The 114167-nt window shown below is 72.8% G+C and carries 96 protein-coding genes (1 of these 96 running past the window's edge); 42 read left to right on the top strand and 54 right to left on the bottom strand.

The window, feature by feature from the left end; genetic code table 11:
- From Sri02f_RS34050 to Sri02f_RS34035, 4 genes are all read left to right on the top strand, one after another.
- Positions 1-110, top strand: the 3' end of a protein-coding gene (locus Sri02f_RS34050; protein WP_109005205.1) for a PP2C family protein-serine/threonine phosphatase. Its footprint begins 1114 nt before the window's first position; 110 of the gene's 1224 nt are visible here — the last part of the coding sequence; its start codon lies off the left edge, out of view; it ends in the stop codon at positions 108-110.
- A gap of 106 nt (positions 111-216) precedes the next feature.
- Complete coding sequence (locus tag Sri02f_RS34045; protein ID WP_109005184.1) at positions 217-648, top strand: GvpU-like protein; 432 nt, start codon at positions 217-219, stop codon at positions 646-648.
- 214 nt (positions 649-862) lie between these two features.
- Positions 863-1591 carry a hypothetical protein gene (locus tag Sri02f_RS34040; RefSeq protein WP_109005204.1) on the top strand — a complete coding sequence of 243 codons (729 nt, stop codon included), beginning with the start codon at positions 863-865 and terminating at the stop codon, positions 1589-1591.
- A gap of 118 nt (positions 1592-1709) precedes the next feature.
- Positions 1710-2117, top strand: coding sequence for a DUF3224 domain-containing protein (locus Sri02f_RS34035; protein ID WP_109005183.1), 408 nt, complete (start codon positions 1710-1712; stop codon positions 2115-2117).
- 49 nt (positions 2118-2166) lie between these two features.
- On the opposite strand, the gene Sri02f_RS34030 is transcribed toward Sri02f_RS34035, so the two are convergent.
- Together Sri02f_RS34030 and Sri02f_RS34025 are read right to left on the bottom strand one after the other, a co-directional pair.
- The gene (locus Sri02f_RS34030; protein WP_109005182.1) at positions 2167-2673 is read right to left on the bottom strand and encodes a GNAT family N-acetyltransferase; all 507 of its coding nucleotides are present in this window, start codon (positions 2671-2673) and stop codon (positions 2167-2169) included.
- 75 nt (positions 2674-2748) lie between these two features.
- Positions 2749-3096, bottom strand: a complete 348-nt coding sequence (locus Sri02f_RS34025; protein WP_109005181.1) for a VOC family protein — start codon at positions 3094-3096, stop codon at positions 2749-2751.
- 177 nt (positions 3097-3273) lie between these two features.
- Between Sri02f_RS34025 and Sri02f_RS34020 the strand changes: the two genes are divergently transcribed.
- The 4 genes from Sri02f_RS34020 to Sri02f_RS34005 all read left to right on the top strand — a co-directional run bounded on the left by Sri02f_RS34020 (position 3274) and on the right by Sri02f_RS34005 (position 8953).
- On the top strand, positions 3274-5085 hold the full coding sequence (locus Sri02f_RS34020; protein WP_109005180.1) for a methylmalonyl-CoA mutase subunit beta: 1812 nt from the start codon (positions 3274-3276) through the stop codon (positions 5083-5085).
- Positions 5085-7259: a methylmalonyl-CoA mutase gene (gene scpA / locus Sri02f_RS34015; RefSeq protein ID WP_109005179.1), complete on the top strand. Its 2175-nt coding sequence runs from the start codon at positions 5085-5087 to the stop codon at positions 7257-7259. The genes Sri02f_RS34020 and scpA overlap by 1 nt, the downstream gene beginning before the upstream one ends.
- Before the next feature lie 5 nt (positions 7260-7264).
- Positions 7265-8275: a methylmalonyl Co-A mutase-associated GTPase MeaB gene (meaB, locus tag Sri02f_RS34010; RefSeq protein ID WP_109005178.1), complete on the top strand. Its 1011-nt coding sequence runs from the start codon at positions 7265-7267 to the stop codon at positions 8273-8275.
- 168 nt (positions 8276-8443) lie between these two features.
- Positions 8444-8953, top strand: a complete 510-nt coding sequence (locus Sri02f_RS34005; protein WP_109005177.1) for a carboxymuconolactone decarboxylase family protein — start codon at positions 8444-8446, stop codon at positions 8951-8953.
- A gap of 34 nt (positions 8954-8987) precedes the next feature.
- Here Sri02f_RS34005 and Sri02f_RS34000 read toward each other — a convergent pair whose 3' ends face one another.
- A complete protein-coding gene (locus Sri02f_RS34000) occupies positions 8988-10400 on the bottom strand; it encodes an alpha/beta hydrolase (RefSeq protein ID WP_109005176.1) in 1413 nt (470 codons plus the stop codon).
- A gap of 499 nt (positions 10401-10899) precedes the next feature.
- Between Sri02f_RS34000 and Sri02f_RS33995 the strand changes: the two genes are divergently transcribed.
- The gene (locus Sri02f_RS33995) at positions 10900-11622 is read left to right on the top strand and encodes a FadR/GntR family transcriptional regulator (protein WP_109005175.1); all 723 of its coding nucleotides are present in this window, start codon (positions 10900-10902) and stop codon (positions 11620-11622) included.
- Positions 11623-11798: 176 nt separating this feature from the next.
- Here the strand turns inward: Sri02f_RS33995 and Sri02f_RS33990 are convergent, their stop codons facing one another.
- The 3 genes from Sri02f_RS33990 to Sri02f_RS33980 form a co-directional block, all read right to left on the bottom strand.
- Positions 11799-12668: an SCO6745 family protein gene (locus Sri02f_RS33990; RefSeq protein WP_167467677.1), complete on the bottom strand. Its 870-nt coding sequence runs from the start codon at positions 12666-12668 to the stop codon at positions 11799-11801.
- Between the two features lie 141 nt (positions 12669-12809).
- Positions 12810-13841, bottom strand: a complete 1032-nt coding sequence (locus Sri02f_RS33985) for a LacI family DNA-binding transcriptional regulator (protein WP_109005173.1) — start codon at positions 13839-13841, stop codon at positions 12810-12812.
- A 242-nt stretch (positions 13842-14083) separates the two neighbouring features.
- The gene (locus tag Sri02f_RS33980) at positions 14084-14437 is read right to left on the bottom strand and encodes an ArsR/SmtB family transcription factor (protein WP_109005172.1); all 354 of its coding nucleotides are present in this window, start codon (positions 14435-14437) and stop codon (positions 14084-14086) included.
- 147 nt (positions 14438-14584) lie between these two features.
- Here Sri02f_RS33980 and Sri02f_RS33975 point away from each other — a divergent pair, with 147 nt between their 5' ends.
- Entirely contained in the window at positions 14585-15562 is a 978-nt protein-coding gene (locus Sri02f_RS33975) for a quinone oxidoreductase family protein (RefSeq protein ID WP_109005171.1), read from the top strand.
- Between the two features lie 69 nt (positions 15563-15631).
- On the opposite strand, the gene Sri02f_RS33970 is transcribed toward Sri02f_RS33975, so the two are convergent.
- Positions 15632-16132 carry a GNAT family N-acetyltransferase gene (locus Sri02f_RS33970; protein ID WP_109005170.1) on the bottom strand — a complete coding sequence of 167 codons (501 nt, stop codon included), beginning with the start codon at positions 16130-16132 and terminating at the stop codon, positions 15632-15634.
- A 143-nt stretch (positions 16133-16275) separates the two neighbouring features.
- On the opposite strand from Sri02f_RS33970, the gene Sri02f_RS33965 reads away from it, so the two are divergent.
- Positions 16276-16791, top strand: coding sequence for a flagellar biosynthesis protein FlhF (locus Sri02f_RS33965; RefSeq protein ID WP_109005169.1), 516 nt, complete (start codon positions 16276-16278; stop codon positions 16789-16791).
- A gap of 39 nt (positions 16792-16830) precedes the next feature.
- Here the strand turns inward: Sri02f_RS33965 and Sri02f_RS33960 are convergent, their stop codons facing one another.
- Positions 16831-18018, bottom strand: a complete 1188-nt coding sequence (locus tag Sri02f_RS33960; RefSeq protein ID WP_109005168.1) for a cytochrome P450 — start codon at positions 18016-18018, stop codon at positions 16831-16833.
- Positions 18019-18222: 204 nt separating this feature from the next.
- Positions 18223-19743 carry a hypothetical protein gene (locus Sri02f_RS33955; RefSeq protein WP_109005167.1) on the bottom strand — a complete coding sequence of 507 codons (1521 nt, stop codon included), beginning with the start codon at positions 19741-19743 and terminating at the stop codon, positions 18223-18225.
- A gap of 405 nt (positions 19744-20148) precedes the next feature.
- On the opposite strand from Sri02f_RS33955, the gene Sri02f_RS33950 reads away from it, so the two are divergent.
- Positions 20149-20721, top strand: a complete 573-nt coding sequence (locus tag Sri02f_RS33950) for a dihydrofolate reductase family protein (RefSeq protein WP_109005166.1) — start codon at positions 20149-20151, stop codon at positions 20719-20721.
- A 131-nt stretch (positions 20722-20852) separates the two neighbouring features.
- The gene (locus Sri02f_RS33945) at positions 20853-21515 is read left to right on the top strand and encodes an ANTAR domain-containing protein (protein WP_109005203.1); all 663 of its coding nucleotides are present in this window, start codon (positions 20853-20855) and stop codon (positions 21513-21515) included.
- A 123-nt stretch (positions 21516-21638) separates the two neighbouring features.
- Here Sri02f_RS33945 and Sri02f_RS33940 read toward each other — a convergent pair whose 3' ends face one another.
- The 10 genes from Sri02f_RS33940 to Sri02f_RS33895 all read right to left on the bottom strand — a co-directional run bounded on the left by Sri02f_RS33940 (position 21639) and on the right by Sri02f_RS33895 (position 36624).
- Positions 21639-21992 (bottom strand): STAS domain-containing protein, encoded by a 354-nt coding sequence (locus Sri02f_RS33940; RefSeq protein ID WP_109005165.1) that lies wholly within the window; start codon positions 21990-21992, stop codon positions 21639-21641.
- Positions 21993-21996: 4 nt separating this feature from the next.
- Entirely contained in the window at positions 21997-23298 is a 1302-nt protein-coding gene (locus Sri02f_RS33935) for a PP2C family protein-serine/threonine phosphatase (RefSeq protein WP_109005164.1), read from the bottom strand.
- Positions 23295-24098 (bottom strand): alpha/beta fold hydrolase, encoded by an 804-nt coding sequence (locus Sri02f_RS33930; RefSeq protein ID WP_109005202.1) that lies wholly within the window; start codon positions 24096-24098, stop codon positions 23295-23297. The genes Sri02f_RS33935 and Sri02f_RS33930 overlap by 4 nt, the downstream gene beginning before the upstream one ends.
- A gap of 350 nt (positions 24099-24448) precedes the next feature.
- Positions 24449-26740 carry a prolyl oligopeptidase family serine peptidase gene (locus Sri02f_RS33925; protein WP_109005163.1) on the bottom strand — a complete coding sequence of 764 codons (2292 nt, stop codon included), beginning with the start codon at positions 26738-26740 and terminating at the stop codon, positions 24449-24451.
- A complete protein-coding gene (locus tag Sri02f_RS33920) occupies positions 26713-28497 on the bottom strand; it encodes an N-acetylglutaminylglutamine amidotransferase (RefSeq protein WP_109005162.1) in 1785 nt (594 codons plus the stop codon). Before Sri02f_RS33920 ends, Sri02f_RS33925 begins: the two co-directional genes overlap by 28 nt.
- A 144-nt stretch (positions 28498-28641) precedes the next feature.
- Entirely contained in the window at positions 28642-29811 is a 1170-nt protein-coding gene (locus Sri02f_RS33915) for a carboxylate-amine ligase (protein WP_109005161.1), read from the bottom strand.
- A 457-nt stretch (positions 29812-30268) separates the two neighbouring features.
- Positions 30269-32383 (bottom strand): PP2C family protein-serine/threonine phosphatase, encoded by a 2115-nt coding sequence (locus tag Sri02f_RS33910; protein ID WP_109005160.1) that lies wholly within the window; start codon positions 32381-32383, stop codon positions 30269-30271.
- Between the two features lie 288 nt (positions 32384-32671).
- Positions 32672-33355 (bottom strand): HemK2/MTQ2 family protein methyltransferase, encoded by a 684-nt coding sequence (locus Sri02f_RS33905; RefSeq protein WP_109005159.1) that lies wholly within the window; start codon positions 33353-33355, stop codon positions 32672-32674.
- Between the two features lie 246 nt (positions 33356-33601).
- Entirely contained in the window at positions 33602-34093 is a 492-nt protein-coding gene (locus tag Sri02f_RS33900) for a hypothetical protein (RefSeq protein ID WP_109005158.1), read from the bottom strand.
- On the bottom strand, positions 34090-36624 hold the full coding sequence (locus Sri02f_RS33895; protein WP_373865149.1) for a molybdopterin oxidoreductase family protein: 2535 nt from the start codon (positions 36622-36624) through the stop codon (positions 34090-34092). Before Sri02f_RS33895 ends, Sri02f_RS33900 begins: the two co-directional genes overlap by 4 nt.
- Positions 36625-36835: 211 nt before the next feature.
- Here Sri02f_RS33895 and Sri02f_RS33890 point away from each other — a divergent pair, with 211 nt between their 5' ends.
- The 4 genes from Sri02f_RS33890 (at position 36836) to Sri02f_RS33880 (ending at position 40861) form a co-directional block, all read left to right on the top strand.
- Positions 36836-38887 carry a SpoIIE family protein phosphatase gene (locus Sri02f_RS33890; RefSeq protein ID WP_109005157.1) on the top strand — a complete coding sequence of 684 codons (2052 nt, stop codon included), beginning with the start codon at positions 36836-36838 and terminating at the stop codon, positions 38885-38887.
- 159 nt (positions 38888-39046) lie between these two features.
- On the top strand, positions 39047-39403 hold the full coding sequence (locus Sri02f_RS33885; protein ID WP_109005156.1) for a PRC-barrel domain-containing protein: 357 nt from the start codon (positions 39047-39049) through the stop codon (positions 39401-39403).
- Between the two features lie 25 nt (positions 39404-39428).
- A complete protein-coding gene (locus Sri02f_RS41895; protein WP_167467676.1) occupies positions 39429-39602 on the top strand; it encodes a hypothetical protein in 174 nt (57 codons plus the stop codon).
- Between the two features lie 293 nt (positions 39603-39895).
- Positions 39896-40861, top strand: coding sequence for an alpha/beta hydrolase family protein (locus Sri02f_RS33880; protein WP_109005155.1), 966 nt, complete (start codon positions 39896-39898; stop codon positions 40859-40861).
- 71 nt (positions 40862-40932) lie between these two features.
- On the opposite strand, the gene Sri02f_RS33875 is transcribed toward Sri02f_RS33880, so the two are convergent.
- Positions 40933-42171: a cytochrome P450 family protein gene (locus tag Sri02f_RS33875; protein ID WP_109005154.1), complete on the bottom strand. Its 1239-nt coding sequence runs from the start codon at positions 42169-42171 to the stop codon at positions 40933-40935.
- 299 nt (positions 42172-42470) lie between these two features.
- A complete protein-coding gene (locus Sri02f_RS33870) occupies positions 42471-43154 on the bottom strand; it encodes a ScbR family autoregulator-binding transcription factor (protein WP_109005153.1) in 684 nt (227 codons plus the stop codon).
- Positions 43155-43556: 402 nt separating this feature from the next.
- Between Sri02f_RS33870 and Sri02f_RS33865 the strand changes: the two genes are divergently transcribed.
- A complete protein-coding gene (locus Sri02f_RS33865) occupies positions 43557-45527 on the top strand; it encodes an acyl-CoA dehydrogenase family protein (RefSeq protein WP_218029916.1) in 1971 nt (656 codons plus the stop codon).
- 96 nt (positions 45528-45623) lie between these two features.
- Here Sri02f_RS33865 and Sri02f_RS33860 read toward each other — a convergent pair whose 3' ends face one another.
- The 5 genes from Sri02f_RS33860 to Sri02f_RS33840 all read right to left on the bottom strand — a co-directional run bounded on the left by Sri02f_RS33860 (position 45624) and on the right by Sri02f_RS33840 (position 50408).
- Positions 45624-46730 carry an NAD(P)/FAD-dependent oxidoreductase gene (locus Sri02f_RS33860; RefSeq protein WP_109005152.1) on the bottom strand — a complete coding sequence of 369 codons (1107 nt, stop codon included), beginning with the start codon at positions 46728-46730 and terminating at the stop codon, positions 45624-45626.
- Positions 46731-46887: 157 nt separating this feature from the next.
- The gene (locus Sri02f_RS33855; protein ID WP_109005151.1) at positions 46888-47361 is read right to left on the bottom strand and encodes a carboxymuconolactone decarboxylase family protein; all 474 of its coding nucleotides are present in this window, start codon (positions 47359-47361) and stop codon (positions 46888-46890) included.
- A gap of 175 nt (positions 47362-47536) precedes the next feature.
- Positions 47537-48352 carry a hypothetical protein gene (locus tag Sri02f_RS33850; protein ID WP_109005150.1) on the bottom strand — a complete coding sequence of 272 codons (816 nt, stop codon included), beginning with the start codon at positions 48350-48352 and terminating at the stop codon, positions 47537-47539.
- 30 nt (positions 48353-48382) lie between these two features.
- Positions 48383-49537: a PP2C family protein-serine/threonine phosphatase gene (locus Sri02f_RS33845; RefSeq protein ID WP_109005149.1), complete on the bottom strand. Its 1155-nt coding sequence runs from the start codon at positions 49535-49537 to the stop codon at positions 48383-48385.
- A 112-nt stretch (positions 49538-49649) separates the two neighbouring features.
- Entirely contained in the window at positions 49650-50408 is a 759-nt protein-coding gene (locus tag Sri02f_RS33840; protein ID WP_109005148.1) for an IclR family transcriptional regulator, read from the bottom strand.
- A 197-nt stretch (positions 50409-50605) separates the two neighbouring features.
- Here Sri02f_RS33840 and Sri02f_RS33835 point away from each other — a divergent pair, with 197 nt between their 5' ends.
- On the top strand, positions 50606-50929 hold the full coding sequence (locus Sri02f_RS33835; RefSeq protein WP_109005147.1) for an antibiotic biosynthesis monooxygenase family protein: 324 nt from the start codon (positions 50606-50608) through the stop codon (positions 50927-50929).
- Between the two features lie 299 nt (positions 50930-51228).
- Here the strand turns inward: Sri02f_RS33835 and Sri02f_RS33830 are convergent, their stop codons facing one another.
- On the bottom strand, positions 51229-51675 hold the full coding sequence (locus Sri02f_RS33830; RefSeq protein WP_109005146.1) for an ATP-binding protein: 447 nt from the start codon (positions 51673-51675) through the stop codon (positions 51229-51231).
- Positions 51676-51990: 315 nt separating this feature from the next.
- On the opposite strand from Sri02f_RS33830, the gene Sri02f_RS33825 reads away from it, so the two are divergent.
- The 6 genes from Sri02f_RS33825 (at position 51991) to Sri02f_RS33800 (ending at position 56679) form a co-directional block, all read left to right on the top strand.
- Positions 51991-52866, top strand: coding sequence for a Sco1979 family transcriptional regulator (locus Sri02f_RS33825; protein WP_109005145.1), 876 nt, complete (start codon positions 51991-51993; stop codon positions 52864-52866).
- A complete protein-coding gene (locus Sri02f_RS33820) occupies positions 52863-53132 on the top strand; it encodes a DUF397 domain-containing protein (RefSeq protein WP_109005144.1) in 270 nt (89 codons plus the stop codon). Before Sri02f_RS33825 ends, Sri02f_RS33820 begins: the two co-directional genes overlap by 4 nt.
- A gap of 82 nt (positions 53133-53214) precedes the next feature.
- The gene (locus Sri02f_RS33815) at positions 53215-54021 is read left to right on the top strand and encodes an SAM-dependent methyltransferase (RefSeq protein ID WP_109005143.1); all 807 of its coding nucleotides are present in this window, start codon (positions 53215-53217) and stop codon (positions 54019-54021) included.
- 44 nt (positions 54022-54065) lie between these two features.
- A complete protein-coding gene (locus Sri02f_RS33810) occupies positions 54066-55061 on the top strand; it encodes a phosphotransferase (RefSeq protein WP_109005142.1) in 996 nt (331 codons plus the stop codon).
- A 101-nt stretch (positions 55062-55162) separates the two neighbouring features.
- A complete protein-coding gene (locus Sri02f_RS43190) occupies positions 55163-55741 on the top strand; it encodes a hypothetical protein (protein ID WP_245970925.1) in 579 nt (192 codons plus the stop codon).
- A gap of 128 nt (positions 55742-55869) precedes the next feature.
- Positions 55870-56679, top strand: a complete 810-nt coding sequence (locus Sri02f_RS33800) for an SAM-dependent methyltransferase (RefSeq protein WP_109005141.1) — start codon at positions 55870-55872, stop codon at positions 56677-56679.
- 107 nt (positions 56680-56786) lie between these two features.
- Here the strand turns inward: Sri02f_RS33800 and Sri02f_RS41890 are convergent, their stop codons facing one another.
- The 5 genes from Sri02f_RS41890 to Sri02f_RS33775 form a co-directional block, all read right to left on the bottom strand.
- Positions 56787-58241, bottom strand: a complete 1455-nt coding sequence (locus Sri02f_RS41890) for a WGR domain-containing protein (protein ID WP_167467678.1) — start codon at positions 58239-58241, stop codon at positions 56787-56789.
- 929 nt (positions 58242-59170) lie between these two features.
- Entirely contained in the window at positions 59171-60160 is a 990-nt protein-coding gene (locus Sri02f_RS33790; protein ID WP_373865148.1) for an MASE1 domain-containing protein, read from the bottom strand.
- A 50-nt stretch (positions 60161-60210) separates the two neighbouring features.
- Positions 60211-61059, bottom strand: coding sequence for a PP2C family protein-serine/threonine phosphatase (locus Sri02f_RS33785; protein ID WP_109005138.1), 849 nt, complete (start codon positions 61057-61059; stop codon positions 60211-60213).
- 286 nt (positions 61060-61345) lie between these two features.
- Positions 61346-62986 carry a phosphoglucomutase (alpha-D-glucose-1,6-bisphosphate-dependent) gene (gene pgm, locus Sri02f_RS33780; protein ID WP_109005137.1) on the bottom strand — a complete coding sequence of 547 codons (1641 nt, stop codon included), beginning with the start codon at positions 62984-62986 and terminating at the stop codon, positions 61346-61348.
- A gap of 195 nt (positions 62987-63181) precedes the next feature.
- Positions 63182-63358, bottom strand: a complete 177-nt coding sequence (locus tag Sri02f_RS33775; protein ID WP_109005136.1) for a hypothetical protein — start codon at positions 63356-63358, stop codon at positions 63182-63184.
- A gap of 409 nt (positions 63359-63767) precedes the next feature.
- On the opposite strand from Sri02f_RS33775, the gene Sri02f_RS33770 reads away from it, so the two are divergent.
- Both Sri02f_RS33770 and Sri02f_RS33765 read left to right on the top strand, forming a co-directional pair.
- On the top strand, positions 63768-64421 hold the full coding sequence (locus tag Sri02f_RS33770; RefSeq protein WP_109005135.1) for a lysophospholipid acyltransferase family protein: 654 nt from the start codon (positions 63768-63770) through the stop codon (positions 64419-64421).
- A gap of 129 nt (positions 64422-64550) precedes the next feature.
- Positions 64551-65156, top strand: coding sequence for a dihydrofolate reductase family protein (locus tag Sri02f_RS33765; RefSeq protein WP_109005134.1), 606 nt, complete (start codon positions 64551-64553; stop codon positions 65154-65156).
- Between the two features lie 118 nt (positions 65157-65274).
- Here the strand turns inward: Sri02f_RS33765 and Sri02f_RS33760 are convergent, their stop codons facing one another.
- Both Sri02f_RS33760 and Sri02f_RS33755 read right to left on the bottom strand, forming a co-directional pair.
- Positions 65275-65673 carry a hypothetical protein gene (locus Sri02f_RS33760; RefSeq protein ID WP_109005133.1) on the bottom strand — a complete coding sequence of 133 codons (399 nt, stop codon included), beginning with the start codon at positions 65671-65673 and terminating at the stop codon, positions 65275-65277.
- Between the two features lie 81 nt (positions 65674-65754).
- On the bottom strand, positions 65755-66747 hold the full coding sequence (locus tag Sri02f_RS33755; RefSeq protein WP_373865150.1) for a LacI family DNA-binding transcriptional regulator: 993 nt from the start codon (positions 66745-66747) through the stop codon (positions 65755-65757).
- 291 nt (positions 66748-67038) lie between these two features.
- Between Sri02f_RS33755 and Sri02f_RS33750 the strand changes: the two genes are divergently transcribed.
- From Sri02f_RS33750 to Sri02f_RS33730, 5 genes are all read left to right on the top strand, one after another.
- Positions 67039-67965 (top strand): carbohydrate ABC transporter permease, encoded by a 927-nt coding sequence (locus Sri02f_RS33750; RefSeq protein WP_109005132.1) that lies wholly within the window; start codon positions 67039-67041, stop codon positions 67963-67965.
- A 4-nt stretch (positions 67966-67969) separates the two neighbouring features.
- On the top strand, positions 67970-68893 hold the full coding sequence (locus Sri02f_RS33745) for a carbohydrate ABC transporter permease (RefSeq protein ID WP_109005131.1): 924 nt from the start codon (positions 67970-67972) through the stop codon (positions 68891-68893).
- An 89-nt stretch (positions 68894-68982) separates the two neighbouring features.
- Entirely contained in the window at positions 68983-70320 is a 1338-nt protein-coding gene (locus Sri02f_RS33740; protein WP_109005130.1) for an ABC transporter substrate-binding protein, read from the top strand.
- 114 nt (positions 70321-70434) lie between these two features.
- Positions 70435-72480, top strand: coding sequence for a beta-galactosidase (locus tag Sri02f_RS33735; RefSeq protein ID WP_109005129.1), 2046 nt, complete (start codon positions 70435-70437; stop codon positions 72478-72480).
- A gap of 123 nt (positions 72481-72603) precedes the next feature.
- Complete coding sequence (locus tag Sri02f_RS33730; protein WP_109005128.1) at positions 72604-74631, top strand: RICIN domain-containing protein; 2028 nt, start codon at positions 72604-72606, stop codon at positions 74629-74631.
- Here Sri02f_RS33730 and Sri02f_RS33725 read toward each other — a convergent pair.
- The 5 genes from Sri02f_RS33725 to Sri02f_RS33705 are packed head-to-tail and all read right to left on the bottom strand — an operon-like array spanning position 74612 to position 79848.
- A complete protein-coding gene (locus tag Sri02f_RS33725) occupies positions 74612-75577 on the bottom strand; it encodes an STM4011 family radical SAM protein (protein WP_109005127.1) in 966 nt (321 codons plus the stop codon). The two genes, Sri02f_RS33730 and Sri02f_RS33725, sit on opposite strands and share 20 nt — an antisense overlap.
- Before the next feature lie 10 nt (positions 75578-75587).
- Positions 75588-76937, bottom strand: coding sequence for an STM4012 family radical SAM protein (locus tag Sri02f_RS33720; protein WP_109005126.1), 1350 nt, complete (start codon positions 76935-76937; stop codon positions 75588-75590).
- On the bottom strand, positions 76934-77776 hold the full coding sequence (locus Sri02f_RS33715) for an STM4013/SEN3800 family hydrolase (RefSeq protein WP_174855764.1): 843 nt from the start codon (positions 77774-77776) through the stop codon (positions 76934-76936). Before Sri02f_RS33715 ends, Sri02f_RS33720 begins: the two co-directional genes overlap by 4 nt.
- 7 nt (positions 77777-77783) lie before the next feature.
- Positions 77784-78911: an STM4014 family protein gene (locus tag Sri02f_RS33710; RefSeq protein WP_109005124.1), complete on the bottom strand. Its 1128-nt coding sequence runs from the start codon at positions 78909-78911 to the stop codon at positions 77784-77786.
- A complete protein-coding gene (locus Sri02f_RS33705) occupies positions 78892-79848 on the bottom strand; it encodes an STM4015 family protein (RefSeq protein WP_109005123.1) in 957 nt (318 codons plus the stop codon). Before Sri02f_RS33705 ends, Sri02f_RS33710 begins: the two co-directional genes overlap by 20 nt.
- 172 nt (positions 79849-80020) lie before the next feature.
- Between Sri02f_RS33705 and Sri02f_RS33700 the strand changes: the two genes are divergently transcribed.
- Positions 80021-80347 carry a DUF8820 family protein gene (locus tag Sri02f_RS33700; protein ID WP_109005122.1) on the top strand — a complete coding sequence of 109 codons (327 nt, stop codon included), beginning with the start codon at positions 80021-80023 and terminating at the stop codon, positions 80345-80347.
- Positions 80348-80396: 49 nt separating this feature from the next.
- Complete coding sequence (locus tag Sri02f_RS33695; protein WP_307721060.1) at positions 80397-81428, top strand: DUF6745 domain-containing protein; 1032 nt, start codon at positions 80397-80399, stop codon at positions 81426-81428.
- A gap of 24 nt (positions 81429-81452) precedes the next feature.
- Here Sri02f_RS33695 and Sri02f_RS33690 read toward each other — a convergent pair whose 3' ends face one another.
- The 3 genes from Sri02f_RS33690 to Sri02f_RS33680 all read right to left on the bottom strand — a co-directional run bounded on the left by Sri02f_RS33690 (position 81453) and on the right by Sri02f_RS33680 (position 87089).
- Positions 81453-82172: an FAD binding domain-containing protein gene (locus Sri02f_RS33690; protein WP_109005121.1), complete on the bottom strand. Its 720-nt coding sequence runs from the start codon at positions 82170-82172 to the stop codon at positions 81453-81455.
- 228 nt (positions 82173-82400) lie between these two features.
- Positions 82401-83504 (bottom strand): M23 family metallopeptidase, encoded by a 1104-nt coding sequence (locus Sri02f_RS33685; protein WP_109005120.1) that lies wholly within the window; start codon positions 83502-83504, stop codon positions 82401-82403.
- Positions 83505-83714: 210 nt separating this feature from the next.
- Positions 83715-87089 carry a pyruvate carboxylase gene (locus Sri02f_RS33680; protein WP_218029915.1) on the bottom strand — a complete coding sequence of 1125 codons (3375 nt, stop codon included), beginning with the start codon at positions 87087-87089 and terminating at the stop codon, positions 83715-83717.
- A gap of 404 nt (positions 87090-87493) precedes the next feature.
- Between Sri02f_RS33680 and Sri02f_RS33675 the strand changes: the two genes are divergently transcribed.
- A complete protein-coding gene (locus Sri02f_RS33675; RefSeq protein WP_109005118.1) occupies positions 87494-92671 on the top strand; it encodes a family 43 glycosylhydrolase in 5178 nt (1725 codons plus the stop codon).
- 126 nt (positions 92672-92797) lie between these two features.
- Here Sri02f_RS33675 and Sri02f_RS33670 read toward each other — a convergent pair whose 3' ends face one another.
- From Sri02f_RS33670 to Sri02f_RS33660, 3 genes are read right to left on the bottom strand one after another with little or no spacing between them, the layout of a single operon-like run.
- Positions 92798-93166, bottom strand: coding sequence for a hypothetical protein (locus tag Sri02f_RS33670; protein ID WP_109005117.1), 369 nt, complete (start codon positions 93164-93166; stop codon positions 92798-92800).
- A 24-nt stretch (positions 93167-93190) separates the two neighbouring features.
- On the bottom strand, positions 93191-93799 hold the full coding sequence (locus Sri02f_RS33665) for a flavin reductase family protein (protein ID WP_109005116.1): 609 nt from the start codon (positions 93797-93799) through the stop codon (positions 93191-93193).
- An 11-nt stretch (positions 93800-93810) separates the two neighbouring features.
- Entirely contained in the window at positions 93811-94275 is a 465-nt protein-coding gene (locus tag Sri02f_RS33660; RefSeq protein ID WP_159106821.1) for an STAS domain-containing protein, read from the bottom strand.
- Positions 94276-94400: 125 nt separating this feature from the next.
- On the opposite strand from Sri02f_RS33660, the gene Sri02f_RS33655 reads away from it, so the two are divergent.
- On the top strand, positions 94401-94748 hold the full coding sequence (locus tag Sri02f_RS33655) for a helix-turn-helix transcriptional regulator (protein WP_109005114.1): 348 nt from the start codon (positions 94401-94403) through the stop codon (positions 94746-94748).
- Between the two features lie 232 nt (positions 94749-94980).
- Positions 94981-96912: a C40 family peptidase gene (locus Sri02f_RS43185; RefSeq protein ID WP_245970924.1), complete on the top strand. Its 1932-nt coding sequence runs from the start codon at positions 94981-94983 to the stop codon at positions 96910-96912.
- A gap of 13 nt (positions 96913-96925) precedes the next feature.
- On the opposite strand, the gene Sri02f_RS41880 is transcribed toward Sri02f_RS43185, so the two are convergent.
- Complete coding sequence (locus tag Sri02f_RS41880) at positions 96926-97099, bottom strand: hypothetical protein (RefSeq protein ID WP_167467675.1); 174 nt, start codon at positions 97097-97099, stop codon at positions 96926-96928.
- Between the two features lie 103 nt (positions 97100-97202).
- Between Sri02f_RS41880 and Sri02f_RS33645 the strand changes: the two genes are divergently transcribed.
- Entirely contained in the window at positions 97203-97871 is a 669-nt protein-coding gene (locus Sri02f_RS33645) for a class I SAM-dependent methyltransferase (protein ID WP_109005113.1), read from the top strand.
- Positions 97872-97954: 83 nt separating this feature from the next.
- On the opposite strand, the gene Sri02f_RS33640 is transcribed toward Sri02f_RS33645, so the two are convergent.
- The 4 genes from Sri02f_RS33640 to Sri02f_RS33625 all read right to left on the bottom strand — a co-directional run bounded on the left by Sri02f_RS33640 (position 97955) and on the right by Sri02f_RS33625 (position 103405).
- Positions 97955-98530: a phosphatase PAP2 family protein gene (locus tag Sri02f_RS33640; protein WP_109005112.1), complete on the bottom strand. Its 576-nt coding sequence runs from the start codon at positions 98528-98530 to the stop codon at positions 97955-97957.
- Positions 98523-99914: a diacylglycerol/lipid kinase family protein gene (locus tag Sri02f_RS33635; protein ID WP_373865147.1), complete on the bottom strand. Its 1392-nt coding sequence runs from the start codon at positions 99912-99914 to the stop codon at positions 98523-98525. The genes Sri02f_RS33640 and Sri02f_RS33635 overlap by 8 nt, the downstream gene beginning before the upstream one ends.
- A gap of 198 nt (positions 99915-100112) precedes the next feature.
- Positions 100113-102266 (bottom strand): DUF1996 domain-containing protein, encoded by a 2154-nt coding sequence (locus Sri02f_RS33630; protein WP_109005195.1) that lies wholly within the window; start codon positions 102264-102266, stop codon positions 100113-100115.
- 236 nt (positions 102267-102502) lie between these two features.
- Positions 102503-103405 carry a hypothetical protein gene (locus Sri02f_RS33625; RefSeq protein ID WP_109005194.1) on the bottom strand — a complete coding sequence of 301 codons (903 nt, stop codon included), beginning with the start codon at positions 103403-103405 and terminating at the stop codon, positions 102503-102505.
- Positions 103406-103597: 192 nt separating this feature from the next.
- Between Sri02f_RS33625 and Sri02f_RS33620 the strand changes: the two genes are divergently transcribed.
- On the top strand, positions 103598-104146 hold the full coding sequence (locus Sri02f_RS33620; RefSeq protein ID WP_245970923.1) for a cupin domain-containing protein: 549 nt from the start codon (positions 103598-103600) through the stop codon (positions 104144-104146).
- Positions 104147-104297: 151 nt separating this feature from the next.
- Here the strand turns inward: Sri02f_RS33620 and Sri02f_RS33615 are convergent, their stop codons facing one another.
- The 3 genes from Sri02f_RS33615 to rpmG form a co-directional block, all read right to left on the bottom strand.
- Positions 104298-105722, bottom strand: a complete 1425-nt coding sequence (locus tag Sri02f_RS33615; protein ID WP_109005109.1) for an alkaline phosphatase family protein — start codon at positions 105720-105722, stop codon at positions 104298-104300.
- Between the two features lie 199 nt (positions 105723-105921).
- Positions 105922-106458: a cysteine hydrolase family protein gene (locus Sri02f_RS33610; RefSeq protein WP_109005108.1), complete on the bottom strand. Its 537-nt coding sequence runs from the start codon at positions 106456-106458 to the stop codon at positions 105922-105924.
- Positions 106459-106577: 119 nt separating this feature from the next.
- Positions 106578-106742 (bottom strand): 50S ribosomal protein L33, encoded by a 165-nt coding sequence (rpmG, locus tag Sri02f_RS33605; RefSeq protein ID WP_069772466.1) that lies wholly within the window; start codon positions 106740-106742, stop codon positions 106578-106580.
- A gap of 197 nt (positions 106743-106939) precedes the next feature.
- Here rpmG and Sri02f_RS33600 point away from each other — a divergent pair, with 197 nt between their 5' ends.
- Positions 106940-107653: a lipoprotein gene (locus Sri02f_RS33600; protein WP_373865146.1), complete on the top strand. Its 714-nt coding sequence runs from the start codon at positions 106940-106942 to the stop codon at positions 107651-107653.
- A 56-nt stretch (positions 107654-107709) separates the two neighbouring features.
- Here Sri02f_RS33600 and Sri02f_RS33595 read toward each other — a convergent pair whose 3' ends face one another.
- Complete coding sequence (locus tag Sri02f_RS33595) at positions 107710-108558, bottom strand: DUF72 domain-containing protein (RefSeq protein WP_109005106.1); 849 nt, start codon at positions 108556-108558, stop codon at positions 107710-107712.
- 118 nt (positions 108559-108676) lie between these two features.
- On the opposite strand from Sri02f_RS33595, the gene Sri02f_RS33590 reads away from it, so the two are divergent.
- Together Sri02f_RS33590 and Sri02f_RS33585 are read left to right on the top strand one after the other, a co-directional pair.
- Entirely contained in the window at positions 108677-111307 is a 2631-nt protein-coding gene (locus tag Sri02f_RS33590) for a SpoIIE family protein phosphatase (RefSeq protein ID WP_109005105.1), read from the top strand.
- Positions 111308-111374: 67 nt separating this feature from the next.
- Positions 111375-114071: a SpoIIE family protein phosphatase gene (locus tag Sri02f_RS33585; RefSeq protein WP_174855762.1), complete on the top strand. Its 2697-nt coding sequence runs from the start codon at positions 111375-111377 to the stop codon at positions 114069-114071.
- The last annotated feature ends 96 nt before the right edge of the window (positions 114072-114167 follow it).

The following is a 114167-nucleotide window of genomic DNA, read 5'->3' as shown; positions in this document are numbered from 1 at the left end:
CCCACCACCGGCACCGCCCTCCCGAGGCCCTGGCGGACGCGCTCCTGAGCGACCTGCTGCCCTCCACCGGCACCACGGACGACACCGCCCTGATCGTCCTGCGGCTGTGACCGGCCACCGAATCCGCGGAGCGGACTCCGGCTCCGGCAACATGCCCGCCAACAGTGCGGGAAGGAGACGTTCGTCCCGCCCCCGACGTCATAAGGACAGCTGGTCATGACCACTGAACACGATCCCCTTCACCAGCCGGCCGCTCCGGTCGTGACCGAGCCGACGCCGGACGTCCAACTCCAGATGCTGGTACGGCTGATCGGGCAGGACCCGGACGCCGCCCTGCCGATCACGCTCACCGTAGGAGGGGGTCACCTCTCCGGAGACCTCATCTCGCACGAGGCATGGACGGCGGAGTGGGCGCGCAGCCTGCGCAGTTTCGACGGGCCCGGCGCACAACTCCTGAAGCACTTCCCCGAAGAGGTGGACCAGGCCGTCGCCGACAGGCAGGGGCGCCCCGGCCCGCAACGGCTTCCCCAGTGGATCCATCTGCGTGACGCCACCGTCGCCGCCGGCACGGGCAGGCCCGTCGTCATGCCCCTGTGGCGCGGGCGGCTGGCCGACGTGGCGGGCTGGTCGCTGGGCAAGCCGGCCTGAGGGTGCGGCAGCCTTCGAACGGAGCACTCCTGCGGCACACTCGAGGAACCATTTACTCCAGTTGTCCGTACTATCTCTCCAGCAGTGCCGTACTCGGGGAACTGTCGCCGCATACCGGTGGGCATCGGTCCGCCGGGGCGACATCCCGCCGGGGCGGCAACTGGGGCAGGCCCGTTCGTCTGCTGCCTCCCGTCGAGGAAAGGTCGTGTGCTTCATGTCCGAGAACGCTTCCACCAACGAACTCACCTCTCAGTACACCGCTCAGGTGACCGCCGACCTCGAACGCAACACCAAGGAACAGGAACGACTCAGCGCGGAAATCACCGCCCTCCAGGAGCAGTTGGCCGCACTGGAACGGGACCACGGTGTGCTGGTCAGCATCCAGCAGGCCATCGACTCGGCGCCGGCGCCGCTCAGGACGGCCGAGCCCGTCGGCGCGGTCGAGCCCGCCGGGAGCGTCACGGTGCCCGCCCCCCGCAAGAAGTCAGCCGTCGCGTCGGGCGCCCGTAAGCGGGTCCAGCCGAAGAAGGCCGCCGCGCAGCCCAGCCGTTCGGCGGAGAAGCCCGGCGCCCGCAAGCGCGCCGCCGCGAAGAAGGGCACCGCGAAGAACGACGGCACGAAGAAGGACACGGCACAGAAGGAGACCGCGCAGAAGGAAGCGCCGAAGACGGCGCAGCCGACCCTGGTCGAACTGGTCCGCGGTCATCTCGCCCAGCAGAGCGAGCCCCGTTCGGCAGCCGAGATCGCGACCTCCCTCGGCGAGACGCACCCGGAGCGCAGCGTCAAGATCACCGTGATCCGCACCACCCTGGAAGGTCTCGTCGCCAAAGCCCAGGCGCAGCGCACCAAGCAGGGGTCATCCGTGTTCTACACGGCAGCCGACGCATCGGAGGCGAAGGCGCCCGCGCAGGCCGAGAAGGAGCCCGCCACCGCCGACGCATGACACCTGCCCGGTGACGTCACCTCACGAAGCGGTACTTCGGCTGGGACGAGGGGCATTCGACATGCCCCCGCCCGCGCCGCCCGGCGTCGATGTCAGTGGTGCGCCCTACGATCCGGGCATGCGAGCTTCAGGAACGTTCACAGTCGCCGACTTCACACCGGCTCAGGTGCCGAGCCCCCCGATCGAGACCGGGACGCCGGTCGGGGTGGCCACCATGACCAAGTCGTACGAGGGCGAGGTCGCCGGCCGTTCGGCCACGTTGTTCACCGCCGCCTACGATCAGGCCACCGCCACGGGAACCTATGTCGCCATGGAGTCCTTCGAAGGGACCCTGCGGGGGCGGGCGGGCTCCTTCAACTTCGCGCACGCCGCGTCGACCGTGGGCGACAGCCGGGAGGGCGAGTACTTCGTCGTCGTCCCGGGCAGCGGAACGGGCGAACTGGCCGGGATCACGGGCACCGGAGGCATCACGGTCGACTCGGACGGCACGCACCGGATCTGGTTCGACTACCGGCTCGCTCACTGACCCGGCGCGTCGGCCGGGCGGCCTCCGGCAAACCTGACCGGCCGCGGGCTCATGCCTGTGGCAGCGGTACCAGATCGCGCCGGTACCAGGTGCCCTGCTGACCGCCCACGTCGGCCGGATCGGCCGGCCCGGCCGGGACGAACCCGGCCTTCACCAGCACCTTCCGGGACGCCGCGTTCTCGTCCGCCGCGGCCGCCCGCAGCGTGCGCAGTCCGTGGCGCGCCGGCGCCAGCCGGCACAGCTCCTCCACGGCCGCCGTCGCCACGCCCCGGCCGGTGACATGCTGCGCGACCCGGTAGCCGAGTACGGCCACGCCGTCCTCGACGTCGTACAGGTTGAAGCGGCCCAGAACCGTGCCGTCCTCGGCCACCAGCACGTAGAAGGCGCAGACTGCGGCCGCCTGCTCGGCCAGCAGGGCGCGGTGGCGGTCGGCATAGCGGTCGAAGAACTCGTCGCCCCGGTCGCTGACCGAGGCGGCGAAGTAGGCGCGGTTGGCCAGCTCGAAGGCCAGGACCGCGGGGGCGTGGTCGGCATGCAGCAGCGTCAGCACGGGCACCGCCCCACGGTACCCGGCTGCCGCGCGCAGGCCGTCCGGTTATGTGCCGGGGCCTGCGCCCCGGGCGCGACGGTGTCAACGGTGGCTGAGCACATTGACGACCCGGCCGCCGGGGTCGCGGACGAAGAACCGCCGTACGCCCCACTCCTCGTCCTGCAGGGGATGCACGATCTCCGCGCCGCTGTCCCGCACGAGCGCATAGGCCGCGTCCACGTCGTCCACCTCCACGCTCAGGTCCGGTGTGAGCGGCGCGGTCCGGTCGGCCGTCATGAAACTGATCTGGGCCGCGGGCGCGGAGGGCGGGGCGAGGGTCATGATCCAGCCATGGTTCATGACCTCCTCGAAGCCCAGCAGGCCGTAGAACTCACGGCTCTCCCGCACGGTGTCCGAGCGGAGGACGGGCACGACACGGCGAACGGTCATCGAGGACTCCAGGTGGCGGCGGATCCATGGGACCCTCCATGAGTACTACAGGTCCCGCGCCGGGGGCCGTCTCCGGTCGCGGACGGCACGGCGAGGGCCAGGTCACAATGCCCGGGAGGGAAAGGTCACAGCCATGCCCTCTCCTGTTCCTCTCCGTATCTGGCCTAGCATCCGAGCATGACGGTCCTGCCTGACGACGGGCTTGAGCTGGCCGGCGAGTTCCCTGACGCCACCCACGAGCAGTGGCAGCGCCTCATCGCGGGCGTGCTGCGCAAGTCGGGCAAGGACGTCGAGGACGCTCAAGCCGAGGAAGCCCTGTCCACCGCGCTGGAGGACGGGCTGCGCACCCGTCCCCTCTACACCGCGCACGATCGCGCGCCCGAGCCGGGCTACCCCGGGTTCGCTCCGTATGTGCGGGGCGGCAGGCCGGAGGGGAACACCGCCGGGGGGTGGGACGTACGGCAGCGGCACGCGGCCGCCGACGGCGGCGCCGTGCTCGCGGACCTGGAGAACGGCGTCACCTCCCTCTGGCTGGTCGTCGGCGAGGGAGGCATCCCCGCGGCCTCGCTCGAACGGGTCCTCGACGGCGTCCTTCTCGACCTGGCGCCCGTCGTCCTCGACCCGGGTGCCGAAGTGGAGCCCGCCGCACGGGAGTTGCTGCGGCTGTACAGGGAGCGGGGCGTCGCCGCGGAGGCGGCGCGCGGCAACCTGGGCGCGGATCCGCTCGGCCATGAGGCCCGCACGGGCCGGGCGGTCGAGTTCGCCCAGTCGGCCGGTCTCGCCCGGCTGTGCGCCGAGGAGTATCCGGGGCTGCGGGCGCTGACGGTGGACGCGCTGCCCTACCACGAGGCGGGCGGCTCGGCGGCGCAGGAGCTGGGCGCCTCGCTGGCGACCGGTGTGGCGTATCTGCGGGAGCTGACGGCGGCCGGGCTGAGCGTCGAACAGGCCTGTCGGCAGCTGGAGTTCCGGTATGCGGCGACCGCGGACCAGTTCCTGACGATCGCCAAGCTGCGGGCCGCGCGCCGGCTGTGGGCCAGGGTCGCCGAGGCGTGCGGGGCTCCGGGCGCCGGCGCACAGCTCCAGCACGCCGTGACCTCTTCGGTGATGATGTCGCGGCGCGACCCCTGGGTGAACATGCTGCGCACCACCATCGCCACGCTGGCGGCGGGGGCGGGCGGCGCGGACGCCGTCACCGTGCTGCCCTTCGACGACGCGCTCGGGCTGCCGGACGCGTTCGCGCGGCGCATCGCCCGCAACACCTCCACGATCCTCATCGAGGAGTCCCACCTGGCCCGGGTGATCGACCCGGCCGGGGGCTCCTGGTACGTGGAACGGCTGACGGACGAACTGGCCCACGCGGGCTGGGAGTTCTTCCAGGGGATCGAGCGCGACGGCGGCCAGGCGGCCGTCCTGCGCTCGGGCCGTCTGCGGCAGTCCCTGGCCGACACCTGGCAGGCCCGGAGCGGCAAGCTCGCCAAGCGGCGTGAACCCATCACCGGCGTCAGCGAGTTCCCGTTCCTCGCCGAGAAGCCGGTCGTGCGCGAGAGCAAGCCCGAGCCGCGCTCCGGCGGGCTGCCGAGGGTGCGTCGCGACGAGGCCTACGAGGCGCTGCGGGCGCGCTCCGACGCCCATCTCGCGGCGACCGGCGCCCGGCCGCGGATCTACCTGGCGGCGATCGGCCCGGCCGCCGCGCACACCGCGCGGCTGACGTTCGCCGCCAACCTGTTCCAGGCGGGCGGCGTCGAGCCGGTCACCGAGGGCGTCTTCGAGGACAGCGGCGCCACCGAGGTGTGCCTGTGCTCCAGCGACGCGCTGTACGAGGAGCAGGCCGAGGCGGAGGCCGCGCGGCTGCGGGCCGCGGGCGCCGCGCACGTGTTCCTCGCCGGGCGTCCGGCGTCGTACTCCGGCGTCGACGCGTATGTGTTCGCGGGCTGTGACGCCGTCGCCGTGCTGTCCGCCACCCTCGACCGCATGGGAGTTGTGTCCTGATGGGTATCCCCGACTTCTCCGGGATCGAGCTGGGGACCCCGGCCGCCGAGGGCGGCGCCGACGAATGGCGCACGGCCGTGAAGAAGGCGGCGGGCGGGGACGACCTGCTCTGGGAGACCCCGGAGGGCATCCGGGTCAAGCCGCTGTACACGGAGCAGGATCTGGAGGGCCTGGACTTCCTGGGCACCTATCCGGGCGTCGCGCCGTATCTGCGCGGTCCGTACCCCACGATGTACGTCAACCAGCCGTGGACCATCCGCCAGTACGCCGGCTTCTCCACCGCCGAGGAGTCCAACGCCTTCTACCGCCGCAACCTCGCGGCCGGTCAGAAGGGCCTGTCGGTCGCCTTCGACCTGCCCACGCACCGCGGCTACGACAGCGACCACCCGCGGGTGACCGGCGACGTCGGCATGGCGGGCGTGGCGATCGACTCGATCTACGACATGCGGCAGCTGTTCGACGGCATTCCGCTGGACAAGATGACCGTGTCGATGACGATGAACGGCGCCGTGCTGCCGGTGCTGGCGCTGTACATCGTCGCCGCGGAGGAACAGGGCGTGCCGCCCGAGAAGCTGGCCGGGACCATCCAGAACGACATCCTCAAGGAGTTCATGGTCCGCAACACCTACATCTATCCGCCGAAGCCGTCGATGCGGATCATCTCCGACATCTTCGCCTACACCTCGCAGCGGATGCCGCGCTACAACTCCATCTCCATCTCCGGCTACCACATCCAGGAGGCGGGCGCGACGGCCGACCTGGAGCTGGCGTACACCCTCGCCGACGGCGTGGAGTACATCCGCGCCGGCCGTGAAGCGGGCCTCGACGTCGACGCGTTCGCGCCGCGGCTGTCCTTCTTCTGGGCGATCGGCATGAACTTCTTCATGGAGGTCGCCAAGCTGCGGGCGGCGCGGCTGCTGTGGGCGAAGCTGGTGAGGCAGTTCGATCCGCAGAACAGCAAGTCGCTGTCGCTGCGCACCCATTCGCAGACCTCGGGCTGGTCGCTGACCGCGCAGGACGTCTTCAACAATGTCACGCGCACCTGCGTCGAGGCGATGGCGGCGACGCAGGGCCACACCCAGTCGCTGCACACCAACGCCCTCGACGAGGCGCTGGCGCTGCCGACCGACTTCTCGGCGCGCATCGCCCGCAACACCCAGCTGCTGATCCAGCAGGAGTCCGGCACCACCCGGACCATCGACCCCTGGGGCGGCAGCGCGTACGTGGAGAAGCTGACGTACGACCTGGCCCGCCGGGCCTGGCAGCACATCCAGGAGGTCGAGCAGGCGGGCGGCATGGCCAAGGCCATCGACGCGGGCATTCCGAAGCTGCGCATCGAGGAGGCCGCCGCGCGGACGCAGGCCCGCATCGACTCCGGCCGTCAGCCGGTGATCGGCGTCAACAAGTACCGGGTGGACACCGACGAGCAGATCGACGTCCTCAAGGTCGACAACTCCTCCGTGCGCACCCAGCAGATCGAGAAGCTGCGGCGGCTGCGCGAGGAGCGCGACGACGTCGCGTGCCGGGACGCGCTCGACGCGCTGACCCGGGCCGCCGGGGGCGAGGGCAACCTGCTGGAGCTGGCCGTGAACGCGGCCCGCGCGAAGGCCACCGTCGGCGAGATCTCGGACGCCCTGGAGAAGGTGTACGGGCGCCACGCGAGCCAGATCCGTACCATCTCCGGCGTGTACCGCAACGAAGCAGGGGAGTCCCCGTCCGTGGACCGCACCCGCGAGCTGGTGTCCGCGTTCGAGGAGGCCGAGGGCCGCCGCCCGCGCATCCTGGTCGCCAAGATGGGCCAGGACGGGCACGACCGCGGCCAGAAGGTGATCGCGACCGCCTTCGCCGACCTCGGCTTCGACGTGGACGTCGGCCCGCTGTTCCAGACCCCGGGCGAGGTGGCCCGTCAGGCCGTCGAGGCCGACGTGCACATCGTCGGGGTGTCCTCGCTGGCCGCCGGACACCTCACCCTCGTGCCGGCACTGCGCGAGCAGCTGGCCGAGGAGGGACGCGAGGACATCATGATCGTCGTCGGCGGCGTCATCCCGCCGCAGGACGTGCCCACGCTCCTGGAAATGGGCGCGGCGGCCGTCTTCCCGCCGGGCACGGTCATCCCGGACGCCGCGCACGACCTCGTCGAGCGGCTGTCCGACAACCTCGGGCACGACCTCTGAAGCCCATGGCGATCGACCTCGACACCTATGTGAAGGGCGTCCTCGACGGCAAGCGGGCGACGGTCGCCCGTGCGATCACCCTCGTGGAGTCCACCCGTCCCCAGCACCGGTCGCTGGCGCAGGAGTTGCTGACCGCGCTGCTGCCGCACAGCGGCCGGGCCCGGCGGATCGGCGTCAGCGGGGTGCCGGGCGTGGGCAAGTCGACGTTCATCGACGCGTTCGGCACGATGCTGACCTCGCTCGGGCATCGGGTGGCGGTGCTGGCGGTGGACCCGTCGTCGAGCCGCACGGGCGGTTCGATCCTCGGCGACAAGACCCGGATGGAGCGCCTGGCCGTCGATCCGGCGGCCTTCGTACGGCCCTCCCCCACCGCCGGCACCCTCGGCGGGGTCGCCAAGGCGACACGGGAGTCCATCGTGGTGATGGAGGCGGCCGGCTACGACGTCGTCCTCGTCGAGACGGTCGGCGTCGGCCAGTCCGAGACGGCGGTGGCCGACATGGTCGACTCCTTTCTGCTGCTCACCCTCGCCCGCACCGGCGACCAGCTGCAGGGCATCAAGAAGGGCGTCCTGGAACTGGCCGACGTGATCGCCGTCAACAAGGCGGACGGCCCGCACGAGCGGGACGCGCGCGCCGCCGCACGCGAACTGGCGGGCGCGCTGCGCCTGATGCACGGCAGGGACGCGGCATGGTCACCGCCCGTACTGAGCTGCAGCGCCCGGGAGTCCGCGGGCCTGGACACCGTGTGGGAGCGCCTGGAGCAGCATCGCATGCTGCTGGACTCCACCGGCCGCCTCGCCGCCAAGCGGCGTGAGCAGCAGGTCGACTGGACCTGGACCATGGTCCGCGACGAACTCCTCGGCCGTCTGCACGCCGACCCGTCGGTGCGGGCCCTCGCACCGGTCCTCGAACAGCGAGTCCGGGACGGGGAGCTCACCGCGACGCTGGCCGCCGAGCGCATCCTGGAGGCCTTCGGCACGCCCGGCGACCGGCACGGAGTCGAGGATCCACGGTGAAGGCGGCGACGCCGTAGGGGTGCTCGACGAGCTGGTGCCGCACCTGGTGCCGGTGGCGCCCGGCGCGGGAGAGCGCCTCTTGGACGACCTCGCCGGGCGCCACCGGACAGCGCGGCAGTAGCCGGCACGCTATGACGCCCCCGTACCGAGGAGAGGACCGACGACGCCATGGAATACCCCGACCTGACCGCGCTCCCCGCCGACGCGCGGAAGATCGCCGAGGAGCGGTCCGCCCTCAACGTCTACCGCATGGTGTTCCACTCGCCTGCCCTGGCTCCCGCCCTGGTGCGGTTGGGCGACGCGATCTCCCGGGGCACCCTCCCGCATCCGTTGCGCGAGCTGGCCGTTCTCCGCGTCGGACATGTCTACGGGGCGCCCTACGAGATCCACCACCACGAGAGGATCGGCCGGAGCCTCGGGCTCGACGAGGCCGGTGTCGCCGCCGCGAGGACCGGTTCGACGCAGGGGCTGTCGGCGGAGCAGGCGGCGGTCCTCTCGTCGACCGACCGGCTGCTGGAGCGGCACGGCCTCACCGAGGCCGACCGGGCGCGGGCACTGTCGTTCCTCACCGTCGAGCAGCTCTCCGATCTGGTGCTCACGGTCGGCTTCTATCAGATGGTCTGCACCTTCCTCAACGCCTTCGAGGTGACCACCGAGGGCGAGGACGCCCCCGGCTGAACCCCGCACCCGCCGCTCGCAGGCCCTGCTCGTGTCAGGAGGCGGGCCGGGCGGGGTGCTCCGGGCGCTCCCGGCCGACCGTCAGCGGCGCGGGGCGGTAGGCGACGTAGGCGGCCCCGTCCAGGCCGAGCGCCGTGGCGGACCGCTGGAGCGCGGCGGGGGTCGCGACGGCGTCCCAGCGGCCCGTGCTGACGCGGTGTTCGAGCGCGTGCAGGGCGGCCACGGTCTCGGCGGTGGTGAACGCGCAGTGGCCCTGGCGCTCGACGTACGCCTGTCGCAGGAGCGCTCCGTCGCCGGAGGCGCGCACGCGGGCGGCGAAGCGGTGCTCCTGTTCCACCGGGACCAGGTTGTCGGCGGTGGTGTGGATGTCGAGCAGCGGCACGTCGAGCCCCTGGCCCGCGGAGGAGGTCCGCGCCGCGGTGCGCACGGCGGCGGGGTCGGCGGTGACGGCGGCGCCCTCGGTCAGGGTGCGCAGATCCGCGCGCAGGTCCAGGCCGGCGGCCCGGTAGAGGGCACGGACCTGGGGCGCGTGTGCCGAGCCGGCGAGCAGGCGGGCGTAGTCCACGCCGCGGTTCCAGGAGTTGTTGCCGCCGACGGACTGCTCCACGGCGTACCGGCCGCCCTCGACGAACGCCAGGATGCCCTGCGCGAACCACGCGTACTGCTGCTCCTGCTGTCCCGCCCAGTCGTCCGGCGCGGGCCGGTCCGCTCCGGGCGCCCAGGCGGGCAGGTTGAGGAAGGCCGCCGCCAACGCGATCCGGGCGCGCCCCTGCGGGGTGCTCTGGGCGTCGGTGACCGCCTTGGTGAGCCGGTCGGCGGTGGCGGAGGCCTCGGCGGCGGCGCGGAACCGCACGAGCGGCACCTCCTGCCCGGGCAGGAGCAGTCGGGCGATCGTGTACTCGGCGTCCAGCTGGTAGTCGTCCAGGTCGGTGGCGCCCGCCACCAGACCGCACTGGCCGAGGGCGCCGTCGATGCGGCCGCCGCCGTCCCGGGCCAGCTGCGCGTTGACGAGCCCGCCCATGGACTGGCCGACGGCCAGCGTGCGCCGGGGGGCGCCGATCTTCGCGGTGACGGCGTCGAGGGCGGCGAACTGGTCCCGTTCGGCGCTGTCCAGCGCCCACATGGAGCCATGGGGGTCGTACGACGAGCCGGCCATCGCATACCCCTGGGCGAGCAACTCGGTGCGTACGGCCTCGGTGGGGGCGTTCCTGGCGACGGTGGGCCCGAAGCCGTGACTGAACAGCAGCAGGGTGCCGTTCCAGTGGTCGGGGACGTCGGCGATCCAGGTGGCGCCGTCCGGGAGCGTGCCGGTCAGGCGCCCGGTGTCCGTCGCGTCCGCCTGAGCGGCGGGCAGGGGGAGGGTGACGAGGGCCGCGGAGGCGAGCGCGGCCAGCGCGATGCGCAGACGGGTGCGGGAGGCGCGGGGACGGCGGGTGGCTGCGGGCATGGTGGCGGCTCCTGGTGGGGGGGGTGGGGCGGGGGCCGGGCAAATGCTCAGTGCACTGAAGGAAGCTGCCGAGGAATGTAGGGCACTTTTCTGGCGACCGTCAACGCACTGCACAACATTGGACCAGCGGGCGGCGGGTCTGCGGGCAGCGGGCCAGCAGGCGGCGGGTCTACGGGTCTGCGGGTCGACGTCCGTTGAGGCACATTGCGGCCTGTTGAGGCGCATTGCAGCCCTTGAAGCACACTGCGGCCCGTTGAAGCACATTGGCCGTTGAAGTCGTCAATGTCCGATGCGGTCCGATGGGTCCGACGAGGTCCGCAACAGTGCGCCTGCGGGTGACGTCCGCGGCCGCCGCGATCGTCTCCCTCCGCACCACGGCCCCGTATCATCAATGCCACTCTCGGCATGCGGACTCGCGAACAGGTCGGGCGGAACGTGGAACGCGACGGACGGCCCGTGCCCGACGGCCTCCGGGCGAACGGTCGGGGAGGAATGCGCGGTGTCTCTGACGGACAAGGCCATCGAGCGGATCCGTGAGCTGATCCGCACCGGCGCCCTGCCGCCGGGATCGAAGCTGCCACCGGAACCGGATCTGGCCGCCCAGTTGGGCCTGTCCCGCAATCTCGCCCGCGAGGCGGTCAAGGCGCTGGCCGTGGCGCGGATCCTGGAGGTCCGCCGGGGCGACGGCACCTATGTCACCAGTCTGCAGCCGAGTCTGCTGCTGGCGGGACTGGGCGGGGCGGTCGAGCTGCTGCAGGGCGACTCCGCGGCCCTCCAGGACCTCATGGAGGTGCGCCGGCTTCTCGAACCGGCCGCCACCGCACTGGCCGCCACCCGCATCTCCGACGACCAACTGGCCGAGGTCAAAAGCCACTTGGACGCCATGCGCGAGGCCCGCGACGACGTCGAACTGCTCAACGTGCACGACGCGGCCTTCCACCGCGCGGTCGTCGCCGCGACCGGCAACGAAAGCCTGCTGACCCTGCTGGAGGGCGTCTCGGGCCGCACGCTGCGGGCGCGCATATGGCGCGGTCTGGTCGACGACCAGGCGGCTGGCCGGACCCTCGCCGAGCACGAGGCGATCTACGCGGCGCTCACCACCCGCGACAGCGCCCTCAGCCAGGCCGCCGCGCTGATGCACGTCAGCAACACCGCGCAGGCCTTGAAGGAACATCTGCGTTCACTGCGGCCCCTCCCGCCGGAGACGACCGACCGGAGGTGACCGACCGTAGGTGACCGACCGGAGGTGACGAGGCGGCCGCGGCCGTCGGCCGTCCGGGGCTCCCGTCGGCCCACGACCTGGCCTCGCGTGTGGCCTCGGGTCGCCGGGCACCCGAGGCGCGGGACACCGGCCGGGACCGGTCCGGGCCAGGACGCCCGGCCGCCCGCCCGGCGGTGTCAGCGCTTGCCGATGAGGTCCGCCGGGAACGCGCCAGCGGCCCCGGCGACTCGCGCGAACGTCGACGCGAGGGCTGTCAGGCGTGCCACGCCCTCCGCGCCGAGGTGCTCGTACGGAGCCAGGTCGAGGCGGTCGGTCTCCTGCTCGATGTCCTCGCGGAGCGCGACGCCTCGCTCGGTGAGTTCCCCGTCGCCGTCCAGCAGTCCGCGCTCCCGCAGGCGATCGGCCGCCGCGTTCCAGTCGTCCTCGGTCCAGCCGCGCGTGACCAGCACCCACTTCGGCGCCATGCCCCGGCCGGTGGAGGTGTGGGTCACCGTCGCCTCCAGGCCGTCGAGGCCCGCGGACGTGAGCACGGCCAGGTGCCCGTCGCCCCTGTGCTCGCGCAGCAGGGTCGCGGCATGCCAGTACGCGAGGTGCGGCTCGTCGGGGACGGGCAGGTCGGCGTGCGCCGAGTAGAGCGGCCGGGCGCCGCGTCCGCAGGCCTCGGCCGCGCGCGACGCCAGCCGTGCCGCCTCCGCCATCTCCGCGGACGCCACGGCCTCCTCCCCCAGCAGCCGTCGCAGCGTGGCGTCGACGGCGCGTAGGCGGGCGGCGAGCACGTCGGCGGGGTCGGCGATCGACCACACCGCGGGTACGTGCCGGGCCACGAGTTCGTGGTGGTAGTTGAAGAAGGTCGCCGTCACCGCGCCGGCCCCGACCGGCCCCAGCGCGGCCGCCCGCGCGGCGAAGTTGACGGCCCGTGGATGGGTGATCCCCAGCGCGCCCAGTTCGCGCCCGAGGTCGGGCGAGAAGTAGTGCGTCGCGTGCAGGGAATTCAGCGGGCTGTGACAGCGTCGACCGGCGCGCGGTTCGAGGGCGGAAGTAGTCATGCCCCGCAGATTACCGACCGGTCGTTATGCCGTCGTCCCGGGGCTCACCGCGGACTCCTGACGAGAACCGCCGAGCCCGCGGCTTCGCGCCCGCCCACGAGACGCCGTCGAGCGCCCCCGCAGGCGGGTGGGCTGGGGGCCTCAGGCCTCGGCCTCGGCCGCGGCCGTCGAGGCGGGTCCGGTGCTGGCGCGCAGGGAGATGGGCGGTGCGAGGAGGTGGTGCCGGGGCGGGGCGTCGGGGTGGTCGAGGCGCTCGACGAGGAGGTCGACGGCCAGTCGGCCCATCTCCTCGGCGGGCACGTCGGCGGCGGTGAGCTGCGGGGTCACCGTCTCCGCCCACCGGCCGGCCACGACTCCGGTGACGGAGAAGTCGCGCGGCACATGGCGGCCCGCGTGTGCGAGGCCCCGGTACAGGCCGCCCAGCGCCGCCTCGTTCAGGGTGACCAGGGCCGTGGTGGCCGGGTCGTCGTGCAGGATCCGCTCCATGCACGCCTGGCCCGAGGGAGCGTCGTCTCCGCAGCTGTACGTCCGCACCGTGAGCCCGCGCTCGGCGGCGGCCTTGGTGAAGCCGTCCAGACCGCGGTGCGCCGACTCGTACCCGGCCCGCAGCAGGCGTTCGGGCCGGTTGACGAAGGCGATCCTGCGGTGCCCCATGTCGGCGAGGTGGTGGACGCAGGCAGCCGCCAGCGCGGTGTGGTCCAGGCCGACCCACCAGTCACGGTCCGGGGCGGCGGTGCGGCCGATGCAGACGGCGGGGAAGTTCTCCTCGCCCAGGTGGTCGACGCGGTCGTCCTGGAGCCTGATCTCCATCAGGATCGCGCCGTCGACCCGCCGCTCGGCCAGCAGCCGCTGGAACGAACGGTCGCTGTCCACGCCGCTCGGGGAGAGCAGCACGTCGTAGTCGTAGGCCGCCGCGGCCTCCACCACGCTGCCGATGAAGTCGAGCTGCATGCCGGTGTAGTGGTTCCCGGCCGGCGGGAAGACCAGCCCGATGGTGCTGGTCCGCCCGTTGGCCAGAGCCCGCGCGCTGGCGTTGGGACGGTAGCCCAGCTCGTCGATCACCTGCTGGATCCTCCGGCGGGTGTCGTCCGAGACGGGCCGCTTGCCGCTCAGGGCGTACGACACGGTGCTCCGCGAGACACCGGCCCGCTTGGCGATCTCACCGATGTTCACGGGACTCCTTCGTCGGACCGGTTCGGACGCGGACCGGGCGTCGAACCGGTTCGCGACAGGGCAAGGTAGAAGCGACGCGAGCTGCTGTCAATCCCTTCCGCCGGGATGCGGATGCCTGGGACCGCATCCCTGACGAGGGTATTGCTGAGGGCTTCTCGAGCTGAGGGCTCCTCGACTCCACCCTCGCCACCGGTCGTCCGCAGCACCTCGGCCGCACCCCGCGCCGGGCTTGCAGCCCGCCCTCACTCGGCGCCGCCGACGACCTCGTCCGCCAGGAGCAGGGCGAGCAGTCCGGGGAAGCGCGCCTCGAACTCCTCGCGGCGCAGCCGGTTGACCCGCTTCGGGCCCTCGTCACGCTGTTCCACCAGGCCGGCGCCGCGCAGGACCGAGAAGTGGTGGCTGAGCGCCGCCTTGCCGACGGGCACGTCGAAACTGCCGCAACTGCGCGTCCAGTCGGCGGAGTTCGCCAGCTCGCGGATCAGGGTGATGCGCACGGGGTCGGCGACCGCGGACAGCGCCGTGAGCAAGGACACCTCCTCGGGATCCGTGTGCACCGGGGGCGCGCGGTGAGAACCGCCCGCTGCCTCCTTCGGCATGACCCTCCCGTCGTCACCTGTCCGCGGTGTATCCGACCGTGCGACTCGCGGAACGAGCCTGCCGGTTGTCGAGTGTTCGATGAATACCATACAGTCCTGGTGTTCGCTCTCCATCGAACACTCAGCGAAGGGTGTGGTGATCCCGTCATGCGCGCAGTCGAGTTCCAGGAGTACGGCGGCCCCGAGGTGCTGCGGCTCGTCCGGGCCGGGACGCCCGAGCCCGGGCCCGGCCAGGTCAGCGTCGACGCCGTCTACGTGGGCGTGAACTTCGCCGACCTCAAGGCACGCGCCGAGGGCTACCGGGTGCCGTCGCTGCCGTTCCGGCCCGGCCTGGAGGTCTCCGGCCGGGTCCGGGCCGTCGGCGAGGGCGTCCAGGGGCTGCGGCCGGGCCAGGAGGTCGCCGCGCTGGTCGGCGGCGGAGCCTACGCGGAGGTGGTGGTCGCCGACGCCGCCACCGTCTTCCCGCTTCCCGCGAACCTGGACCTGCGCACCGCGGCCACGCTTCCCACGGTGGTGCCGACCGCGCATGCCCTGCTGCACGAGGTCGGGCGGCTGCGGGCGGGAGAGACCGTGCTGGTGCAGGGCGCGGCGGGCGGCATCGGCACCGTGGCCGGGCAGTTGGCCAGGGCGGCGGGCGCCGGAGCGGTGTACGGGGTGGTGTCCTCGGCGGCCAAGGCCCGGCACGCGCTCAAGCACGGCTACGACGAGGTGTTCACCGGCGACGGCTTCGTCGATGACGTCCGCCACGCCACCGACGGCAGGGGGGTGGACCTGGTCCTCGATCCGGTGGGCGGCGACACCCTGCGTCGCGGCCTCGACGCGCTGGCCGACTTCGGACGCCTGGTGTCCTTCGGCAACGCGAGCGGGGCCGAGCCGTGGCAGGTCGGACAGCCCGAGCTGTACGCACGGGGCCTTTCCGTCAGCGGCTTCTCGATCCTGACGCTCGCGCAGTCCGCGCCCGACGCGCTGCGCGCCCTCGCCGAGCGCTCCTTCCGCACCGTCTCCGACGGCGCCGTGAGCCTGCCGGTCACCGCGGAGTTCGCGCTCGCGGACGCGGCCGAGGCGCACCGGCTCATGGGCGGGCGCACCTCGACGGGGAAGCTGCTGCTGCGCGTCGCCGACTGAGGGCGGCCGGACACGCGTCGGCGCGGCGTGCCCGCCTGCGCCCCGGCGCGGCCGCGTCGCGGCCCGCACTCAGAGCGTGCGCTGCATGCAGACCAGTCGCTCGCGTTCGTCCCACGACTCGGTGACGGCGAAGCCCAAGCGTTCGTACAGCGAGATGGCTCCGGTGCGCCATGCCCACACCGAGAGCCGCACCGCGTCCGCTCCGCCGTCCGCGGCGGACGCGAGCGCGACCCGGAGCAGCTCGGAGGCGATGCCGCGGCCCCGGTAGGCCGGGTCCGTCCAGAGCCTCTTGATCTCCGGCAGGCCGTCGGCGGGTGCGGTCAGCACGAGACAGCCCACCGCGGCGTCCCCGTCGAGGGCCGTGAGCACGACGTCTTCGGCGAACGCGGTCCGCGGGTCCGAGATCTCCGCCCGGTAGCGGTCCGGCAGCGCGTCCACACCGGTGACGGCCTCGCCCTTCTCGGTCTCGGTCCGCAGATGGTAGGCGGTGAGCAGCGCGGCGAGCCCGTCCTCGGAGGAAAGGTCCTGGCCCGGCCGGCGCACGACGGCGATCTCGCCTCGATCAGTCATGGCGTCAGCATCACACGTTCCGGCCCGGACCCGTCGACGGGAGTGCGGCTCACCCCGGTCCCGCGGCGTCGCCGCGTCACCCGTGCCGGTGATCGGCCGCGAGGTCGCCCCGGCGGCCGCCGGTCGGCCGTCACCCTGGGAGCATGCGCCGTCCTCTCGCCTTCGCCGCCGTCCTGGCGACCGTCCTCCTCGCCGGAGGCTGTGTGTCCCTCCCCGCCGGCGCTCCGCCGCCGCGCCTGGCTCCGGCCGCCGCCCGCACGCCCTCGCTCGTGCCGGATCCGGGCCAGGCTCCCGCCGTGACCGCGCTCGTCAGCACGGCCCCGAGCCGAACACCGCAGCCGCCCGCCCGTCACCTGCGCGCCACGGCACGGCAGTCGACCGGCCGCGGCGACGCCGGGAAGCGGCCTCCGCGCGCCCAGTCGCCGGTCCGGCCGCGCACCGGCTCGGCGGCGGCCCGTCCGGCACGGCCCCGGTTCGTCGCCCCGGCCGGGCCACGCCGCCACGCCGGGCGTCCGCAACGCCCCGCCCGCCCGCGCCAGGTCAGGCCGCGGCAGGCGCAGCCGTACGCCACGTACGACCTGCGCACCGTGTGCGGCTGGTCCCACGGATCGCCCGTGCCGCCCTCCGTCCGGGACCTCTGTGACGCCTACGTCGGCTGAGCCGCGGCGCAAAGGCCGACGCCGTGGTCGCGCGGTGCGTCAGGTCGCCTTCCTCGCGACGAACCGGACGGGGATCCCGGCGTAGGTGTTGAGGATCGTGTTCTCCGCGATCACCGGATCGCCGGTGAGCTCGACCCGTTCGACGGAGTCGAGCAGCGCGTGGATGACGGCGTGCAGCTCCAGACGGGCGACGCCCTGGCCGACGCAGTTGTGCGCGCCGTATCCGAATCCGAGGTGATCGAGCGGATTGCGGCGGAAGTCGAACTCGTCCGCACGCTCCCACTTGCGTTCGTCGCGGTTCGCGGAGGCGAAGAGCGCCCAGATGCGCGCGCCCTGCGGGACGGTCACCCCGCCGAGCTCCGTGTCGCGCGCCGCGACACGGGTGAGTCCGCGCACGGGGGTCTCGAACCTGAGCAGTTCGTTGATCGTCGAGGCGACCAGACCGGGTTCCGCGCGCAACGCGTCCCACTGGTCGGGGCGTTCGGCGAAGAGGACGAGCAGATGGCCGATCGCCGCGGCCGTGGTCTCCAGTGACGGGCCGATGAAGTCGACGAGGAGGAGCGGGCACTTCTCCGCGGCGATGACACCCCGGTCGGCCGCTTCGAGCATGGCGGCCCCGGGACTTCCGGCCGCGAGTTCCCGGTTCGCCGCGAGCTCGTGGGCGAACGTGAACAGGCGCCGGGTCATCTCCATGTTGTGCGCGGTGCGTTCCGAGGCCGGACCCAGCAGGTCGTTGCCCACCTGCCCCCACGCGTAGAGGTGCTCACGATTGCGTTCGGGAAGCCCGAGGTAGTCGGGTATGACGAGCATGGGCAGCGCCTGGGCGAGCTCGGTGACGCCGTCGATCTCGCCCTTGGCGACGACTTGGGCGACGAGATCGCCCGCCTTCTGGACGATGTCCTCCCCGCGGGCCCGCAGGGGGCCGGGGCGCAGTCCCGCCCCGACGACGGAGCGCAGCGCGTCGTGCTCCGGCGGATCGCTGACGAGCGTGACGCCCCGCATGAGCTCGTTGACCCCGGGATCGAATCCCACGCCCTCGCCGGAGACGAAGGCGTCGTGGTCGGCCAACGCGGCCTTCACCTCGTCGTGGCGCGTCACCGCGTACACGTCCGGATCGCGCAGTCGGACGACGCCTCCCAGCTCTCGGAGGTGCCGGTACTGCTCGTAGCGCGTGCGCCGGTCCGAGGTCGCGAACATGTCGGTCTCCGTGAGGGGAGCGACGGCCACGGGTTCCTCCTAGAGCCACTGTCGGCGACGGCCGGCCTCGACGTGGATGCGGTGCACGCCTTCGCGTTCTCGTTCGAGCCGGACGCCTCCTCCTGATCTTGCTCGGCACGGGTGGCCGCAAAACCGGTGGCAGCGACCGACGACGCGCCGCGCGGACGGGCCGGAACCGGGGTCGGGCCGGAGCCGGAGGGGTGCGTCCGGCGCTCACGTCCGGGGAATCAGCTCCTCGATCACGGCGAGGGGCAGTGAGGGGTTGGCGGCCGCCGCTTCCACCACGCGCGGGTCGGGGTCGTCGAGCAGGTCCACGACGACCGGCGGCGGAAGTGCCGGACGGCCGGCGGCGACGGGTCTCGCCCGGGCGTCCGCCAGACAGGCGAGCAGGGCGCGCGGCGACGCGTGCGGATGCCGGGCGATCTCGCGGAGCGCTTTCGGCACGGGTGGTTCGTGCCGGATCAGATGCTCCAGCAGCGCCGGACTCGCGTCCGGGTTGGCCGCCACTCCGGCGAGGACCCGGATTCCGTGCCGGTCGACCATGGCGCGCAAGCGGGCTTCCGTGAGGCCCGGGTGCGACGCGACGGACTTGACCACCTTCGCGTCGGGGTCGTCGGCCAGCCGGTCGCGGATCTCCGGCCGCAGATCCCGTCGTCGGGCCGCCAGCATGCGGGCGGCCGGGATCGGTGACCGGACGAGCCGCCGGACCTCGGAGGGAGTCGCGGCGGCGATCCGCGGCAGCAGGGTCGCTCCGATCCTGACGGAGCCGGCCAGCCGCGTCAGCACGTCCAGCGGCACTCGCGGGTTGTGCGCGAGCCCGCGACGCACGTCCGGGTCCCGGTCGCCGGCCAGGGTGCGCATCAGCGCGTCGTCGATCGCGGGATTCCCGGCGACGTCGGCCCGGACGCCGGGAACGGGGTCCGCCGCCAGTTTCCGGTAGACCGCCGCAGGCAGGTCGGGGCGGTCGGCGAGCGCCCAGCGCAGCAGCATCGATGGATGGTCCGCGAAGGCGACGACGTCCCCGGCGGGCGTCGCCGGATTGTGCAGGGCCGCTTGGCGTATGTCGTGCACGGCGGACTCGTGGGACCCGTCGCAGGAGGCGCCCGGCGGCAACGTGCAGTCGGGGCGCGGACACTGCCGCTCGTGCACGAACGGCGTCGCCTCCCGGTCGCAGACCTCGCAGCGGCGCGCCGGCGGCAGCCCGTGCCCGGTGAGGAGCGCCGCGAGCGCGTCCGGGGGCGTCGCCTCGTTGGCGGCGGCCGAGCGGCGCACCTGGGCGTGCGGGTGTCTCGCGAGGCTCCCTGCGACCGCGTCGGACGTGGTCCACAGTGCGAGTTCCGCGACGACGCCCACGTCCGGGTCCGCGGCCAGCGTCCTCACCACGTCGGCCGGGAGGCCGGAGCAGGCGGCCAGCTTCTCCCGGTGCGCGGGGATCGGGTCGCCCGCGAGGAGCCGTGCCCACTGCGGGCTGCCGGCGCCCTTGTCGAGCAGGGCGAGCGCGACGTCCGGCCGCGCGACGGGATCGACGTCGGCGGCGGTCAGCCGGCCCTCGTACGCGAGGTGCACCCCGCACTCCTGGACGCGCGAGAACAGGGCGACCGCCTGTGCGTGCCCGAGATCCGCCCGGTCGGCGAGGCATCCGGCGACGTCGGCGTCCGCGACCGCGATCAGCCGGTCGACCAGCTCGTACGGCAACGTGGTGTTGGCGGCGAGACCGCACAGGACGTGATCCACACAGGGCATCATGCCCGAACCGGTGTCGGGCGGGTGCGGGGCGACTCGAGGCTCGCTCCGGCCTTGTCCCACGCGTCCGCCTCGGCGCCGAACTTCAGGTTGTCCTGGGTCATCCGCGGGCTGTGCCACAGCGCTTCGACGTTCTCGGGGGCGGTGAGTCGAGTTGACGATGCGTCGGCGGGGTACGGAAGTCGCCGCAGGTGACGACGCCTGCCACGCGGCCTCGTCCCGTCGGCTGAGCCGGTGGCGCGTTCGCCGACACGTCGACGCACCGACGACGACCGATGAGTTTGTGATGGATCGGCGGTCGGAGAACATGGCCGGGGCGCCGTGGCCGCATCCTGCGGGCGAGGGCGCACCGACCCGTTCAGCGAAGACCGGACACGAGAACCCGAGGAACCCACGATGCGCACCCTGATCAGCACCGCTTTCATCTCGCTCGACGGCGTCGTGGAGGCCCCGGGCGGCGAGCCCGGCTACCGCAACGCCGGCTGGACCTTCAAGGACGTCGAGTTCCTCCCCGAGGCGTTCGACATCAAGGGCCGGGAGCAGCAGGAGGCCACCGCGATGCTGCTGGGCCGGACGAGCTATGAGGCGTTCAGTCCGGTGTGGCCCGACATGCCGGAGTTCGCCGACTACAAGGTCATGCCGAAGTACGTGGTCTCCACCACCCTGCGTCAGAACGACCTGGTGTCCAACTGGGGGGACACGACGATCCTGCGCTCGCTCGACGACGTCGCCGCCCTGAAGGAGAGCGAAGGCGGCCCGATCATCGTCCACGGCAGCGCCTCCCTGAATCAGGCGCTGTCGGACGCCGGCCTGATCGACCGCTACCACCTGCTCGTCTTCCCCCTTCTGCTCGGGGCGGGCAAGCGGCTCTTCAGCTCCACGGACAAGGACACCCAGAAGCTGAGGCTCGTCGAGCACCAGGCGTACGCCAACGGGCTCCAGAAGAACGTCTTCGACGTCGTGCGCTGAGCGCCGCGTCGACCTCGCCTGTCGCCGACTCCGCGCCCCCGTGAGAGTGCGTGGGAAGCTGGGCAGGAGGCGTCTCTCAGGGAGGTCGGACGGTGGAGGACGGTGGGGACTGGGGTCGGTTCGCCCAGCAGATGGCATCGATGGCGAGGGATCTCCTGGCACAGGAATCGGTCGGCGCCACGCTGGAGCGGATCACCGCGTCGGCCACGGAACTGGTCGACGGGTGTGACGCGGCCGGCATTCTCGTGCTGCACGCCCCCAAGGTGGAGACGCTCGCCCCCACCGACCAGCTGGTCGTCGACAGCGACCAGCTGCAGGAGCAGCTGGGGGAAGGACCGTGTTTCGACGTCGCCCAGCGCGCCGAGGGCGAGCGGGTCTTCCGCATCGCGGACCTCACCGGCGAGCAGCGGCGCTGGCCCGCCTACGCCCCGAGGGCCCAGGCTCTCGGGGTGGGCAGCATGATGGGCTTTCTGCTGTTCACCGACGACGAGGACCTCGGCGCGCTCAACCTCTACTCGCGCAAGGCCGGCGCGTTCACCGAGACCAGCGAGCTGGCCGGCTGGCTGCTCGCCTCCCACGCCGCGGTCGCCTTCTCCAGCGCCCGCACCCACGCCCAGATGGAGCAGGCCGTGGCCACCCGGCACGTCATCGGCGAGGCCATGGGCATCCTCATGGGCAGCCATCACCTCGCCGAGGACCAGGCCTTCGACGTGCTGCGGCGCTATTCACAGGAGAACAACGTCAAGCTCCGCGAGGTCGCGCGGCGGATCTGCGAGCAGGGCGGCCTGTCGTGACCCGTTCGTCGGCGGGGCGGCTCCCCCGGCACGCTGTCTGAACCAGAGAAGCCTGGGCCGGGACAGCCCCATGGGTACGCCGCTTGACCCGGCATGCTCACCAAGTCCCCTGTCCGGGCCGGCTCACACCCGCGGCGTCGGGGCGGAGCGGGCGTCGACGGCGGACTGCGCGTCGGGGTGGAGGGCGAAGACCTGGTCGAGTCCGACGATGCGCAGGATGCGCAGCGTGTTGTCGGGGACGCCGGCCAGGGCGACCTCGGCCCGGGCGGCCGCCGCGTGGTTGCGGGCCGCGATCAGGGCGGTGATGCCGCTGGAGTCGCAGAACTCCAGCCGTGACAGGTCCAGGACCAGGCACTGCCCCGGACGCAGGGCTGTCCTGCCGACGTGTTCGCGCAGCTCGTGCGCCGTGCCGTAGTCGAGATCACCGACGATCTCGAGCACGGGGCCGGTGGCCGCGTCGCGGGCGGCGATCTTCACTGTTTCATCTCCGGTGATCCGTTGCCGGGCGGGAGGACGCGAGGGTGCGAGGGACCCCGACGGCGAGCAGCGCGGTGTCGTCGTCGACTCCGTCGCCGAGGCTCTCCAGCAGGCCCGTCAGCGCTTCGACCATCCCCTGGGGTGAGGCGCCCGCGTGACCGGCGACGAAGTCGAGCAGGGCTCGGTCGCCGTACAGCTCCGCGCGGTCGGGTCCGGTGCGCGCCTCGGTCAGCCCGTCGGTGTACAGCAGCAGCGTGTCACCGGGGCCGAGTGTGGTGGTGGCGGATGTGAAGGAGGCCTCGGGCAGCGCGCCGACGAGGAGCCCGCCGGGAGTGGGCAGGAAGTCCGTCCCGCCGTCGGCGCGGATGACCAGGGCGGGCGGATGGCCGCCGGAGGCCACTTCGACGGCGGCGCGCCCGGTCTCCGGGTCGGGGGTGAGGATCCCGAAGATCGCGGTGCAGTAGCGCGGGTCCCCGCCGGTGCAGCGCTCGTGCAGCACCGTGTTCAAGGTGGTCAGCGCGGTGACCGGGTCGGGGTCGTGCAGCGCCGCGGCCCGGAGCGTGTACCGGGTCAGGGAGGTGACCGCCGCGGCTTCGGGCCCTTTGCCGCACACGTCGCCGAGGAAGAACGCCCAGCGTTCGCCGTCGAGGGCGAAGAGGTCGTAGAAGTCGCCGCCGAGCCGGTCAGGGGCGGCGGTGTGGTAGTACGTGGCCGTCTCCACGCCCGGCACCGCCGGCAGGCTCGCGGGCAGCAGCGACTGCTGCAGCGCGGCGAGGGCCTCCTGCAGCCGGGCCCGGTCGGCTTCGGCCTGCCGGTGCGCGCGCTCGGCTTCCTGCTTGCGGCGCTGCAGTTCCTCTTCGTAGGCGCGGCGGTCACAGGCGTCGAAGACGGTCGTGCGGATCAGCAGCGGCTCGCCCTCGCCGCCGTGCTTGACGACGGAGGAGACCAGGACGGGTATCCGGCCCCCGTCGGCCTTCTTCATCTCCAGGGCGATGCCGCTGATCGCGCCCTTCATCTGCAGCAGCGGCGCGAAGTGGGTCTCGTGGTACAGCTTGCCGCCCACGGTGAGCAGGTCGGCGAACCGCTGGTGGCCCACCACGTCCCTGCGCTCCAGGCCCAGCCGGCCCAGCAGCGTGGCGTTGATCTTGGCGATGGTGCCGTCCATCAGCGTCGACAGGTACCCGCACGGCGCCGACTCGTACAGGTCGTCGACGCTGTCCTCCAGCAGGGCGGTGAACGCCGCGTCGGTCGACGCGGCGTCCTGCGCCTCGGAGGGCTCTGGAGCGTCTCCGAGGGGGAACGTCACCGCAGGCTGCGCAGGAAGTCGAGGATGGCCGTGTTGGTCGCCTCGGGCGCCGACAGCTGCGGGCAGTGCCCGGTGGCCGGCAGCGTCACCAGGGTGGAGCCCGGGATCGCGGCGTGCACATAGGCGCCGACCTCGCGCGGGGCGATGACGTCCTGGGCGCATTCCAGCACCAGGGTCGGCGCCGTGACGGTCTTGAGGTCGTCCCGGGAATCGGTGAGGAACGTGGTCCGGGCGAAGACGCGGGCGATGTCGGGGTCGGTGGCGCAGAAGCTGTTCGTCAGCTCCTCGCCGAGCTCCGGCCGCTCGGGATTGCCCATGATCACCGGGGCCATGGTGGCCGACCAGCCCAGGTAGTTCGACTCCAGGGACGCCAGCAGCTCGTCGATGTCCTCGGCGCTGAAGCCGCCGCGGTAGCCGTCGGAGTCGATGTAGCAGGGGGACGGGGCCACCATCACCAGCGCTCCGATCCGCTCCGGCGCCGCGTGCGCGGCCAGCACTCCCGCCATGGCGCTCACCGAGTGCCCGACGAAGACCGCATGACGCAGGTCCAGCTCCTCGCAGACGTCCACGACGTCCTGTGCGTAGCCCGAGAGAACCGAGTACCGCGTCTCCTCCCACGCGCTCAGATCCGATCCGCCCGAGCCGACGTAGTCGAACAGCACGACCCGGTAGTGCTCCGCCAGCGCGGGAACCGTCAGCCTCCACATGTTCTGGTCGCAGCCGAAGCCGTGTGCCAGCACCACCGTCGGGCCGTCCGGGCGGCCGGTGATCTGGATGTTGTTCCTGCGGCGGATGTCCATGGCGGCCATCCTGCCATCGCCGCCGAAGGCCTCCACACCGCGTCCTGAGGCCGGGGCAGGAAGCGGAAGCAGGAGGCAGGAAGCGGCGCTCGACCTCCCCAGGCATCGCGCCGCCTCCTGCCGACCGGCTCCGGCTACCCCGCCGCACGCGCTCTACTCCTGCTTGTTTCGGTGTCCCCGTTCGTTGTCACGTGTTCGTTGTCACGTGTTCGTTGTCACGTGTTCGCTGGGGCGGGCCTTGTGCGCGGGTGACGGGCCTTGTGCGGGCGAGGCGTGGGCGGCGGGCCGTCCGCGTCGCCCCGCCGTCCGCTCCCTGTCCCGCCGTCCGCCCCCTGTCTGCGCGGTGCGGTTCATCGGCGCAGATGACGTTCCAGCCAGTCCGCGGCGCTGCGCCGGAACAGTCGCCGGTTGTCCGCCCGCAGGAAGTCGTGGCCCTCGTCGCGCAGGGTGAGCAGTTCGGCGGCGACGCCCCGTTCGCGGGCCGCCCGTACGAACTGCCCGGACTCCTGCACGGGCACGTTGGTGTCGTGCTCGCCGTGCACGGCGAGCACCGGGACCCGCAGTGCGTCGATGCGGCTCATCGGCGACAGGGCGCGCAGCAGTTCGCGGTCGCGCTCGGGGTGGCCGTACTTGTGCGCCGCCGACTCCGCGAGCCAGGGCTCGGTGCCCGCGAAGAAGGTCAGCAGGTCCGACATGCCGCAGACGGCGACGCCGGTGCGGAACAGCTCGGGATGCCACACGAGTGAGGCGAACGTCAGATAGCCGCCGTAGGAGCGCCCCATGACGGCCAGCCGCGTCGGGTCGGCGGGACCCGCCGTCACCGCGTGGGCCGCGCAGTCGGCCACGTCCTCCAGCGCGGCGAAGCGGCCGGCCCCCAGGTCGGCGTCGACGAACGACCGGCCGTGGCCGGAGGAGCCGCGCACGTCGGGGGCGAAGACGTCCATGCCGCGCCCGGTGAGCTCGTGGTAGAGCGGATGGAAGACGGGGCGTTCCTGTTCCTCGGGGCCGCCGTGCAGGTGGATCACGCAGGGCGCCGGCTCGCCCGCCGGACGTCCGGGCGCGCGGTAGTACCAGCCGCTCAGCGGCAGACCGTCGCGCGCCGTGAGCCGCAGGGGGACGGGCCGGACCGGCGGGCGGCCCGGCGGGACGGCGTCCTCGTCCTTCGACGACCAGGGGGTGCGCAGCAGGGACACGCCCTCGTGGGCCCACCAGACGCCCGGCCGGCGTTGCGACCCGGACAGCGCCAGCAGCAGGCGCCCGGCGCCGGCGCCCGTGACACGGGTGACGACCTCGTGGGGCAGGGGGACGGGTCGTGCCGGGCCGGTCGCGTTGGGGGCGGGGCGCCGGGCGGGGTCACCTGCCGGGGAGGTCTCGACGAGTTCGAGCTCGCTCGCGCCCCGGGCGTTCCAGGCGAGGGCGGCGGTGCGGCCGTCGTGGGCCAGGGCCAGGAGTTCGAGGTCGCTGTCCGGTCGTTCCGCGACGACGGACGTCCCGCACGGCGCGCCGTCGTCGTCGAGAGCCACCGCGAGGAGGGCCGCGTACTCCCGGGCGACGTTGCTGCGCAGCCACAGGGTCCGGCCGTCGGGTGAGAACCTGCCGATCCACGGGTCTCCGTCGGCGACCGGCAGGGCGAAGGTCGTGGCCGGGTCGTCCGTGCGCCGCACGACCGCCTCGCGTCGTCCGCGCGGCCCTCGGCGCAGCAGCACGAACCGTCCGTCACGGCTGAGGTCGCAGGCCCGCAGCGTGGCCGCGTGCGTCTCGGTGGTGAGGAGCACGGGCGAGGCGTGGCCGCCGGGATCGATCAGATACACCGAGAGCCCGCCGTCGGAACGTACGGCCGCCCCTGTGGCCGTGGCGCCGGACCGCGCCCCGCCGGACTCCTCTCCCCCGCCCCTCCCGGCCTCCGTCCCCGTTCCTGTGGCGGCGTCGTACACGGCGTGCCCGAGGAGCGTCGCGTGACCTCCCCGGTCCGTCCAGCCGACGGACGGGAGCGCTGCCTCGGGGCGGCCGTCGCCCGGGGCGGCTTCCGGGGGCGGGCGCCCCGGGCCGTCGTCGAAGGGGCGCACGGCGGGCGCGGCCACCGTGACGGCGAGCGACGAGCCGTCGTGCGCCCAGCAGCCCAGGTAGGCGGTGCTGTCCGGGTCCGCGCCGGCCACGATGCGCCGGCCGGTGCCGTCGGGACGCACGCACAGCACCCGGGAGTGCTCACCGCCGCCCGGTGCGGTGGTGTACGCGATCCAGCGGCCGTCCGGCGACCAGGACACCTCGGTGACCGGGTCCGGCGAGGAGTCGAGCAGCCGCACCTCGCCGCCGTCGACCGGGCCGGCCCACAGCTGGGGCACACCGCCCCGGTCGCAGATGAATGCGGTCTCGGCGCCGTCGGCGTCGGCGGAGGGGTACCAGCAGCCGTGCGACCGCAGCCGGTTCACGGCGTCCCGGGGGCCGGCCGCGTCGGGCAGCGGCACCAAGGCGGGCGCGGCGGCGTACACGGCGCTGTGCGCGTCGGCGTCGCGGGACGGCGCTTCCCCGGGCCGTGTGAAGCCCGCCCCGAACGTCACCGCGCGGACGTCGCCGGGCGGCGCACCGAACGCCGTGCGGCCGTCTCGATCGTCGGTCACCTGATTCCGTGCGTCTGCAGCCATATCTCCAGCAAAGCTATCTGCCACAGGGCGTTCGCTCCGCGCTTGGTCCGGTGCTCGTCGGGCGCGGCGAGCAGTTCGGCGACGTACGACTCCTGGAACAGGCCGCGTTCCCTCGCCTCGGGCGCCTGCAGCGCCTCACGCACCCGCTGCAGGACGGGACCGGCCATATGGCGGATCGCCGGGACGGGGAAGTAGCCCTTGGGGCGGTCGACGACCTCGCGCGGCAGGAGCTTGCGGCCTGCCTCCTTGAGGACGCCCTTGCCGCCGTCGGCGAGTTTGAGCTCGGGCGGGCAGGCCGCGGCCAGTTCCACGAGCTCGTGGTCGAGGAACGGCACCCGGGCCTCCAGGCCCCAGGCCATGGTCATGTTGTCGACCCGTTTGACGGGGTCGTCGACGAGCATGACGTGCGTGTCCAGGCGCAGCGCCGCGTCCAGCGCGGTCTCGGCCCCCGGCGTCGCCATGTGCTCGCGGACGAAGCGGCCCGAGACGTCCTCGCGGGGCAGCATGTGCGGCTGGAGGACGCGGGCGAGGTCGGCGTGCGGCCGGTCGAAGTAGGTCTCGGCGTACTGCTCGGGTTCGTCCTCCCGGGCGGCCCCGGCCAGCTCCGGGTACCAGTGGTAGCCGGCGAACACCTCGTCGGCGCCCTGCCCGCTCTGCACGACCTTGACGTCCTTCGACACCTGCTCGGACAGCAGATAGAAGGCGACGACGTCGTGGCTGGTCATCGGCTCGCTCATGGCGGCGATCGCGCCGTCCAGGGCCGTGGACACCCGGTCGGAGGGCACCATCAGGCGGCGGTGGTCGGTGGCGAACTCCCGGGCCACGAGATCCGAGTACCGGAACTCGTCGCCCTCCTCGCCGCCCTCCGACTCGAAGCCCACGCTGAAGGTCATCAGGTCCCGCTGCCCCTCGTCGGCGAGCAGCGCGACGATGAGGCTGGAGTCGAGGCCGCCGGAGAGCAGGACGCCGACCTGGACGTCGGAGACCATCCGGCGCCGTACGGCGGTGCGCAGCCCTTCCAGCACCGCGTCACGCCACTCGTTGGCGCCCATGTCGGCGTGCTCGGGGCGACGCGTGTAGGCGGGCTGCCAGTAGCGGTGGTCGCGATGGGCGCCGTCCGGCTCGACGACGCGGACGGTGGCCGGGGGCAGCTTGCGGACGCCGTTGAGGACGGTGCGCGGGGGCGCGACCGTGGCGTGCCAGCTGAGGTACTGGTGGACGGCCGTCGGGTCGAGGGAGGTGTCCACGTCCCCGGCGGCGAGGAGGGCGGGCAGCGACGAGGCGAACCGGAGCCGGTCCGGTGTCCCGGACAGGTAGAGGGGCTTGATGCCGAGCCGGTCGCGGGCCAGCACCACGCGGCCGCTCCGGTGCTCGACGAGGGCGAAGGCGAACATGCCGTGGAAGTGCTCGACGCAGGCGGTCCCCCACTGCAGGTAGGCCTTGAGCACCACTTCGGTGTCGGACGTCGACGCGAACCGGTGACCGAGCCCGCGGAGTTCGTCGCGCAGCTCCCGGTAGTTGTACACGCAGCCGTTGAAGACGCCGGTGATCTCGTTGCGGGCGTCCGTCATCGGCTGGGCGCCGAGGTCCGACAGGTCGATGATCTTCAGCCGTCGGTGCCCGAGCGCCACCGCGCCCCGCGTCCAGACCCCGCGGCCGTCGGGTCCGCGGGCGGCGAGGCGTTCGCTCATGCGCTCGACGGCCGCCAGATCAGGGCGTCGGCCGTCGAAGCGGATCTCTCCGCTCAGACCGCACATGGCGTACCGCCTCCTTTCCGCACACCGGCACAGGCCTGGATCGTGCTGCTGGACATGAAGGAGACCTTTCTGAGCGGTTCGGCGAGAGATTCGGTGGGACGCTCCGGTGGAAGCGGAGTCGGTTCGCCCGGTGGTGCGGGGCCGTCAGCGGCCGATGACCTGGGGCAGCGCCCCCCGGCCGGCGGCGGGGCGTGCGCCGCCCGTGGCCAGGGACCGCTGTGCCCTGCGCTGTCCGCGCTCGCCGCGGGTCTCGGCGACGAGCATGTCGACGCAGGCCAGGAGGTCCTCGTGCTGCGCCGCGCGACGGATGCGGCGGGCGGCGCTGCCGTCGGCGAGAGCCTGGTGCGTCAGCGTCCGCACGGTCTCCCAGTCCCCGTGGACCTCCAGAGCGGGCCGCAGCCGGACGAGCAGCTTGCGCAGCACCTGCTCCGCGGGCGCCTCCCGGTGGGTCTCGGGGTCCACGAGCGTTCCTTCGAGGCCGGACCGGGCGGCTCGCCAGGCGGCGCCGCGCAGCCACTCGTGCCGGCCGGCGCAGTGCGGCTCGCGGTGGGTGCGCAGCCGTTCGCGGGCCTCGGTGACCAGGGCGCGGAAGAGGCCGGCGACGAGCACGACGGTCTCCGCGCGCGGGCAGGCGTCGCAGATGCGCAGTTCGAGTGTGCGCAGGTGGGCGGAGGGGCGGACGTCGTAGTAGATCATCCCGGGGTCGCTGATCACTCCGGCCTGGACGAAGTCCTGCACGGCGGCGTCGTACTCGGCGGCGTTCGCGTAGCACCCGGCCGGTCCCGCGGTCGGCCAGCGCTGCCAGAGCAGGGTGCGCCAGCTCGCGTATCCCGTGTCGGCGCCCTGCCAGAACGGTGAGCTGGCGGAGAGCGCGAGGAGCACGGGCAGCCAGGGCGCCACGGAGCACATCGCGCGGACGGCCGTGTCGCGGTCGGGGACGTCCACATGGACCTGTGCGCCGCAGATGAGCTGTTCGTCGGCGACCTTGCGGTACTCCTCGCTCATGTGGAGGTAGCGCGCGTCGTCGGTGGGGCGGGCCGAGGCGGCCGCGGCCAGCGGGGCGGTGCCCGCGGCCATCACGGCCAGGCCGGACGAGGCGGCCGCCCGGTCGAGTCGCCGTCTCGTCTCGGTGAGGTCGGCGTGGAGGTCGTCCAGGGTCGTGTGCACGTCGCTGTTGGACTCGACCGTCGACCGGTGCAGCTCGGTGGTGAAGGTCCCTTCGGGGAGCCGCCGCAGTACGGCGTCGGCGCGCGGCACCAGTAGCCCGCTCTCCACTTCCAGGACGTGGAACTCTTCTTCCACTCCGATACGCATACTCACGTTCGCTCCTCGGCGTATGCCCGGACGTCCGCTCAGTGGTCGGACCCGTGTGCTGGGCGGATTCGGCGGCTGATTGCCCGGACCGAGTTCCCCACATACCGTCACATAATCTACGCACCGTGCACGTCTGGCGCGAATGCTTCTCAGACGAGCGAGAGGGAACTGCGCGGAGGGCGCGCCGACTCCCCCGTCCCGTCGCAGGCGCCGCCCTGCCCCGGGTGGGACCCGGTCGGGGCGGCCGTCCGCGCAGCCCGACGAGTCCCCGCCTCCCGGCAGTCGAATCGGCCTCCCGGCGGTCGAATCGTGCGCCTGCCCACCGTTCACGTCCGTGGCGCCCACGCCACAGGTCGCCCGTCGACGCACGGACCACGGTCGCCGTCCCCTCCCCTCCGATCACCGGCCGTCCCCTCACCCTTCTCACCAGGGGTACGCCTGACCGCCCGTGCCGTGCTCAGCCGTCCTCGTGGTGCAGCAGGAGGAGCGCGATGTCGTCGGTGCGCTGCCCGATCGCCTTGCCCTTTCTCAGCAGCTCGTCGATCAGCAGCTCCAGATCGCGGTCGTCCGCCGCGGCGAAATGCCCCGCGAGGTCGGCGATGGAGTCGTCGAGATCGACGCCCGGAGTCTCGACCAGGCCGTCGGTGTAGAAGGCGAGCATCATGCCCGGCGTGATCGGGAACTCGGTGACGGGGAAGACGGCGTCGGGATCGATGCCGAGGAGCGGGCCGGGCATCAGCTCGACCGGCGCGGTGGTTCCGTCGGGGAGGCGCAGGAGGGGCGGCGGGTGACCGGCGCCGGCGAGGGTCACGCGTCGGCGGCCGAGGTCCAGGTGGGCGTAGAGGCAGCTGGTGAACAGGTCGGGCTCGAGGTCGGTGAGCAGCCGGTTGGTCCTGGCGAGCACCTGGTCGGGCGACGCGCCCAGCGTGGCGTGGGCGTAGACGCCGGTGCGGACCTGGCCCATCAGAGCGGCGGCGGCCACGTTGTGGCCCTGGACGTCGCCGATGACCGCGGCGGCCGCCGTGTCGCCCAGCCGGATCAGGTCGTAGAAGTCTCCCCCGATGTCCATGCCCCGGGTGGCGGGCACATAGCGGGCGGCGACCCGCAGACCGGCGATGCGGGGAAGGGTGCGCGGGAGCAGCGCCTGCTGCAGGCCGTGGGCGAGCTCCAGTTTGGTGTCGTACAGGCTGGCCCGGTCCAGGGCCTGGGCGACGAGCCCGGCCAGGGAGGTCAGAACGGCGCGTTCCTCGGCCGGGAACAGGTGGGGCTCCTCGTAGGACAGGACGCAGCATCCGACGGGCCGGCCGGAGATGATCAGCGGCAGGAACGCCCAGGCCTGCTTGCCGCTGACCTGCGGCGCGTCGGGATAGATGCGCCGCATCTCCTCGGGGTCGGCGAAGAACGCGGGGATGCCGCTGCCGAGGGCGCGTCCGGCCGGCGTGAAGTCGGTGTCGAGCGGCAGCCCGTCGAGACGCTCGATGGTCTCCCGGGTGTAGCCGCGATGGCCGGTGATCCGCAGCCGGCCGGCGTCGGCTCTGGACAGCACCAGGCCCTGGGCGCCGAAGGCCGGCATGATCTGGTCGGCGACCAGGTCGATGACGTCCTGGACGCCGACGACCTCGGTCAGGGCGGCCGCCAGGTGGGTGAGCTGGTAGAGCCGTCCGGCGCGGGCCGGTGCGACCGCGCGCGGGGAACGCACCGTCTCCCCGGCGGCCGGGGGCTGCTCACCGCTGGGGAGGATGCGGGCGCTGATGCCGCTGGCGTCGGGGTAGAGGTGGAAGTCGAGCCAGTGGCCCGGCGGGCGGCACGCGGTGAACGACACGGGCTCACGGCTGATCACCGCGGCCCGGTAGCGGTCCTCGTAGGTCGGGTCGTCGAGCCAGCGCAGGGACTGCCACGGCAGCGTTCCCAGCAGCAGTCCGGCGTCGCCGCCCAGCAGTTCGCAGGCGCCGGAGCTGAGGTAGGTGAAGCGTCCTTCCAGGTCCAGGGCGCAGCTGCCGCCGGGCAGCCGCTCGGCGAAGTCGGCGGCGGCCATCGCCGGACCCCGCGACCGGCCGGTCCCGGCGGCGACGACACGGGGACCGTCACGGACGTCCGGTCCCCGGCCGCGCGCGTCGGCGTCGTCCAGCAGCCGGGCGAGCCGACGGCAGCTGGACGCGATATTGCCCCTCTCCCGCGCGGTCATGTACGGCGGACGGGTGGCCGGCCAGATCAGCAGCAGCGAACCCCGGCGCCGGGCCCCGGAGACCGGCGCCGCGACCAACGCCAGCGGAAAGGGGAGCACCATCGCGGTGCGCGGGTAGGAGCGGGCCATCTGCTCCTGGCTGCCCACCCACACCATCCGGTCCTCGCGGACCGCCACGGCCACCGGCGCCGGAGCGGCCATCGGGACGCGGTTCCAGGGCGCGGCGAACTCGGCCGGCGCCCCGCACAGCAGGTCCAGGTACAGCAGCTGCTCGTCGGGCCCGAGGAGGAAGAGCGCGCCGACGGACGCGCCCGTGCGGCGCACCGTCTCCGCGAACTCGGCGTCCAGCTCGCCGTCGCCGACGGCCGGATCGCCCGCGCTGGTCACGAGGCACCTCCAGCATCGGGAGGGAGTGGTCTCCGGACGGCGGGAGCCGGCCGTGCGCTCCTCTCGGGGTCCGGCGCGGGCCCTCCGCTCCCCTCGGGGTGCGGCGCAGGCCCGCCGGACGCGACCGGCCTCGCCCCTACCAGGACGCTACGCCCGCGGCAGGAGGTCGGCACGCCGTCCGGCACGGACGCTTTCGGCGTGGCACGGCAAGGGAGTGCCGCCGGTGGCGTCGAGGGTCTCCGCCGTGCGGGGCCGCGCGGGCGCGCAATCCTGCGGCGGCGCCCATGGTCAGGCGCGTTCGGCGCGGACGACGACCAGCTCCTCGCGTTCCTCGGCGCCGTCCAGCAGACCCTGCTGGACGAGCCACCGCCTGCGTGAGCGCAGCACCGGACCGTGGGGCACGGCGGCCCGGTCGGCGACCGTGGCGCTCAGGCCGGCGTCCGCCAGCCGCTCCAGGGTGGCCCGGGTGCCGCACAGGCTGGAATGGACGAGCAGCAGCACCCCTCCGGGGTTCAGGACCGAGGGCGCCTCCGCGCAGATCCGGTCGATGAAGGCGCGGCCGTCCCGGCCCGCGTCCCAGGCGCGGGCGATACCGCGCCGCGGCAGCGTCACGTCGGGCGACGGCACATAGGGCGGATTGCTCACGACCAGGTCGTACGAGCGTCCCGGCACGGCGGCGGTGAGGTCGCCGCGCCGAAAACGGACCCGCTGGCCGGCCAGCAGGGCGTTGATCCGTGCGGTCAGCACGGCGAGCCGCGAGATGTCGACCGCCGTCACCCGGGCGCCCAGTCGCGCGGCCTGCACGGCGAGGGCCCCCGAGCCGGTGCCCAGGTCCAGGACCTCGGTGGTCGCGCCGATGTCCTCGCGGGACAGGGCGCGTGTCAGCAGCCTGGTGTCCCACTGCGGGGCGTACACGCCCGGCGGGGTGAAAGCCGGAACCCCGGGCTGGGGCGCCCATGCGTCCGCCGTCATCGCGTTCTCCGTTCGGCAGGGCGCCCCCACCTGGCGGGGCGCAGCTTTCCGCCACACTGGGTGCCCCGTCACGGGCGCTCCACACCCGCCTCTCGTGTCCCACCGGGAGGCGGGGCGGTGCGTTCGCATGCCGCCCCGGCACACTCGACGGCCCGTGCACGAAGTCGGGCTCACCCGCAGGTCGAGGGACGGTCGAGGGCCCTCTCCCCGGACGGTTGAGGGTCTTCTCCCCCTCTCCCGGTCCTCTCAAAGGCTCGTCAGGATCTGCGGGGCGAGATTCCTGATCATGGTGTTGGTCCAGCGCATCTGCCGCAGGGTCTGCGGATGGCACCGCGCGACCAGGGCCAGCAGACGTTCGTCCCGGCCTGCCTGTCCGGCCTGCGCGAGCATCTCCCAGTGCAGGGAGTTCTCCACGGCGCTCAGGTGCAGCTCCCGCAGGTCCCGCAGAAGCAGCAGGCCGGGCTCGGGCCGGTGGGCCATCGCCTCGGCGGTCTTCTCGCGCAGCGCGGACAGGACGCCGGCCGTGTGCGCTCCGGAGGAGCCGCCGAGGTGGACGCCCCGGGCGTCGGCGGTCTCGGCCAGGCGGAGGACATGACCGCGCGACCATGCGGCGAGGTCGATGGCCACGTGGCAGATCTCGTGCTCGGTGCGGTGCCGTTCGGCGACCGCGGTCAGCTGGCCGGCGAGATGCTTCTCGCCGTGGTGCAGGGTGCGCAGGATGAGGTTGACGCCGTTCACCGAATGTTTCTCCCGCCGGTGTCGTGGGACGCGTCGGTCGTCTCCGCGACGAGCGCGGCGGCCCCGCCGACGGTCGGCGGCGCCGCGTCGGTGCGGGAGGGCGCCGACGCCGTGGTCGTCGGTGCGGGCGCGTGGCGTCCGCGCGCGCGTTCGACCAGGCGCAGCGAGGCCGCGGCGGTCTTGAACAGCGGCTGCTTGGACGCCGGGTCCCAGTCGGTGACGGTCGTCTCGTTCGCCGCGCGTCCGGGTGTGCCGCCGCTCGGGCCGTAGCCGGCCGCGGTGTCCCAGTATCCGTAGTGGAAGGGCACGAACAGCAGGCCCGGCCGGATGTCGGTCACGCGCAGCCGGCCGCGCAGCGCGCCGCGGGGGGTGCCGACCTCGACCAGGTCGCCCTCTCCGAGTCCGAGCGCGGCCGCGTCGGAGACGGACGCCTCCACCCACACGTCCGGGGCGGCCGCGTTCAGCTGGGGCGCTCGCGCGGTCTTCGTCCGCGTGTGGAAGTGGTAGACGGTCCGGCCGGTGGTCAGCTGGAAGGGGTGGTCCACGTCGGGCGTCTCGTGCGGGGGCAGATAGGCGGCGGCTCTGATCACGGCCCTGCCGTCCGGGTTGAGGGAGCGGTACTCGACGGGCTCGTCCGGGGCGCCGGTCTCCAGATCCTTGCCGTAGCTCTCGCAGACGTCGGGATGCGCCCAGCCGACGCCGTCGGTGTAGAGGCGTGCCGTGCCGTCCGGGGCCTGCTCGTGGCAGGGCCACTGCACGCCGCTCGCGTCGCGGAGCCGGTCGTAGGTGATGCCGGTGTAGTCGCACGGCCGGCCGGCGCTGCAGCGTTTCCACGCCTCGAAGGCCGACTCCGGGTCGTGCCAGGTGATCAGCGGGCCGCCGTCCTTGTCCCGGAAGTCCATGCGGGCGGCGTAGTCCAGGAAGACGTCGAGGTCGGGCCGGGCCTCGCCGGGCGGTTCGACCGCCTTGACGGACAGGTGAACGGTGCGGTCGGCGTTGGTCGAGGCGCCGGTCTTCTCGCCCCAGGTCGCGGCGGGCAGCACCACGTCGGCCAGACGGGCGGTCTCGGTGCGGAACAGGTCCTGCACGACGACGAACAGACGCTCCTGCCGCAGGATCGAGCGCACGCGCGACAGCTCGGGCAGCGACACGGCCGGATTGGTGCCGCTGATCCAGAGCATGCGGATCGAGCCCTGCTCGGCGTAGCGGAAGATCTGCATCGCGTGGGTGGGCGGGGCGTGGTGCGGGATGCTCCCGGGCTCGACGTTCCACACCTTCGCCAGGTCGGCGACGTGAGCGTCGTTCCGCCAGTTGCGGAACCCGGGCAGGTCGCCGTCCGCGCCGCACTCGCGGGTGTTCTGGGCGGTGGGCTGCCCGTTCATCTGCAGCACGCCGGCGCCGGGCCGCCCGAGCATGCCGCGGATCAGATGCAGGTTGTTGATCTGGACGGCGGCAGCGGTGGCCTGGTGGGACTGGTAGACGCCCTGCAGGACCGTGGACAGCAGCCGGTCGGCGTCGCCGAGGACGTCGGCCGCCTCGCCGATCGACGCGGCGGGCACGTCGCAGATGCCCGCCGCCCACTGCGGGGTGCACTCCCGCACCCCGGACGCCAGCTCCTCGAAGCCGACGGTGTGCGCGGCGATGTACTCGTGGTCGACCCGGTCGGTGCGGATGATCTCGTGCAGGAGCGCGTTCAGCAGAGCCACGTTGGTGCCGGCTCGCGGGGCGAGGTGAACCGCCGCCCGTCGGGCCACCCGGGTGGGGCGCGGGTCGACGCACACCAGACGGGGCGGGTCGCCGCCCGCCAGGCGGTCGAGCAGCCGCATCCACTGCACGGGCTGCGTCTCGGCGATGTTGTGCCCGAACAGGGCGATCACGTCCGCGTGGTCGAAGTCGTCGTAGCAGCCCGGCTGGCCGTCGCAGCCGAAGGACTGCTTCAGCGCCTCGGCGGCGGTGGCGGTGCACAGGCGGGTGTTGCCGTCCAGGTGGTTGGTCCCGATGCCCGCCCGGGCCAGAACCGCGAGGGTGTAGTACTCCTCCAGATACAGCTGCCCGGAGGTGTAGAACCCGATCGACCCGGGTCCGCGTTCCTCCAGCAGCTCCCGTGAGCGGGCCACGATCCGGTCCATCGCGGTGTCCCAGTCGCACTCCACCAGACGCCCGCCCTCGCGGATCAGCGGCCTGGTCAGCCGGTCCTTCGACGCGTTCGCCTGCCAGCCGAAGAGGTCCTTGGGGCCCAGCCGGCCGCGGTTGACGCGGTCGTCCGCGCGGCCGCGCACACCGACCATGCGGCCGTCCACGACGGCGACGTCCATGGCGTCGCCGTCGGAGTGCAGGATCGAGGCGGTCTGCACCCACCGCTGCACCTGGTCCGGTGCGACGCCGGCTTCGAGATGGGAGTCCACGCGCGTGGGCCAGGGCCGGTGCCGGTCGTAGGGGGTACGTCCGCCCCACGGGTTCGCGATCCGGTCGACGGAAGCGTGAATGCCGGCCTCGTCCATACCGGCCTCGTCCGTGCCAGTCTCGTCCATGCCGGCCTCCTGGTGCCGCCGACGACGCCTGCGCGGCGACTGTCACCCGGTACCCATGGGAGCGATCACGTAACGGCGCCGTCGGCGGTGCGGGAGGAAGCCCGCCCGCGCACGACCTCACGCGTCTCCCCCGGATCCGCCATCGGAACCAATAGTTCCGGATATGGTGTTTTCGTGTGCAATCCTGCCCGCCCTCTGGGGAGGTCAAGCGATGGGCGCTCCTCACCGGGCGGACCGGGCCGTCGAACAGCCCTCGGGCGCCGTCGGGTACGCCGGTGTGCTGCGCGAGCTGCTGCCGATCGCGCTGTGGCGGGAGGACGCGCACGGACGCGTCGTGGAGTGGTCGCTGGCCGCCCAGGATCTGCTGGGGTTCCGGCCGCAGGACGTGCTCGACCGGTCGGCGTCCGCCCTGTTGGTCCCCGAGGGCAACCATGAGCTGGCCGACCAGCTCACCCATCGCGTCCAGGGCGGGGAAACGGTCGTCGGCACCCTGTCGGTGCGCCATCGCGACGGCCATCCGGTCACCATGGAGACCTGGATCGTGCCGGCCGCCGACTCCCAGGGCCGCCCCGGCGCCCTGCTGATCGCGGTGGAGACCTCCCAGGTCCTGCGCATGCGCGACTCCCTGGCGGCCCTGGAGAGCCTCTTCAGCCAGTCCCCCATCGGCCTGGCCACCCTCGGCCCCGATCTGCGCTTCCTGCGGGTCAACGACGCGCTCGCCCGGATGAACGGGGTCTCCGCCGCCGAGCATCTCGGCAGACGGCTGACGGAGGTCGTGCCCGGCGTCAACGCCCGGGCGCTGGAGAAGACGATGCAGGAGGTGCTGGACCGGGGCACGGCCGTCGTCGACGTCCGCCGCACCGGCCGGACCCCGGCGGACCCCGACCGGGAACGGACCTGGTCGTGCTCCTACGCCCCGCTGGTCGACGGCAGCGGCCGGACCCTGGGCCTGATCGCCTCCCTCATCGACATCACCGAGAGCCAGCAGGCCGAACACGACGCCGAGCGCGCCCGGCTCCGCTTCGCGCTCCTGGCGGAGGCCGGCACCCGTGTGGGCACCACCCTGGACCTGCGGCAGACCTCCGAGGAGATCGTGCGGATGCTGGTGCCCCAGCTCGCCGACTCCGCCGACGTGCAGCTCCTCGAGGACGCCAGGAGCCCCGACGAGTCCTCGGCCGCCACGCGCGGGGTGATCCGCCGGATGGCCGCCCTCTTCCCCGACCCGGCCGCCCCGACGGCGAGACTGCTCCCGGGCATGACCTCCCGGCTCGAGCGCGGCTCGCTCTACGAACGGGTCATCGCCGACGGCCGCCCCACCAACCTGTACCGGTCCGACGTCCCGGCGCTGATCCCCGACGCCCGCGCCGACGAGCTGCGCGCCTATCTCATGAGCCTCGGCTCCGCGCGGCTGGTCCCGCTGGTCGCCCGGGGCAAGGCGCTCGGCGCGGTCGTGGTGACCCGGCTCCGCAGCCGTGAGCCCTTCGACGAGCAGGACTGCGTGCTGATCGACGAGCTGGCGGCACGCGCCGCCCTCAACATCGACAACGCGCTGATGTACACCCGGCAGCGCGCGGCGGCCCTCACCCTGCAGCGCAGTCTGACCAACAGCGCGCTGCCCGCCGTCCCCGGCCTGGAACTGACGGGACGCTACCTGCCGGCCAGTGAACACGACGTCGGCGGCGACTGGTTCGACGTCATCGCGCTGCCCGAGGAGCGCACCGGACTCGTCATCGGCGACGTCATGGGGCACGGCATCCACGCCGCGGCGATCATGGGCCAGCTGCGTGCCGCCGTGCGCACTCTCGCCCGGCTCGGCATCGACCCCGCCGACATGCTCCGGTCACTCGACGCCCTCGTGGCCGACATGGGCGAGGACCAGCTGGCGACCTGCGTCTACGCCGTCCACGATCCCGCCACCGGCGGGTGCCTCGTCGCCCGGGCCGGCCATCCCCCGCCGGCCGTGATGCCCCCCGGCGGGGCGATCACCTTCCTCGACGGCTCGCCGGGGACTCCGCTGGGAACCGGGGGAGGGCAGTTCGCGGCCGAGGAGGTCCCGCTGCCGCCGGGCGGCCTGCTCGTCCTGTACACCGACGGGCTGATCGAGACCCGGGGCAGGGACCTCGATCAGGGGCTCGACCGGCTCGCACGGGCGCTGCGCCGCCCCGGCCGGTCGCTGACGGCGCTCTGCGACGCCGTCCTGGCGCAGATGCTGCCGCATCCGGCCCAGGACGACGTCGCCGTGCTGATGGCCCGGCCGCAGTGACCCCACGGCAACGTCCGCAGGGGCCTTCGCATCGACCTTCGCAAGAGCCTTCGTAACGACCTTGGGAATGGCCTCCGCGACGACGGCTGCGGCCGCACGAGAGCCACGCACCGGCATCGGAGCCGTGAACACGGGTACCCGAACGCCCGGGAGGTTCTCATGTTCGAAGCCGGTGACATCCGTGAATGGCGCGGTCATGACGTGGTCGATCCGCAGGGGCACAGGATCGGCGTCCTGGAGTCGGTCTACGTGGACACCGGGACGGACCGCCCTTCCTTCGCCACCGTGACCGTCGGCCTGCCCACCCGTCGCCGCCTGGTGTTCGTGCCGCTCACGGGAGCGACGGTGGGTCCGGGCTATCTGCGGGTCGTCCACGACAAGAACGCCGTGAAGAAGGCCCCGGCGATCGACGTCGACGGCGAACTGCCCGCCGAGGACGAGCCGAAGGTGTTCGCCCACTACGAACTGGACTACATGCCGGGCGTCGGCGGCGAACGACGCCTCGCCCGCCGCTGAGACGACGAGACCGCCGGGAGAGCCGATGAGCCTGTTCCTGTTCCTGATCCTCGCCGCCCTCGTCCTGGGCATCATCGGATTCGCGGCCCACGGGCTGTTCTACCTGCTGATCATCGGCGCGCTCGTGCTGCTGGCCGATCTGGTCTACGCCGCGGTCCGTTTCCGCCGCGGCGGGCGCAGGCACCGGCTGACCCGCTGACCCACCGACCCACTGACTGACGCACTGATTGGCTGACGATCCGGGTGCGGTGATCCGGAGCCCCTTCCCCCGCGCCCCCTGCATCCCTCGCACCCCTGCGTCGCTCGCACCCCTACGTCGCTCTTCCGCTCCCGCGTGCCTTGCATTGACGAAACGGAACGGCGTTCCGTAGATTAAACGGAGCGACGTTCCGCTTCGGGTTGTCCCGGGCCGGGCGCTCGCTTCTGCCCGCCACCCCGCCGTCGGCCTCCGCGTCCGGCGGCCGGGGAGGCCATCGAAGGGAACCCAGCACCATGAGTGAACCGGCCTTCTCAGCCGACGTCTTCAGCCCGCGCACCGCAGTCCTCTCGGTCAGCCCGGTCACGCTGCCGATTCCCGGCCGGCCCGTGGACCTGCAGCTCCGGATCACCGCGCCCGTCACCGGCGACGACCTGCCGGTCGTCCTCCTCTCGCACGGCCAGGGGTACTCCCACCACCTCTCCTCGCTCGACGGGTACGCCCCGCTCGCCCACTTCTGGGCGGCCCACGGCTTCGCCGTCATCCAGCCCACGCACCTGAGCTCCAGCACACTGACCCTGGCCCCCGACACCCCCGGAGCCCCCCTCTACTGGCGTTCACGGGCCGAGGACATGCGGCACGTCCTGGACCGGCTCGACGCGATCGAGGCCGCCGTCCCGCAACTGCCCGGACGCCTGGACCGCGACCGGGTGGCGGTCGCCGGGCACTCGATGGGCGGACACACCGCGAGCCTCCTGCTCGGCGCCCGCCTCACCGACCCCGACGACGGGACGGAGGTGAACCTGGCCGACCCCAGGATCAAGGCAGGCATCCTGCTCGCCGCGCCCGGCCGGGGCGGCGACGCCCTCACCGAGGCCGTGGCGCAGAACCTCGGCTTCCTGCGGACCACGGACTTCTCCACCATGACGACGCCGGCGCTGGTCGTCGCGGGCGACAAGGACGACTCCGCCCACCTGACCGTCAACGGGCCTGACTGGCACGCCGACCCCTACCTGCTGGCCCCCGGCCCCAAGACCCTGCTGACGCTCTTCGACGCGGAGCACGGCCTCGGCGGCGTCTCCGGGTACGACGTCGCCGAGACGACCGACGACAATCCCGCGCGGGTCAGCGCCGTCCAGCACCTGACGCTCGCCTATCTGCGCACCTCGCTCCATCCGGGCGACACCGCCTGGCAGACGGCACGCGACGCGCTCACCACCGGCCCGCACGCCGTCGGCCGCGTCGAGGCCAAGCAGAGGTAAGCCGAGCGGACCGAAGCCGAGCAGCCGATGCCGAGCAACCGAGCCGGACGGGCGGGCGCGTCATGCACCGTTCAGCGATGCCGCGGAACGAGCAGTACCGGCAGCGCGCGGTGACTGTTCATCAAGAAGCTCGGCATCGGCAGGAGCTCGTCCGGCCGGCAGGCGAGTTCCATGCGGGGGAAGCGGGCGAAGAGCGCGGCGAAGGCGCTCTCCGCCTCCACCGCGGCGAGCGGAGCGCCCATGCAGCGGTGCGGTCCGTGACCGAAGCCGAGGCTGTCGCGGTCCTTGCGCAGCAGGTCGAAGCGGTCGGCGTCCGGCCCGTGGCGCTCGGGGTCCCGGCCGCCGGCCGCGAAGGAGACGAGGACGGCCTCGCCCTTGCGGATCAGCACGCCGTCCAGGTCGATGTCCTCGACGGCGAACCGCATCGGCGAGTACGCCCCGGGGGTGTGCACGCGCATCGTCTCGGCGACCACGTCCTCCCAGGTCGCGCGGCCCTCCCGGACGTGTGCCAGCTGCTCGGGCGCGAGCAGCAGCGCCCCGATCGCGTTGGTGATCAGGGCGGCGGTGGTGTCCTGACCGCCGGCGATCATGAGGAAGAGGGTGCCCAGCAGTTCCTCCTCACTGAGCCGGTCGTCCTGGTCACGTGCCTGGATCAGCAGGGAGGTGAGGTCGTCGCCGGGCTCGGCCCGCTTGGCCTTCACCAGCTCCGACAGCCTGACGAAGGCCTCCAGCCGGGCCGCCTCGACCTCCTGACCGCTGATCGTCGTGCCGAACACCGTGTGCAGCGCCGTGCACAGGGCGTCGGTGTCCTCACCCTGCTCCACCCCGAACAGTTCGCAGATCACCCGCATCGGCAGCAGCTCCGCGAACCCGGTCCGCAGGTCCACCGGCTGCCCCTGCCCGCCCGACTCCGCGAGCGAGTCGACGAGTTCGGCCGCGATCTGCACGACCCGCGGCCGCATCGCCTCCGAGCGGCGCGCGGTGAACGCCCCGGCCACCAACCGGCGCAGCCGGGTGTGCGAGGCGCCGTACGCGAACAGCATGTTCTCGTTCGCCACCCACGGATACAGCGGCCAGTCCTCGGTGATCCGCCCCTCGATGAAGTCGGGCCAGTGCTGACGCGCGTCCTTCGACACCCTGGAGTCGGTGAGCAGCCGTTCCACGTACTGCTGCCGCACCACCGCCCAGGCCACCACTCCCCCGGGCAGCTCCACGCGGACGGCCGGTCCCTGGGAGCGCAGCATCGCTGCCTCGCCGGCGAGGTCACGCCCCGTCACGTCGAGGGCGTAAGGGCACGCAGTCGTATCCATGGTCGTACTCCCCGGTTTCGTCTTGCACAGGTCGGCCGGCCGCTTGCCGGGAGCCAGGGGCTCCCCCCGTCCCTCACGGGAACACACGACGGCGTCCCGGACAACCGTTCACCTCCCACCCCTCCCCGCACCGCGCCCCGCCCAACCCCCTCGCCCCACACGCCTCTCGCGCCCCAGCGCCGCCGCGCCTGATCCGCATCCCCCGAGCGTCGCCTCAGCCGCTCCGCGGCGGCCGGGCCACCGTCCCGCCCACGGCCCTCACCCCGTCGCCGCGGCCCTCACCCCACCGCCCGCGGCCTTCATCCCGCCGCCTGGGGCTGCGCCGTCCCCCAACCGGCCTGCACGGCCTCCTCGTAGACCCGGGCGCCCCGGTCCGGCGCGGTGTCCAGTTGCAGCAGCACCGCTGGCACAGCGACCCCCGCCATCAGGTGCCGCTGAAGGTCCGTCACCCGCTCCGGCAGATCCGCATGCCCCGTCATGATCTTGGAGAGCACCTGCACCCCGGTGAACGCGCCCACGAACATCCGCGCGGCCGCGTCGACGTCGACATGCGGCAGCAGCTCGCCCCGGTCCTTCGCCCGCCCCAGCAGTTCGGCGTTGCGCGCGATCCATCCGCGCATCGGCGCCTGCCGGTCCAGTCCGTCGCTGCGCGCGCCCTGGTCCACCGTGAGGCGGATGCTGCCCTGGACCAGCGGATCGCCCACCGACAGCAGATGAGCCAGGACGAACGCCTCGTCCAGCCCCTGCTGCAGCATCAACTCCCGCGTCGGCACAGCCGGGATCGCGCCCAGCTGGCTGGCCAGCACGGCCTGGGCGAGCTCCTCCTTCGAGGAGAAGTGAAAGTACAGCGCTCCCTTGGTCACGCCGGCCCGGGCGAGGATCTCCGAGATCGTCGCCGCTTCGTACCCGACCTCCGCGAACACCGCCGCGGCCGCGACGAGGACGGCCCGTCTCGTCCGCACGGCCCGTTCCTGCAGCGCCACGCCTTACCTCCGAGGTAGCTCCCGCGTTTCAGGCTCCGGAAAATATACTGACAGGTTTGTCCTGTGCCACCTTGCCGGGATCCGGACCGCGATCTCGCGTGGTCGCCGCCCGCATCCCACGTCACCGGCGCTGCGCGCCCTCACCGGGCGGAACGAGACACCTCCGCTCCCCGACTCCCACCGGGAACGGGGCCCCGGTTCTTCGCCCCTCCCCTGCTCATCAGGGAGAACTGCGGCACGGCGAAAGGACTTCCGGCACGGCCACCCCTCGAATCGCGCCATTCTCAGTAATGGTGTTTGCCGATTTCCGACTTGATAAGAAAACCGGGAGGTCCGTATCTTCTGGCTCACTGCGCATCCAGACGTCCAGCTTCCGGATCTGCGACCAACGGGGAGAGGGTCATGACCCTTCTGGCATTCCACAACACAGAGCGCCCCACCGGGCCGCACCGAGCCGACCCCGCCCCGGAACAGGCCGGCCGGACCTCGCCGCCGGACCCGCCCTCGGACCCGGCGGCGACACCGACAGCGGAAGCGGCAGCGGCACCGGCGGCGCAGGACCAGCACGCCGAGGACGCGGCGGGCCCCGAGGAGGCGCTCGCCCGTGAGCTGACCCGGCTGCTCTTCGACCAGGACGGCGACCGGGAACGGGTCCACGCACCCTGGCGGCGTCTCATAGCCCGGGACGCCTTCCGCCACCGGCCCGGTCTGACGCCCGGGCAACGGGCCGAGCAGTCCTACACCTGGCTGCGTCTGGTCAACGACACGCTCGACGACCCCGTGTCCCTCGCCACCGACCCGGCCCTGCTCACCGCCCTGCACGAATGGGCCGCCATCGTCGACGGGGGCGGTGGCCTCACCACCGTCGCGAGCATCCACTACAACCTCTTCCTCGGCAGCATCCTCGACCACGCAGACCACGCGTCGAGGGACCTCGGCGAGTACACCTCCCTCCGCCGTATCGGCACGTTCCTGTGCACCGAGCTCGACCACGGCAACGATGCCACCGCGCTGGAGACGATCGCCCGTCACGACCCCGCGACCGGCGGCTTCGTCCTGCACACCCCGCATCCGGGCGCCGCGAAGTTCATGCCCAACACCAGCGCCCTGGGCGGTCCGAAGGCGGCCGTCGTCGCCGCCCGCCTCCTCGTCGACGACCGTGACCACGGCATCTTCCTCTTCCTGGCGCCGCTCACCGACCGCGACGGCCCCCTCCCCCATGTCACGGTCGAGCCCCTCCCGCTCCGTCCGAACGCCCCCGTCGACCACTGCCTCACCTCCTTCGACCACCTCCCCCTGCCCGGCCGGGCCCTGCTCCAGGGCGAGCACGGCAGCCTCGGGGCCGACGGCGTCTTCGCCAGCAGCCTCGGCAACCGCCGCAAGCGGTTCCTGACGTCCATCGCGCGCGTCACCGCCGGGAAGCTCTGCATGAGCGCGGCGGCCGTCGGCGCCTCCCGCGCGGCGCTGGCCATCGCCGTGCGGTACGGCGACCAGCGCCAGGTCAGCGGGCCGCGGCCCGGCCAGCGCATCCCGGTGAACGCCCACCGCACCCACCACGGCAGGCTTCTGCAGGCCGTGGCCACCACCTATGCCATGACCCTGCTCCACCGGTCCCTGACCGCCGCGTGGGCCCGGCACACCCCCGACGACCGCGACCGCCTGGAGCGCCTCATCGCCCTGGCCAAGGCCTGGACCACCTGGCAGGCGCGCACCATCGCGCTCGAAGCGCGCGAACGCTGCGGCGCCCAGGGGCTGCTGCCCGCCAACCACCTCGCCGGGTTCCCCGAATACATCGAGGGGACCATCACGGCGGAGGGCGACAACCTGCTCATCTCCACCAAGGCGGCCGCCGAACTGCTGCACCAGCCGCCGGCCCCACCGGTCGCCGACCAGGGCCCTGCCCACCTCACGCAACCCCGCTTCCTGCGCAACCTGCTCGCCCACACCGAGCACGCCTTCCACGCCCAGGCCCGGCGCGCGCTGCGCAGCGGCCCCGCCCACGACCCCCAGGGCCGCTGGAACACCGCCTCGGGCCCCGCGCTCCAGCGGGCCCAGGTCCACACCGCCCTCCAGGCGGCCGACGCCCTGCTCACCGCTCTCGCCCGCACCGCCGACGAGCCCGTCCACGGCGTCCTCAGCGAGGTCACGGCCCTCTTCCTGCTCGGCCAACTCGCCCCGCACACCGGCCTCCTGCTGGCAGACGGCCACATCGCCGCGCATCACGTCCACGAGTTCCCCACCGCGGTCGACGACCTCACCCACCGTCTCCAGCCTCGTCTCGCCACCCTCACCCGCGCCTTCGACCATCCCTGCGAGTACCTCGACGCGCTGCCGCTGCTGCAGGGCGACGCCGGACCGCGCGGCGGCAGTTGAGAGCGCTCGCTGTCGTCCGTCATCGCTCTCGGCCGGTCCGCAGTCCCGTCGCCCTGCGCGCAGGAGAGAGCGCGACGCCCAGGGGGCTCGGGTGGCTCAGGTGGCGGTGTAGCCCAGTTGACGCCTCATGTAGGGGGTCATGAGGGTCTTGGCCTTGGCCAGCACGGAGGTCCGGCCGCCGAGCACGGCGCTCTCGCCGCCCGGCACGGGCAGCAGGGTCATGCCGTCGGCCGGGCCGAACGGCACGATGATCGGGGTGCGCCGCTGGGGCCGGTAGAGGCGGGCCTCCCTGCGGTGTCTGCCGGAACTGTGCAGATACGCACGGATGTTGTGGGCGGCGAGGTCGGCCTGGGCGAGCGCGGCGGGCGTGATCTTCAGTTCGGTGGCGTCGTTGACGTCGCCGACCGCGAAGACGTCGGGCCACCCCTGGACCCTGAGCCTGCGGTCGACCTTGACATGGCCGCTCGCGCTGAGCCAGTCGCCGTGTCCGGCCAGGCGCAGCCAGAGCGTGTTCGGGGTGGTGCCCGTGGCCCAGAAGGAGACATCGGCTTCGATGACTTCGCCGCGCGCGTCGCGGTAGGTGCCGAAGTCGTTGCCCGGGGAGATGAACGAGTCGAGGCGGACCTCCACGTCGTGCGACTCGAGCCAGTCGAGCGCCTTGCGGCCGGCCCGTTCGCTGCCGGTGGCGTGCAGCAGGGTCGGTCCGGCGTGGGCGAGGGTGACCCGCGCCTGCGGCCGGGCCAGCCGGATCTCCGCGCTGAGTTCGACGCCCGAGGGGCCGCCGCCGACCACCAGGACGTGCTGGGCGGCGGCGACCTTGCGCTGGTGGGCGGCGAACGACTCGATCGTCTCCTCGGCGGTGACGCCGGTGAAGCGCGCCGGTTCGGGGTAGTCGGCGCCCGACGCGATGACGACCACGTCGTAGGGGAGCCGCTCGCCCGTCGCCAGGACGACCTGCCGTGCGGCGGTGTCGATGGTCACGGCCTTGCCGACCACCATCCGGCCGTCGCGCAGCAGTCGGTCGTAGGGGATGAAGGGGGTGACCGACCACTCGGGGCGCACACCGGCCCGGAGGGAGGCGATGCGGTGGAAGAAGACCTCCTTGCGGTCCACCAGCGTGACCCGCGCCGTCGGGTCGAGCCGTTTGGCCAGGCGGACGCCCGCATAGCCGCCGCCGATCACCACTACGTCGCCGTCGCGCACGCGCGTCTCCTGTGCAGGGGGTGCATGGGGGGAGAGCGAGCGGCGCGGCGGGGGGTATCCTCGACCGCTCGAACTGGCGACGAGCGTATCGCTTGAAGTCTCAAGTTCACCCGGCGAGGTGTGCACATTCGGTGAAGCTGGACCCGTGGGTCGCGCTTCAGCCGAACTGGCCCGGCTGGTAGTCGCCCGCGGGCTGACGGGCGATGACGTTCAGTCGGTTGAAGGCGTTGATGACGGCGATGGTCGCCACCAGGGCGGTGAGCTGGTCCTCGTCGTAGTGCTCGGCGGCGTTCGCCCACACCTCGTCGGGGACGCCTCCGGCCGCGTCCGCGATACGGGTGCCCTCTTCCGTCAGCTCCAGGGCGGCCCGCTCGGCGTCGGTGAACACCGTGGCCTCGCGCCAGGCCGCGACCAGGTGGAGACGCACCGAGCTCTCCCCCGCGTGTGCGGCGTCCTTGGCGTGCATGTCGGTGCAGAAGCCGCAGCCGTTGATCTGGCTCGCGCGCAGCAGCACGAGATCCCGGGTCGTGGCCGGCAACGTCGAGCCCGAGACGGCCTTGCCCGCCGCGGTGAAGTGCTTCAGGAGGGTGGACCCGAGCGGATTGCCGAAGAGGTTGAGACGCGCTTCCATGATGATCTCCTAGCCGTGTCGACGCTTGCACAGCACTGACGGAACGTCCCGGCGGAATGTGACGTACGCCAGAGCCCGAGGAACCAGACCCGGGCGGCCCGTGCGGGAGCTTCCCGTCCTGACGCCGACGGCCCGTCGGGCGCGGCTCGGCGCGCCTCGCCCGACGGGCCCCGCGTCATGACCCGCACCCGCCCACGCGCCGGGTGCTCAGCGCCACGTCGTCCATGCGGAGGTCGTACGAGGAGGGTGTGGGGTCGGCCTGGTACAGCTGCCAGCCGAGCTTGAGCGTGTCGAAGCGCGGGAAGACGAAGTCGTCCGCCGTGCCGCCGTGCTCCTTCGTGGAGACCGTCAGGTCGGACTGCTCGACGCCGTCCTGATACACGGTGACGCGGTTGTCCGCTGCGTCGAGGTGGAACTCGACGCAGCTCCAGACGGCGGCCGTGGCGGGGGCGGAGGTCTTCCAGGCGGTCCAGTCGCCGGTGGGGCCCAGATCGGAGCCGACCCCCCGGAAGTTCGCCCGCGAGGTGGGCACGTACTGGCCGCCCAACGGGCGTACCAGCGTGGGGGCGTCGGAGCCGGACGCCTCGGCGATGGTCCAGTGCGCCCAGTCGGGGGCCGTGGGGAGCCGGTCCACCCGCAGTCGCAGACGGGCCCAGAAACTGTTCGCGGCGGGTGCGAGGCCGGAGAGCACGAGGAAGGCGTGCCCGTTGCCCTCGGTGCGGAGCCGCAGTTCGCGGCCGTGGCCGGTGGAGCTCGGTTCGACGGTCAGCGAACCGTCCCGGACGTCGGTGGTCCAGCCGCGTCCCGCGGTGACCGGGCCGAGCGGGAGACGGTCGAAGCCCTCCCGGACGAAGGGGGCGTGCGGGGCGGGGAACGCCGAGGCGGTGGGGGTGTGCGCGCCGGCGGGACCGGCCGAGGCGGTGGGGGATGTCGCGAGCAGCGCGGCCGTCGCGGCGGACAGCGCGGCGGCGAACTTCCTCATGCGTGTCATGAGCACAGTCTGCCGCACACGCCACCGCGGTCAGCCGACCCGGTCCCCCAACGTCGCTTCAGGAGCGGCCAGTTGGGACGCCGAGGTTGCGGCGGGGACCGGTTTGCGGATCAGCAGCAGCGCAGCGTCGTCGTGCAGGCGACCCCCGACGTGCGCCAGCAGTTCGTCGTGGATCGCGCCGAGCGTGCGCGACGGCTCGTCGGACAGATGGCGCGCGAGGCCTTCGCCGAGCGGGTAGAAGGCGCGGTCGCGGTCCCGCGCCTCGATGACGCCGTCGGTGTAGAGGAGCAGCTGGTCGCCGTCCGCGAAGGTCAGCTCCTGCAGGCCGGGAGTCTGGTCGGTCAGCGCGCGCAGTCCGAGGGGCGGGGCCGGCGGGACGGGCTCCACCGCCTCGATCTCCTTCGACGCGCGCACCAGCAGAGGCGGCGCGTGTCCGCAGTTCACCACTTCCAGCAGTCCGGGCCGGGGGCACCCGGCGATCACGGCGGTGACGAAGTCGTCGGCCCCGAGGTTGCGCGCGAGACTCCGCTCGATCCGGTCGACGACGGCGAGCAGATCGGGTTCGTCATAGGCGGCCTCACGGAAGACGCCGAGGACGAGCGCCGCGGTGCCCACCGCAGGCAGCCCCTTGCCGCGCACGTCCCCCACGATCAGCCGTACGCCGTACGGAGTGGGCACCAGCGCGTAGAGGTCCCCGCCGATCCTGGCCTCCGCGGCCGCCGCGCTGTAGCGGACGGCCGCCTCGAAGGGGCCGACCGTCGCCGGCACCGGCTTGAGCAGCGCGTGCTGCGCGGCCTCGGCGACCGACCGGACGTCCGCGAGGACCCGCTCCCGACGCGAGCGCAGGGCGCCGGCCAGGGCGCTCGCCGAGGTGACGGCGAGCAGGGCGGCCGGCACGGCCGCCAGCTCGGCCCCGGAGGCGCCGTCGCGGGCGCCGAGCGCCACGCCGAGGCCCGCGGCGAGCAGGCCCACACCGAGGACGCCGCGCGGGCCGTCCGTGCTGGCGGCCAGCGCGGGCCCCGCCGCCAGCAGCGGCAGCCAGGTCGCCCCGGCTCCGCCGAGGAGGATGACGAGCCCGATGACAAGAGTGATCAGTAGGGGCAGGAGCGGGCCTGCCGCCGCCGCCCGGAGTCCGAACAGCCGCGTCGGGCGGTGGTCGCCGTCATGGTTGCGGGCCTGGCTCATGCTGGTCCGTCATCCTCACCTGTGCGCCGGGAACTACCGAAATGTCCGCTTCCCTTAGGAAACGGGGTCGGCGCGGCAGCTCACAAGGATCAGGTTTTCAGATAGTGAACGATCAGCCGGTGAGCGAAAGGCTCCTGGTCACGCGGCCGGCGGTCGGGAGGAGCCGGGCGCGTACCTGCTCGAGCCGGGGCAGTCGGTCCGCCGGCAGGGAGACGCCGAGCGAGCCGAGGATGTCGCCGCTGTAGACGGGCACGGCCACGCAGACCGTGCCGAGGGCGTACTCCTCCAGGTCCGTGACCGCGGGGGCCACGGGGGAGGCGTCCAGCTGCCGCAGGAGCTCGGGGGCGCTGGTGATGGTTCTCGGCGTGAGGTCGGCGAGGCGGTGCCGGGAGAGGTAATCCCTGCGGGCGTCGTCGTCCAGCTCACGCAGAACGGACTTGCCGAGCGCGGTGGCGTGCCCGGCGTCCTCGAATCCGACCCACAGGTCGACGCGGGGCGTGCGGGGGCCGTCGACGATCTCCGCGACCCTGATCTCGCCCTCCTCGTAGAAGGTGAGGTAGGCGGCGGTCGCGAGCTCGTCGCGCAGCGCGGCGAGCGTGGGGCGGACCCGGCTGAGCAGCGCCTGTGCGCGACCCGCGGTGTGCAGGGTCTGCACCCTGTCCCCCAGGATGAACCCGCCGTCCTGGAGTTTGCGCAGGTAGCCGTCGTGGACCAGGGTGCGCAGCAGATGGTAGGCGGTGGCGAGGGGCAGATCCGCCTCACGTGCCAGCTGTTTCGCCGGCGCGCCGTTGTCGTGCGCGCTCACCGCCTCCAGCAGGCGGAAGGCTCGCTGTACGGAGGCGATCAGCGTGGGGCCGTCCCGCGCGTTCATACGAACAGCGTGCGCCGACCGCCCGGCGCAGGCAACACCCGAGCGACGGACACGCCGCGACGCACACTGCGGCGACGCGAGCGCGGGGCTCCGCGCTCGAGGGGCCGGGACGCCGGTGGCCGGGTCGGCGCGGCGCTTCCGGGCGGCCTCGCCGGGGCGGTCCGTGGTCCGCACGCCGGGCGAGGGAGGATGGGGCCATGAGCGTAGTGAAGATCAACGTACTGACCGTCCCTGCGGAGCAGCGGGAGACCCTCGAGAAGCGGTTCGCCGCACGGGCCGACGCCGTCGGGGACTCCGACGGTTTCGAGTGGTTCGAGCTGCTCCGCCCGGTCGAGGGCACCGACACCTACCTCGTCTACACGCGCTGGCGGGACGAGGAGTCGTTCCAGGCGTGGCTCGGAGGCTCGATGAAGGCGGCGCACGGGGGCGGCGCGGAGGGGGAACGCCCCAAGCCGGCGGCATCGGCTTCCACCCTGTGGTCCTTCGAGGTGGCACAGCAGGCGGCGCCCAAGGGCGCGTAGCGCGCGACCTGGGGCCTGCGGCCGGGCCCGCACGGACCGCTGCCGGTCGATGCCCGTCGTTGCCCGTCGATGTGTCCGTCGTTGCCGTGTGCCGGAGGGGCGGGCCGGCACACGGGGGCGCCGGCCGTCCTCCGCGTCCGGCGGCCGCCTCCGTACGGTGCCGTGCCGCCGTTCCGGGCGGCCTCGGCAGCGTCGGCGCCGCGCCCGTCGGGAAGGTCTCCGGGCACAGGCACCCAGGCCCGGCAGGCCCGGCACCCGGCGGTCGCCGGTGCGGGGCCGTCCTCACCGGACCTCCGCCCTCAGTTCGTCAGAGTCTCCAGGTTCGCCCACACCGCGTTGCCGCCGGTCAGTCTCGAACGGTCGACGCCCCAGGTCCGGGCGAGCTGCTCCACGAGGAGAAGCCCGCGTCCGCCCTCGTCGTCCGGGCCGGGCTCGCAGCGGGGCAGGACGCGGCCCGAACGGTCCTGGTCGTGCACCTCCAGGCGCAGACATCCCACGCCGAGCAGCCCGACCCCGCACAGGAACCGGGTGCCGAGCGCGTGCCGTACGGCGTTGGTGGCCAGCTCGGACACGAGCAGGACGGCGTCCGCGCACAGCTCGCCGGGCAGCCGCCACGCCGTCAGCCGCGCGTCCATCGAGCGGCGGGCCACCGAGACGCTGGAACGGTGGGCGGGGAGTTCGAGCCAGTGCGTGCGATCCGGACTCCAGGTGTCCAACGGCTGGGGAGAAGTCGTGTGGGGGGACACGGTGGACGCCTTCCGTGGGGGGCGGGAGCAGCAGCCAAAGGCGGGGGAAGGTGAGCAAGGGGCCGAGGAGGACGGGGTGTTCCGTTCGAACCCCTGCGCCGCGAACGCCTCGTCAGCCCAACTCCTTTGTGGATGGAGGAGCTTGACGGGGGAACGCTGAAGATCGACGGCGCGGTTCACGTGAGTAACTATGCTCGCACCTGAGTTCAAGCTGCAACCGACTGCCTGATAATTTCAGCAAGCCGGTATCCGTCCGGTCGCGCCATCAGGGCGCCATCGGACTCATCAGGGTGACAGCCCTTCAGGAGGCACGGCGTGAGCGAAGGCCGTTCGGGCACGGGCAGCAGCAGTGCGCCCACCGTGTTGCGCATGATCCTCGGCCGGCGGCTGCAGGAACGGCGCCAGAACGCGGGCGCGTCGCTGGAGGACGCGGCCAGGGCGCTGCGCGTCAAGCCGCTGACCATCCGCCGTCTGGAGAAGGCGGAGGTCGGCCTCAAGCCGCTGTACGTGGAGATCCTGCTCGACACCTACGGGGCCGGCCGGCAGGAGATCGAGGAGTTCGTCGCCCTCGCCGAGCGGGCCAACGAGCCCGGCTGGTGGCACCCGTACCGTGATGTGCTGCCGAGCTGGTTCAGCGGTTACGTCAGTCTGGAGACCGGGGCCAGGACCCTGCGCACCTATGAGCCGCACTACGTCACGGGGCTGCTGCAGACTCCCCGGTACGCGCGCGCAGTCCTCGGCGGCGGTTTCCCGAGCGACCGGGACGAGGACCTGCAGCGGCGCGTGGATCTGCGGCTGCGCCGCCAGAGCCTGCTGGACAGAGCCGACGCCCCCACGCTGTGGACGGTGCTGGAGGAGACGGTGCTGCACCGGATGGTGGGCGGCCCGGAGGTGATGCGGGAGCAGATCGACCGGCTGCTGGAGGTGTCGGAGCTGGAGCATGTCAGCGTCGACATCGTGCCGTTCACGGCCGGGGCACATGTCGGCGCCTGCGCACCGTTCACCTACTTCCGGTTCGCGGAGCCGGAACTGCCCGACATCGTCTACACCGAGATCCTCTCCGGCGCCGTGTACCTGGACCAGCGCTCCGACGTCGCGGCGCATCTGGAGGCCCACAACCGCATGTCCCTGCTGACCTCGGACACGGACAGCAGGGCGCTCCTGAACCGTATGCGCAAGGAGTACTCATGACCGGCTTCGGCGGCGGCGACGGCCGCGCCCACGACGTCTACAACGGGATGCCCGCCTCCGACCTGGGCGATCACGGCTGGGAGTCCCCGTGGAGCGGGCCGAACGGGGGCCAGTGCGTGCAGACCAAGCAGCTCGCCGACGGCCGCGTGGCCCTGCGGCAGTCGACCGACCCGGCCGGGCCCGCGCTGATCTACACCCCCGAGGAGATCGCCGCGTTCGTCGCGGGCGTCAAACGGGGTCTCGCCGACCATCTGGCGGCCGGCTGAACCCGAGCAGGACGGACAGGACGGCCCGTCCCCGGATCCGGCCTGCCCGGCACCCCCCATGCACCTCACCGAAAGGCACAGGATGACCACCTCGAACGCCCCACGGGACATCGACACCAGCAGGCCGCACTCCGCCCGGATGTACGACTACTACCTCGGTGGCAAGGACCACTTCGAGGTCGACGAGCAGGCGGCGGAGTCCGTCGCGGGCGTCTACCCGGGCATCTTCGTGTGCGCCCGCGAGAACCGCGCGTTCATGCACCGGGCCACCCGGGTCCTGGCCCGCGAGCACGGCATCCGCCAGTGGCTGGACATCGGCACCGGCATCCCGACCGAGCCGAACCTGCACCAGGTCGCCCAGTCCGTGGTCCCCGAGGCGCGGGTGGTGTACGCCGACAACGACCCGCTGGTCCTGAAGTACGCCGAGCGCCTGATGCGCAGCACGCCCCAGGGGCGCACGGCCTACGTCCACGGGGACGTCAACGACCCCGGCGCGCTGCTCGACGCGCCCGCGCTGGCCGAGGTGCTGGACCTGACCCGGCCCGTGGCCCTGTCCCTCAACGCCCTGATGCACTTCGTCACCGACGCGCAGGACCCGTACGGCATCGTGGCCCGTCTGCTGGACGTGGTCCCCTCGGGCAGCGCGCTCGCCCTGAGCCACTGCACGCCCGACTTCGATGCGTCGACCTGGCAGAAGGTCACCGACATCTACACCGGCGCCGGCACTCCGGTGCAGTTCCGCTCGCGGGACGACGTCGCCCGCTTCTTCGACGGACTTGAGCTGCTCGACCCCGGCGTGACGGTCGGCCACCGCTGGCGTCCGGACGGCCCCGTCGAGGCCACGGACGCCGAGGTCAGCCTCTGGACCGGGGTGGGGATCAAGCCGTAACCGGTTCCCCGACACCTCCCCACCGCACCCTGGAAGGCGCACGCATGGAGACCATGGCCGCTCGCATCGCGGACCTGTACGACCTCGGCGAGGGGCCGTGGACGGTACGGCCGGTCGCCAGGGGCGCGCTGGGGCAGATCTGGAAACTGTCCGGGAGGGGATGCTCCTGGGCGGTCAAGGAGATGCTCTTCGGGTGCGACGAAGGGCAGGTGCTCGTGGAGTCCGGGCTGCGGACCGCCGCGGAGAGGCGGGGGGTCGCCTCGCCGCGGCTGTTGTCCAACCGTCACGGCGCCTTCGTCTCACAACCCGCCCCCGGGCCCGAGGGGTCCTGGGTGAAGGTCTACGAGTGGATCGACGGCGCTCGGCCGGACACGTCCGATCCGGAGATCCTGAGCTGGTGCGGCCGCACGCTGGCCGTCCTGCACACAGCCGGGACGGGCACGGGCGGGGCGGGCACGGGCGGGGCACCCGATCCCTGGTACGAGGAGTGCCCCGGTGAGGCCGACTGGGCGCGGCTGCTCGCGGAGGTCCGGCGACGCGGAATGCCGTGGTCGGACGCGCTCGGCCGGTTCGTCGAGACGTCGGCGAAAGAGCTCGCGCGGCATGTCACCCCGTCCGGCGCGGGTGACGTCGTCACGTCGCACCTCGACCTGCAGCCGCAGAACGTCCTGGTCGGCGCGACCGGCCCGGTGCTCCTGGACTGGGACAACGCCGGGCCGGTCTCGGCGGGACGGGAACTGGCCCAGGCCGTCTACGTGTGGTCCGGCGGCAACGACTTCGACGCCGAACGGGCCCGGCGGGTGGTGCGGTCGTATCGGGACGCCGGCGGCGGTCCGGTCGTCCGGGGGCTGGAGTCGTTCTCGACGCTGTTCGCGACGGCCCTGAACTATGTCCGGGTCCAGGCCGAGTGCGCGATCGATCCGACGGCGACGCGGGAACAGCGCGAGTTCGCGAGCGGCCAGGTCGTCGCCTGTCTGGGCCGTCTGCCGGAGCTGAGCGCCGTCTCACGCCTGGCGCGGGCCCTGGAGACCGTGCGGTGACGGCCGCTTCGGCCTCGCCCCTCGCCGCCTCGTCCGAGTACGAGAACCTCTGAGTACGAGAACTCATGACGCGGCGCGCACTTACCGGCGAGTATCGGGGCATGACGAAGATTGGACGCCCCGAAATCCTGCGCGCGGCACCGCTGTTGGCCGCGCTGGCCCTGTTGGCGGCGGGGTGCGGAACCCAGCGGGCAGGACAGGACGCCGGGGACGGGAGCCCGTCGCGGCCAGCGGTGGCGACGCCGAGCAAGCCGGTGGACTTCCCATGCCCCGGCGAGAGCGCCGCGCCGACGCCCACCCCGAGTGCGACCTCCTCGGCTCCCGCCACACCGCCCACCGACCACTACGCCGAGAACCACGGCTTCAGGGTTCCCCTCCAGCTGCACGGCCGGAGCCGCTGCGACGGGCTGGCGGCCGCCCGACGGATCGAGCGGGCGCTCGAACCGCTGCGCGAGCGCGGCGACTTCAGCCCGCAGAGCACGCGCGCCGCACTCACCCGTCTGGGATACGCCGACGGGGACGTGCAGTCGTCCCAGAACGGCCCGACCGGGGTGAGCTTCCTCGTGGTCGCCCACCCTCTGTGCCTGGAGGGCGGCATCGACCGCGAGAAGACCCGGGCGGACGCCTTCGGCGGCTACCCCGACGGCACCGACTGCGAGCCGCCCTCCGGCGGCCACTGATCGCGTTCGTTCACGCGCGGAGACCGTCCGAGGCGACCGGATAGGTGAACTGATGTACGGAACCGGGCCGTTGGGACGTAAGTTGTGGCCAGAACTGCTCACGCCTCGGTGAAAGACGGACGACGACCATGACCGACCCTGAGACCACGTCAGCGGCGCATCAGCCCATCGACACCTCGGTGCCGCACTCGGCCCGCATCTGGAACTACTGGCTGGGGGGCAAGGACAACTACCCCGTCGACGAGGAGGCCGGCGACGCGTACACGGCCGTCTTCCCCGGCATCGTCACCATCGCCCGCAGCAGTCGTGCCTTCCTGCGCCGGAACATCACGTATCTGGTGTCGGAGGCGGGCGTACGCCAGTTCCTCGACGTCGGCACCGGCCTGCCGACCGCCGAGAACACCCACGAGGTCGCCCAGCGGCTCGCTCCCGAGTCGCGGATCGTCTACGTCGACAACGACCCCCTGGTTCTGGCCCACGCCCGCGCCCTGCTCACCTCGACGCCCGAGGGCGCGACCGCCTACGTCGACGCCGACGTCCTGGACCCGAAGCGCATCCTGGCGGCCGCCGCCGAGACGCTGGACTTCAGCCGCCCCACCGCGCTCATCCTCAGCAACATCCTCGGCCATGTCGCCGATCACGCGCAGGCCCGCGCCATCGTCACCGACCTGATGGCCGCGCTGCCGTCCGGCAGCTACCTGTCCGTCAACGACGGTTCGCGGGGGATCGACCCGGTCTTCGAGCAGGCCCAGGACGCCTACAACGAAAGCGGCGCCGTCCCGTACAACCTGCGCTCCGTAGAAGAGATCACGGCGTACTTCGACGGCCTGGAACTGCTGGAGCCGGGGGTCGTCTCGGTGCCCCTGTGGCGTCCCGAGGCCGGCTCCCCGGCCCCGGACCTCGTCGGCGAACACGGCGGCCTCGGCCGCAAGCCGTGACGGCACGCCGTCCGGTAGGCCCCTGACCGGCCCGCCGCCGTGCCGTCCCGCCAGGGCCGGCACGGCGGCGGGCGGCGGGCACGGCCCCGGAGCGACCGGGCCTGCCGTCACAGCAGTCGCCGGATGTCGCCGCGGACCCGGTAGAAGCCACCGGCCGCCGGATGCAGCGCGTCGACGACGTAGCGCGCCCCCGGCTGCCGTATCTCACGCGGGAACTGGACGTTCCAGGACGCGTCGTAGCCGTCGGAGACCACGTGCACCCGCACGCGTCCGGCCCGCTGGACGCACTCGACGACGATCGCGCCGGCGGGGGCCTGCGCCACGGTGGCCACCGCGCTCACCGCCGTGGCGGGCGCGTAGGTCGGCAGGGCGGCGGCGAGCTTGACGTCCCGCGCCACCGGAACCGTGCCCTGCTGAGCGGCCTCGACGGCGGACTCGCTCGCGTCCACGCACACCAGCGAGCCGTCCGTGGTCACCAGGTACAGCCGTTCGTCGCGGTACTGCATCGACAGGGCGGATCCGCCGCCGGTGCCGAGCTTCCACAGACGCGTGCCGTCCCGGTCGAAGCAGTAGACGGACGACGAGGCGTCGCCCGCGAACACGAACCGCCCGTTCGGCGAGGTGGCGCACGAGTACACCGCGCTGTCGCAGCGGTACGTGGCCTCGACCTCCCCGGTGGCCTTCGACAGCCGCTGGACCACGCGGTGCGCGGTCCCCGCGTACACGGCGTCCTCCTCCTGCCAGCCGAACAGGACGCCGCCCCGGGTGGGCGTGTGCCAGAGCTCGCCGCCGCCGTCGGGCGCGTAGGCGGTGACGCCCCGGTGGTGGCCGTGGTAGACGGCCCGGTCGTCGGCGCGCACCATCCACGCGTGCTCGCCCTGACTGCGCCGGGCCCACTGATGCTCGTCCTCGTGGTCGATGACGGTGAGCCGGCCGCCCCGGTCCGAGACGTTGAGGATCCCCTCGTGGATGTCCAGCCAGAAGATGTCCACGTCGGCCGTGATGTCGTACGCGGCGAAGGGCAGCTTCGAGGACAGGTCGTAGACCTTGCCGTCGTCACAGCCGGCGTAGATCCAGAAGTCGTCGGCGACCAGGCACTTCACGCCGTCCGGCAGCGTGAAGCGGGCCAGGACGCCGCCGTCGTGGTCCAGCGTGTAGACGTCGCCGGCCTGGTTGCCGACCCAGCAGCGGTCGTCGTCGACGTGGATGCCGAACGCCGAGGAGCCAGTGCGGAACCGCCACAGCACCGGAGCGACCGCGCGTGCGGTGGACGGGGCCGAGGCCACCTGACGGCGGCTCACCGGGCGCGCGGCGCGCTGTCCCGCGACGGCAGGGGCGTATCCCTTGCGTACCTTCTCCCCGACCTTCTTCGCGGCGGCGGCCCGCGCCTTGTCGGCGGTGGGGAACGTCGTCGTCTGCACCTGGCCGGAGGCGCCGATCCGCCCGTAGCGGACCGTCACCACCGTGCCGTCGACGGCCACTTCGTAGAACTTGTGCGCACCGCCGTCGTCCTGCGACAGCTCCAGATACGTCGTCGACACGCTGCTGGACCCCGTAGACATGACACACCCCTCCCCAGGGCGGACCCGCGGCCGTTCCGGCGGATCCCACTGCCGAAACCGTAGGCGCAGGCACTGACAATCGCCTCGGGCGAAGCAGCCCCGGCACGATGGTCGGGCGGGGTCCGGCGAACCGGCCGTGGCGCCGGCCGCGCAGCGCGGATGGAAGGGTTCGAGGCCGGCGTGGAGGAAGTCGTCCGCGATGCCGCGGCCGGCGCCGTCCGTGGTGCCGGAGTCCTCGCGGGGGCCGTCCCTGAGTCCCGCGTCGCGGTCGCCCAGGTGAACGCGCGTCTCGTACAGGCCGTCCCCGCTGTACACGTGCGCCAGCCGGTCCGGGTAGCGGTCGTGGTCGATGTCGATGACGGCGATGTCCTTCGCCGCCCCCAGGTCGAGCGGCATCGTCCGCTGCCCGCGGCCCGTGTCGGAGAAGGGTCCCGTTCTCAGCTCGGAGACCTCGGGGCGGACGGGGTCGTCCCCGCGCTGCCGTGCGCCGGCGACGACGAGGAGGTCGCTCCAGCCGTCGCCGTCGAAGTCCGCGACGGCGGCGCGCACGAACGACTGGTGCTCCCCCGCCCGGTCGGCGAGCGCGCGCGCCCCGGCGGTCGTCTCACAGGCCGAGCCGACACCGAAGACAATGGTCAGCCGGGCGCCGACGCGGGACGGGTCGGACACGCGGTCCGGGGAGCCGTCGGCGTTCAGGTCGGCCGTCAGCTCCCCTGCCGGAGTGAGACACGCGGTGACGGCGGACGGCCCGCCCGGCCGCGGGGGCGGCGCTCCCCGTGACTCGGCGGATCCGGCGAGGAGCAGCAGTGCGAGCACGACGAGCCCGCCGCGCTTCAGCCGCCTCTTGTGCGTGCCGGCCAAAGGGACCATGGCGTCCGACTCTCGCACACGCGGGTGACGCCGGTCGGTCCGGCCGACGGAACGGCTCCTCAGGAATCCTCGTCCTTCGTCGGCCTCCCGGGTGGGATGTCGCCGGCCGTGAGGTGTTCCAGAACCTCGACCAGTTCCTGGCAGGCCCGTTCCACGGAGCGTCTGGTGCTGCGCTGCTCCGCGATCACCGCGGAGAGCAGCAGCGCCGTGAGGGCCATCGTCCCGTTGAAGGCCTGGAGCTTGAGCATCACCTCGATGCGGGTCAGGCCCACGAAGGGCCCCGCCCCGTCGGTGGCGGCGACCGTGGCGAGGACGGAGGTGAACAGGGCGCACAGCATGCTCCCGCCGAGCTGGAACCGCAGCGCCGCCCAGATCAGCAGCGGGTAGACGAGGAAGAGCAGGCTGACATGGCTGCGGGTGGCCAGCGGAACGACGGCGCAGGCGATGAGCGCCAGGCCCGCGCCCTCCTTCCAGCGGGACAGGTGCAGGGGCCGTCGGAGCGTGTACAGCACCAGCAGGACCGGCGTGACGATCAGGACGCCCATCGCGTCACCGACCCACCAGGCCAGCCAGACGGCCCAGAAGCTGTGCGCGGCGATCTTGTCGGTGAGGAGCAGCAGGCCCACGCCTACGGTCGAGCTGATCAGCATGGCGGTGAGGGCCCCCAGGAACACCAGCGCGAGACCGTCGCGCAACCGGGCCAGGTCGGTGCGGAAGCCCACCTTGCGGAGCATGAGGTACGCGCAGACGGGGGCCGCGGTGTTGCCTGCCAGATTGCCGATCACCGCGGGCCGCAGCGACGTCAGGGACAGGATGACGAGAAGGGCCCCGAGCGCGATGCCCGCCCAGGAGCGGATCCCGAGGATCAGCAGACTGGCCACCGCCACGCCCGTGGGCGGCCAGATGGGGGTGAAGACCGCGCCCTCGACGACGAGCTCGCGCACGAGGCCGAGCCGCCCGGCCGCGTAGTAGCAGAGGGCGACCGCCAGCGTCTGGATGACGAAGACGGCCGTCCGGCGCAGATCGGGGGTGCCCACCACAGCAGCCATCAGACACCGGCGGAACGCTGTCGGCGAGGCGAGGGACGCGGCGACCGGCCCTATGGCTGAATCCGGGGACGTCGCGGTCCCGTCAGTCCGTCGTGGCCGACGACGAGGACGGCCGCGTCGTCCTCGTGGCCGACGCGCTCGGCGCGCTTGATGACCGCGGCGGCGAGCGAGTCCGCCTCCATGCCCGCGACGGCGGCGATCCCCGCGAGCCGCACCACCTGGTCGAGGCCCTCCTCGACGCTGAGCGTCGGCCCCTCCACGACCCCGTCGGTGAGCAGCACGAAGACTCCGCCCTTGGTGAGCCGGTAGCGGGTCACGGGATAGTCCATGCCGTCCTGGACGCCGAGCGGCGGTCCGCCCTCGTCCTCGGCGACGCCGGACTTGCCGTCGGCGGTGGCCCACACACACGGGATGTGCCCGGCGCGCGCGCTCTCCAGGACGCCGGTGGCCGGGTCGAGGCGCATGAAGATGCAGGTGGCGAAGAGGTCGCTGCCGAGCGAGAGGAGCAGCTCGTTGGTCCGGGCGAGGAGCTCGCCGGGCTCTCCGGTGACGGAGGCCAGAGCGCGCAGTCCGACGCGGACCTGTCCCATGAACGCGGTCGCCTCTATGTTGTGCCCCTGCACGTCGCCGATCGACAGGCCGATGCGCCCGTCCGGCATGGCGAAGGCGTCGTACCAGTCGCCGCCCACGTTGAGGCCGTGGCAGGCGGGGGCGTACTTCACGGCGAGCCGGAATCCGGGGGCCGCCGGCAGGTCTCTGGGCAGCATGCCGCGCTGCAGTGCCAGGGCCAGCTCGACGCGTGAGCGCTGGAGCTCCGCGCGCTCGCGTGCCTGGGCGGTCAGCGAACCGAGCCTGGTCAGCAGCTCGTCGCCGTCGTCCGTGCGGCGCTTGCGGGACATCGATCACTCCGGCGGAACGGCAGCTCATCGGAAGCAACGAAGGCGAGAACGCCCTGTCGCTCTTTTCGGGCAAAACTCACATTTTACCTTCATAGGATGATAGCGGCCCGAGCCGTGCCGACCCGACCTCGCTCCCGTGCCACCGTGACGCGCGACGCGGTGCGCCCGCCGCCCGGAGCGGGAGGGGACACACCGCCGCCAGGAGCGGGAGCGTGGCGCACCGCCCCCACGTCGGCCGGCACGCCTTCCTCCGCCGCCCGGCGGAGGACGCCCGCCCCGGTGGGGTTCAGCCGGCCAGTGCCGCGTCCACGACCTGCTTGGCCTCCTCCTGCACCCGGCGCAGGTGGTCCGGGCCGAGGAAGGACTCGCCGTAGATCTTGTAGACGTCCTCGGTGCCCGACGGCCGGGCGGCGAACCACGCGTGGGCGGTGGTCACCTTGATGCCGCCGATGGCCGCGCCGTTGCCCGGCGCCTCGGTGAGGACGCCGGTGACGGCCTCGCCGGCCAGGGTGTCGGCGGTGACCTGCGCGGGCGAGAGCTTGGCGAGCAGCGCCTTCTCCTCACGGGTGGCCGGCGCGTCGATACGGGCGTAGGCGGGCGCGCCGAAGCGTTCCGTCAGGGCGGTGTAGTGCTCGGACGGGGTCTTCCCGGTGACCGCCGTGATCTCGGAGGCCAGCAGCGCCAGGATGATGCCGTCCTTGTCCGTGGTCCATACGGACCCGTCGCGACGCAGGAAGGACGCCCCGGCCGACTCCTCCCCGCCGAAGCCCAGCGAACCGTCGACCAGGCCGTCCACGAACCACTTGAAGCCGACGGGCACCTCGACCAGCCGGCGCCCGAGATCTGCGGCGACCCGGTCGATCATCGAGGACGACACCAGCGTCTTGCCGATGCCCGCGTCGGCGGGCCACTGCTCGCGGTGCGCGTAGAGGTAGCCGATGGCGGCCGCCAGGTAGTGGTTGGGGTTCATCAGGCCCGCGTCCGGCGTGACGATGCCGTGCCGGTCGGCGTCGGCGTCGTTGCCCGTCGCGATCCGGAAGCGGTCGCGCTGGTCGATGAGCGAAGCCATCGCGTACGGCGACGAGCAGTCCATGCGGATCTTGCCGTCCCAGTCGAGCGTCATGAAACGCCAGGTCGGGTCGGTGAGCGGGTTGACGACGGTCAGGTCGATCCGGTGCTGCTCGGCGATCCGGCCCCAGTAGGCGACCGACGCCCCGCCCAGCGGGTCCGCGCCGATACGGACGCCTGCGGCGCGGATGGCGTCCAGGTCGACGACGTTCGGCAGGTCCGCGACGTAGGCGCCGAGGAAGTCGTGGCGAGCGGTGGTGGAGGCGGTGAGGGCCCGCGTGTACGGCACGCGCCGTACGTCCTTGAGGCCGGCCGCGATGACGTCGTTGGCGCGGTCCTGGATCCAGGAGGTGGCGTCCGAGCCGGCCGGGCCGCCGCTCGGCGGGTTGTACTTGAAGCCGCCGTCGGCGGGCGGGTTGTGCGAGGGGGTGACCACCACGCCGTCGGCGAGGCCGGTCGTGCGGCCCCGGTTGTGGGTGAGGATGGCGTGGGAGACGGCGGGCGTGGGGGTGTAGCCGTCGGCGTCGTCGATGAGCACGCTCACGCCGTTGGCCGCGAACACCTCCAGCGCCGTGACCCGCGCGGGCTCGGACAGGGCGTGGCTGTCGGCGCCGAGGAAAAGCGGGCCGTCGGTGCCCTGTGCCGCGCGGTACTCGCAGATCGCCTGGCTGGTCGCGGCGATGTGATCCTCGTTGAACGCCGTGTTCAGCGACGATCCGCGGTGCCCCGAGGTGCCGAACGCCACGCGCTGGGCCGGGTCGGCGGGGTCCGGGTGCAGCGCGTAGTACGCGGTGACCAGCCGGGCGACGTCGACGAGATCTTCGGGGCCGGCCGTCCGGCCCGCTCGCTCGTGCTGCATGTGCCCGCTCCTCCACATCGGTTGACCATTGGCTTGCGGTCCCATCTTTCCTTGTGGGAGCGCCCGCCCGCGACTACGGGCCGGCCGGCCGTCTCCGGAGTTCGTCCGGTCCGGTCCGTCCGGCCCGTGCCGCGGTCCGCTGCGGTGCGACGGGTACGGGGTGCGACAGGTGCCACAGGAGCGGTCGGGGCGGGGTCAGCGCCGACGGCCGCGGGCCGCCCAGCCGCTGCCGATGCCCGCGACGTGGAGGGCGAGCAGGGTCAGACCGATCAGCATGAAGTTGGTCGAGGTGAAGGTGTCGTTGGTGGAGATGTCCGCCGCGTTGATCAGGAAGGCGATGAAAAACAGCACTGCCGAGATGATGCCGAGCACGGGGTCCGTCCTTTCGGGGTGATTGCCTCGCTGGGCGCCTTGCACCGGCGAGTCGGTCTTCCGGTTGGGTCGTTGTTCCGGCGAGTCGGTCTTCTGCCGAGTCGCCTCGCCGAGTCGCTCCTTCGACTCGCTCCTTCGACTCGCTCCGTCGAATTGCTCCGTCGAATTGCTCCGTCGAGTGTTTCCTTCGACATGTAGCGCTTCGGTGTGCGTTGTTCGGGTCCGGTGTCGCTTCGGTGTCGTCGTCCCTTCGATGTGACTGTTCTCCGCATGCCCCCGACGGCGCCGCGAACACCGGGCCGTTTCACCGGTGTTCGCCGCGGGGTGCGTATCTGAGTAGCCGTACTCAGGCGTGGTCGTCTCGCCGCCGGGAGACTGGGGCTCCGATCGCGCAGCCCGGAGGCCCCTCGTGTTCAGCCGTGCCGTCTACGCCCTGACGCCGCTCTTCGGGCGGCTCACCGTCACCAGCGAGATCAAGCTGCGGCTGCCCGCGGGGACCATATTCGTGGCCAACCACGACTCGATGGCCGACCCCGCCGTCGTCATGACCGCCCTGCGACGGTTCGAGCTGGAGCCGGTGGTCATGGCGACGGCCGGGCTGTGGCGCATTCCGCTGCTCGGCAGGGCGCTGACGCGCGAGGGACACATCCCGGTCCACCGTCGCTCGGCGCGCGCGGCGCTGGCTCTCGACGCCGCCGCCGAGGCGCTGGCCGGGGGCCGGCACGTGCTGCTCTACGGCGAGGGAGGACTTCCGCGCCGCAAGGACGCGGGGGCCTCGGCACCCGAGCCCTTCCGCACGGGACTCGCCCGACTGGCGCAGGCGACCGGCTCGCTGGTCGTGCCGGTGGGGCACGCGGGCGCCCGGCGGATCGCGTCGGGGTCGGCGGCCAAGCAACTGGCGGGCACGCTCACCGCGCCCGTGCGCCGTCCGCACTGCCACGTCCACCTGGGCGCACCGCTGCGCCTGCCCACGGAGACGGAGCGCGGCACGACGGCGGCCCGGCTCGCCGTCACCACGGCCTGGCGGACCGCGGCCCGCGCCGTGGGCGAACACCCCAGGTGACGGCCCCCGCCTCGCCACGCACACCCCGGCCACGGCGCACCCCGGCCGCCACCGGCGCCGCACCGTTGACGTTGCACCGATGAGTTCCCGGAGATTGTGCGGTCTATCCGTCGACGAAAGGAGCGCACCATGCGCAAGATCATCGTTTGCACGTTCCTGACCCTGGACGGCGTCATGCAGGCGCCGGGCGGACCTGACGAGGACGCCGAGAGCGGTTTCGAGCACGGCGGCTGGCAGAAGCCGGTGAGCGACGACGAGGTCGGCGCGGCGATCTCCGGTTGGTACGAGCCCTCCGACGCGATGCTGCTCGGCCGCAAGACGTACGAGATCTTCGCGTCCTACTGGCCGACCGCCGATCCCGCCAACCCGTTCACCGAGCGGATGAACAGCATGGACAAGTACGTGGCGTCCCGGACCCTGACGTCCCTCGAGTGGCAGAACTCCACCCTGCTGGAGGGCGACGTCGTCGACGCCGTCCACAGGCTGAAGGCGTCCGAAGGCGGCGACATCAACGTCGTCGGCAGTGGCGACCTCGCCCAGACCCTCATGCGGCACGGACTCGTCGACGAGTTCCGGCTGACCATCCACCCGGTGATCATCGGCAGCGGCAAGCGGCTGTTCGCCGACGGAGCGATCCCGACCGCGCTGGAGCCGGTCAGCGTCTCGACGACGAAGAGCGGCACCGTCGTCGGCGTCTACCGGCCGGCCGGCGAGCCCGGCTACGACAGCTACTAGTAGTGCAGGTCGCGCGGCGACTCGGTCGGGTTTCGCGGTCGGGATCTCTGTCCTCGCCGCTGCGTTCCGTCCCCTGCCGAGGGCCGCACGGCGGCCAGGACAGGACACCAGCGGCGCGTCACATCGCCTGGACCTGCCACCACCGATCCGCCAGCGCTCGGGTCACTTCGCCCTCGTACTCATCGGCGTCGAAGTGGAACGTCGGCGGTCGCACCCGGCCGGCGGGCGCCTGCCAGTCGGACCACTCGACAACGCCGCCGTGCCGCTGCACCAACACCGAAAGGCAGCCGCAGCATCCGCCCGTGCACTCAGGCTCCCCCAGCACCACCCGTCGCCCCTCGTCGCGCGCCGAGAGGGGGCTGTGACCGTCGGCAGGAAGGGCCTCCTCCGCAAGCGGGCCGCGGCCTTCCGCACCGACCGCCCCCGCCACCACGTCCTCGCCGTCGACCCAGAGCCGCAACCGGGCACCCCACCGGGGCCCCGGCGGCAGCACGCCGACCTCAAGCCGATTGAACACCCGAACACCCTACGTGGGTGGAACCATGTAGGGTGCCCGCCCGCCGGGCTGCGGGCGGCGCAGGATCAACAGCGGCAGGCCCTAACCCCCGGCCGGCGGGGGTGCCGTGCTGTCGCGCAGGACCAGGCGCGTGGGCACGAGTGTCGTGCCGTGCTCGGAACCGTCGGGGCGCATCTTGCGCAGCACGGCCTGGACGCACAGGCGGCCGACCTCGGCGAAGTCCTGGTGCAGGGTCGTGAGCGGCGGCAGGAAGGAGCTCGCCTCGGGGATGTCGTCGAAGCCGATGACGCTGACGTCCTCGGGCACCCTGCGGCCGCGTTCGTGCAGGGCGCGCAGCAGGCCGAGCGCCATCTGGTCGTTGGCCGCGAAGACGGCGGTGCACTCCTCGCGGGCCGCGAGTTCCAGGCCGGCCCGGTAGCCGGACTCCGCCGACCAGTCGCCGCGGACGAGGGGCGGGGGCGTGCGGCCCGCCTCGGCGAGGGCGGCGCGCCAGGCGTCCGCGCGGCGCTGAGCGGCGAACGAGCCCTCGGGCCCGCCCAGATGCCATACCGTCCGGTGTCCCAGGTCGAGGAGATGCTGGACGGCGGTGCGGGTGCCGCCCGCCTGGTCGGTGTCGACGACGGTGTAGTGGTCGCCGGCGTCGGAGTCGACCACCACCACCTGGACGTGCGGCGGCAGTTTGACGGTCGCCGCGTCCAGCAGATGCACTTCCATGATCACGATGACCGCGTCGACGGCCAGTTCCTCCAGCCGCGAGAACGCGCCGCGCACCTCGTCGGTGGTGGGCACGGCGACCGGGAGCAGGGTCACCGCGTAGCCTTCCTCGGCCGCCGAGGTCGCGATCGCCTCCAGGGTGCGCACGTTGCCGGTGGTGGACAGCGTGAACGTGATGACGCCGATCGTGCGGAACTCGCCGCGCTTGAGGGCGCGGGCGGCGCTGTTGGGCCGGTAGCCGAGTTCGGACATGGCGGCGAGGACCTGCTGCCGGGTCTCCTCGTTCACGCCCGCGTAACCGTTGGAGACCCGCGAGACGGTCTGCGACGACACTCCGGCGAGCCGGGCGACGTCGGCCATGGAGGCGGTGGCCCGGGTGCGTCTCGGCACGTCAGCCGGTGTTCTTCGAGCCATGTCCACTCGGTGTCCCCACCTCTCTGTCGGCGCAGGTGCCACGGTCTCCCCAGACGACCCTTGACCATCGTTATCGGGGCAGTGTAGACATGCCGCCATCAGATGTTTACGTAAACATAACAGCTTGCCCAGCCTCTTGCGTGGCCGATGTTTGCGTAAACATCATGGTGGCGGTGGGGCGTCCGGAAATCTCCGCGCAACACCGCCTGCTCCAGTTCTGGACGAGCGAGGAACGACATGACGACGCTGCAACCGCCGGTGGCCGCCGAGCCGCGGCCGGCACCTCCTCCGGCGAAACGGGACCGCCGCTCCTGGACGGGGTGGGGTTTCATCGGTCCCTTCGTGGTGGTGTTCGCGCTGGTCTTCCTGGCGCCGATCGCGTACTCGATCTACCTGAGCCTCTTCCGCGACCAGCTCATCGGCGGAAACCAGTTCGTCGGCCTGGACAACTACACGCGGGCCCTGCAGGACGACGCGTTCTGGTCGGCCGTCGGACGGGTGGCGCTCTTCCTGGCGGTCCAGGTGCCGATCATGCTGGGCATCGCCCTGCTGGTGGCACTGGCCCTGGACAGCGGCCGGCTCTACGGCAAGGGCTTCTTCAGGATCACGATCTTCCTGCCGTACGCCGTGCCCGCCGTGGTCGCCACCCTCATGTGGGGCTTCATGTACGGCACCAAGTACGGCCTGGTGGGCGACATCAACTCCGCGTTCGGTGTCACCCTGCCCGACCTGCTCTCCCCCGACTGGGTGCTCGCCTCCATCGGCAACATCGTGACCTGGGAGTTCGTCGGGTACAACATGCTGATCTTCTACTCGGCGCTGCGCGTCGTGCCGACCTCGCTGTACGAGGCGGCGGAGATCGACGGCGCCGGTCAGTGGCGGATCATCAGCTCGATCAAGCTGCCCGCGATCCGGGGCGCGCTCGTCATCGCGACGATCTTCTCGATCATCGGCAGCTTCCAGCTCTTCAACGAGCCGAGCATCCTGCGTCCGCTGGCGCTGAACTCGATCACCACGGACTTCACGCCGAACTTCTACACGTACTCGCTGTCCTTCAACGGCCAGCAGCACAACTACTCGGCGACGGTGGCCATCATCATGGGCGTCATCACGATGATCGTCGCCTACGCCGTCCAGCTGCGCGGCATGCGCAAGGGAGCGTGACCCGATGAGCACCTCTGTCACCGCCTCCCCCGCGAAGAGCGGCGCCCCCAGACTGCGGACCCCTCGCAAGAAGCACACCCCGGGCAAGCCGAAGCGCAACGTGCTGCTGACGGCGCTGATGGCCCTGATGGTCCTCTACACCGTGGTGCCGCTGATCTGGCTGGTCATCAACGCCACGAAGACCCAGTCCGGGCTCGCCGACTCCAACGGCCTGTGGTTCGCCCACGACTTCGCCCTGTGGGACAACATCCGGGACACCTTCACCTACCACGACGGCATCTTCGGCCGCTGGCTGCTGAACACCCTGCTGTACGTGGTGCTCGGCGCGGGCGGCGCGACCCTGCTGGCCGTGCTCGGCGGATACGCGCTGGCGAAGTTCCAGTTCCCCGGCAAGCGGGCGATCTTCGCCGTCGTGATCGGCGCGGTCGCCGTGCCGGCCACGGCGCTGGCCGTGCCGACCTTCCTGATGTTCAGCAAGATGGGGCTGACCGACACCCCCTGGGCGGTCATCATCCCTTCGCTGGTGTCGCCGTTCGGCCTCTATCTGATGTGGGTGTTCGCCGCCGAGGCGATCCCGACCGAGCTGCTGGAGGCGGCCCGGATGGACGGCGCGAGCGAGGTGCGGACCTTCTTCCAGGTCGCACTGCCGCTGCTGGCCCCCGGGATCGTGACCGTGCTGCTGTTCACCACGGTCGCCACCTGGAACAACTACTTCCTTCCGCTGATCATGCTGAAGGACCCGGACTGGTACCCGCTGACGCTGGGTCTGAGCGCCTGGAGCTCCCAGGCGCAGACCATCGGCGGTGACGTGATCTTCAACCTGGTGATCACGGGATCCCTGCTCACGATCCTCCCCCTCATCGCCGCCTTCCTGTTCCTCCAGAAGTACTGGCAGTCCGGCCTCTCCGCCGGAAGCGTCAAGGAGTGACCCGGGCAGCGCCCCCAAGCCCCACATGTGAGCAACACCGGCACCACCCCCACCCTCACCTGTCCCACCCACGTAGAAGTGGAAGCACCATGCGCAGAACAACGAGCCGCATCCTGCGCGGCATCGCCCTCGTCTCCACCCTGGCCCTGGGCGTGACCGCCTGCGGCGGCTCGGACGACAGCTCCGACACCAAGGCCGTCTCCGCCGGCGACATCCAGGCCGCCCTGGCCAAGGGAGGCGACATCACGGTCTGGGCGTGGGAGCCCACTTTGAAGACGGTGGCCGCCGACTTCCAGAAGAAGTACCCGAAGGTCAAGGTCAACCTGGTCAGCGAGCGCTCCGGCGACAAGCACTACACCGCGCTGTCGAACGCGATCTCGGCCGGCAAGGGCGTCCCGGACGTCGCCCAGGTCGAGTACTTCGCGCTCGGCCAGTACTCCCTGACCAAGGGCCTGTCCGACCTGGCCCCGTACGGCGCCTCCAAGCTCGCCTCCAAGTACACGCCGGGCCCGTGGAACGCGGTCAGCGACGGCGACAAGGTCTACGGCCTGCCGATGGACTCGGGTCCGATGGCGCTGTTCTACAACAAGACGGTCTTCGACAAGTACAAGATCGCCGTCCCCACCACCTGGGACGAGTACCTCGACGCCGCCCGCAAGCTCCACAAGGCCGACCCGAAGGCCTACATCACCAGCGACCTCGGCGACGCGGGCCTCACCACCTCCCTGCTGTGGCAGGCCGGTTCGCGCCCCTACAAGGTCGACGGCACGAAGCTCGGCATCAACTTCGACGACGCCGGCGCCAAGAAGTACGAGGCGGTCTGGCAGCAGCTGATCAGCGAGAAGCTGGTCGCCCCGGTCAACGGCTGGACCGACGACTGGTACAAGGGCCTGGGCGACGGCACCATCGCCACCCTGCCCACCGGCGCCTGGATGCCCGCCAACTTCGTCACCGGCGTCCCCAACGCCAAGGGCCAGTGGCGCGCGGCGCCGCTGCCGGCCTGGACCAAGGGCGACAAGGCGAGCGCGGAGAACGGCGGCAGCTCGCTGGCCGTCCCGGCGCTGGCCAAGAACAAGGAACTCGCCTACGCCTTCACCGAGTACGCCAACTCCGGCGCCGGTGTCGCGACCCGCGTCAGCGAGGGCGCCTTCCCCGCCACCAAGGCGGAGCTCGAGTCCCCCGCGTTCCAGAGCAAGAAGTTCGACTACTTCGACGGCCAGGAGGCGAACAAGATCTTCGCCGACTCCGCCGCCAACGTGGCGAGCGACTGGTCGTACCTCCCGTTCCAGCCGTACGCCAACTCGATCTTCAACGACACGGTCGGCAAGGCCTACGTCTCCGGCACCAAGCTGGCGGACGGCCTGAAGGCCTGGCAGGACGCCTCGGTCAAGTACGGCCAGGAGCAGGGCTTCACCATCCAGAAGTAACCCAGAGGCAGTCGCCCGCGAAGCGGCCGGCACAGCACCAGCACAGCAGTAAGCGCCGGGCGGCGCGGCACACGGGCCGCGCCGCCCCCGTGCACCACCTTCGGAAGGACCGCCATGATCTCCACCCTCCAGTCCCGCATGCTGCGCGGGGCGGACGGTGACGCCGCCCCGCGTCTGGCCTACGGCGCCGACTACAACCCCGAGCAGTGGCCCCGGGACGTGTGGGAGGAGGACGTCCGCCTGATGCAGGAGGCCGGCGTCACCGTCGTCTCCGTGGGGATCTTCTCCTGGGCCCGTATCCAGCCGGGCCCGGACACCTGGGACTTCGGCTGGCTCGACGAGGTCATGGACCTGCTGCACGCGGGCGGGATAGGCGTCGACCTGGCCACCGCCACCGCCTCCCCGCCGCCGTGGCTCACCACCGCCCACCCGGAGATCCTGCCGGTCACGGCGAACGGCGAGACACTCTGGCCGGGCGCGCGGCAGCACTGGCGGCCCACGTCGCCCGTCTTCCGCGAGCACGCCCTGCGCCTGGTCCGCGAGATCGCCGGCCGCTACAAGGACCACCCGGCGCTGGTCGCCTGGCACGTCTCCAACGAGCTCGGCTGCCACAACGTCTACGACTACTCCGACGACGCGGCCCGCGCCTTCCGCCTCTGGCTGCGCGCTCGCTACGGCACGCTCGACGCCCTCAACCACGCCTGGGGCACGGCCTTCTGGTCGCAGCGCTACAGCGACTGGGAGCAGATCCTGCCGCCGCGGCTGGCCGCCTCCCACCCCAACCCCACCCAGCAGCTGGACTTCAAGCGGTTCTCCTCGGACGCGCTGAAGGACCACCTCGTCGCCGAGCGCGAGATCCTGCGGGAGATCACACCCGGCGTCCCGGTCACCACCAACTTCATGGTGATGGGCGGCACGAAGGGCATGAACTACCCGGACTGGGCTGGCGAGATCGACTTCGTCTCCAACGACCACTACGTGCATCCCGGCCCGCAGGACCGCGACGAGCTGTCCTTCTCCGCCAACCTGGTCAGCGGCATCGCGAGCGGCCGGCCCTGGTTCCTGATGGAGCACTCCACCAGCGCGGTCAACTGGCAGTCCGTCAACGTGGCCAAGCGACCGGGCGACCTGGCCCGCGACTCGCTGCTGCACGTGGCGCACGGCGCGGACGCCGTCTGCTTCTTCCAGTGGCGGCAGTCCGCGGCCGGCGCCGAGAAGTACCACTCGGCGATGGTCCCGCACGCCGGCGCGGACAGCGACCTGTTCCGCGCGGTCGCCGACCTCGGCGCGAAGCTCAAGGCCCTCGCCCCGGTGGCGGGTTCGGAGCGCGAGGCGGCGGCCGTCGGCATCCTCTACGACTGGGAGTCGTGGTGGGCCAGCGAGCAGGACTCCCACCCCACCTCCCTGCTGGACTACCGTCAGGAGGCGCTCGACTGGTACTCGGCGCTCCTCGCCCTCGGCGTCCGCGCCGACCTCGTCACCACCGGCGCCGACCTCTCCCGCCACCAGGTCCTCGTCGCGCCCGTGCTGCACATGGTGCCGGCCGGGCTCGCCAAGGACCTCACGCGCTATGCCGAGCAGGGCGGCCACCTCGTCATCACGTACTTCTCCGGGGTCGTCGACGAGAACGACCATGTGTGGCTCGGCGGTTACCCCGGGGCGCTGCGCGACCTGCTGGGCATCCGCATCGAGGAGTTCGGCCCGCTGCTCGCCGGCGAGAGCGTGGAGCTGGACGACTCCACCCGCGGCACTCTGTGGACCGACCGGATCACCGTCGCGGACGGCGCCACGGATGTCCTGGCGCACTACCGCAGCGGGGTGCACGCCGGCCGTCCCGCGGTCACCCGCCGGTCCACGGGCGACGGCTCGGCCTCGTACGTGTCGACCCGGCTCGGCGTCGACGGGCTGCGCTCGCTGCTCCCGCGCCTGCTGGAACCGGCCGGCGTGAGCAGCGAACTTCCCTCGCAGGCGCGCGGATCGGTTGAGCTGACCGTACGGCGCGGCCCCGAGGGACGGTTCCTGTTCCTGGTCAACCGGACCGACGAGACGGTGCGGGTCCCCGGCTTCGACGGCGAGGTGCTGCTCGGCGCCCGCGACGCGGAGGGCTCCCTCGTCCTCGGTCCCCGGGAGGTCGTCGTACTGCGCCGACCCGCCGTCTGACGTCCCCGCCCGCACCCCACGACTCCCCGGGCACGGCCTGACCCGTGCCCGGGGGCCATCCCCTCCCGTCCGCGCGGCAGGAGGGGGCCCACCACAGCGACCGCACCGCAGTTGGGAGCACCCATGGCACGCCGTACCCGCACCAGACGGACCCTCGGGGCCGCCGCACTCACCGCACTGGCCACCGGGGCCGCGCTCTTGAGCGTCCCCGTGCAGGCGCACGCCGAGGCCGCCGTCACGGTGACGCCGGACCCCTCGTACCAGCAGGAGAAGTTCGAGGGCTGGGGCACCAGCCTGGTCTGGTTCGCCAACGCCACCGGCGACTACCCCCCGGCGGTCCGTGAGAAGCTCGCCAAGCTGCTCTTCGGTGACGACGGCCTGGCGCTGAACATCGCCCGCTACAACATCGGCGGCGGCAACGCTCCGGACGTCAAGGACTATCTGCGGGCCGGCGGCGCCGTGCAGGGCTGGTGGAAGGCGCCCGCGGGCACCACCCGCGCGGACACCGACTGGTGGAGCGCGGACGACCCGGCCGACTGGAACCCCGAGGCCGACGCCACCCAGCGGTGGTGGGTGAACCGCATCAAGAAGGACATCACCCACTGGGAGGCGTTCAGCAACTCCCCGCCGTGGTTCATGACGGAGAGCGGGTACGTGTCCGGCGGCTTCAACGCCAACACCGACCAGCTGAAGGCCGACTCCGTGGACGACTTCGCCGCCTATCTGGCGGGTGCGACGAAGCGGCTGGAGAAGGGCGAGGGCATCAAGGTCGACACGATCGACCCCTTCAACGAGCCCAACACCGGCTACTGGGGCACCCGGCTCGACGCGAACGGCCTGCCCGTCGGCGGCCGCCAGGAGGGCGCCCACATCGGCCCCGAGCTCCAGCAGAAGGTGCTCGCCGCGCTGGCGCCCGCGCTGAAGAAGGCCAAGGTCAGGGCCGGCATATCGGCGATGGACGAGACCAACCCGTCCATCTTCGCCACCAACTGGAACTCCTACTCGCAGGCCGCCAAGGACCTCGTGGACCAAATGAACGTCCACACCTACGGCACCGGGCAGCGCACCACCGTGCGCGACCTCGCCAAGGCCGCCGACAAGCCGCTGTGGATGAGCGAGGTCGAGGGCGACTGGGGCGACGGGCAGAGCTTCACCGACATGCGTCCCGGTCTCGGGCTGGCCCAGCAGATGGTGAACGACCTGCGGGAACTGGAGCCCAGCGCCTGGGTGTTCTGGCAGCCGGTCGAGGACTACGACAACATGAAGCCGGGCGGCGAGTCCGCCAAGGGCGGCAACTGGGGCGAGATCCAGCTGCCGTTCAGCTGCACCAAGACGGACACCCTGCAGTCGTGCCCGATCTTCACGAACACCAAGTTCGACACCGCCCGCAACTTCACGCACTTCATCAAGCCCGGCGACAGGCTGATCAAGGTGGACGACACCTCCAGCGCCGCGGCCGTGACCGAGGACGGCAAGGGCGTCTCGCTCGTCCACGTCAACTCCACCACCGCGGCCCGCACGGTGACCCTCGACCTGTCCAAGTTCCGCAGCATCAAGGGCAACGCGACCGTCACGCCGACCGTGACCAGCGCCGACGGCAAGCTCAAGCAGCAGGCCCCGGTCAAGGTCGTGGACGGCAGGGCCACGTACACGGTCCCCGCCCAGTCCGTGACCTCCTTCGCCGTCAGGGGCGTCTCGGGAGTCGCGAAGAACGCCGGCCTGTTCAGCAAGGGCCACTCCTACACGCTGACCGGCGTGCAGAGCGGCAAGGCGGTCACCGTCGCCGCCAACGGCACGAGCCTGGTGATCGGGTCGGCCAACGGCAGCACGGCGCAGCAGTGGCAGCTGGACGCCCGGCACGGCGACAAGGGCGCGCGCCAGCGTTACGTCTTCGCCAACCCGGCCGAGGGCAAGCGCCTCGCCGTCCGCGACGACGTGCCGGTGGTCGAGCCCGACACCGGCAAGCGTGACCCCGCCACCGAGTGGATCATGTCGACCACCGGCGACGGCACGTGGACCCTGGTGAACGCGGCCACCGGACGGCTCCTCGAAGTCGGCGGCCAGGCGACGAACGAGGGCGCCGCCGTGACGACCTGGCAGGCCAACTCCGGCTCCAACCAGCGCTGGAGGGTCACGGACGTGACCCCGTAGCGTCCTGCCGGTTCGCTGTCTCCGCCCGTGTCGCGATCGTCGCGACACGGGCGGAGTGCTGTGCGGAAGCGGTGGCGGAGCGCTCCGCGGCGCCGACGGGCGGCGTCGCGGCCGGGACGCGTTCCAGGACGCCGCCCGCGAAGACGTCGTACAGCGGGAGCGTCTCCAGGTGCACGTAGCCGATGTGGCAGTCGCAGACGGCGAGCGGGCAGGCCCGGGGGCGCAGGGCTGCGCGGTACGAGCCGTCGTAGAGGTTGCCGAGTTCGGCGCGGACGAAGTGGCAGCGGCGGACCGTGCCGTCCCCGTCGACCGAGATCACCGATTCGCCGGTGCGGCAGGGCAGGCCGGCGCTGGCGTGCGGGTGGCGGCTGTACGGGAAGAGCGGGTCGAGGGCGGTCCACCGGTCGGCGTCGGCGTCGTCGTAGACGTGCCCCTCGGCGGCGTTGATCCACAGGTAGACGTGTGCGGGCAGGTCGGCGCGCAGGCGGCGGGCCGCTTCGAGATGGCCGGGGAGGCCGACGACGCCGACGCTGAAGCGGATGCCCCGGTCCGTCAGGTCCCGGCATTTGGCGAGGAACCGCTCGTACGGTGTCTGGCCCGGGTGGTAGGTGCACCACAGCGCCAGCGTGTCGGGGTCGGCCTCGGCGAGCCAGTCGGTGCGGCAGCTGAGGTTGGTCTGGATCGCGACGCGGCGGATGTGCGGGAGGCGGGAGAGGTCGGCCAGGGTGCGCCGGTACCAGGAGCGGACCAGGCCCTCGCCCCAGGGAGTGAAGAGGAGGGAGAGCCGGTCCTCGGTCCGGGCCGCGGCCCAGACGGCGAACCGTTCGAGCGCGGCCCGGTCGGCGCGCAGCTGCGCGGTCGAGTCGCGTCGCTTGGCGAACGGGCAGTAGGGGCAGTCGTAGTCGCAGGAGGCGAGCGGACCGCGGTAGAGGAGGGTCAGGTCCACGGCGTCCGCCTCACTTGCGTTCGTAGGCGGCCATGGCGGTCCGCACGGCCGGCGAGAAGAGGGCGGGGCCGACGGCGTCGGAGTGGGCGAGCCCTTCGGGGGTGAGCCGCAGGGTCGTCGGGCCGGCGTCGGTGAGCCAGCCGCGGTCGGCGAGTCGCCCGAGTTCGGGGCCGAAGTCGTCGGCGGGCGCGCCCCCGAAGCGGGCCCGGTAGTCGTCGAGGCGCAGCCCCTCGGCCTGGAGCAGGGACTGCAGGAGGTGGCGGCGGCGCGCCTCGCGCGGATCCATGCGGAAGCCGACCTGGGCGCGGGCGAAGTCGGCCGGGCCGCTGGAGACGTAGTCGTCGATGATGCCGCGGATCTCGTGCATGCCGACGGCGTAGTCGAAGGAGTAGTGCAGTGCGGCCGTGTAGGAGCGGGCGCCGCAGCCGAGGCCGATCATGCCGTCGGTCTGGCAGGCGTGGTCGTCGGGGCCCTGGGGCGGCGCGTCGGCGCGACGGAACATCCGCATGGACTGCTGGCGGTAGCCGTGCGCGAGGAGGTGGTCGCGACCGGTCCGGTACAGGGTCAGGCGCTGTTCGTCCCAAGCCGGGTCGTGGCCCGCCGGGGCCCGGCGGTCGAGGCCGGTGAGGGGGCGGACGTAGAGCGGGTAGAGGTAGAGCTCCTCGGGTCGCCAGGCCAGGGCCGCGTCCAGGGAGCGCAGCCAGCTCTGCTCACTCTGCCCGTCGATGCCGTAGATGAGGTCGATGTTGAGGACCGGGACGCGCGCGTCGCGGATGCGGGCGAGGGCGGTCTCGACGTCGGCGCGGCGCTGGGGCCGTACGGCGGCCCTGGCCTCGGTCTCGACGAAGCTCTGGACGCCCAGGCTGATCCGGGTGGCGCCGCGCTCGGCCAGGACGGCCAGGCGGTCGGCGGTGGCCGTGGCGGGCGAGGCCTCGACGGAGAGCGGGACCGCGCGCAGGTCGGCCCCCATGCGGTGCTCGGCGATGTCGCAGAGGCGCTCCAGCTCACCGGCGGTGAGGAAGGTGGGCGTGCCGCCGCCGAAGGCCGCGGTGGCGAACCGGGTCCGGTCCGTCTCCCCCAGCGCCTCGCGCACGGCTGTCGCCTGTCGCTCCAGGGCGTCCAGGTAGGCGCCGGTCAGGCCGTCGGGCGCGCCGATGCGGGTGAAGAGGTTGCAGAAGCCGCAGCGGACCTCGCAGAACGGTATGTGCAGGTAGAGGGAGAGCGCGTCCTTCGGCTCGGCCGCCCAGAGTTCGCGCAGGGGCGGGCGTTCGGGGAGGGGGCGGTAGGCGGTCTTGTGCGGGTAGGCGTAGACGTAGTGCTGGTACGGGCTGACGGCGGTGGTCGGCTCGGCGGTGGTCATCGGGCGGCCTCCGTCGGGCGCGGGGCGGGGTCACGGGGTGCGGGGTCGAGGAAGAAGTGGGCGTACGGGACGGTCCACACGGACTCGTGGCCGAGCCGGTGCCCGGTGTAGCCGTCGTCGCCGTAGGCGGTGCCGTGATCGGAGCAGACGATCGCGAAACAGCGGCGCCTGCTGCTCGCGGCGGCGAAGAGCCGCCCGATGTGCCGGTCCACGTACTCCAGCGCGGCGGCGTGCGTCGCGCGGCTGTCGCCCGCCTCGCGGGTGGCGCCCGGCAGATGGAACCAGTTCGGCTGGTGCAGCGCGGAGACGTTCACGAAGAGGAACAGCCGCCGCTCGTCCGGGAGTCGCCGTACGACCTCCTCGACGCGGTCGATCTGGTTCTCGAAGGAGTGGGGCGAGGTGACGCCGAACTCCGGTTCCCAGTGGGCCTCCTGGAACAGGCCGGGCAGGACCGAGCCCAGCGGGCCCTGCCGGTTGAAGAAGCCCACTCCCCCGACGCACACCGTGTGATAGCCGTGCCGGGCCAGGCCGGAGACGACATCGGGGGTGTCGTAGACATAGGTGCCGCGCGCCGTGGTCTCGCTGCCCGCGAAGCTCGCCGCGAACAACCGCGGGTGCGGTCCGGGGGCCGCCGGAGTCGGCAGGAAACCGGCGAAGATCGCCTGGTGGGAGGCGTAGGTGAAGCTGCCCGGAGCGTGCCGCTTCTCCCAGCGGCCGCCGGGGAGGTGACGGGCCAGGTGAGGTATGCGGCCCGCCTCCGCGAGCTCCACGGCCACGTCGTACCGCAGGGTGTCGAGGGTGACCAGGAGGATGTCGTGACGGCCCACGACGTCGTTCATGTCGGGCTCAGGCATGGGGTGTTCCTCTGTCGTTCCGGTCGTGCAGCACGGCGGCCACCTGGGCGCCGTAGGTGTCGAGGCCCTCGGCTCCGCTGCCGGGCAGACCCGTGAGCCCGGGCAGCAGGTCGCCGAAGGCGTTGGCCTCGCCGACCGCGGCGCTGCGCCAGCCGACCGCCGGCAGCAGGTCGACGCCGACGCACAGGGTGCGCGGGAAGCAGGCCGCGGCCCGCTCGCACACTCCCAGCACATGGGCCCAGTCCGCGCCCGCCGCCTCCACCGCCTGGCGCGCGGCCCGCAAGTCCCCCCGCCGGCCGCCCAGATGGAGGTTGGTGAGCGGCGAGCGGCTGGTGCGGACCACCGCATGGGTGGCACGGCCCGCCACCACCACGACCCTGAGGTCGGCGGCCCGGCCGTCCTGGGACGCCTTCGGCAGCCAGCGTTCGAGGTGCAGTCCGTCCGGGGCGAGTGCGTCGACGACGGCCGCGATGTCCTGTTCGCGTTCGTAACGGCGCACCCTGAGGGAGTTGTACAGGCGGCCGTCCGCGGCGCGTTCCACGGAGGTCGTGGCCCTGATGCGGCCCGCGCCGCCCGATTCGACGGCCAGGACGCCCGACGCGGAGGACCCGTGCGCGGGCTTCACGAACAGCCGGGGCATGCGGTGCTCGCGCATCGCCGCACGCACGTCGTCCCAGCCGCGCACCGCGATCCCCCGCGGGCCGGAGGTGGGCGAGGCGGGGACGGGGACGCCCGCGGCCTCGAGGACGCCGTGACAGAGCCGCTTGTCGAACAGCACGGCCAGGTCGTCGGGGTCGTCGAGGCGGACGCCGCCGCGCAGACCGCGCACCGCCGCCGTGAAGCGGGCGTACCAGCGAGCCGAGCCCTCGACCCTGGTGGGGTCCTGGGCGCCGCGCAGTATCCGGTCGACCTCGGGGTTCTCGCCCGGTGAGTCGATCCGGACGATCTCGTCGCCGTCGAAGTCGGCTCCCCGGGCGCGGAGCACGTCGGTCCACGGCACTACGCGGGGAGCGGGCAGGCCGGCCGCGCGCACCGCGTCCGCGAAGAGCGCCGCCCGGCGGTTCTCGGGGTTGCCGACCACCGCGAAACGCGCCCCCGCGTCACTCGCCGACGGCGACATACCGCCACACGGTGCCGTCGTCCTCGGCGTCCTCCTCGGCGTCGCCGCGGTCGAGGGCGACCTCGACTCCGGCCGGCTCCAGGGTCTGCCGGACGCGCTCCAGCAGGGGCTCACTCAGGTAGTGGTGGTGCAGGTCGAGCTTCTTGAGATGGGTGAGCGGCTGCCCGCCGAGCAGCGCGGCCGCGCCCTCGTCGGTCAGGACGCCCATGGAGAGGTCGAGCACCTCCAGCCGCGCCACCACCGGCGCGGACGCCACGGCCGCGGCCACGGCGTCCTGCATCTCGCTGTTGCGCACGGCCAGATGGCGCAGGTTCGGCAGCCGGGCGCCGGACAGGATCGGCGCCAGGTCCGCGGCCTCGCTGTCGCCGCCGTATTCGGGCGTGCCGAGCCACAGGTCGAGGTGCTCCAGCGCGGGCAGGTCGCTGCCGCCGACCCCGCGCACGACCTCCGCGGGCAGCCCGCCGGTCTCGATCACGAGCCGGCGCAGCGCGCCGTGGCTCAGGGCGGGGAACCGCAGCCCGGACCCGCCGCGCACGCCCAGCTCCTCCAGCCGGGGGAAGGCGGCCAGGAGGGGGGTGACGTCGCTCTGGTTGATCCAGGAGATCTCGCACTCCTCCCCCACCATGTCGCCGAGGAACAGCGCCCGCAGCGCGGGGAGGCGGTCCCGGGCGGCCGTGAGGGCCTCGATGACGGAGGTCGGGGCCGTGTCGTAGGCCTCCTCCCAGGCGCCGACTGTCAGTGCCCGCACACGGGTGGTGTCGACGGTGGCGCAGAAGCGGGCGAACGCGTCCGTCCAGTTCTCGTTCGCGTCGTAGACGTCGGCGCTGACGCGCCAGGCCACCGCGTCCGGTTCGACCGGCCGGGGCCGGTGCTCGGGGCCGGGGAACGTGTAGGCGGGCAGCCCGTGCAGCGCGTCGAGGTGGTGGCCGATGGTCATACGGCTGCTCCCAGGAGGAAAAGTGTGCGGTCCGTGATGTGTCCGCAGTTCTACCAACAGGCACTGACACCGCCCGTCGGCGGGGGCTCGGTTCGAGGGCGTTGTCAGTGCCGGGCCGTACGGTCGTGGTCATGGGGCCGGTGCGCGGTGCACCCGGCGGGAGGGGAGAGCCATGTACCGGCAGGGAGACGTGCTGATCGTGCCCGTCGCCGAGGAGGCGGTGCCGTCGCACGTCGCCGCGGCGCCGAGGGAGCGCCGGGACGCGCGGGGCCGGCTGGTGCTGGCCCTGGGCGAGGTCACCGGGCATGCGCACGCGGTCGTCGGACCGGGTGATCTGGTGCGGGAGCCGGGCCCGTTCGGTCCGCTGCTGCTGCATCTGCCCCGGGGCGGCCGGGTCGTCCACGAGGAGCACGCGGCGATCGCGCTGCCCGAGGGGTGGTACCGGGTGATCCGGCAGCGGGAGTACGTGCCGGGGGCGGTGCGGATCGTGGCGGACTGACCCGATGGCGGGCCAGGGGACGGACAGCGAGGGACGGATGACGATGGACATGGGGAAGACCGCCGTCTTCGACGAGGAGAGCGTCCAGGCGTGGCGCGCGTCGGCGGCGGCCGTCGGCGCGGCCGATCGCGCCGCCGCCGAGGCGGGCGTCCGCCGGGCCTACCGGCAGGCGGGGCTCGACGAGCCGGAGGAGGTAGTGTGGGCCGGTTCGCCACGCGAGGCGGTCACGCTGATCCGGGCGTCGCAGGACCTGGGCGCCAGCGTGCGCGACACGGTCCGGAGCCTGCCGTGGGCGCGTGAGCGGGCGCGGCTGCACGCGGAGTTGGGCGCGGCGGGCTGGGCGGCGCACTGGGCGGCGACCGGCGGCCGGCTGTGGGACTCGACGCAGGCGCTCGTCGACCGGATCAGGGCCGGGCTGCTGGAGGAGCCGGCCGGCGGGGACACGGGGAGCGCGGCCGCACAGGTCCGGCTGCTGCTGCTCGACGCCGTGCTCGGGCAGCACGACGCGCCGTGGCTCGCCGCCTTCCCGGCCGACGGGAGCCCGCTCGAAGGGCTGGCCGCGGTGGCCCGCAGCGCCGGCTGGTGGTGGCCGTTCACGCGCGTGGCCGTGGTGTGCGAACGGCCCGTCGCCCTGCACCGCGACGAGGCGGGCCGGCTCGACCACGGGGACGGGCCGGCCCTGGCCTATCCCGACGGGTTCGCCCTGTACGCCTGGCGCGGGATGCCGGTGCCGGCCGGGTTCCTCGCCGAACTGCCCCGGCTCACCCCGGAACGGATCCGGGGCGAGGAGAACGCGGAGCTGCGCCGGGTCATGCTCGAGTACTACGGCTACGACCGCTACCTGGCGGACTCCGACGCCCGTCCCGTCCACCGGGACGCGACGGGCACGCTGTGGCGCGTCGATCTGGCCGACGACGAGGCCGTCGTCATGGTGGAGGTCCTCAACTCGACGCCGGAGCCGGACGGGACGCGGCGCACCTACTGGCTGCGGGTGCCGCCGTCGACCCGTACGGCGCGGGCGGGGGTCGCCTGGACGTTCGGGCTGTCGGCGGAGGCGTACGCACCCGTGGTGCAGACATGACGCCTCGGGGCGTGCGGGACCGGCTCAGACGGCTGCGCGGGCCAGCACGTCGGTGACTTCGCGGCGGAGGGCGTCCTGTGCCGGGGCGGGCAGGGCGGCCGACCCCGCTGCCGCCAGGCTCCGCAGGACCTGCTCGGCGCCGGCCCCGTACGGCGTGCTCTCGCTGAACACCTCGTAGCCGTCGCGCACCGCCACGCGCACCGTGGCGGGGGCGTCGCCGTCCGCGTGCACCGCCACGGCGACCACGAGCGGCGGGGGCCCGCCCGCCTCGCTGTCCAGCTTGCGGTAGCCGCTGGCCAGGGGCGTGCGCCAGCGCAGGGCGAGCAGCACATGACGTTTCGCCAGCAGCTCGGCCAGGTCGCTCTCGTACACCCCGTCGGCCGTCAGGACGGTGGCGCGGGCGTCGAGCACGAGGGCTGCCGGGAGCAGACAGCGCAGGGTGCTGCCGACGATGTTGCCGCCGACCGTGGCCGCCCGGCGCACCGCGCCCGTGCCCACGCCGGAGGCCGCCCGGTGCAGCACCTCGGGCACGGTCGCGTCGACGCGATGCAGCGGCACGGCCCCGCCCAGTTCCTCGGGGCCGACCGTGTTGGCCTCGGGCAGGTTCCGCAGCGACACGGCCTGCTCGGGGAAGCCGTCCCGCTGCCAGCCGGCCCACACCAGCGTGGCGCCGCCTACCGGCACCGCTCCGTCGGCCAGACATCGCTGCGCTTCGGATACCGAGGAGGGAAGACGCAACTGCACGACAACCGACCTGCCTTCCCTGGGAGTTCGGGGAGGACGGCGTCCGTGTCCGTCCCGCGTGATCAATGGCAGAACGGATTCTGCCCAGCCGCGCGGGGGCGCATGCAGGGCTCATGGCCGCACCGGGCGCCACGGGGTGCGGCGCCCCTCTCCCGACCCCGGCTGTCACCTCACCGCAACCGGCTCCCGCTCCTCCCGGTCGTCCGGCCCGGTCGCATCGCGCGGTCGTCAGCCGTTCGGCGCCAGCCAGGGCAGCGGATCGGTGTAGTAGCCGTCGTAGATCACCTCGAAGTGCAGATGCGGGCCGGTGGACAGGCCGGTGGAGCCGACCCGCCCGATCGCAGCGCCGGTCCGCACCTCCTGTCCGGCCGTGACCTGCAGCAGGGAGAGGTGGCTGTAGGTCGTCTCCAGGCGTTTGCCGTCGATGAGGCCGTGGTCGACGACGACGCGGTTGCCGTACGCCTTGGTCATGGCCGCGAACACCACCCGGCCGTCGCGGGCGGCGGAAACCTGGGCGCCCTGGGGCGCGCCGAAGTCCGTTCCGGTGTGGAGTTTGGTGACGCCGGTGAGCGGGTGCTTGCGGGAGCCGTAGGGCGAGGTGACGGTGAGGGTGGTGGTGGGCGCCGCGAGGATCGCGTTCGCCGGGGCGGCGCCGCCGCCCGGGTCCTCCCGGTCGAAGTCCGCGTAGGTCGCGAACCGCGACTTCACCTCGCCGAGGTACGTCCCGGCCGCGGCCGGGACCTTGCCCGCGTCCGCGACGGCGTCCGTGCCGACCGCGTAGGCGGCGAGGGTGAGGTCCACGAGGTCGCCGTTGACGGCGCCGTCGGTCCTGAGCTCGGTGATCTTCCGGGCGAGGGAGCAGTCCTGGCGGCCGAGGGCCATGATCGCGTCGGCGGGATCGTGCGGCGAGGAGTGTCCGTTGCCGTCGTCGTCCTTGCCCCAGGTGCGCCAGCCGGCGGCGGTGAAGGCGGCGATGCCCTGTTCGCCGGAGGCGGTGGTCTCGTCGGCGAAGCCGGTGAGCTGGTCGATCTGGGCGGCGAGAAGGGAGGGGGTGACGACCGAGCATGCCTCGGCGGACCTGCGCAGCCAGGGGCCGTAGGTCGCGTTGACGCCGCCCGCTGCGTCGCCCTGGGGGTCTGCCCCTGCGTCCTCGTCGCCGGGCAGTCCCCCGGTCAGCGCGAGGAAGCCGGCCACGGCGGAGAGGGCGAGCAGCGCGGGCAGGACCACGACGGTGAAGAGGCCCGGACCGCGTCGGCGGGGTTGCGGCGCGACCGGTCGCGGAGAGCTCACGGCCTGCTGGGGCGGCGCCTCGACGGCTTGGTCGTCGCTCATGCGGTGTGGTCCTGCCGACCGGTCACCGGCCGCTGCGGGAGAGTGCGGTTGTTCACGAGCGGACGGTAGCCGCAGGCCCGCCGTACGTCACCGGACGGAAGGGCAGACCTGCTGCCCCTGCGGGCAACAGCCGTTGCGGGGCAGCAGGTTCGGGGGGCGGAGACATGCGCGCGCCTCGCCGCCGGCGAGTGATCGCCGGCGGCGCTCGGCTCAGTCCACGACGACGAGCAGGTCGCCGCCCTCCACCTGCTGGATGCGGTTGATGGCGAGCCTGCCGACCCGGCCGGCCTTCGGTGCGGTGATCGTGGCCTCCATCTTCATCGCCTCGATGGTGGCGATCGTCGCGCCGGCCTCCACCTCGTCGCCCTCGGCGACCGCCAGCGTGACCACGCCGGCGAACGGCGCGGCGACATGCCCGGCGTCGCCCCGGTCGGCCTTCTCCGTGACCGGCAGGTCGGAGGCCGCCGCCTTGTCCCGCACCTGGATGGGCCGCAGCTGGCCGTTGAGGGACGACATCACGGTGCGCATACCCCGTTCGTCCGCCTCGCCGATGGCCTGCAGCTCGATCAGGAGCCGCACGCCCGGCTCCAGGTCGACGGCGTACTCCGTGCCCGGGCGCAGACCGTAGAAGAAGTCCTTGCTGTCGAGCACGCTGGTGTCGCCGTAGGCCTGGCGGTGGTCCTCGAAGTCACGCGTCGGGCCGGGGAAGAGCAGCCGGTTCAGGGTGGTGCGGCGGGTCTTCTCCAGGCCCTCGCGGTCCTCGGTGCTCAGCTCCTGGACGGGCTTGGCGTCCGCGCGGCCCCGCAGCGCCTTGCTGCGGAACGGCTCGGGCCAGCCGCCGGGCGGGGTGCCGAGCTCGCCGCGCAGGAAGCCGATGACGGAGTCGGGGATGTCGAAGCGGTCCGGCTCCGCCTCGAAGTCCTCGGGTGACACGCCCGCGCCGACCAGGTGCAGAGCGAGGTCGCCGACCACCTTGGAGGACGGGGTGACCTTGACCAGATGGCCGAGGATGCGGTCGGCGGCCGCGTACATCGCCTCGATGTCCTCGAAGCGGTCGCCGAGGCCGAGCGCGACGGCCTGGGTGCGCAGGTTGGAGAGCTGCCCACCGGGGATCTCGTGGTGGTAGACGCGCCCGGTCGGCGAGGCCAGGCCCGCCTCGAAGGGGGCGTAGATCCGGCGGACGCCCTCCCAGTACGGTTCCAGGTCGCCGACGGCCTGGAGGTCGAGGCCGGTGGGCCGTTCGGAGTGGTCGGTCGCGGCGACGATCGCCGACAGCGAGGGCTGCGAGGTCGTGCCCGCCATGGAGGCCACGGCGCCGTCGACGGCGTCCGCGCCCGCCTGGATCGCGGCGAGGTAGGTGGCGAGCTGGCCGCCCGCGGTGTCGTGGGTGTGCAGGTGCACCGGCAGGTCGAACTCACGGCGCAGCGCGGAGACGAGCTTCGCGGCGGCCGGGGCGCGCAGCAGGCCCGCCATGTCCTTGACGGCCAGGACGTGTGCGCCGGCCTCGACGATCTGCTCGGCGAGCCGCAGGTAGTAGTCGAGGGTGTAGAGGCGCTCGTTCGGGTCGGACAGGTCGGAGGTGTAGCACAGGGCGACCTCGGCGACCGCCGTGCCCGTCTCCCGTACGGCGTCGATGGCGGGCCGCATCTGACCGACGTCGTTGAGCGCGTCGAAGATGCGGAAGACGTCGATGCCGGTGGCCGCGGCCTCCTGCACGAACGCGTCGGTCACCTCGGTCGGGTACGGGGTGTAGCCGACGGTGTTGCGGCCGCGCAGCAGCATCTGCAGGCAGATGTTGGGGACGGCCTCGCGCAGGGCGGCCAGCCGCTCCCACGGGTCCTCGGCGAGGAAGCGCAGGGCGACGTCGTAGGTGGCGCCGCCCCAGCACTCCAGGGACAGCAGCTGGGGCAGGGTGCGGGCGACCAGCGGGGCCGAGGCGAGCAGGTCCTTGGTGCGCACGCGGGTGGCGAGCAGGGACTGGTGGGCGTCGCGGAAGGTGGTGTCGGTGACGCCGATGGTGGGCGACTCGCGCAGCCAGCGGGCGAAGCCCTCGGGGCCGAGGTGGACCAGGCGCTGGCGGGAGCCCGCGGGCGGCTCGCCCGCGGGCGTCGCGGGCAGCTTGGACGTCGGGTCGATCAGCTGGGGACGCTCGCCGTGCGGCTTGTTCACCGTGACGTCGGCGAGGTAGGTGAGCAGCTTGGTGCCGCGGTCGGCCGACGAGCGTGCGGTCAGCAGATGGGGCCGCTGCTCGATGAACGACGTGGTGACGCGTCCGGCCTGGAAGTCGGCGTCGTCGAGGACGGCCTGCAGGAACGGGATGTTGGTGGCCACGCCGCGGATGCGGAACTCGGCGACGGCGCGCCGGGCCCGTCCGATCGCGGTCGGGAAGTCGCGGCCCCGGCAGGTGAGTTTGACCAGCATCGAGTCGAAGTGGGCGCTGATCTCCGTGCCCGCGTGGGTGGTGCCGCCGTCGAGGCGGATGCCGGAGCCGCCCGGGGAACGGTAGGCGCTGATACGGCCGGTGTCGGGGCGGAACCCGTTGGCGGGGTCCTCCGTGGTGATACGGCACTGCAGCGCCGCGCCGTGCAGGGTGACCGTCTCCTGCGACAGGCCGAGGTCGGCGAGCGTCTCGCCGGCGGCGATGCGCAGCTGGGCCTGGACCAGGTCGACGTCGGTGACCTCCTCGGTCACCGTGTGCTCGACCTGGATGCGGGGGTTCATCTCGATGAAGACGTGGTTGCCGGCGGGGTCGAGGAGGAACTCGACGGTGCCGGCGTTGCGGTAGCCGATCTGACGGGCGAAGCGCACCGCGTCGGCGCAGATCCGCTCGCGCAGCTGCGGGTCGAGGTCGGGCGCGGGGGCCATCTCGATGACCTTCTGGTGGCGGCGCTGCAGCGAGCAGTCCCGCTCGAAGAGGTGGATGACGTCGCCCTCGCCGTCGGCGAGGATCTGCACCTCGATGTGACGGGGGTCGACGACGGCCTTCTCCAGGAAGACGGTGGGGTCGCCGAACGCGGACGCGGCCTCACGGGAGGCCGCCTCGATGGACTCGCGCAGCACGGCCGGGTCCTCGACCCGGCGCATGCCGCGTCCGCCGCCGCCCGCGACCGCCTTGACGAACACGGGGAAGCCGATCTCCTCGGCGGCCCGCACCAGTTCGTCGACGTCGTTGGAGGGCGCGGACGAGCCGAGGACGGGCACGCCGGCCTCGCGGGCCGCGGCCACGGCCCTGGCCTTGTTGCCCGTCAGTTCGAGGGTGCGGGCGTCGGGGCCGACGAAGGTGATGCCCGCCTCCTCGCAGGCGCGGGCGAGTTCGGGGTTCTCGGAGAGGAACCCGTAGCCGGGGTAGACGGCGTCCGCGCCGGCCCGTCGGGCGGCGCCGACGATCTCCTCGACGGAGAGATAGGCGCGGACGGGGTGCCCCTGCTCTCCGATCTCGTACGCCTCGTCGGCTTTGAGCCGGTGCAGCGAATTGCGGTCCTCGTGCGGGAAGACGGCGACCGTGCGCGCGCCCAGCTCGTAGCCGGCGCGAAACGCACGGATCGCGATCTCACCACGGTTGGCGACCAGCACCTTGCGGAACATCGTGGACCCCTTCAGCCTGCCGGTGACGGGACCCATCGTGGCGGTGGGTGACCGTGTTGGCCATGTGAGTCGGGCCACTCACCGCATGTCTCGCTCGATCGGACCGCCTCCGGTCGCGGCCGACGACCGCTCAGGTCGCTTTGATCCTCGGTCCGTCTGCCCGCCGGCGCTTGACGGTGACCGGGTCGGGCATCCCGCGCACGCCGTCGGACAGCTTCGCGGCGGGCGTCCGCCCGGCCGGACGGCGGCCGTGCCGTTCCCCCCTCCCGAGGCCGTCCGCCGCCCGTCCGTCGCCCCTTATTCGTTCGACCTGCCGGACATCGTTCGAGAACTCTTGACGCGGCCATGCACACCGTTTGACACTCCTGCAACATCACGTCACACGCTTGAAACGGCGGTCCCCCATGGCGCACAGACATCGACTCCGCGGCCGCACGCGACAGGGGGCCGGCCGACTGGCCGCACTGACCGCCATGTCCCTGCTCGTGGGCCTGGCCGGGACGGCGATTCCCGCGCGGGCCACGGAGGCCGCCGACGTCACCGACGGCCTGGCCCTCTGGTACAAGCTCGACGGCGCCTCCGGCACGACGGTCCCCGACGCGTCCGGCCACGGCCTGGACGGCACGGTCAACGGCGCCGCCGACTGGTCCTCGTCCGGCCAGGGTCTCTCCTTCAACGGCTCGGACACCTACGTCAAGGTGCCGAACGACGTGATGAAGGGCATGACGTCGATCAGCGTCGCGATGGACGTGAAGATGGACGCCGCCCAGGCAACCCCGTACTTCCTCTACGGCTTCGGCAACACCAGCGCGGGCAACGGCAACGGATACCTGTTCACCACGGGCAACTCCCTGCGCACCTCCATCGCGACCGGCAACTGGTCGACCGAGCAGAACACCAAGCCCGCCGACTCCCACAACCTGACCCGCGCCGTGTGGAAGCACCTCGCGTACACCCAGTCCGGCACCACGGGCGTGCTGTACGAGGACGGCGTGGAGGTGGCCCGCAACACGTCGGTGACCATCACCCCCGGCGCGATCGGCTCGGGCACGACCACGGCCAACGCCATCGGCAAGTCCGTCTACTCGGGCGACCGGCTCTTCAAGGGAAGCATGCGCGACTTCCGCGTGTACGACCGCGCACTGGACGCCGGCGAGGTCGAGCAGCTCTCCCTGCCCGTGGCCACGCAGGGCGTCGCCGACGACAAGGCCGCCCTGGACCTCGGCGACACGAGCGCCGTCACCGCCGACCTGACCCTGCCGGCGACCGGTCCGGCCGGCGGCTCCCTCATCACCTGGTCCAGCGACGACACCGACGTGGTGTCCGACGCGGGCAAGGTGACCCGGCCCGCCGCGGGCGAACCCGAGGGCCACGCCACGCTCACCGCGACCCTCAGGAAGGGCTCCGTCTCCGCCACCCGGTCCTTCGACGTCACGGTCCTGCCGGCCCTCGACGACAAGGCCGCCACCGCCCAGGCCGCCGAGGCCCTCACCGTCCACAACCTGGACGACGCCCGCGGCAACCTCACCCTTCCCGCGACGGGTGCGTACGGCACCACCGTGACCTGGTCCTCCGCGAAGGAGGACGTCGTCTCCTCCGACGGCGTGGTCCACCGTCCCGCGCACGGCGCCGGCGCCACCACGGCCGACCTGACCGCGACCGTGGCCAAGGGCGACGCGACGACGACCCGCACGTTCACCGCGAAGGTCCCCGAACTCCCCGTGAAGGAAGCCCTCAAGGGCTACATGTTCAGCTACTTCACCGGCGAGGGCACCGCGGACGGCGAGCAGCTCTACGCGGCCCTCAGCAAGGGCGACGACCCCCTGAAGTGGCGGGAGCTCAACGACGGCAAGCCCGTCCTGACCTCCACGCTCGGCGAGAAGGGCCTGCGCGACCCGTTCATCATCCGCTCCCCCGAGGGCGACAAGTTCTACCAGATCGCCACCGACCTCAGGATCTACGGCAACGGCGACTGGGACCGCTCGCAGCGCAGCGGCAGCAAGTCCATCATGGTGTGGGAGTCCACCGACCTCGTCCACTGGACGGACCAGCGTCTGGTGAAGGTCTCCCCGGACAGCGCCGGCAACACCTGGGCCCCGGAGGCGTACTACGACTCCCGGCTCGGTCAGTACGTGGTGTTCTGGGCGTCGAAGCTGTACGACAACCCCGCGCACTCGGGTGACACCTACAACCGGATGATGTACGCCACCACCCGCGACTTCTACACCTTCAGCGAGCCCAAGGTCTGGATCGACCGCGGCTACTCGGTCATCGACTCCACGGTGATCCAGCACGACGGCACGTACTTCCGCCTGTCGAAGGACGAGCGCAACAACACCTCCTCCACCCCCAACAGCAAGTTCATCTTCGAGGAGAAGAGCGACTCGCTGCTGAACCGCTCCTGGGACCCGGTCGCCGAGGGCATCGGCAAGGGCGCGATGAACGCGGCCGAGGGGCCGCTCGTCTTCAAGTCCAACACCGAGGAGAAGTGGTACGCCTTCCTCGACGAGTTCGGCGGCCGGGGCTACATCCCGTTCGAGACGAAGGACCTCGCCTCCGGCGTCTGGACCCCGTCCACCGGCTACGACCTGCCGTCGAAGCCGCGCCACGGAACCGTCCTGCCGGTGACGCAGGCCGAGTACGACCGGCTGCTGCGCGCCTACCAGCCGGACCAGATCGTCACCGGCGTCGAGGACGTGCCGGTGAAGACACGGATCGGCGAGGCGCCGGTGCTGCCGGCCACCGTGATCGCCGAGTACGCCGACGGCGCCAAGCGGCCCGTCACCGTCACCTGGGAGAACGTGGCGGCGTCGCAGTACGCGCAGGCCGGCTCCTTCACGGTGAAGGGCGATCTGCCGGGCGACGCGGCGATCGAGGTCCACGCCACGGTCACGGTCTCCGCCGAGGGCCCGGACGTCCCCGCCGACCTGCTCCTGCACTACGGCTTCGACGAGAGCGGCGGCAACATCGTCCGTGACTCCAGCGGCCACGGCTACCACGGTACCTACGTCCGTACGCCCGCCTTCGGGACCGGCGTCCACGGCGGTTCGTTCAAGATGTCCGGCGGCTCCAGCACCTCCGACTCGCCGTACGTGAAGATCCCCAACGGGGTGCTCAAGGACGTGGACAGCGTCACCGTCTCCACCTACGTCAAGTGGAAGGGAGGCGACAACTTCCAGTGGCTGTTCGGGCTGGGCCCCGACAGCGACAGGTACCTGTTCGCCACTCCCTCCAACGGCGGCGGCAAGCTGTTCTCCGCGATCACGAAGGCCACCTGGTCCGGCGAGAAGCAGATGATCGGCGGCTCGCAGCTCACCCCGGGCGAGTGGAAGCACCTCACCGTCACCCTGGACGGGGCGACCCAGACGGCGGTCCTCTACCTGGACGGCGCCGAAGTCGCCCGCGTGAACGGCGTCACCGTCAAGCCGTCCGAACTGTACGACTCGGCCAAGGACGCCTCGGGCTACATCGGCAAGTCGCTGTACTCCCCGGACCCGTACTTCGCCGGCGAGGTCGACGACTTCCGGATCTACAACCGGGCCCTGACGCCCGCCGAGGTCCTGGAGCTCGCCGGCAACACCACCGGCATCGCCGCGGCGACCCACCCGGCGCTGAAGGTGGACGCGCTGATCGACGACAAGAACAGCACGGTCGTCCTGCCGCTGACCGAGGGCAGCGACGTCACCGCCCTGGCGCCGCAGTTCACCCTGGCCCACGGCGCCGGCATCAGCCCGGCCTCGGGCACCCTGCGCGACTTCAGCAAGCCGGTGACGTACGAGGTGACCGGCTCCGACGGCAAGAAGCGCACCTGGACCGTGTCGGCGCTGATCATGAAGAGCCCGGTCCTGCCGGGGCTCAACGCCGACCCGAACATCGTCCGCTTCGGCGACACCTTCTACATCTACCCGACCACCGACGGCTTCGACGGCTGGAGCGGCACGCAGTTCAAGGCGTACTCCTCGACCGACCTGGTGCACTGGACCGACCACGGCGTCATCCTCGACCTGGGGCCGGACGTGAGCTGGGCGGACAGCAGGGCCTGGGCGCCGACGATCGCCGAGAAGAACGGCAAGTACTACTTCTACTTCTGCGCCGACGCCAACATCGGCGTCGCCGTCTCCGACTCCCCCACCGGCCCGTTCAAGGACGCCCTCGGCAAGCCCCTGCTGAAGGCGGGCCAGTTCCCCGGCCAGATGATCGACCCGGCGGCCTTCACCGACGACGACGGCCAGTCCTACCTGTACTTCGGCAACGGCCACGGGTACGTCGTCCCGCTGAACGCCGACATGACCTCGGTCGACACCGCGAAGGTCAAGGACATCACCCCGAGCGGCTTCAACGAGGGCGCGTTCGTCGTCAAGCGCAAGGGCGTCTACTACTTCATGTGGTCGGAGAACGACACCCGCGACGAGAACTACCGCGTCGCCTACGCCACCGGCCCCTCCCCCACCGGTCCGTGGACCAAGCGGGGCGTGATCCTGGAGAAGGACCTCTCCCTCGGCATCAAGGGCACCGGCCACCACTCGGTGGTCCAGGTGCCGGGCACGGACGACTGGTACATCGCCTACCACCGCTTCGCGATCCCCGGCGGTGACGGCACCCACCGTGAGACCGCCGTCGACAGGCTGGAGTTCGACGCCGACGGTCTGATCAAGAAGGTCGTGCCCACCCTCACCGGCGTCGACCCGGTCACCATCGTGCACGCCGGGCCGGACGCCCGGGGCGTGGAGGGCTCCGCGATCGCTCTGGACGGCACGCTCTCGGGGGCGGGCAGCGCGAAGTGGACCGTGCAGAAGGACGCGCCCTGCACGGTCGCGGCCCCGACCGCCGCCCGCACGTCGGTCACCTGCACCGACAACGGCACGTTCACCCTCACCCTGACCGGGGGCCGCAGCACCGACACGGCCGTCGTCACGGTGGCCAACGCGGCGCCCTCGATCACCTCCGCCGCCGGTCCGTCCTCGCCGGTGCCGGCAGGCCGGCGGGCGGTCGTCACCGCCCGGATCGCCGACCCGGGCGCCGGTGACACCCACACCTGCACCGTCGACTGGAAGGACGGCGGCAGGCCGGTCGCCGGCACGGTCACCGCGACCGGCTGCCGCGCCGAGCACGTCTACGCCGCGGCGGGCGTCTTCCATCCGGTGATCACCGTCAAGGACGACGACGGCGGCACGGGCACCACGACGCTGCCCGAGGTGATCGTGTACGACCGGGCGGCCGGGCCGGTGGTGGGCGCGGGCCTCTCCGCGTCCCGGGGCAAGCCGTTCTTCTCCGTCTCGGCCGGGTATCTGCCGGGGGCGACCGCCCCGGCCGGCGCGGTCGCCTTCACCCTGAAGCCGGCGGCCCTGAAGTTCCGGTCCGGACACCTCGACTGGCTCGTGGTGTCCGGCAACCGGGCCGTCCTCCAGGGCTCCGGCACCGTCAACGGCAAGAGCGGCTACAGCTTCCGCGTCACCGCCACGGACGGCCCGGACACCTTCCACATCAAGATCTGGAAGACGTCCGACGGGAAGGTCGTCCACGACACCGGCGTCATCACCAGGATCACCGGCGTGATCACGATCGGGCTGCGCCACCGCTAGCGGACCAGCCCGGCGCCTGACCGTGCCGGGCGGTCGGCATCATGGGCCCCCTGCCACCGCAGGGGGCCCATCCCTTTGCACGGGGGACCCGGCGGCGTTCGGGACGCTGCCCGCGGGAACGGCTCCTCACGGTCGGCGCGGGGGACGGCTTCGGCCGGACGTCCATGTGTACAGCAGGACCGCACCGGCGACCGTGGCCGCCGCGCCGGCCGCACGGACGCCGCCGCGGGAGCGCCAGGACAGCACGGAGCCGGCCGAGCGGGCGGACAACACCGAGCCGGCGCTGAGCCATGAGCCCACCGAGGCGACGGACATGGCGGAACCGACCGAGCCCACCGACAGGAAGCCGCCGACCGAGGCGACCGAGAGGCAGCTGCCCACGGAGCCGACGGAGAGGAACGAGCCGACCGAGCCGACCGACAGCACCGAGCCGCTCGACCACAGGGAACGCGGAGAACCCCCGGCGCCCTCGCACTTCGTGACAGGTCTCCTCATGCTCCGAGCATAGGGCCGGACCGCTCAGGCCGGCGGCCAGTCGCGGTAGGCGATGCGTGCGAGGTCGCGGACCTCGCCGACGGCGCCCCATTCGTCGCGGCCCAGCCGGGACAGCGGCCGCAGCCGCCGGATGTCGGGATGGCCGTCGACGATCACGTCCTCCCGTACGGCCGCGTGCACGACCTCGCCCAGGACCAGCGTGGAGCCGCCGATGCGCAAGGTCGAGTGCAGCCTGCACTCCAGGGCCACGGGCGAGGCGGCCACCCGCGGCGGTGCCACCCGCAGCGAGGGCTCCCGCTCGATGCCGACCGCGTCGAACTCGCCCTCGTGTGCGGGGAAGTCGACTCCGGTGGCGTTGATCTGCTCGAAGAGCTCCTCGGGCGCGAGGTTGACCACGAACTCGCCGGTGGCCTCGACGTTGCGCAGCGTGTCCTTGCGCCCGACGGAGGTGAACTGGACGATCGGCGGGTCGGTGCAGGCGACGGTGAAGAACGAGTGCGGGGCGAGGTTGGCGGTGAGACCGTCCGCCGTCAGGGTCGACACCCAGGCGATCGGCCGGGGTACGACGACCGCCGTGAGCAGGCGGTAGAAGGCGCTCGCGCCGAGGGCCCCGGGATCGTGGTCGATGCGCATGTCAGCCAGTTCTACCGGACGCGGGGCGCTGCGCCGGAGTCGGCCCCGGTGGGAACGGGCGCGTCCGCGGTGCCGACGGGGGCGTCGAACAGCGGGCCGGTGCCGGTCAGGTCCAGCAGGCGCGCCACCGCCGGGCTCACCGTGTGCACCGCGACCGTCTTGCCCTCTTCCAGGCCGCGCTCGCGTGCACCGAGCAGCACGTTCAGGGCGGAGCAGTCGCAGAAGGCGACGTCGTCGAGTTCGAGGTCGATCCCGCCGACCGCGGCCCCGAGAGCTCCGCGCAGAGCCCGCTCCAGCTGTCCGGCCACGTCCAGGTCGAGTTCGCCCCGGACCGCGACGACGGCGCGGTCCCCCTCGGGACGTACGCGGATCACGAGACCGGCGGCCGGCCGACGAGGGCGGGCGCCGCCGTTCGTCTCCGCTCCCGATCGGGCATCCACGCCTCCGGCGTTCACGTCATGGGCAGGTTCCGGCATGACCGCCTCCCCGGTCACTCCACTTGTCACCACCAGGGTCACCCTGCACTGGTCACACGTCAACCAATACACGAAATGAAGTTCCGGTTTTTGTATACGTGAACCCTCGGACATAGGATTGCCTCATGGAAGGGGTGCCCGAGTCACACAACGGATGGACGTTTCTCACCAATCACGCGCGCGTCCTCGCCGCCATCGCGGACGACAACAGCGCCCGCATCCGGGACATCGCCGCACACTGCCGGCTCACCGAGCGGGCCGTGCAGAAGATCATCGCGGACCTGGAGCAGGACGGCTATCTGTCCCACATCCGGGAAGGGCGCGGCAACACCTACCGGATCGAGCCCGACCGGGTGCTGCGCCACCCCGCCGAGGCGGGACTGAGCGTGGCGGCGCTGCTCTCCCTGCTGGCCCAGGACGAGGTGGCCCGCAGCCGCGGCCCCGCGACCGAGACGGGTCGCCGAAGACCGTGACCGGGCGCGCCGTTCACCCCCGGACCAGCGGCGCGACGGCGGCGAGAGACGAAGGTCACGACTACGTATCGGACATTTAAGACCTCAATCTTCACACCAGACACACAAGTTGGCTAAGTTGACGCCAGGCCGTTCGACTGCCCTTCAGGGCAGGGGGCTTGAGGCGCCCGCAACAGGGGTCGCCCGGATTCCGCCGCCCAGCGCGGCGGAGCACGGAAGGAGTACGTCTTCCATGGCGACGGATCGCAGCCCGCGCTCCCCAGGCAGCAGCGACGAGCCGAGTCGGGCGGAGATCCAGCAGCGGGTCAACTCGCTCTACGACCGGGCCGAGAGCGACACCGGCAACTACAACGCGACCCGCGCGATGTCGGGCCGCTCGCGCAGGACGGTCGGATCCGTCGCCGACAGCGGACGCCGCTCGTCCGACGCCTCGCTCGACGCGGTGGCCAGGCAGTGGTTCGACAGGGCTCGCGATCGCGTCGGGCCCACCGTCCCCGCCGTGCTGCCGGCCGACCGGCTGCCGACCCCGGCGCCCCGGTCCGCCGGCGCGCCCGAGCGCACCGGCGACAGCTCCACGGTGCGCGAGCTGGAGGCCGCCGTCCGACGGGTGCCCGAGCTCACCGGACGCGCCGTGGCCGCGCTGCCCGCGGTGCCCGAGCCCCGTCAGGGCGAGCCCAAGGCGCTGGCGCCGGCCCCTGCCGCCCTCCCCGCCCTTCCGGCCGGACCCGCCGCCTCCGCCCCGGCCGCCGCCGCGCCCGCGGACCGGCAGGCCTCGCTCAAGAACACCAAGGAGCGCAACGGGCGCAAGCTCATGACGGCCCGGGACATCCTGGCCCGCGCCGTCGCCCGCCCCACACCGGCCCTGCCCGCTCCCGCTCCCGCCCCGGCCCCGGCCCCGGTAACAGCAGCCGCCCCCACGGCCGTCCTGCCGGTGGTCGACGCACAGCCGGTCCAGGCGCAGCCGGTCCAGGCGCAGCCGGTCCAGCAGCCCTGGGACACCGCGGAACAGCAGGCGTTCCGGGCGGAGATCACGGCCGCCTGGGCGGGGCGGCCGACCGCCGCCGGCGCGTCCGCACCCGCCGGCGCGGACGCGCTCCTCACCGCCACGGGCCAACTCGGCATCGTCACACCGGCGTCGGGCTTCGCCGCTCCAGCGGCCGACTTCGGCGCACCGGCGCCGGGCTTCGCCACGCCGGCGCCGGGCTTCGCGACGCCCGAGGCCGCTCTCGTCGTGCCCGCCCCCGCCGCGGCCCCCGATCAGCTCGTGTCGGATCCGGGCGCCATCCCGCCTCCGTCCGGCTATCCCGTGCCGGAACTCGGCCTGCGGGCACGGGAGTCCGGCATCCTCACGCCCGACGCCGGGACCGGCGGCCTCACCGTCTCCACCGGCTACCCGGTTCCCGAACCGGCTCCCGGCGCGGCCCCGTCCGGCTACCCGATGCCCGAATTCGGCCTCCCCGCAGCGGACTCGGGCATCCAGTCGCCCGGCGCCGACGCGTTCACCGCCGCTCCGGGACACCCGCTCTCCGGCCCCGGCCTCGCCGTACCGCCGCTCGGCTACCCGGCGCCCGAACTCCCTCTCACGGCAGCGGAGTCCGGCTTCTCCGTGCCCGCCGGGGCTTCCGCCCCGGGTCACCCCGGCGCCGAACTCGGCGTCACGGTCCCCGCGTGGGACGTGGTGACGGTCGGCTCCGGGTACCCGGCCACCGCCGGTCTCACGGCCCCCGCCGCCCCGCTTGCGGCCGCCGTCCCGCCGGTCGCGGCCCCGGCCGGCATGACGTCGCGCACCACCGGCACGGCGTACCTGCGGAAGGCGGACAAGGCGCTCGCCTTCGCCCGCGCCCAGGTGGGCAGGCCGTGCGTGTGGGGAGCGACGGGGCCCGAGTCCTACGACTGCTCCAGCCTCACCCAGGCCGCCTGGCGGGCCGCCGGGGTGACCCTGCCGCGGACCGCCATCGACCAGGCGAAGGCCTTCACCCGGATCAGCCTGGCCGACCTGCGCCCGGGCGACCTCGTCTTCTTCTTCGACGACCTCAGCCACACGGGACTGTGCACCGGTGACGGCATGATGATCCACGCGCCGGGTCCGGGGGCGTCCATCCGCGAGGAGGCGATCCTCCCGTTCGGGGAGGGCGCGCTGCGCGGCGCCGTCCGGCCCGCCTGAGGGGGCGGCCTCCTCAGCGCATCGCGGAGTCGGCCCGCGCCTGAGCCCTTCTGGCGTTGTTGTACGCGCGCAGGAGGAGTTTGGAGACGGCGCAGGGCGACCCGTCGACGTGACACTGACGGCAGGTGCGCGCATGCTCCTCGTAGGCGGCGCGGGACTCCTGCAGGGCGTCCTCGGGAGTGGGCATGGGGGTCCTCCGAACGGAACGACGGTTGCCGGGGCGTGGCTACTCACCGGTAGGTTCCACGTCGAGAGGATTGGATCATGTTACTTACGGTAGTGAAAAACGCATGAGCGGAACCGCACGTCACGACAGGGGGACCGACTTGACGGACGACGACGGACGGCGCGCGGCGCGGGTGTTCGACGCGCTGGGGCCCGCGTACGAGACGGCCTTCGCCCACTCGGAGGCGCACCGCAGGTCCCTGGAGTGGCTGCTCGGGCGGCTCACGCCCGGCAGCCGCGTACTGGACGTCGGAAGCGGGACCGGGCGGCCGACCGCCGAGACCCTCGCCCGGGCCGGCCACGAGGTGCTGGGCGTCGACGTCTCCCCCGTCATGGTGGAGCTGGCCGCCCGGCAGGTGCCCGAGGCGGAGTTCCGCTGCGTGGACGCACGCGAACTCCCCCTGGTGGAGGGCTCGTTCGACGCCATCTGCGTCTACTTCTCGCTGCTGCAGCTGGACCGCGCCCAGCAGAGCGACCTGGTCGGCCGGCTGGCGCGGGGGCTGCGGCCCGGCGGAAGCCTGGTGCTGGCGACCGTGCCGCTCGACGTCGAGGGGGTCGACGCCGTCTTCATGGGGCAGCCCGTGCGGGTGACCAGTTTCGCCGGCGAGGCGCTCGCCGACCTGGTCGCCCGGGCGGGCCTGACCGTGCTGGCCGAGGAGAACGTGCTGTTCACCCCCGACCATCCCGAGGCCGTGCCCGAGCCGCACCTCTTCCTCCACTGCGGCAGGCAGTAGGCGGCAGGCGGCAGGCCGGTAGCGGTGGACGACAGGCCGGTGGGCCGGTAGCCGTTCGGCGGCGGGCCCCGAGTGCGGGGCTCTCAGCTTTTCGTGGCGCGGGCGGCGAGCGCCACGACCAGCGCCGCCGAGCCCGTGCCCAGCAGGGCGCCGGCCACCACGTCACCCGGATAGTGCACGCCGGTGTGGACCCGTGAATAGCCCACCGCGCAGGCCAGCAGACCCAGCGGGACGGCGGTGACCGGCAGGGTCGGGCCCACGGCGGCCGCGAACGCCACGGCCGAGGCGGTGTGCCCGGACGGGAACGACGCCGAGTGCGGCATCGGCACATGCCGCCCCGGGAACGGCGAGTCCTCGGCGCGGTGCGGACGCGGGCGGCGCACCAGCTTCTTGCCGAGCAGGTTGGCGGACGCCGAGGCCACGCCGATGGCGGCGACGCCGAGCACGGCGGCCCTGCGCGGGCGGCCCCGGCGCAGGGACAGCGCGGCGGCGACGGCGAAGGACAGCTTGGAGTGGTCGGCGGCGGCCGACAGCCGGCGCAGCGCGGTGTCCAGGGTCGGCGTCCTGGTCACGGTGACCGCCGCGTACAGGGCCTGGTCCAGGGTGACGAGGTCACTGACCAGACTCCGGGCGGAAAGCTTGGGGCGGCGGTCAGACATCGTAGGCCTCCTTGACGGTACGGGGGTCGGGACGGCCGAGTGCGAGGCGGAAGACCCGCCGCCAGTCGACCGTGGGGGGAGCGTAGGCGGCGCCGGGACGGTGCCGGGGCACCCTGACCCGCAGCGCGGCGGGCCGTACCGTGCAGACGACGGGGGCGGCCAGTTCGAGAGCCTCGCCGTCGACGGCCACCGCGATGCGCTCCCGGTCGGCCTCGACGACGACGCGCCGGGACGTCACCGAGGTGATGCTGCCGGCGCGCTCGCCGAACAGCGCGATTTCGGCGGCCTGCGCGGCTCCCTCGACGCGGACGCCGATCACTCCGAGCAGGCCGGCGTCCAGCCGGGGGCGGCGGCCGCCGCCCAGCGGATCGGCGCGGGCATAGGCGTTGTTGCTGACCAGCAGGGCCTGCGGAGCGTGTATCTCGGAGTCGTCCGTGCGGACGTGCAGGACCGGGGCGGCGTCGCCCTGGAGCAGGTCGGGCAGATGGTCGAGGGCGGTCGCGGCCTTGGCCTCGCGATAGTCGGGGCTCTGGACTATCTCCGCGTACGCCCCGAAGGAGACGGTGTTGACGAAGGCGCGTCCGCTGACGTCGCCCAGGTCCACGCGCAGCTCGACGCCGTTGGTGAGGGCGTCCAGGCTGCGCACCGGATCGGTCCGGTCGAGGCCGAGGTCCATCGCGAAGTGGTTGCGGGTTCCGGCGGCGACGACCAGGAAGGGCACGTCGTGCTCGGCGGCCACGGCCGCGACCAGGGCCTGGGTGCCGTCACCGCCCGCCACGCCGAGCAGGTCCGCGCCCGCGGCGACGGCCCGGCGGGCCTCCTCCGCCGGGTCGGTGTAGGTGTCGTCGGCCCCGAGCACGACCACCCGGGCGCCGAGCGCCTCGGCGCGTTCGACGAGTTGGTGCTTGACCACCTTGCCGCCGCCCGAGCGCACGTTCATGATCAGCACCGGCCGGCGCGGCGGCGGGGTCCGGCGGCCGTGCGTGCCCTTGGGACGGCGCACGCTTCGTAGCGAGGCGCGGGCCGCGGCCAGGGCGCCCGCCCACAGCGCGAGCGCGCCCACCGCCACCGGCCACAGACCGGACAGCGCGTACATCACCATGACGCCCACGGGCGCGGTCACGGCCAGCAGACCGCCGAGCAGCCGGGCTCCGCCCCGGTGCGCCAGCATCCACCACACGCCGGCCCCGGCCACGGCGAGCAGCGCGAACCCGGCGAGCAGGATCAGCCAGCCGCCTGCTCCCGCGCCCGCCAGCACCACCGCCGCGCAGCCGGCGACCAGCACCAGCGCGAGCCGGGCCCAGCCGCGCGCGCGGGCGACGGCGCCGAGCTGCGCCGGGCCGACGTGCGGCAGCGCCCATTTCGTCCTACGTGTCTCGTTCACCGTGCGCCCGCCATGCTCCGTGGCTCCCTGTTGTGCGTCGACAGCGCCAACGATCTCGATCAATTGTCCATGGCACGGCGTCCTGCTGTGACCGCGCTGCCGCCGTCGAGGGCGCCGCTGCGGGTCGGGTTCCCCGGAAGGGACACACGCAAGGGCCCGTCGGCAGTCCGACGGGCCCCGTGGTCGTGCGGGTGGAGGTCAGGCGCGCCGGGTGCTGCGGCGCAGGACGACGAAGCCGCCGATCACCAGCAGGGCTCCGAGTGCCCCGGGCCACAGGTTGGCGCCGGTCTCGGCGAGGCCGCCCTGCACCGCCTGGGGCTCGGTCCCGCCGACGGCCGCGCCGGAGCCGGTGTCGGCCGGAGGCTCCGACCGACCGGAGGAGGGAGTGGGCGCGGCGGCGGACTCCGGAGCGGTCGCGGGGGCGCCGATCTCGCCGCCCGAGGCGGCGGCGGGGGCTGACGCGGCGGCGGGGGCCGACGCGGGCGCCGGGACGGCCGCCTTGGGCGAGGGCTTCGAGTAGACGCGCGGCTCGGTGGTCGCGCTCGCGGGCGCACGGGGGGACTCGGGAGCCTGGGACTGCTGCGCGCCTCCTTGAGAACCGTTGTCCCCGCTGCCGTTACCGTTACCGCTGCCGGAATCGTTGGTGCCGCCGCTGCCGGAGCCGTTGCCTGCGGAACCGGCGGTGCCGGCACTGCCGTTGTCGCCGGTGTTTCCGGAACCGTTTCCGGCGCCGTTGCCGTTGCCGGTGTTTCCGGAACCGTTTCCGGCGCCGTTGCCGTTGCCGGTGTTTCCGGAACCGTTTCCGGCGCCGTTGCCGTTGCCGGTGTTTCCGGAACCGTTTGCGTCACCGTTTCCGGCGCCGGTGTTGCCGGTGTTTCCGGAACTGTTGTCACCGCCGTTGCCGGCTCCGTCGCCCGGCTTCGTGCCCGCGCCACAGGTACGGCCCTGGTTGATGCAGTCGACCATCTCCCGCATCAGGTTGTCGTCGAAGACGTTGATGAAGTCGCCGTGGTCCGTCACCGGCTTGTGCAACTGCTCGGGGAAGGAGTCCACCGCGAACAGCGGAGTCGTCCTGCCGCCGTCCTGGAGGCTCGGCGCGTCGACGTCGTACACGATCCGCTGGACCAGCTGCGGCACGGCCTTGAAGCCGTTCGGGCAGGAGCCGTCGGCGCCCGCGAAGGCCACGTGGGTGCGGTGGTTGGCGCTGTCGATGTTGGCGCCGTCCCAGCAGCTCTGGAAGCGGAAGGTGCGCACCACGTCGCTCCCGGCCGGGCAGAGCGGGTACTTGTCCTTGAGCTGGCGGTCCTCGAACCCGGTGCAGCTCCACGAGGCGTTGGCGTTGGCCGTGCCGTTGACGAAGGCCTTGGCGTCGCCGGTGATGATGCGCAGCAGCCGGGGCATGGCGGTGACCTGGGAGCGCGGGTTGCCGACGAAGGTCAGCGTGACGTCCTTGGCGGTGACGATCTTGCCCGCGTTGCCCTCGACGCCGCCGCCGGGGCTGCCCGCGTCCCGTTCCTGATCGCCGTTCTGCAGGCGCAGGACGGGCCAGTAGTAGGTGGACTTGTCGCCCTGGTCCACACAGCTCGTCTCGGCCTTCGCCAGATCGCCGTCGGAGGCGAAGGCGTTGTTGGACTGGTTGCCGATGTAGTCGTGGAAGTGGTGGGCCCCGTTGGAGACGCCCGGCGCGACGATCACGTTGTCCGAGTTGAACAGCCCGTTGGCGTTGACGCCGCAACTGCTGGTGAAGGTGCCGCGGGAGGGGCCGGACGCGGGGTCCGGGCTCTGCTGCGAGGGCTGGACCGACTTGATGTCCGCGTAGTCCGCGGCCACCGGCCCGTTCCCGGCCTGCCCGCCGTTGCCCTGCTGACCGTCGTTGCCCTGCTGCCCGCCGCCCTGCTGACCCTCGCCGTTCTGACCGTCGGCGCCGTTCTGGTTCTCGTCGCCGTTGCCGTCGGCGCCTCCGTCGGCCTGGTCGTCGGAGGCGCGCAGGGTGCAGGCGGCGAGGGACTCGAGGCCCTCCGGACGGTCGCCGACCCGGTCGATGGCCACCGCGATGCGCTCGATGGTCGCGCCGCGCTTCTCCTTCAGCGGGTTCATGACCGCGTTGTCCGCGAAACTTGCGTCCTGGCGCACGGCCTGGGCCGAGTCCTGCAGTTGGCGGTAGGCCGCGGCGATCTGCTCGTCGAGCCGGGCCAGTTCGCGGTCGACCTCGGCGGAGGCTCCGTCCGGCACGCTGGTCAGCTTGCTGCCGACGTCCGGACAGTCGACGGTGACGGCGCTGTTGCCGGCCCGCCGGGTCGAGTTGCCGTCGGAGCCGTCCTCGGTGGCCGAGGCGTACACGTTCGCCGCCATCAGGCCGCCGCCGCCGAGCATCAGCGCCGCCGCCAGGAAGGTCGCGCGTCGTCCGCCCGTGGGGCGTCTGCGCCTGTTCTGTACCAAGGAGTGCTCCTACGCGTCGTGGGCGGCCATGGACAGGAAATCCCCTGCCCCCATACGCGGCGGGACACGGAAGTGTTCAACCGCACCACGAATTCATAGCAACCTCTCAGGCAAGCCCGGTGGCCCGCCCCTTCGTAGCTGACCCAGGGTCATCCCGTCGGCGGGTGGAAGGAGAGCGACAGCACCCGCCTCCTTCGACCGGCGCACTCGTGCAGCAGGCCCATGACGAGCGCCGCGGCCACCGCGATCAGATGCTCACGGCCGGCGAGGTTCGGCGCGGCGATCGACTCGAGCACCATCGAGCCGCCGGTGAGCGTGAACACGATGGGCGCGCGGCGCACGACCGAGAGATAGGTGAACAGTCCGACGACGGCCGCGGACGGACCGGTGTCCAGCACCTGGCCGGCCTCGGGCGGCAGGCCGAGACCCCACCAGCCGGGCCCCATCGCCAGCATCACGCGAACCGAGAGGGTGCCCGCCAGGGTGGACGCGTAGGCGACGAGCAGGGTCCGGCGGCGGCCGAGGGCGAGCTCGGCGAGGGCGAAGGCGAGGAAGAGCTGGGTGATGCCGGCCCACACCGGCAGATCGAGCGCGGGGACGTAGAGGGAGACCGGGGTGCGCAGCAGCGTCAGCCAGAGGGGCAGGTCGCCCTGGACTCCGCCGACGGCGCGCACGGCCGTCGCGCCCGCGGGGTGCTGGGCCAGGGCGTGGAAGAAGATCACGCCGAGACATGCCACGACGGCCAGCAGCAGCGCGCCCGGGCCGCGCCGGCGCAGCTGCCGCAGCGGGTCGACCACGATGCCGTACCACTCGCCTCGCAGGGTCCGGCCGACGAACCGGACGGCTCGGGAGAGCGCACCGCCGAGCGGCGCGCCCCGGCCGCCGCCGCGGGACTGCTCCACGGCGCGCTCGACTCCGGCGCGGTCCTCGCGGACCCGGCCGTCGCGGACCCGGCCGTCGCGGGCACGGTCTTCGCGGACACGGTCTTCGCGGACACGGCTTTCTCCGGCGCGGTCGCGAGGCCGTTCCACTTCGGGACGCAGGATGCTCAAGGTCTCCCCCACACACTCGTCGCGCGATGTTTCGTGCGAGTCACGCTCTGGAGGACGCAAAGACGCCCCGGGAGGCTTACTGCCCCGCTGGCCGTCTCCCTCACATTCCGCAACGGAGCGGCCCGGGCACGACCGGTGAGCTGCTGACTCCCGGTCACGCCGACGTAACGCAAGTGGGCTACTGTCACGTCCGTGGAACGCACTGACCAGCGGAACATGACCCCTGCCAGGTTACGTCGCCAGGTGGGCCCGACCGGCCCGGGCGCCCTCGCCTCCCTCCTCCCGTGCGACCACCGCGTGACCCGCCGGTCGCCCGCGGACGCCAGGACCGCCGCCGAACCCGGTTACCGCCCGGGCGCCGGTCCCCACGCCGAGGCGGGGCCGGTGCTGCTCGCCGACGGCCTTCTCACCGAGCGACTCTCGCTCGCCGTGCCGCAGGACACCAGGGTCGTCGTGGCGGACTACGAGATTCCGCCGGGCGGCTCGCTGCCCTGGCACTACCACGAGGGACGGGTCGTGGCCGTGGTGACGGCCGGCGTGCTGACAAGGACCCTGTCGGACGGCTCCGAGTGCGTGACGCCCGCCGGCGGGTGCATCGTCGAGCCGGTCGGGCCCCGCGGCGTCCACATGGCGGAGAACCGGGAGCCGGATCCGCTGCGCATCTGCGCCCTCTTCTTCCTTCCGCGGGACGCCGCGCTGTCTACGCGCGCAGAACCTCCGGACGCCGTCGCCCACGGCTGAGCTGTACGGTCGCCGTCGCGGCCGGAGCGGACGGGTCGTCGCCTGACGGGACGTCGCCGGACCGGTCGTCGGCGGACCGGTCGGCGCCGGACCGGTCGGCGGCGGACCGGTCGGCGGCGGGTCGCGGTGAGAGCCGGACGGCGTCGCCCGGTCAGGTCTGCGGGCGTCGGCCCGGCTCCTGGGAGGGGAACGTCTGCTCGGCGCCCGGCAGCGCCGGCCTGGGCAGGGTCGCGACCTCCTCCTGCGCCTCGAGCAGCTGCTGGGCCGTGTCGTCGGGCAGCGCCGGCGCGAGCGGCTGGGCCGAATCGAAGCGGAAGGCCGAGGTGAGGTCGCCGAAGGCGCCGCGGCGCCAGGCGCTGATGTTGGGCTCCTCGACCCCGGTGAGCCGTTCGAGGAACCGCAGGGCTGAAGTGTGGTCGAAGGCCTCGGTGGCGACCCAGCCGCCCACGGTCCACGGCGAGACGATGATCGCCGGCACCCGGAAGCCTCCCCCGATCGGCAGCCCCCCGACGAACTCGCCGGGGGCACCGGCCGGCGGGGTCGGCGGCGGCACGTGGTCGAACAGCCCGTCGTTCTCGTCGTAGTTCAGGATGAACGCGGTCTTGGCCCAGACGGCCGGGTCGGCCGCGACGGCCTCGATCTTGGAGGCGACGAAGGCCGCGCCGGCCGCCGGCAGGAAGTCGGGGTGCTCCGACTGGTGCCCGGGCGGGATGATCCAGGACACCGTGGGCAGCCGGTCGTTGCGGGCGTCGTCCTCGAAGGCGCCCTCGGGCTGCGGCCGTACGCCCCGCTCGTACAGGTCGGAGCCCGGCAGCGCCTCCTGGAACGCGGCGAACTGCTCCAGCAGGTTGCAGCCGTAGTCGTCCTCCTGCTGGTACACCTTCCAGCTCACCCCGGCCGCCTGGAGCCGTTCCGCGTACGTCGTCCAACTGAACGGCGTCGGAGCGGAGTTGCGGATGACGGGACCGCCCTCCTGTCCGTCCGGGTCGATGCTGCCGGTCATCCACATCAGGCGGTTGGGCCAGGTCGGGCCGAGGACCGAGCAGAAGTAGTGGTCGCAGACGGTGAAGGTCTCGGCGAGGGCGAACTGGAACGGGATGTCCTCGCGCGTGTAGTACCCCATGACGTACGGGCCGTCGGCGCCGTCGGACGCGCGGTGGGCCGGCAGCCAGCGGTCCATCCGGCCGCCGTTCCATGCCTCGTGCTGCACCGACCAGGCGTGGCTGGTGGACGGGATGGCCTGGGCGCTGGAGGTGCGGGTGTCCAGGTGGAAGGGGAGGAGGTAGCCCCTGGGATTCTCGGGGTCGGGCTGGTGGAAGACGGAACGCCCGGTGTCGAGGGTGAGCGCTTCGGGGTCGGCGAAGCCGCGCACTCCGGACAGGGTGCCGAAGTAGTGGTCGAACGAGCGGTTCTCCTGCATCAGCAGGACGACGTGTTCGACGTCGGCGAGCGACCCGCGGCTGGGCCGTCCGGCCGCGACGGCCTTCTGGACGCTCGGCGGGAGGAGGGAGACGGCCGCGGCGCCCAGCGCGGCCGCGGTCGAGCCCAGGAGTCTTCGGCGGGTCAGTTCGGCCATGCGTCGTACCTCTTGCTGCGCGGAGGAATCGATGGGAGGGCCGGCCCGTTCCCGCACGGGGCGGTCACCGCTCGCTCTCCGCCCGGGCCGGGGACGCGGAGAGCGCGCGACCGGCGCCGCACGGGCCTGCGGGGGCGGCGACCGGCCGTGGGAGCGGGTTCGGCGCGGGTCCGTCAGAGCCGGTGCGGCGCGCGGGCGTTCACGTCCACAGCTCCGCGCTGTCGCACACCCGGGCGCCCATGTTGCGTTCCATCATCTCCAGCGCGGCGTCCGCGAGATCGGCGTGGATGTGGGCGACGGCGTCGCGGGGGACGGTCACCTCGAAGTGCCGGATGTGGGCGTCGAGGGCCGAGTACAGGACGCACTGCTCGGTGACCTGCCCGCACAGGACGAGGTGGTGGACGCCCTCCTGGTCGAGCAGGTAGGACAGCGGCGTCTCGAAGAAGACCGAATGGCGTGCCTTGACGACGAACAGCGACGCCTCGTCGGGGCGCAGCGGCTCGACGAGGTCGGCGTGCGGGCCTGCCAGGGCCGTGTCGAGGAGTTCGCCGTGGTGGGAGCGCCACTGGCCGAAGTTGTCGTTGACGTAGACGACGGGGACGCCGACGCGGCGGGCCCGGTCGAGGAGACCGGCGGCCACCGGGACCACCCTGCGGGCCGACGGCAGGAGCTGGTCGGCGTCGGGATGGTCGTAGGTGTTGATCATGTCGATGACGATCAGCGCGGTCTTGCTCATGCCGCTATGGGTTCCCGGTCGGACGCGAATATGACAGCACGTCACTCGTCCGCGCCAGCGAGCGGCCGGGGTCTCGTCCCGGAACCCCGGCCGCCGTGCCCGGTGGGGCCGTCAGGGCCTCACCTCTCCTCGCGGAAGGAGACGTGCCGGCCGGCGACGGGGTCGTACTTGCGCAGGACCAGTCGGTCGGCGTCGTTGCGGCGGTTCTTCCGCGTCACATAGGCGACGCCGGTTCCGGCGGTCGACCTGAGGGTGACGACGGGGCGGGCTGTGCTGCGGGCCATGGGGGCCTCCTTTCACCGGCTCGCACCCTTGAGCGGTGCATGCCAGTCACGCGGTTCAACACAGGAGGCGTCCGGCGCATTCCCTGGTTTCCGGGCCCGCAGGACGGCCGGGCGGGGGATCTGGGTGGCGCCGGCCATGACCCCCTCGGTTACAGTGCTCCGCCGGTATCGCGCCGGCGCCGAGAGGAGACTCAGCGGTGCGCCGTGAGGTGGGGAACGTGGGGAATGCGCGGAACGTGCGGAACGTGGGGAAAGGGCTGGCGCTGGCAGCCGTGTTGACGGAGCTTCTGACGGGATGTGCGGCCCCGCAGGGCGACGCGGACACGGCGGCGCGCACGGCAGGGGCGTCGGCCGGTGCATCTGCGGGGGCGACGGCGAAGGCGGCCGCGCGCGGAGGGTCCGTGGGGGCCTCCGGGTCCGCCTGTGAGCTGCCGGTCACCTTCGACGTCGCGGAGTTCTGGAAGGCGAAGGCGGTCGACGCCGAGGAGGCGTCCACGGCGACCGGCGACCTGGCCGGTCTCGCCGACGCGCTGCTGCGCCAAGGACCCGTCACCATGGCCTGCGAGATCGACGCCAAGCCCGCGGGGAAGATCGGGTTCCTGCGCGTGTGGACCGGTGAGCCGGGCGACGCCGACGCGCGCACCGTGCTCAAGGGCTTCGTCACCGCCGAGAAGGGGGCGAGCAAGGCCGTGTACCGCACGTTCAGCTCGGGCGACGTCACGGGCGCCGAAGTCGAGTACGTCACCACGAGCGAGCTCCTGGAGGAGACCAAGACGGAGCACGCGCTGGCCGTCACCACGCCCAGGGGTCCCGTGGTGCTGCACCTCGGCGGGATGGACACCCAGGAGCACGAGGCCATGCTCCCGGCGTACGAGCTCGCCAAGAGCACCCTGCACGTCAACGCCGCCTGACGGGTGCGGACGCCGGGCGGCTCCCTGCGGGCCGCCCGGCCCGCGCCGGACCCCGGTCAGCCGTCGAGCAGCGCGCGCATCCTGGCGGCGGCGCGTACGGCGGCGTCCCCGCAGCAGTTGTTGAACAGCACATGCACCTGCTCGGTCCGCCGGGCGAGCTCGCGCACCCTCGGTGTCCACTCCGCGAGTTCGGCGTCGGTGTACTCGTGCCGGAAGCGGTCCTCCTTGCTGCCGGTGCCCCAGGCCAGGCTGCGTCCGTGCAGCCGGACGACGGACAGCCGCCCGCAGGTGACGGGTGTGACGGGCGGTATCGCCGACGCCAGGGACTGCTCCATGTCGACGGCGACGGCGGCGAACCCGCAGGACCGCAGCAGGCCGGCGGTGATCTGCCGCTGCTCGGCGTCCCGCCACCACTGCGGGTGCCGGAACTCCACGCAGACCGGCCAGCCCGCGGTGCGCTCGGCGCACTGCGCGAGGAACTCGCGGGCGCGCACGCCGGGGCGAAACCACGGCGGGAACTGGAAGAGGACGGCGCCCAGGCGGCCCGTCTCCCGCAACGGCTCGATGCCCTCGGCGAACCTGCGCCACACCTCGTCCAGCGCCTTCGGGCCGCGCACGTCGTCGGGCAGCCCGGGCGGCAGCACGGCGGACCGGGTGGGGTGGCCGGTCAGCAGGGAGAAGGCCTTCACGTCGAACACGAAGTCCTGAGGGGTCCGCTGTGTCCACAGCTCGCTCGTGCGCTCCGCGGGCAGCGCGTAATAGGTCGCGTCGACCTCCACGACCGGGAAGCGTGCGGCGTAGTGGCGCAACCTGCCCTCCGCGTCGCGCCGGCCGGTGGGATACCAGCCGCTGGAGACCAGCGCCCGGTCCGTCCACGAGCATGCGCCCACCAGAATGTCACCCATGGCGGGGCGGATACCCCGCCCGGAGCGGTTCTCCCGGCCGTCCCGGGGATGCACATCCGGCCGGGTGTGGCGCATTCTTGCTGTGTGGCCCGCGCGCGGCACGGACGAGGTAGGGCCGATGACTGGGAGCGCCGGGGACGAGCGGAAGCCGTCCGGACCGCCTCCCGCGCTGCTGACCGGGGCCGTGGCGGAGGCGCTGCGGGCGGCGGACGGCAGCGCCGGGGGCGTGTACCTGTGCTCCGGCACGCCCGGTCTGCTGCGGCTGGCCGTCCTGACGGGGCTGCCGGGGCCCCTGTTCCGCCCCTGGTGGCGGGTGAACGTCGACAGGCCCTTCCCCGTGGCGGAGGTGCACCGGACGGGCGTCCCGGTGGTGCTGGCGAACGCCACGGAGGTGATGCGCCGCTATCCGCAGTTCGCCGCGGGCCTGCCCTTCCAGTTCGGCTCCGTGTACGTGCCCGTCACGGCGGGCGGCCGCTCCTTCGGGGTGCTGACCGTCCTCGGCAGGGCCGTCGCCGACGCGACGGAGGCGCTGGCCGACCGGGAGCGGCTGACGGCCGTGGCCGACGGCCTGGGAGCGGCCCTGCTGCGGCTGGGAGCGGAGGGCCGGGAGGTCACCTGGGACGACGAACCGCTGTGCGTGCGCCCGCCGGCCGCGGGGCCCGCCCCCGGGCGCGTCGGACGGTTCTGCTGGGACCCGGCGACCGGCGTCGTCACCGTGGACGAGCACGCGCGCTCCCTGCTCGGTCTGCCCGGGGGCGAGTTCGCGGGCACGCTGGACGCACTGGTCGGGGCCGTCGACGCGACGGACGCCCTGCGGCTGCCCGGCCTGTTCCACCGGACGGCCCGGGGACGTCCGCCGCCGCTGCCGGTCCGGCTGCGCACCGCCGAGGGCGGTCTGCGGCTGCTGGAGCTCTGGCAGGCGACGGACGCGGAGCGCCCGGCCGTCGCCCCCGGCGCCTCCCCCGCCGCGCCGCGTCCCGTCGCCGGCGTCCTCCTCGACCCCGGCCCGGGGGCCCTCGCGGACGGCGCCGCCGACCTGCTTCCGGAGGGGGTGTTCTGCCTGGACCGGATGGGGTTCGTCGTCTACGCCAATCCCCGGGCCGGGCAGCTGCTGGGCGTGCCGTCCGACCTGATGGTGGGCCGGTCGCTGTGGGATTCGGTGCCGTGGCTGAACCAGCCCACCTGCGAGGAGCATCTGCGGGGCGTCCTGCTGGCGCCGGAGCCGGCGCACTTCCATGTGCGCCGCCCCGCCGCCTCCGACCGGCCCTCGGACGGGCGTCCCTATGAGGGGGACTGGCTGCGCGTCTCGCTGTACCCCGGCGCCGACCTCGTCACCTGTACCGCGGTGCCGGCGAACCGGGTGCCGGAGGACGCGGCTCCCGAACCCGCGGACACCGACGCCCCCGCGCCCGACGTCGCCGCGTCGACCGCCCCCTTCTACCGGCCCATCGTGCTGGCCATCGCGCTGACGGAGGCGGTCACCGCCCGGCAGGTGTCGGCGGTGGTGATGCAGGAGCTGCTGCCCGCGTTCGGGGGCCGCATGCTGGCCATCTACCTGCTCCAGGAGCGGCATCTGTACCTGGCGTGGGAGTCCGGCTTCCCCCGGGGCTTCCTCGCGCCCTTCGAGGGGGTGGGCCTGGAGGCCAGGCTGCCGGGGGTGGAGACGCTCACCACGGGCCGGCCGCTCTTCTTCGACTCGATGCAGCAGCTGGCGGCCGCCTATCCCGGCATCGACCTCGACGCGGAGGAGGGCGCCCGGGCCTTCCTCCCGCTGATCGCCTCCGGCCGGCCGGTCGGCTCGTGCATTCTCGGCTTCGACCGCTCGCGCAGCTTCGGCTCGGAGGAGCGCACGGTGCTCACCGCGCTCGCCGGACTGATCGCCCACGCGATGGAGAAGGCCCAGCGCTACGACACCGAGGCCGCCCTCGCCCGGGGGCTCCAGCAGGCGCTGCTCCCCCGGCGGCTGTCGCAGCACCCGCGCGTGGAGACCGCGGGCCGCTACCTGCCGGGCACCGAGGGCATGGACGTGGGCGGCGACTGGTACGACGTCGTCGAGGCCGGGGACGGCCTCGCCCTGGTCATCGGCGACGTGCAGGGACACGGAGTGCAGGCGGCGGCCACCATGGGCCAGCTGCGCAGCGCGGTGCGGGCGTTCGCGCTGTCCGACCGGCCCCCGCAGGAGGTCATGGGCGGCACGAACCGTCTGCTCATCGACCTCGACCCGGGCCAGTTCGCCAGCTGCTGCTACGTCCGGCTGGACCCGGCCACGGGCCTGGCCCGGGCCGCCCGCGCCGGGCACCTGCCGCCGCTGCTGCGCCACCCCGACGGCCGAACGGACGTCGTGGAGCTGCCCGGCGGAGTGGTCCTCGGCGTGGACCCACGAGCCCATTACCCGGTCACGGAGCTGCGGTTGGAGCCGGGCGCGATCCTCGCCCTGTACACGGACGGGCTGGTCGAGCGGCCCGGTCACGACATCGACGAGGGCATCACGGCGCTGCGCAGGGCCCTGGCCGAGGCCGGCGGGCCGGCGAAGGATTCCCCGGTCCGGGACGACGGCCCCGCACAGGCTTCGGCGGCCGGAGCCGACGCGGCCGCCGCCGGGACCGACGGCGCGCCCGGCCGGTCCCTCGGGGCCGTCGCCGACGGGCTCACCGCGCTGGCCCGGCAGAGCGCCGACCGGCCCGACGACATCGCCCTGCTCCTGGCCACCCGGCGCGACGGCTCAAAAGATCACCCGGGGCGAGGGTGAGGGGCCGGTCCTGTGACCCTGTGTGACGCCTCTCGCCTCATCCGTCCGGGCAGTGTAGACATGGCACATGGTCCGACTCCTGGGGCGCTCGGATGCCCGGCCGGCCCGTCGTCCCCGGGACCCGGGGGCCCGGCGTACGCCCGAGTCCACGCTCGGCGGGCGAAGTCTCGCCGCGCAGGTGTTCGTCCTGCAGGTGGTCATCGTGCTGCTGCTGGTGGTGGCCGCCGTGGTGGCGCTGCTGCTCCAGGTGCGGCACGACACCACCCAGGAGGCCCGCAACCGGTCCGTCGCCGTCGCCCAGACGTTCGCCAACTCACCGGGCATGGTCGCGGCACTGCACAGCCCGGATCCGACGGCGATCCTCCAGCCCCGCGCCGAAGCGGCCCGCAAGGCCTCGGACATGGACTTCATCGTCGTCATGAACACCGACGGCATCCGCTACACGCATCCCAAACCGGACCGGATCGGGAAGAAGTTCGTCGGGACCATCCAGCCGGCGCTGGACGGCGGAATCGTGGTCGAGGAGGTCAACGGGACGATCGGCCGGCTGGTCCAGGCCGTGGTGCCGGTGCGGGGGGCCGACGGGAAGGTCGTCGGACTGGTGTCGTCCGGCATCACCACGGCCCACGTGGGCGGCACGGCCGACCGCCAGCTGCCGCTGCTGCTGGTCAGCGCCGCCGTCGCGCTGGCCCTGGCCCTGGCGAGCACGGCCCTGGTCAGCCGGCGGCTGCTGCGCCAGACCCACGGCCTCGGGCCACGCGAGATGACCCGCATGTACGAGCATCACGACGCGGTGCTGCACGCCGTGCGCGAAGGCGTGATCATCGTCGGCGGTGAAGGCGATCTGCTGCTCGCCAACGACGAGGCGCAGCGCCTGCTCGACCTGCCCCCGGACGCCGAACGCCGGCAGGTCCTGGACCTGGGACTGGACCGGGACACCGCCGAACTGCTGGCTTCCGGGCGGATGGTCACCGACGAGGTGCACCTGGTCGGGGACCGGCTGCTGGCGATCAACCAGCGGCCCACCGATCTGGCGGGCGGGCCGGCGGGCAGCGTCGCCACCCTGCGCGACTCCACGGAACTGCGCGCCCTGTCGGGCCGGGCGGAGGCGACGCGCGAGCGCCTGGACATGCTGTACGCGGCCGGGGTGGCCATCGGCACGAGCCTGGACGTGACCCGTACCGCCGAGGAGCTGACGGAGCTGGCCGTGCCGAGGTTCGCGGACTTCGCGACCGTCGACCTCTTCGACGCGGTGCTGGAGGGCGAGGAGCCGGAGGCGCGGGGCGCGCTGCGGCGCACGGCGATGAGCGCGATCCGCAAGGGTGCGCCACTGTACGCGGTGGGCGAGCGGATCCGGTTCGTGGACAGCTCGCCCCAGGGCCGCAGTCTGCGCGAGGCCCGCGCCGTCCTGGAGGCCCGCCTCACCCACGCTCCGGGCTGGCGCGCCCAGGACCTGGAACGCACCGAGCAGGTCGTGGAGTTCGGCATCCACTCGCTGATCACCGTGCCCGTGCGGACCGGGGGCCTGACGCTGGGCGTGGTCAGTTTCTGGCGCTCGGAGCGGCCCGACCCGTTCGACCCGGACGAGGTGGTGCTCGCGGAGGAGCTGGTGGCGCGGGCCGCGATCTCCATCGACAACGCGCGCCGCTTCACCCGTGAGCACGGCATGGCCGTCACGTTGCAGCGCAGTCTGCTGCCGCGCACCCTGCCGGAGCAGAACGCCCTGGACATCGCCTACCGGTACCTGCCGGCGCAGGCGGGCGTGGGGGGCGACTGGTTCGACGTGCTGCCCCTGTCGGGGGCCCGGGTCGCGCTGGTGGTGGGCGACGTGGTGGGCCACGGGCTGCACGCGGCGGCGACCATGGGCCGGCTGCGGACCGCGGTCCACAACTTCTCCGCCCTGGACCTGGCCCCGGAGGAACTCCTCGGGCTGCTGGACGAGTTGGTGGCGCGCATCGACCAGGACGAGGCGGACGACAGCGCCGGCGCGCCGGTGACCGGGGCGACCTGTCTGTACGCCATCTACGACCCGGTCTCCCGGCGCTGCACGATCGCCCGGGCCGGCCATCCGCCGCCGGCGCTGGTCCATCCCGACGGGCGGGTGGAGTACGTCGAGGTGCCGGCCGGGCTCCCGCTCGGGCTGGGCGGGCTGCCGTTCGAGACGGTGGAGCTGGAACTGGCCGAGGGCAGCCGGCTGGTGCTGTACACCGACGGGCTGGTCGAGGACCGGGAACGGGACATCGACACGGGTCTGGAGCTGTTGCGCAGCGCCCTGGAGCGGTGCGCCGGGGGGTCGCCGGAGCAGGTCGTCCAGGGCGCTCTGGACGACCTGCTGCCGGCCCGCCCGAACGACGACATCGCGCTGATCGTCGCGCACACCCGGGCGCTGGGCGCCGACCGGGTCGCCGAGTGGGACGTGCCGGTGGACCCGGCGGCGGTGGGCGAGGTGCGGGCGGCGGTGGTCCGGCAGCTGGCGCACTGGGACCTGGAGGAACTGTCCTTCACGACGGAGCTGATCCTGAGCGAGCTGGTGACCAACGCGATCCGGTACGGCAGCGCGCCCGTGGGCGTGCGGCTGCTGCGCGACCGCACCCTGATCTGCGAGGTCTCCGACAGCAGCAGCACCTCGCCGCATCTGCGGTACGCGGCCATGACCGACGAGGGCGGCCGCGGACTGTTCCTCGTGGCGCAGCTCACCGATCGCTGGGGCACCCGTTACACGCCCAAGGGCAAGGTCATCTGGGCGGAACAGCCCCTGCCGTGAGGGCGGCCGGGCGTCGTGCCGGTCGGCCGCACCACTCATAAATGAAGGTTATGAGTCCATAGACCGGACCCGCGTACCGGGTTAGGCATGCCTCAG

Source organism: Streptomyces rishiriensis (assembly GCF_003112535.1).
Taxonomy (GTDB): Bacteria; Actinomycetota; Actinomycetes; order Streptomycetales; family Streptomycetaceae; genus Streptomyces; species Streptomyces rishiriensis.
Note: the sequence above shows the minus strand (reverse complement) of the source record. Positions and strands in the feature narration are given on the sequence as shown.

Coding starts and splice junctions, on each gene's coding strand:
- Sri02f_RS34045 (WP_109005184.1), top strand. CDS start 217: ATGACCACTGAACACGATCCCCTTCACCAGCCGGCCGCTCCGGTCGTG.
- Sri02f_RS34040 (WP_109005204.1), top strand. CDS start 863: ATGTCCGAGAACGCTTCCACCAACGAACTCACCTCTCAGTACACCGCT.
- Sri02f_RS34035 (WP_109005183.1), top strand. CDS start 1,710: ATGCGAGCTTCAGGAACGTTCACAGTCGCCGACTTCACACCGGCTCAG.
- Sri02f_RS34025 (WP_109005181.1), bottom strand. CDS start 3,096: ATGACCGTTCGCCGTGTCGTGCCCGTCCTCCGCTCGGACACCGTGCGG.
- Sri02f_RS34020 (WP_109005180.1), top strand. CDS start 3,274: ATGACGGTCCTGCCTGACGACGGGCTTGAGCTGGCCGGCGAGTTCCCT.
- scpA (WP_109005179.1), top strand. CDS start 5,085: ATGGGTATCCCCGACTTCTCCGGGATCGAGCTGGGGACCCCGGCCGCC.
- meaB (WP_109005178.1), top strand. CDS start 7,265: ATGGCGATCGACCTCGACACCTATGTGAAGGGCGTCCTCGACGGCAAG.
- Sri02f_RS34005 (WP_109005177.1), top strand. CDS start 8,444: ATGGAATACCCCGACCTGACCGCGCTCCCCGCCGACGCGCGGAAGATC.
- Sri02f_RS34000 (WP_109005176.1), bottom strand. CDS start 10,400: ATGCCCGCAGCCACCCGCCGTCCCCGCGCCTCCCGCACCCGTCTGCGC.
- Sri02f_RS33990 (WP_167467677.1), bottom strand. CDS start 12,668: ATGACTACTTCCGCCCTCGAACCGCGCGCCGGTCGACGCTGTCACAGC.
- Sri02f_RS33980 (WP_109005172.1), bottom strand. CDS start 14,437: ATGCCGAAGGAGGCAGCGGGCGGTTCTCACCGCGCGCCCCCGGTGCAC.
- Sri02f_RS33975 (WP_109005171.1), top strand. CDS start 14,585: ATGCGCGCAGTCGAGTTCCAGGAGTACGGCGGCCCCGAGGTGCTGCGG.
- Sri02f_RS33970 (WP_109005170.1), bottom strand. CDS start 16,132: ATGACTGATCGAGGCGAGATCGCCGTCGTGCGCCGGCCGGGCCAGGAC.
- Sri02f_RS33965 (WP_109005169.1), top strand. CDS start 16,276: ATGCGCCGTCCTCTCGCCTTCGCCGCCGTCCTGGCGACCGTCCTCCTC.
- Sri02f_RS33950 (WP_109005166.1), top strand. CDS start 20,149: ATGCGCACCCTGATCAGCACCGCTTTCATCTCGCTCGACGGCGTCGTG.
- Sri02f_RS33945 (WP_109005203.1), top strand. CDS start 20,853: ATGGCATCGATGGCGAGGGATCTCCTGGCACAGGAATCGGTCGGCGCC.
- Sri02f_RS33930 (WP_109005202.1), bottom strand. CDS start 24,098: ATGGACATCCGCCGCAGGAACAACATCCAGATCACCGGCCGCCCGGAC.
- Sri02f_RS33925 (WP_109005163.1), bottom strand. CDS start 26,740: ATGGCTGCAGACGCACGGAATCAGGTGACCGACGATCGAGACGGCCGC.
- Sri02f_RS33920 (WP_109005162.1), bottom strand. CDS start 28,497: ATGTGCGGTCTGAGCGGAGAGATCCGCTTCGACGGCCGACGCCCTGAT.
- Sri02f_RS33915 (WP_109005161.1), bottom strand. CDS start 29,811: ATGCGTATCGGAGTGGAAGAAGAGTTCCACGTCCTGGAAGTGGAGAGC.
- Sri02f_RS33905 (WP_109005159.1), bottom strand. CDS start 33,355: ATGACGGCGGACGCATGGGCGCCCCAGCCCGGGGTTCCGGCTTTCACC.
- Sri02f_RS33895 (WP_373865149.1), bottom strand. CDS start 36,624: ATGGACGAGACTGGCACGGACGAGGCCGGTATGGACGAGGCCGGCATT.
- Sri02f_RS33890 (WP_109005157.1), top strand. CDS start 36,836: ATGGGCGCTCCTCACCGGGCGGACCGGGCCGTCGAACAGCCCTCGGGC.
- Sri02f_RS33885 (WP_109005156.1), top strand. CDS start 39,047: ATGTTCGAAGCCGGTGACATCCGTGAATGGCGCGGTCATGACGTGGTC.
- Sri02f_RS41895 (WP_167467676.1), top strand. CDS start 39,429: ATGAGCCTGTTCCTGTTCCTGATCCTCGCCGCCCTCGTCCTGGGCATC.
- Sri02f_RS33880 (WP_109005155.1), top strand. CDS start 39,896: ATGAGTGAACCGGCCTTCTCAGCCGACGTCTTCAGCCCGCGCACCGCA.
- Sri02f_RS33875 (WP_109005154.1), bottom strand. CDS start 42,171: ATGGATACGACTGCGTGCCCTTACGCCCTCGACGTGACGGGGCGTGAC.
- Sri02f_RS33865 (WP_218029916.1), top strand. CDS start 43,557: ATGACCCTTCTGGCATTCCACAACACAGAGCGCCCCACCGGGCCGCAC.
- Sri02f_RS33855 (WP_109005151.1), bottom strand. CDS start 47,361: ATGGAAGCGCGTCTCAACCTCTTCGGCAATCCGCTCGGGTCCACCCTC.
- Sri02f_RS33850 (WP_109005150.1), bottom strand. CDS start 48,352: ATGACACGCATGAGGAAGTTCGCCGCCGCGCTGTCCGCCGCGACGGCC.
- Sri02f_RS33845 (WP_109005149.1), bottom strand. CDS start 49,537: ATGAGCCAGGCCCGCAACCATGACGGCGACCACCGCCCGACGCGGCTG.
- Sri02f_RS33840 (WP_109005148.1), bottom strand. CDS start 50,408: ATGAACGCGCGGGACGGCCCCACGCTGATCGCCTCCGTACAGCGAGCC.
- Sri02f_RS33835 (WP_109005147.1), top strand. CDS start 50,606: ATGAGCGTAGTGAAGATCAACGTACTGACCGTCCCTGCGGAGCAGCGG.
- Sri02f_RS33820 (WP_109005144.1), top strand. CDS start 52,863: ATGACCGGCTTCGGCGGCGGCGACGGCCGCGCCCACGACGTCTACAAC.
- Sri02f_RS33815 (WP_109005143.1), top strand. CDS start 53,215: ATGACCACCTCGAACGCCCCACGGGACATCGACACCAGCAGGCCGCAC.
- Sri02f_RS33810 (WP_109005142.1), top strand. CDS start 54,066: ATGGAGACCATGGCCGCTCGCATCGCGGACCTGTACGACCTCGGCGAG.
- Sri02f_RS43190 (WP_245970925.1), top strand. CDS start 55,163: ATGACGAAGATTGGACGCCCCGAAATCCTGCGCGCGGCACCGCTGTTG.
- Sri02f_RS33800 (WP_109005141.1), top strand. CDS start 55,870: ATGACCGACCCTGAGACCACGTCAGCGGCGCATCAGCCCATCGACACC.
- Sri02f_RS41890 (WP_167467678.1), bottom strand. CDS start 58,241: ATGTCTACGGGGTCCAGCAGCGTGTCGACGACGTATCTGGAGCTGTCG.
- Sri02f_RS33790 (WP_373865148.1), bottom strand. CDS start 60,160: ATGGCTGCTGTGGTGGGCACCCCCGATCTGCGCCGGACGGCCGTCTTC.
- Sri02f_RS33785 (WP_109005138.1), bottom strand. CDS start 61,059: ATGTCCCGCAAGCGCCGCACGGACGACGGCGACGAGCTGCTGACCAGG.
- pgm (WP_109005137.1), bottom strand. CDS start 62,986: ATGCAGCACGAGCGAGCGGGCCGGACGGCCGGCCCCGAAGATCTCGTC.
- Sri02f_RS33765 (WP_109005134.1), top strand. CDS start 64,551: ATGCGCAAGATCATCGTTTGCACGTTCCTGACCCTGGACGGCGTCATG.
- Sri02f_RS33755 (WP_373865150.1), bottom strand. CDS start 66,747: ATGGCCGACGTCGCCCGGCTCGCCGGAGTGTCGTCGCAGACCGTCTCG.
- Sri02f_RS33750 (WP_109005132.1), top strand. CDS start 67,039: ATGACGACGCTGCAACCGCCGGTGGCCGCCGAGCCGCGGCCGGCACCT.
- Sri02f_RS33745 (WP_109005131.1), top strand. CDS start 67,970: ATGAGCACCTCTGTCACCGCCTCCCCCGCGAAGAGCGGCGCCCCCAGA.
- Sri02f_RS33740 (WP_109005130.1), top strand. CDS start 68,983: ATGCGCAGAACAACGAGCCGCATCCTGCGCGGCATCGCCCTCGTCTCC.
- Sri02f_RS33735 (WP_109005129.1), top strand. CDS start 70,435: ATGATCTCCACCCTCCAGTCCCGCATGCTGCGCGGGGCGGACGGTGAC.
- Sri02f_RS33730 (WP_109005128.1), top strand. CDS start 72,604: ATGGCACGCCGTACCCGCACCAGACGGACCCTCGGGGCCGCCGCACTC.
- Sri02f_RS33720 (WP_109005126.1), bottom strand. CDS start 76,937: ATGACCACCGCCGAGCCGACCACCGCCGTCAGCCCGTACCAGCACTAC.
- Sri02f_RS33715 (WP_174855764.1), bottom strand. CDS start 77,776: ATGAACGACGTCGTGGGCCGTCACGACATCCTCCTGGTCACCCTCGAC.
- Sri02f_RS33710 (WP_109005124.1), bottom strand. CDS start 78,911: ATGTCGCCGTCGGCGAGTGACGCGGGGGCGCGTTTCGCGGTGGTCGGC.
- Sri02f_RS33705 (WP_109005123.1), bottom strand. CDS start 79,848: ATGACCATCGGCCACCACCTCGACGCGCTGCACGGGCTGCCCGCCTAC.
- Sri02f_RS33700 (WP_109005122.1), top strand. CDS start 80,021: ATGTACCGGCAGGGAGACGTGCTGATCGTGCCCGTCGCCGAGGAGGCG.
- Sri02f_RS33695 (WP_307721060.1), top strand. CDS start 80,397: ATGGGGAAGACCGCCGTCTTCGACGAGGAGAGCGTCCAGGCGTGGCGC.
- Sri02f_RS33685 (WP_109005120.1), bottom strand. CDS start 83,504: ATGAGCGACGACCAAGCCGTCGAGGCGCCGCCCCAGCAGGCCGTGAGC.
- Sri02f_RS33680 (WP_218029915.1), bottom strand. CDS start 87,089: ATGTTCCGCAAGGTGCTGGTCGCCAACCGTGGTGAGATCGCGATCCGT.
- Sri02f_RS33675 (WP_109005118.1), top strand. CDS start 87,494: ATGGCGCACAGACATCGACTCCGCGGCCGCACGCGACAGGGGGCCGGC.
- Sri02f_RS33670 (WP_109005117.1), bottom strand. CDS start 93,166: ATGAGGAGACCTGTCACGAAGTGCGAGGGCGCCGGGGGTTCTCCGCGT.
- Sri02f_RS33665 (WP_109005116.1), bottom strand. CDS start 93,799: ATGCGCATCGACCACGATCCCGGGGCCCTCGGCGCGAGCGCCTTCTAC.
- Sri02f_RS33660 (WP_159106821.1), bottom strand. CDS start 94,275: ATGCCGGAACCTGCCCATGACGTGAACGCCGGAGGCGTGGATGCCCGA.
- Sri02f_RS33655 (WP_109005114.1), top strand. CDS start 94,401: ATGGAAGGGGTGCCCGAGTCACACAACGGATGGACGTTTCTCACCAAT.
- Sri02f_RS43185 (WP_245970924.1), top strand. CDS start 94,981: ATGGCGACGGATCGCAGCCCGCGCTCCCCAGGCAGCAGCGACGAGCCG.
- Sri02f_RS41880 (WP_167467675.1), bottom strand. CDS start 97,099: ATGCCCACTCCCGAGGACGCCCTGCAGGAGTCCCGCGCCGCCTACGAG.
- Sri02f_RS33645 (WP_109005113.1), top strand. CDS start 97,203: ATGAGCGGAACCGCACGTCACGACAGGGGGACCGACTTGACGGACGAC.
- Sri02f_RS33640 (WP_109005112.1), bottom strand. CDS start 98,530: ATGTCTGACCGCCGCCCCAAGCTTTCCGCCCGGAGTCTGGTCAGTGAC.
- Sri02f_RS33630 (WP_109005195.1), bottom strand. CDS start 102,266: ATGGCGGCGAACGTGTACGCCTCGGCCACCGAGGACGGCTCCGACGGC.
- Sri02f_RS33615 (WP_109005109.1), bottom strand. CDS start 105,722: ATGGCCGAACTGACCCGCCGAAGACTCCTGGGCTCGACCGCGGCCGCG.
- Sri02f_RS33610 (WP_109005108.1), bottom strand. CDS start 106,458: ATGAGCAAGACCGCGCTGATCGTCATCGACATGATCAACACCTACGAC.
- rpmG (WP_069772466.1), bottom strand. CDS start 106,742: ATGGCCCGCAGCACAGCCCGCCCCGTCGTCACCCTCAGGTCGACCGCC.
- Sri02f_RS33595 (WP_109005106.1), bottom strand. CDS start 108,558: ATGGGTGACATTCTGGTGGGCGCATGCTCGTGGACGGACCGGGCGCTG.
- Sri02f_RS33590 (WP_109005105.1), top strand. CDS start 108,677: ATGACTGGGAGCGCCGGGGACGAGCGGAAGCCGTCCGGACCGCCTCCC.
- Sri02f_RS33585 (WP_174855762.1), top strand. CDS start 111,375: ATGGTCCGACTCCTGGGGCGCTCGGATGCCCGGCCGGCCCGTCGTCCC.